Source organism: Pseudomonas sp. NFPP12 (assembly GCF_900103205.1).
Lineage (GTDB): Bacteria > Pseudomonadota > Gammaproteobacteria > Pseudomonadales > Pseudomonadaceae > Aquipseudomonas > Aquipseudomonas protegens.
The window spans coordinates 850,114-965,456 of the sequence record NZ_FMWW01000001.1 but is presented as its reverse complement, the minus strand read 5'-3'; the positions used below and the strand labels follow the sequence as shown (position 1 = coordinate 965,456).

General features: G+C 64.1%; 95 protein-coding genes and 2 pseudogenes (2 of these 97 only partly in view). 55 read left to right on the top strand and 42 right to left on the bottom strand.

Translation table 11 applies throughout. The annotated features are described in order from the left end of the window. The 3 genes from BLS75_RS04180 to BLS75_RS04170 all read left to right on the top strand — a co-directional run. Positions 1 to 6,020, top strand: partial view of a TcdA/TcdB pore-forming domain-containing protein gene (locus BLS75_RS04180; protein ID WP_072450347.1) — the 3' portion only. It extends 2,992 nt beyond the left edge of the window; 6,020 of the gene's 9,012 nt are visible here — the last part of the coding sequence; its start codon lies off the left edge, out of view; the stop codon is at positions 6,018 to 6,020. A gap of 78 nt (positions 6,021 to 6,098) precedes the next feature. After that, positions 6,099 to 7,568 carry a TolC family outer membrane protein gene (locus BLS75_RS04175; protein WP_072450346.1) on the top strand — a complete coding sequence of 490 codons (1,470 nt, stop codon included), beginning with the start codon at positions 6,099 to 6,101 and terminating at the stop codon, positions 7,566 to 7,568. 128 nt (positions 7,569 to 7,696) lie between these two features. Further along, positions 7,697 to 10,867, top strand: a complete 3,171-nt coding sequence (locus BLS75_RS04170; protein WP_176876732.1) for an ATP-binding protein — start codon at positions 7,697 to 7,699, stop codon at positions 10,865 to 10,867. Here the strand turns inward: BLS75_RS04170 and BLS75_RS04165 are convergent. From BLS75_RS04165 to tssI (BLS75_RS04125), 9 genes are all read right to left on the bottom strand, one after another. Continuing rightward, on the bottom strand, positions 10,864 to 11,781 hold the full coding sequence (locus BLS75_RS04165) for a LysR family transcriptional regulator (protein ID WP_015635601.1): 918 nt from the start codon (positions 11,779 to 11,781) through the stop codon (positions 10,864 to 10,866). The two genes, BLS75_RS04170 and BLS75_RS04165, sit on opposite strands and share 4 nt — an antisense overlap. Positions 11,782 to 11,801: 20 nt before the next feature. Next, positions 11,802 to 12,782, bottom strand: a complete 981-nt coding sequence (locus BLS75_RS04160) for a response regulator (protein ID WP_072450342.1) — start codon at positions 12,780 to 12,782, stop codon at positions 11,802 to 11,804. 99 nt (positions 12,783 to 12,881) lie between these two features. Continuing rightward, positions 12,882 to 14,132 carry a TIGR02270 family protein gene (locus BLS75_RS04155; RefSeq protein WP_072450341.1) on the bottom strand — a complete coding sequence of 417 codons (1,251 nt, stop codon included), beginning with the start codon at positions 14,130 to 14,132 and terminating at the stop codon, positions 12,882 to 12,884. A 24-nt stretch (positions 14,133 to 14,156) separates the two neighbouring features. Then, positions 14,157 to 15,038, bottom strand: coding sequence for a hypothetical protein (locus BLS75_RS04150; RefSeq protein WP_072450339.1), 882 nt, complete (start codon positions 15,036 to 15,038; stop codon positions 14,157 to 14,159). Positions 15,039 to 15,065: 27 nt separating this feature from the next. Next, positions 15,066 to 16,178 carry a PAAR-like domain-containing protein gene (locus tag BLS75_RS04145; protein ID WP_072450337.1) on the bottom strand — a complete coding sequence of 371 codons (1,113 nt, stop codon included), beginning with the start codon at positions 16,176 to 16,178 and terminating at the stop codon, positions 15,066 to 15,068. After that, on the bottom strand, positions 16,178 to 17,218 hold the full coding sequence (locus tag BLS75_RS04140) for a 3-oxoacyl-ACP synthase (RefSeq protein ID WP_092214881.1): 1,041 nt from the start codon (positions 17,216 to 17,218) through the stop codon (positions 16,178 to 16,180). The genes BLS75_RS04145 and BLS75_RS04140 overlap by 1 nt, the downstream gene beginning before the upstream one ends. Then, the gene (locus tag BLS75_RS04135) at positions 17,215 to 18,327 is read right to left on the bottom strand and encodes a DUF2169 family type VI secretion system accessory protein (protein WP_072450335.1); all 1,113 of its coding nucleotides are present in this window, start codon (positions 18,325 to 18,327) and stop codon (positions 17,215 to 17,217) included. The genes BLS75_RS04140 and BLS75_RS04135 overlap by 4 nt, the downstream gene beginning before the upstream one ends. A 14-nt stretch (positions 18,328 to 18,341) precedes the next feature. After that, complete coding sequence (locus BLS75_RS04130) at positions 18,342 to 18,788, bottom strand: DUF6484 domain-containing protein (protein WP_019095552.1); 447 nt, start codon at positions 18,786 to 18,788, stop codon at positions 18,342 to 18,344. 11 nt (positions 18,789 to 18,799) lie between these two features. Beyond that, on the bottom strand, positions 18,800 to 21,049 hold the full coding sequence (gene tssI, locus BLS75_RS04125) for a type VI secretion system Vgr family protein (protein WP_072450333.1): 2,250 nt from the start codon (positions 21,047 to 21,049) through the stop codon (positions 18,800 to 18,802). 609 nt (positions 21,050 to 21,658) lie between these two features. Here tssI (BLS75_RS04125) and BLS75_RS04120 point away from each other — a divergent pair. Next, positions 21,659 to 23,350, top strand: a complete 1,692-nt coding sequence (locus tag BLS75_RS04120; protein WP_011061293.1) for a SulP family inorganic anion transporter — start codon at positions 21,659 to 21,661, stop codon at positions 23,348 to 23,350. Between the two features lie 72 nt (positions 23,351 to 23,422). Here the strand turns inward: BLS75_RS04120 and BLS75_RS04115 are convergent, their stop codons facing one another. After that, positions 23,423 to 24,082 (bottom strand): hypothetical protein, encoded by a 660-nt coding sequence (locus tag BLS75_RS04115; protein WP_011061294.1) that lies wholly within the window; start codon positions 24,080 to 24,082, stop codon positions 23,423 to 23,425. A gap of 338 nt (positions 24,083 to 24,420) precedes the next feature. On the opposite strand from BLS75_RS04115, the gene BLS75_RS04110 reads away from it, so the two are divergent. The 4 genes from BLS75_RS04110 to BLS75_RS04100 all read left to right on the top strand — a co-directional run bounded on the left by BLS75_RS04110 (position 24,421) and on the right by BLS75_RS04100 (position 27,563). Then, positions 24,421 to 25,281 carry an RNA ligase family protein gene (locus tag BLS75_RS04110; protein WP_072450331.1) on the top strand — a complete coding sequence of 287 codons (861 nt, stop codon included), beginning with the start codon at positions 24,421 to 24,423 and terminating at the stop codon, positions 25,279 to 25,281. A 14-nt stretch (positions 25,282 to 25,295) separates the two neighbouring features. After that, positions 25,296 to 26,441: an AAA family ATPase gene (locus tag BLS75_RS04105; protein ID WP_072450329.1), complete on the top strand. Its 1,146-nt coding sequence runs from the start codon at positions 25,296 to 25,298 to the stop codon at positions 26,439 to 26,441. Between the two features lie 108 nt (positions 26,442 to 26,549). After that, positions 26,550 to 26,948, top strand: coding sequence for a hypothetical protein (locus BLS75_RS32340; protein ID WP_176876691.1), 399 nt, complete (start codon positions 26,550 to 26,552; stop codon positions 26,946 to 26,948). Between the two features lie 102 nt (positions 26,949 to 27,050). Next, positions 27,051 to 27,563, top strand: coding sequence for an Imm15 family immunity protein (locus BLS75_RS04100; RefSeq protein ID WP_239690637.1), 513 nt, complete (start codon positions 27,051 to 27,053; stop codon positions 27,561 to 27,563). Between the two features lie 698 nt (positions 27,564 to 28,261). Here the strand turns inward: BLS75_RS04100 and BLS75_RS04095 are convergent. Further along, on the bottom strand, positions 28,262 to 28,837 hold the full coding sequence (locus tag BLS75_RS04095) for a hypothetical protein (RefSeq protein ID WP_072450327.1): 576 nt from the start codon (positions 28,835 to 28,837) through the stop codon (positions 28,262 to 28,264). 242 nt (positions 28,838 to 29,079) lie between these two features. Between BLS75_RS04095 and BLS75_RS04090 the strand changes: the two genes are divergently transcribed. Further along, positions 29,080 to 29,679 (top strand): MliC family protein, encoded by a 600-nt coding sequence (locus BLS75_RS04090; RefSeq protein WP_072450326.1) that lies wholly within the window; start codon positions 29,080 to 29,082, stop codon positions 29,677 to 29,679. 48 nt (positions 29,680 to 29,727) lie between these two features. Here BLS75_RS04090 and BLS75_RS04085 read toward each other — a convergent pair whose 3' ends face one another. Then, complete coding sequence (locus BLS75_RS04085; protein ID WP_072450325.1) at positions 29,728 to 30,561, bottom strand: enoyl-CoA hydratase/isomerase family protein; 834 nt, start codon at positions 30,559 to 30,561, stop codon at positions 29,728 to 29,730. A gap of 187 nt (positions 30,562 to 30,748) precedes the next feature. On the opposite strand from BLS75_RS04085, the pseudogene BLS75_RS04080 reads away from it, so the two are divergent. Further along, positions 30,749 to 31,408, top strand: a pseudogene (locus tag BLS75_RS04080) (linear amide C-N hydrolase). 80 nt (positions 31,409 to 31,488) lie between these two features. Here the strand turns inward: BLS75_RS04080 and praB are convergent. Beyond that, positions 31,489 to 31,986 (bottom strand): alkane oxidation protein activator PraB, encoded by a 498-nt coding sequence (gene praB, locus BLS75_RS04075; RefSeq protein WP_072450324.1) that lies wholly within the window; start codon positions 31,984 to 31,986, stop codon positions 31,489 to 31,491. Positions 31,987 to 32,316: 330 nt separating this feature from the next. On the opposite strand from praB, the gene BLS75_RS04070 reads away from it, so the two are divergent. The 5 genes from BLS75_RS04070 (at position 32,317) to BLS75_RS04050 (ending at position 35,638) form a co-directional block, all read left to right on the top strand. Next, positions 32,317 to 33,123, top strand: coding sequence for an AraC family transcriptional regulator (locus tag BLS75_RS04070; protein ID WP_072450323.1), 807 nt, complete (start codon positions 32,317 to 32,319; stop codon positions 33,121 to 33,123). 84 nt (positions 33,124 to 33,207) lie between these two features. Next, a complete protein-coding gene (locus tag BLS75_RS04065) occupies positions 33,208 to 33,843 on the top strand; it encodes a LysE family translocator (RefSeq protein WP_176876730.1) in 636 nt (211 codons plus the stop codon). 158 nt (positions 33,844 to 34,001) lie between these two features. After that, on the top strand, positions 34,002 to 34,418 hold the full coding sequence (locus BLS75_RS04060; RefSeq protein ID WP_072450322.1) for an NUDIX hydrolase: 417 nt from the start codon (positions 34,002 to 34,004) through the stop codon (positions 34,416 to 34,418). Between the two features lie 135 nt (positions 34,419 to 34,553). Further along, entirely contained in the window at positions 34,554 to 35,159 is a 606-nt protein-coding gene (locus BLS75_RS04055) for an SCO family protein (RefSeq protein WP_011061312.1), read from the top strand. Then, complete coding sequence (locus BLS75_RS04050; RefSeq protein ID WP_072450321.1) at positions 35,159 to 35,638, top strand: copper chaperone PCu(A)C; 480 nt, start codon at positions 35,159 to 35,161, stop codon at positions 35,636 to 35,638. Before BLS75_RS04055 ends, BLS75_RS04050 begins: the two co-directional genes overlap by 1 nt. Positions 35,639 to 35,679: 41 nt before the next feature. Here the strand turns inward: BLS75_RS04050 and BLS75_RS04045 are convergent, their stop codons facing one another. After that, positions 35,680 to 36,303 carry a class I SAM-dependent methyltransferase gene (locus BLS75_RS04045; protein WP_072450320.1) on the bottom strand — a complete coding sequence of 208 codons (624 nt, stop codon included), beginning with the start codon at positions 36,301 to 36,303 and terminating at the stop codon, positions 35,680 to 35,682. Between the two features lie 71 nt (positions 36,304 to 36,374). Beyond that, complete coding sequence (locus BLS75_RS04040) at positions 36,375 to 37,292, bottom strand: LysR family transcriptional regulator (protein WP_011061315.1); 918 nt, start codon at positions 37,290 to 37,292, stop codon at positions 36,375 to 36,377. A gap of 162 nt (positions 37,293 to 37,454) precedes the next feature. On the opposite strand from BLS75_RS04040, the gene BLS75_RS04035 reads away from it, so the two are divergent. Together BLS75_RS04035 and BLS75_RS04030 are read left to right on the top strand one after the other, a co-directional pair. Further along, positions 37,455 to 39,146 carry an AMP-binding protein gene (locus BLS75_RS04035; protein WP_072450319.1) on the top strand — a complete coding sequence of 564 codons (1,692 nt, stop codon included), beginning with the start codon at positions 37,455 to 37,457 and terminating at the stop codon, positions 39,144 to 39,146. A 31-nt stretch (positions 39,147 to 39,177) separates the two neighbouring features. Then, entirely contained in the window at positions 39,178 to 42,450 is a 3,273-nt protein-coding gene (locus BLS75_RS04030) for an acetyl-CoA carboxylase family protein (RefSeq protein WP_072450318.1), read from the top strand. A 33-nt stretch (positions 42,451 to 42,483) separates the two neighbouring features. On the opposite strand, the gene BLS75_RS04025 is transcribed toward BLS75_RS04030, so the two are convergent. Together BLS75_RS04025 and BLS75_RS04020 are read right to left on the bottom strand one after the other, a co-directional pair. Next, the gene (locus BLS75_RS04025; protein ID WP_072450317.1) at positions 42,484 to 43,800 is read right to left on the bottom strand and encodes a DUF6687 family protein; all 1,317 of its coding nucleotides are present in this window, start codon (positions 43,798 to 43,800) and stop codon (positions 42,484 to 42,486) included. 48 nt (positions 43,801 to 43,848) lie between these two features. Continuing rightward, entirely contained in the window at positions 43,849 to 45,264 is a 1,416-nt protein-coding gene (locus tag BLS75_RS04020; protein ID WP_072450316.1) for an MFS transporter, read from the bottom strand. Between the two features lie 108 nt (positions 45,265 to 45,372). On the opposite strand from BLS75_RS04020, the gene BLS75_RS04015 reads away from it, so the two are divergent. From BLS75_RS04015 to BLS75_RS04000, 4 genes are all read left to right on the top strand, one after another. Beyond that, entirely contained in the window at positions 45,373 to 46,149 is a 777-nt protein-coding gene (locus tag BLS75_RS04015) for a helix-turn-helix transcriptional regulator (protein WP_053158546.1), read from the top strand. After that, a complete protein-coding gene (locus tag BLS75_RS04010) occupies positions 46,149 to 47,621 on the top strand; it encodes an alpha/beta hydrolase (protein ID WP_239690636.1) in 1,473 nt (490 codons plus the stop codon). The genes BLS75_RS04015 and BLS75_RS04010 overlap by 1 nt, the downstream gene beginning before the upstream one ends. 131 nt (positions 47,622 to 47,752) lie before the next feature. Then, a complete protein-coding gene (locus BLS75_RS04005; RefSeq protein WP_072450566.1) occupies positions 47,753 to 48,232 on the top strand; it encodes a sn-glycerol-3-phosphate transporter in 480 nt (159 codons plus the stop codon). Positions 48,233 to 48,369: 137 nt separating this feature from the next. Beyond that, on the top strand, positions 48,370 to 49,860 hold the full coding sequence (locus BLS75_RS04000; protein WP_072450315.1) for an aldehyde dehydrogenase family protein: 1,491 nt from the start codon (positions 48,370 to 48,372) through the stop codon (positions 49,858 to 49,860). Positions 49,861 to 49,904: 44 nt separating this feature from the next. Here BLS75_RS04000 and BLS75_RS03995 read toward each other — a convergent pair whose 3' ends face one another. The 3 genes from BLS75_RS03995 to BLS75_RS32335 all read right to left on the bottom strand — a co-directional run bounded on the left by BLS75_RS03995 (position 49,905) and on the right by BLS75_RS32335 (position 51,210). Continuing rightward, positions 49,905 to 50,375 carry a hypothetical protein gene (locus BLS75_RS03995; RefSeq protein ID WP_072450314.1) on the bottom strand — a complete coding sequence of 157 codons (471 nt, stop codon included), beginning with the start codon at positions 50,373 to 50,375 and terminating at the stop codon, positions 49,905 to 49,907. Continuing rightward, the gene (locus tag BLS75_RS03990; protein ID WP_015635634.1) at positions 50,369 to 50,824 is read right to left on the bottom strand and encodes a glucosaminidase domain-containing protein; all 456 of its coding nucleotides are present in this window, start codon (positions 50,822 to 50,824) and stop codon (positions 50,369 to 50,371) included. The genes BLS75_RS03995 and BLS75_RS03990 overlap by 7 nt, the downstream gene beginning before the upstream one ends. 143 nt (positions 50,825 to 50,967) lie before the next feature. Continuing rightward, positions 50,968 to 51,210: a hypothetical protein gene (locus tag BLS75_RS32335; RefSeq protein ID WP_176876689.1), complete on the bottom strand. Its 243-nt coding sequence runs from the start codon at positions 51,208 to 51,210 to the stop codon at positions 50,968 to 50,970. Between BLS75_RS32335 and BLS75_RS03985 the strand changes: the two genes are divergently transcribed. Beyond that, complete coding sequence (locus BLS75_RS03985) at positions 51,209 to 51,421, top strand: FecR/PupR family sigma factor regulator (RefSeq protein ID WP_011061329.1); 213 nt, start codon at positions 51,209 to 51,211, stop codon at positions 51,419 to 51,421. The two genes, BLS75_RS32335 and BLS75_RS03985, sit on opposite strands and share 2 nt — an antisense overlap. A gap of 12 nt (positions 51,422 to 51,433) precedes the next feature. Here BLS75_RS03985 and BLS75_RS03980 read toward each other — a convergent pair whose 3' ends face one another. Next, positions 51,434 to 52,375, bottom strand: a complete 942-nt coding sequence (locus BLS75_RS03980; RefSeq protein ID WP_072450312.1) for a site-specific integrase — start codon at positions 52,373 to 52,375, stop codon at positions 51,434 to 51,436. Positions 52,376 to 52,837: 462 nt separating this feature from the next. Between BLS75_RS03980 and arnB the strand changes: the two genes are divergently transcribed. The 11 genes from arnB (at position 52,838) to BLS75_RS03925 (ending at position 64,824) form a co-directional block, all read left to right on the top strand. Then, complete coding sequence (gene arnB, locus BLS75_RS03975) at positions 52,838 to 53,977, top strand: UDP-4-amino-4-deoxy-L-arabinose aminotransferase (protein WP_072450311.1); 1,140 nt, start codon at positions 52,838 to 52,840, stop codon at positions 53,975 to 53,977. 5 nt (positions 53,978 to 53,982) lie between these two features. Continuing rightward, positions 53,983 to 55,002, top strand: a complete 1,020-nt coding sequence (gene arnC, locus BLS75_RS03970; RefSeq protein WP_011061332.1) for an undecaprenyl-phosphate 4-deoxy-4-formamido-L-arabinose transferase — start codon at positions 53,983 to 53,985, stop codon at positions 55,000 to 55,002. Continuing rightward, on the top strand, positions 54,999 to 57,005 hold the full coding sequence (arnA, locus tag BLS75_RS03965; RefSeq protein WP_011061333.1) for a bifunctional UDP-4-amino-4-deoxy-L-arabinose formyltransferase/UDP-glucuronic acid oxidase ArnA: 2,007 nt from the start codon (positions 54,999 to 55,001) through the stop codon (positions 57,003 to 57,005). Before arnC ends, arnA begins: the two co-directional genes overlap by 4 nt. Then, positions 57,005 to 57,889: a 4-deoxy-4-formamido-L-arabinose-phosphoundecaprenol deformylase gene (gene arnD, locus BLS75_RS03960; RefSeq protein WP_011061334.1), complete on the top strand. Its 885-nt coding sequence runs from the start codon at positions 57,005 to 57,007 to the stop codon at positions 57,887 to 57,889. The genes arnA and arnD overlap by 1 nt, the downstream gene beginning before the upstream one ends. Then, entirely contained in the window at positions 57,886 to 59,535 is a 1,650-nt protein-coding gene (arnT, locus tag BLS75_RS03955; RefSeq protein WP_072450310.1) for a lipid IV(A) 4-amino-4-deoxy-L-arabinosyltransferase, read from the top strand. The genes arnD and arnT overlap by 4 nt, the downstream gene beginning before the upstream one ends. Next, entirely contained in the window at positions 59,532 to 59,876 is a 345-nt protein-coding gene (gene arnE / locus BLS75_RS03950) for a 4-amino-4-deoxy-L-arabinose-phosphoundecaprenol flippase subunit ArnE (protein WP_015635643.1), read from the top strand. The genes arnT and arnE overlap by 4 nt, the downstream gene beginning before the upstream one ends. Beyond that, positions 59,873 to 60,286, top strand: a complete 414-nt coding sequence (gene arnF, locus BLS75_RS03945) for a 4-amino-4-deoxy-L-arabinose-phosphoundecaprenol flippase subunit ArnF (protein WP_015635644.1) — start codon at positions 59,873 to 59,875, stop codon at positions 60,284 to 60,286. Before arnE ends, arnF begins: the two co-directional genes overlap by 4 nt. Continuing rightward, positions 60,283 to 61,647 carry a UDP-glucose dehydrogenase family protein gene (locus BLS75_RS03940; RefSeq protein ID WP_072450309.1) on the top strand — a complete coding sequence of 455 codons (1,365 nt, stop codon included), beginning with the start codon at positions 60,283 to 60,285 and terminating at the stop codon, positions 61,645 to 61,647. Before arnF ends, BLS75_RS03940 begins: the two co-directional genes overlap by 4 nt. After that, on the top strand, positions 61,648 to 63,273 hold the full coding sequence (locus BLS75_RS03935; RefSeq protein WP_072450308.1) for an ArnT family glycosyltransferase: 1,626 nt from the start codon (positions 61,648 to 61,650) through the stop codon (positions 63,271 to 63,273). A gap of 41 nt (positions 63,274 to 63,314) precedes the next feature. Beyond that, complete coding sequence (locus tag BLS75_RS03930) at positions 63,315 to 63,830, top strand: GNAT family N-acetyltransferase (RefSeq protein ID WP_072450307.1); 516 nt, start codon at positions 63,315 to 63,317, stop codon at positions 63,828 to 63,830. A 289-nt stretch (positions 63,831 to 64,119) separates the two neighbouring features. Continuing rightward, positions 64,120 to 64,824, top strand: a complete 705-nt coding sequence (locus BLS75_RS03925) for an HPP family protein (RefSeq protein WP_053151700.1) — start codon at positions 64,120 to 64,122, stop codon at positions 64,822 to 64,824. Positions 64,825 to 64,915: 91 nt separating this feature from the next. Here the strand turns inward: BLS75_RS03925 and BLS75_RS03920 are convergent, their stop codons facing one another. The 8 genes from BLS75_RS03920 to BLS75_RS03885 form a co-directional block, all read right to left on the bottom strand. Beyond that, positions 64,916 to 65,779 (bottom strand): LysR family transcriptional regulator, encoded by an 864-nt coding sequence (locus BLS75_RS03920; protein ID WP_015635648.1) that lies wholly within the window; start codon positions 65,777 to 65,779, stop codon positions 64,916 to 64,918. A gap of 59 nt (positions 65,780 to 65,838) precedes the next feature. Further along, positions 65,839 to 66,873 (bottom strand): arginine N-succinyltransferase, encoded by a 1,035-nt coding sequence (gene astA / locus BLS75_RS03915; protein ID WP_015635649.1) that lies wholly within the window; start codon positions 66,871 to 66,873, stop codon positions 65,839 to 65,841. After that, complete coding sequence (locus BLS75_RS03910) at positions 66,870 to 67,808, bottom strand: citrulline utilization hydrolase CtlX (protein ID WP_011061343.1); 939 nt, start codon at positions 67,806 to 67,808, stop codon at positions 66,870 to 66,872. Before BLS75_RS03910 ends, astA begins: the two co-directional genes overlap by 4 nt. Positions 67,809 to 68,046: 238 nt before the next feature. Further along, positions 68,047 to 68,526, bottom strand: a complete 480-nt coding sequence (locus BLS75_RS03905; protein ID WP_011061344.1) for an Lrp/AsnC family transcriptional regulator — start codon at positions 68,524 to 68,526, stop codon at positions 68,047 to 68,049. Positions 68,527 to 68,538: 12 nt separating this feature from the next. After that, the gene (locus BLS75_RS03900; RefSeq protein WP_053151704.1) at positions 68,539 to 69,300 is read right to left on the bottom strand and encodes an ABC transporter ATP-binding protein; all 762 of its coding nucleotides are present in this window, start codon (positions 69,298 to 69,300) and stop codon (positions 68,539 to 68,541) included. 64 nt (positions 69,301 to 69,364) lie between these two features. After that, complete coding sequence (locus BLS75_RS03895; RefSeq protein ID WP_011061346.1) at positions 69,365 to 70,075, bottom strand: ABC transporter permease; 711 nt, start codon at positions 70,073 to 70,075, stop codon at positions 69,365 to 69,367. Then, a complete protein-coding gene (locus BLS75_RS03890; protein ID WP_011061347.1) occupies positions 70,072 to 70,797 on the bottom strand; it encodes an ABC transporter permease in 726 nt (241 codons plus the stop codon). The genes BLS75_RS03895 and BLS75_RS03890 overlap by 4 nt, the downstream gene beginning before the upstream one ends. Before the next feature lie 72 nt (positions 70,798 to 70,869). Beyond that, the gene (locus BLS75_RS03885; RefSeq protein ID WP_072450306.1) at positions 70,870 to 71,649 is read right to left on the bottom strand and encodes a transporter substrate-binding domain-containing protein; all 780 of its coding nucleotides are present in this window, start codon (positions 71,647 to 71,649) and stop codon (positions 70,870 to 70,872) included. Between the two features lie 460 nt (positions 71,650 to 72,109). Here BLS75_RS03885 and BLS75_RS03880 point away from each other — a divergent pair, with 460 nt between their 5' ends. After that, positions 72,110 to 73,216, top strand: coding sequence for an enoyl-CoA hydratase/isomerase family protein (locus tag BLS75_RS03880; RefSeq protein WP_072450305.1), 1,107 nt, complete (start codon positions 72,110 to 72,112; stop codon positions 73,214 to 73,216). A gap of 4 nt (positions 73,217 to 73,220) precedes the next feature. After that, the gene (locus tag BLS75_RS03875) at positions 73,221 to 74,372 is read left to right on the top strand and encodes an acyl-CoA dehydrogenase family protein (protein WP_011061350.1); all 1,152 of its coding nucleotides are present in this window, start codon (positions 73,221 to 73,223) and stop codon (positions 74,370 to 74,372) included. A 148-nt stretch (positions 74,373 to 74,520) separates the two neighbouring features. On the opposite strand, the gene BLS75_RS03870 is transcribed toward BLS75_RS03875, so the two are convergent. The 11 genes and pseudogenes from BLS75_RS03870 to BLS75_RS03815 form a co-directional block, all read right to left on the bottom strand. Then, positions 74,521 to 74,781 (bottom strand): PAAR domain-containing protein, encoded by a 261-nt coding sequence (locus BLS75_RS03870; RefSeq protein WP_072450304.1) that lies wholly within the window; start codon positions 74,779 to 74,781, stop codon positions 74,521 to 74,523. Positions 74,782 to 74,877: 96 nt separating this feature from the next. Continuing rightward, positions 74,878 to 75,879, bottom strand: coding sequence for a T6SS immunity protein Tli4 family protein (locus BLS75_RS03865; RefSeq protein ID WP_072450303.1), 1,002 nt, complete (start codon positions 75,877 to 75,879; stop codon positions 74,878 to 74,880). Continuing rightward, positions 75,876 to 77,588 carry an esterase/lipase family protein gene (locus BLS75_RS03860; protein ID WP_072450302.1) on the bottom strand — a complete coding sequence of 571 codons (1,713 nt, stop codon included), beginning with the start codon at positions 77,586 to 77,588 and terminating at the stop codon, positions 75,876 to 75,878. The genes BLS75_RS03865 and BLS75_RS03860 overlap by 4 nt, the downstream gene beginning before the upstream one ends. After that, a complete protein-coding gene (gene tssI, locus BLS75_RS03855; RefSeq protein WP_072450301.1) occupies positions 77,585 to 80,104 on the bottom strand; it encodes a type VI secretion system Vgr family protein in 2,520 nt (839 codons plus the stop codon). Before tssI (BLS75_RS03855) ends, BLS75_RS03860 begins: the two co-directional genes overlap by 4 nt. Before the next feature lie 167 nt (positions 80,105 to 80,271). Continuing rightward, positions 80,272 to 81,671: pseudogene (locus BLS75_RS32330) on the bottom strand (DUF2875 family protein); the annotation flags it as partial. Positions 81,672 to 81,866: 195 nt separating this feature from the next. Then, positions 81,867 to 82,640 (bottom strand): enoyl-CoA hydratase, encoded by a 774-nt coding sequence (locus BLS75_RS03840; protein ID WP_011061351.1) that lies wholly within the window; start codon positions 82,638 to 82,640, stop codon positions 81,867 to 81,869. Between the two features lie 20 nt (positions 82,641 to 82,660). Continuing rightward, entirely contained in the window at positions 82,661 to 83,788 is a 1,128-nt protein-coding gene (locus tag BLS75_RS03835) for an acyl-CoA dehydrogenase (RefSeq protein ID WP_011061352.1), read from the bottom strand. Positions 83,789 to 83,800: 12 nt separating this feature from the next. Further along, complete coding sequence (locus BLS75_RS03830) at positions 83,801 to 84,991, bottom strand: acetyl-CoA C-acyltransferase (RefSeq protein WP_072450300.1); 1,191 nt, start codon at positions 84,989 to 84,991, stop codon at positions 83,801 to 83,803. 12 nt (positions 84,992 to 85,003) lie between these two features. After that, complete coding sequence (locus BLS75_RS03825; RefSeq protein WP_072450299.1) at positions 85,004 to 85,765, bottom strand: SDR family NAD(P)-dependent oxidoreductase; 762 nt, start codon at positions 85,763 to 85,765, stop codon at positions 85,004 to 85,006. Between the two features lie 14 nt (positions 85,766 to 85,779). After that, positions 85,780 to 87,444, bottom strand: coding sequence for an AMP-binding protein (locus BLS75_RS03820; protein ID WP_072450298.1), 1,665 nt, complete (start codon positions 87,442 to 87,444; stop codon positions 85,780 to 85,782). A 242-nt stretch (positions 87,445 to 87,686) separates the two neighbouring features. Beyond that, positions 87,687 to 88,709: an AraC family transcriptional regulator gene (locus tag BLS75_RS03815; protein ID WP_041120647.1), complete on the bottom strand. Its 1,023-nt coding sequence runs from the start codon at positions 88,707 to 88,709 to the stop codon at positions 87,687 to 87,689. Between the two features lie 339 nt (positions 88,710 to 89,048). On the opposite strand from BLS75_RS03815, the gene BLS75_RS03810 reads away from it, so the two are divergent. Continuing rightward, the gene (locus tag BLS75_RS03810; protein WP_072450297.1) at positions 89,049 to 91,259 is read left to right on the top strand and encodes a TonB-dependent receptor; all 2,211 of its coding nucleotides are present in this window, start codon (positions 89,049 to 89,051) and stop codon (positions 91,257 to 91,259) included. On the opposite strand, the gene BLS75_RS31975 is transcribed toward BLS75_RS03810, so the two are convergent. After that, positions 91,247 to 91,534 carry a hypothetical protein gene (locus BLS75_RS31975; RefSeq protein WP_143031414.1) on the bottom strand — a complete coding sequence of 96 codons (288 nt, stop codon included), beginning with the start codon at positions 91,532 to 91,534 and terminating at the stop codon, positions 91,247 to 91,249. The genes BLS75_RS03810 and BLS75_RS31975 overlap by 13 nt on opposite strands. Positions 91,535 to 91,627: 93 nt before the next feature. Between BLS75_RS31975 and BLS75_RS03805 the strand changes: the two genes are divergently transcribed. The 7 genes from BLS75_RS03805 to BLS75_RS03775 all read left to right on the top strand — a co-directional run bounded on the left by BLS75_RS03805 (position 91,628) and on the right by BLS75_RS03775 (position 100,079). Then, entirely contained in the window at positions 91,628 to 92,899 is a 1,272-nt protein-coding gene (locus BLS75_RS03805; RefSeq protein WP_239690648.1) for an ABC transporter substrate-binding protein, read from the top strand. A 157-nt stretch (positions 92,900 to 93,056) separates the two neighbouring features. Then, positions 93,057 to 93,983, top strand: a complete 927-nt coding sequence (locus BLS75_RS03800; protein WP_011061358.1) for a carbohydrate ABC transporter permease — start codon at positions 93,057 to 93,059, stop codon at positions 93,981 to 93,983. A 10-nt stretch (positions 93,984 to 93,993) separates the two neighbouring features. Continuing rightward, the gene (locus tag BLS75_RS03795) at positions 93,994 to 94,824 is read left to right on the top strand and encodes a carbohydrate ABC transporter permease (protein WP_072450565.1); all 831 of its coding nucleotides are present in this window, start codon (positions 93,994 to 93,996) and stop codon (positions 94,822 to 94,824) included. A gap of 23 nt (positions 94,825 to 94,847) precedes the next feature. Further along, a complete protein-coding gene (gene ugpC, locus BLS75_RS03790) occupies positions 94,848 to 95,951 on the top strand; it encodes an ABC transporter ATP-binding protein (RefSeq protein WP_019093974.1) in 1,104 nt (367 codons plus the stop codon). A 16-nt stretch (positions 95,952 to 95,967) separates the two neighbouring features. Then, entirely contained in the window at positions 95,968 to 97,449 is a 1,482-nt protein-coding gene (locus tag BLS75_RS03785; RefSeq protein ID WP_011061361.1) for a mannitol dehydrogenase family protein, read from the top strand. A 181-nt stretch (positions 97,450 to 97,630) separates the two neighbouring features. Continuing rightward, the gene (xylB, locus tag BLS75_RS03780) at positions 97,631 to 99,127 is read left to right on the top strand and encodes a xylulokinase (RefSeq protein WP_065364091.1); all 1,497 of its coding nucleotides are present in this window, start codon (positions 97,631 to 97,633) and stop codon (positions 99,125 to 99,127) included. Positions 99,128 to 99,140: 13 nt separating this feature from the next. Then, positions 99,141 to 100,079, top strand: a complete 939-nt coding sequence (locus BLS75_RS03775) for a carbohydrate kinase family protein (RefSeq protein ID WP_072450295.1) — start codon at positions 99,141 to 99,143, stop codon at positions 100,077 to 100,079. 90 nt (positions 100,080 to 100,169) lie between these two features. Here the strand turns inward: BLS75_RS03775 and BLS75_RS03770 are convergent, their stop codons facing one another. Then, positions 100,170 to 101,471, bottom strand: a complete 1,302-nt coding sequence (locus BLS75_RS03770) for an OprD family porin (RefSeq protein ID WP_072450294.1) — start codon at positions 101,469 to 101,471, stop codon at positions 100,170 to 100,172. 643 nt (positions 101,472 to 102,114) lie between these two features. On the opposite strand from BLS75_RS03770, the gene BLS75_RS03765 reads away from it, so the two are divergent. The 12 genes from BLS75_RS03765 to BLS75_RS03710 all read left to right on the top strand — a co-directional run. Continuing rightward, entirely contained in the window at positions 102,115 to 103,467 is a 1,353-nt protein-coding gene (locus BLS75_RS03765) for a UDP-glucose dehydrogenase family protein (RefSeq protein ID WP_011061365.1), read from the top strand. Next, on the top strand, positions 103,464 to 104,483 hold the full coding sequence (locus tag BLS75_RS03760) for an NAD-dependent epimerase (RefSeq protein WP_011061366.1): 1,020 nt from the start codon (positions 103,464 to 103,466) through the stop codon (positions 104,481 to 104,483). Before BLS75_RS03765 ends, BLS75_RS03760 begins: the two co-directional genes overlap by 4 nt. A gap of 57 nt (positions 104,484 to 104,540) precedes the next feature. Beyond that, the gene (locus BLS75_RS03755) at positions 104,541 to 105,293 is read left to right on the top strand and encodes a sugar transferase (protein WP_019093969.1); all 753 of its coding nucleotides are present in this window, start codon (positions 104,541 to 104,543) and stop codon (positions 105,291 to 105,293) included. Position 105,294: 1 nt separating this feature from the next. Then, positions 105,295 to 105,939 carry a CpsD/CapB family tyrosine-protein kinase gene (locus BLS75_RS03750; protein WP_011061368.1) on the top strand — a complete coding sequence of 215 codons (645 nt, stop codon included), beginning with the start codon at positions 105,295 to 105,297 and terminating at the stop codon, positions 105,937 to 105,939. Positions 105,940 to 105,961: 22 nt separating this feature from the next. After that, the gene (locus BLS75_RS03745) at positions 105,962 to 106,981 is read left to right on the top strand and encodes a polysaccharide biosynthesis/export family protein (RefSeq protein ID WP_011061369.1); all 1,020 of its coding nucleotides are present in this window, start codon (positions 105,962 to 105,964) and stop codon (positions 106,979 to 106,981) included. Positions 106,982 to 106,992: 11 nt separating this feature from the next. Further along, complete coding sequence (locus tag BLS75_RS03740; protein WP_041118261.1) at positions 106,993 to 108,585, top strand: GumC family protein; 1,593 nt, start codon at positions 106,993 to 106,995, stop codon at positions 108,583 to 108,585. A gap of 11 nt (positions 108,586 to 108,596) precedes the next feature. Then, positions 108,597 to 109,697 carry a glycosyltransferase family 4 protein gene (locus BLS75_RS03735; RefSeq protein WP_050783812.1) on the top strand — a complete coding sequence of 367 codons (1,101 nt, stop codon included), beginning with the start codon at positions 108,597 to 108,599 and terminating at the stop codon, positions 109,695 to 109,697. Next, positions 109,694 to 111,064, top strand: coding sequence for an O-antigen ligase family protein (locus BLS75_RS03730; RefSeq protein WP_072450293.1), 1,371 nt, complete (start codon positions 109,694 to 109,696; stop codon positions 111,062 to 111,064). Before BLS75_RS03735 ends, BLS75_RS03730 begins: the two co-directional genes overlap by 4 nt. A 144-nt stretch (positions 111,065 to 111,208) precedes the next feature. After that, on the top strand, positions 111,209 to 112,174 hold the full coding sequence (locus BLS75_RS03725) for a glycosyltransferase family 2 protein (protein WP_072450292.1): 966 nt from the start codon (positions 111,209 to 111,211) through the stop codon (positions 112,172 to 112,174). Beyond that, positions 112,167 to 113,303 carry a glycosyltransferase gene (locus tag BLS75_RS03720; RefSeq protein WP_072450291.1) on the top strand — a complete coding sequence of 379 codons (1,137 nt, stop codon included), beginning with the start codon at positions 112,167 to 112,169 and terminating at the stop codon, positions 113,301 to 113,303. Before BLS75_RS03725 ends, BLS75_RS03720 begins: the two co-directional genes overlap by 8 nt. A 1-nt stretch (position 113,304) precedes the next feature. Next, a complete protein-coding gene (locus BLS75_RS03715; protein ID WP_053151723.1) occupies positions 113,305 to 114,303 on the top strand; it encodes a polysaccharide deacetylase family protein in 999 nt (332 codons plus the stop codon). Then, positions 114,300 to 115,343, top strand: partial view of a lipopolysaccharide biosynthesis protein gene (locus BLS75_RS03710; RefSeq protein WP_072450290.1) — the 5' portion only. It continues 267 nt past the right edge of the window; 1,044 of the gene's 1,311 nt are visible here — the first part of the coding sequence; the start codon lies at positions 114,300 to 114,302; its stop codon lies off the right edge, out of view. Before BLS75_RS03715 ends, BLS75_RS03710 begins: the two co-directional genes overlap by 4 nt.

The window sequence follows — 115,343 nt, the reverse complement described above, 5'->3', positions numbered from 1 at the left end:
TCGGCTACAACGGGCCGAACCAGGCCAACGCCGCGCCGGCCTATGTGGACATTCCCAAGCAGGCGCGCGCGGGCAGCTTCCTCTTTACCGGCACCTTGTCGGGCTGCTCGCTGGTGGTGACCAGCCTGGACGCCACTACCTATCGGGTCTATCACGACGGTCGGGTCAACAGTTCGCTGCTGTACGACAACGTGGTGATGGCGGTCGACTACAAGGACTACCAAGTGGCCGGCACCGCCGAGGGCCTGGCTGCGGCGTACATGCAGGTCGTCGACGGCCAGTGGCAGTTGGTGTTCCAGCGCCAGGAGTACCAGCGCGAAGGGCAGATGGTCTGGCCGAAGTTGCGCGAGGGTGCAGAGCCTCTTTCCATCCAGACCGCCGACAGCCAGGTGCAGGAACGCAACCGGACCCAGTTCGCCGAGTACCGCGAACAGGTGCACCAGAACCTGAAGAAGGTGGCGACCCAGTTCGGCGTGGCCACCGAAGGGGTGGCCGATGGCGTCTACAGCGGCGGCGACTTTTCTCCCGAGCACCCGGCCATTGCCGCCTGGAATCGGCTGCGCGATGCGGTCCAGGCCAAGGTCAGCGCCGACATCGAACAGCTCGGCAACCAGCGTTATCAACTCCAGGAGCAGCGGCGCGGGGCCAGCGACAAGAGCTTGATCGACCAGCAGATCAAGCAGCTCAACCTCACCCAGGATTTCTACCGGGCGCAGTACGAACCGGTGTTGCGTGAGGCCGCTTCGGTGGAAAAGACCTGGCTCTGGCAGCAGATCCAGGCCAAGCAGGGTACTGCTGCGGTGGTGCGCACCGACGACACGGCGATCCAGGGCGGGGGCGATGAGCGCAGCACCAGCGTGGGCGAGCGCTACGCCATTGCCGAGGCCTATCAGCGCGGGGCCCGGGGCACGGCATTCAGTGACGGTGTGCGGGATTTTCGCGAGATCAAGATCCCCGGGCTGGACGACAAGAAGTCGGCCCTGGAGATGAAGCGCCTGTTTCTCGACGGCCAGCTCACGCCTGGGCAGCGTGGCGCCCTGAGTGCTCGCATCAGTGAAACCAGCCAGGCCGAATACATCGACAAGGTGCTGCGCCAGACCGCGACCCTCAGTGAAGACTTCCGGGGCGCCGGCAGTGTCTTCGGCCAGTTGGCGCCCCAGGACTTCTACCTGTCGCTGGTGGGGGACCGCTCCGGAGGCCGCTGCTACCCGCTGGTCAGGGCCATGGCCGTCGCCCTGGCCAGGGGCGGCGAGGCGGGGGTCAACAGCCTGGTGCAGAAGCTGTTCCTGGCCTCGGCCGATCCCCAGGCGGGCAGCTCGACCTTGCTCAAGAACAGCCTGATCCGGCTGCATTCCAATGTCGACGCGGTCCAGGCCTCCAAGGCGCTGGGGCAGTTCCAGTTGTCCGACGTGGTGGCCCGGCTGGCCAACGGCAGCAGCGACTCGATGTTTGCCCTCAACACCCAGAACCACTCGATGATGGTGGGCAGTACCCAGGGCCCCGAAGGCCGTCGCTACTACTTCTATGACCCGAACGTGGGGATCTTCGCTTTCGACTCCAGCAAGGGCTTGGCCAAGGCCATGGAGCAGCACCTGGTGCGCCGAAAACTGGCGGCGCACTACGGCTCGTTCGGCAGCCAGTCGCAGCCGGCCTTCAACCTGATCGAGATCGACACCCACAAGATGGCCGAGGTGCCGGTGGGCAGCGGGCTGAACGTTGCCGATCTGTCCCGTCCCGAGGAGTTGGCCGGTGTCATCGGCCAACGCCGCCAGGTGGAGCAGGCGGTGGGTGCCCAGCAGCGCGTCAGCCAGGACCTGCGCCTGGGCGCAGCGCTGACCACGTTCGACGCCGAGCAATGGGGGGCGCGCTTCGACGCCGCCAGCACCCGGCTGGCCCGGGAGCACCAGTTGAGCAGCCAGTGGATACCGATCATCGCCAACACCGAGCCACAGCCGGAGGGCGGCTATCGGGTGCAGTTCATCAACCGTGACCAGCCCGATCAGACCCGCTGGCTGAGCACCGACGATGGCACCTTTGTCGAATTCCGTCGTTTCGTCGATGAGCACATGAGCGTGCTCAACGAGCACTTCACCCTGGAACATGGGCAGATCCGGCCCCGCGGCGGTGTCGGCGAAGTGGCGCATGTGGACGGCCTGAACGCGGGCTTTGCGGTCCAGACGCTGATCCAGTGGTTTGCCGACAAGAACCGCAAGGATGCGGCCCAAGGCGTGGTTTCACCGGACCTGGCCACCGCCCTGAAGATCCATAGCTACCTGGGCCTGGCGCAGATTGGCCATGGCACCTTGCAAGATGTGGCCAAGGTCACCCAACTGGTGCAAACCGCGTTGCGCGGCGAAGCCCTGGCCGCCGAGTCCTCGCTCAAGGACTTTGCCTCGACCCTGGGGCACACGGTCAACGAGGGCGCAGGCGTGCTGTTTGGCGGGGCCATGGTCGGCCTGGATGCCTATGAGCTGGCCCATGCCGAGAACGATGTGCAGAAAGCCGTATTCGGCACCCAGCTGGCGTTCGATTCGGCGAGTTTTGTCAGTGGCGCGGCGGGTATCGGTGCCGGGCTGATCGGCGCTTCGACAACGGCGGCGGTGTTGGGCGGCGCGGGGGTGATCCTCGGTGGCCTGGCGGTAGGCTTCACGGCACTGGCCCAGGCCTTTGGCGCGGTGGCCGAAGATGCCAAGGCGGTGGGACGTTACTTCGACACCCTGGACAAGGCCTACCAAGGCAACGGCTACCGTTATGACGAGAAACAGCAGGTGCTGGTGCCCCTGGCCGGGGCTGTGGTCAAGCGCCTCGACCTGCGCTCGAACGAGGTAGGTTTCGACAGCCAGTACATTTACCGCACTCACCACGGCTCCACCGGTTCCGGGGCGATCAACTACTTCTTCTGGGTCGGGGACTTTCCGCGGATGATCCACGACCGCGCCCAGGCGATCGAAGTGCGCAGCGGCATTGGCCACGGCGCCAAGCCGCCCAGACTCGACCACGGCGACAGCAGGACGGTGATCCTGCCGGGCACGCCCAAGTCCTACATCAGCTACGAGTACATGATCCTGCCAGGAGCCACCACCCGGCATGACACGGGCTTCGATGTGATTCGCAAGCTCGAGCAGGACCGGCGCTTCGACTACGACTTCTACATCTTCCCGAGCGAGGAGACGATCCGGCGGATTCACCAGGAGTACGTCGAGACGCCGGTAGAAGTGCTGCTCGATGGGCACAACCGGCAATTGGTGGTGCCGCAGCTGCCCAAGGAGCTGTACGGCTACCTGCGCTACGACATTCAGGGCGCAGGCGGCGAATACCTGATCGGCCTCAACGAAGGCACCGAGGTCAGGCTCAGTAACCAGGCCGGTCGTCAGCCGTCACGCTGGATCATCGACAGCAGCCAGCTTGAGAGCGACAGCATCACCGTGGCGAAGGACCACCTGCTGGTGGGTGGGGTCAAGGTCAGGCTCGATCCGGCCCAGAGCGGGCAGGTGCTGCTGGTCAACGCCAAGGGCGAAGTACGGGCAGCCGATTTTGCCGGCCAGACCACCTACGTGGTGAAGGAAGACGCCAGCCAATGGCAGGTGTCCGGGCAGCGCATCGAACAGCACCTCAAGGAGCTGGCCCAGGCCCATCAGTTGCACGGCCAATACGTGGTGGTGGAGAACTACAAGCACGGTGAGCGCAATGTCGGTCGGGCGTACTACGACGTTGCCAAGGACCGCATGCTATTCACCGACACCGATGTGCAACAGGCGCGCAACGCCCAGTTGGGGGCGGTCATCGGCGAGCATGCCTACTTCGTCGATGCCGAGAACGCCGCCGCGTGGCGGGTCGATATTGCCAGCGGCAAGGTCGATGCGCAGTTCGCCCCTGCGTTCAACCAGAGCGCCGGCCAGATCAGCCGGTTCTGGCAAGAGGGCGATGCGGTGTATCTGGCCCGTCGTTATCAGCTCAAGGAGCGGGAAGCCGAACTGAGCTTCCGTATCCTTGGTGACCGCATGGAGCTGGTGGGGGTGGTCGGCGATGAGTCGTTGCTGCAACTGTCGGCAAGCAACAGCCAGCATGGCAAGGACGCCAAGACCCTGCTCAATACCCTGCTCAAGGGCTACGAGACTCAGGCCACCCAGCGCGACACCCCGGTGTACAGCCTGGGCGCGCCCGTGCTGGAGCCGACTGCGGCAGAGCTGATCACGGTGTTTGGCCTGGACAACGCCAAAGTCGCGCACCGCTACTGGGTTCGCAGCAGCGACGGCATCGTGATCAAGCCGAACCTGGCACCACCGGCCGGGCAGGCGCCGCGCGCCGATGCCCCGGGGCAGGTGCAAAGCGCCTGGCAGATTCCGGCCGACCTGGTGTTGGCGGGCAGCCAGGCGCAGCCCGGTGGCCAGGAAGTGTTTTATTTCTACAGCAAGGCGCAGCAGGTGCTGTTCCGCCAGGAAGGGCCGGGGCAGAAGGTGCTCGATGCCGGCCAGCCAAGCGCCTTGCGGCTGAGCACGCCGCCCCTGGCCAATGTGCTCAATCTCAATGGCCATCTGCTGGCCGTGACCAACGACGGGCGCATGGCCCGGATCGAGGCGACGGGACGGCTGAGCTATGAGGCGGTCAACGAGCATTGGCTCAAGGCCCACAGTAACTGGTGGAAAAACCTCGCCGAGGTCGCCGGCAGCAATGCCACCCTGGCGGTATTCGGGGTCAAGGCCGCCGACGGCAAGAGTGCGCTGCCGGTGTGGTACCACAACGGTCAGGTGGTGGTGGCATCGTCCGCGCTGCAAGGCAAGCCGCTGCAGTTTCTCGGCTTCGACAGTGCCAGCGCCAGTGCCCGGCTGTTCGAGCCCGAGAGCGGCAAGCTCTATCTGCAGCCGCCGCTGACAGCGCAAGCACTGGCCACCGCGTTTGGCAACGACGAGGTGCTTGAGGCCTCGGCGCAATTGCCGGCCGCCATTGACTGGATGCCCAAGCAGCCGCTGCGTTCGGCAGTCCAGGTCGATGCCGGGTTGCGCCTGACCACGGTGCAAGGCGAAGTGCTGCTGCGCAGCAACAACGGCGATGTGCAACTGGTGGCCGTGGACAAAGGCTGGCAGCAGGCACATCTGGGCAATCTGCCCCAGGCCCTGGCAACCGTGGCTGGCCAGTGGCGCGCCAAAGGCGTGTTGAGCTTGCAGGACGGCGACACCCGCGGCTGGTTCGATATTGCCAGTGGGCAGATGTTCGCCAGCAACGGCATCCCGGGTGGCAGCGACTTGCGCTTTATCGGCGTCGCTGCCGGGACGCCGAACTCGGCCTATGTCTACAGCCCGACGGCGCAGGCGCTGTATCAGGTTAAGGACGGCAAGGCGCTGCAGCTGGGCCATTACGCAAATGTCGAGCGCATCGGCTCCTCGCTGCTGCTTCAGGGAGCCAGCGGCAATGCTCCTCAGGATGACCTGGCGCCGCCGTTGATTGCCGGGGTCGACAGCGTGGTGCTGCACGGCGGCGCCGGGGATGACACCTATCGTTTCAGCCCGGCGATGTGGGCGCATTACCGCTCGGTGGTCATCGACAACGATGATCCGGGCCTGGCCCTGGATCGGGTGATCCTGCCGGTTGCCGATGGCAAGAACATCCTCGTCAGCCGTCGGGGCGAGGACGTGCAGCTGACCGACACGGGCAATGGCACGGCCCTGGTGCTGCGCCAGGTGCTGGGCAGCCAGGCGGCCGCCCATGGGCATTTGCTGATCGAGCTCAAAGGCGACTCGTCGATGCTCAGCGTCGAGCAACTGCTCAAGGGCTTTGGTCCGAGCGGATCGGCCGGGGACCGCGTGTTCGAACTGGCCTGGAGCCAGCGCGAGACGCTGCCGGCGGCGAACGCTCTGAGCTCGGCGGCGGATGTGCCGGACTCGGCGGCGGATGGTCGGGGCCCCAGCCTGGCAAAACTCAGCGGGGCCATGGCGGCCTTCGCTGACACTGGCGGTGCTCGCGAACAACTGCCGAAAAACCATCAGGCCGCGCAGGCGGTGCTGGTGCCTTCACTGACCTGACCTCGCAGGAGAAACACAGGAGGGGCGCAAAGCCCCTCCTGTCTGCGGCGCCCTCTTTTCCCGGTGTTAGATCCAACCATGAGCAAACCCATGAATTCGCGGCAGCGAGCCCTTGCCGGCTGGCTGCTTGTCGTCCCACTGCTGGTGGCGCCCCTGGCGCAGGCGGCCTCACAGCACCTGCAACACCTGTCACAACCCCGACCCGAGGCACTGCCCAGCGACCTGTGGCGGGTGTACCTGGATGCCCGGCAGAACAACAGCGAGCTGGCGGCGGCCCAGGCCGATCAGGCGGCCCGTGCCGAGGCAGTGCCCCAGGCCCGGGCCGGTCTGCTGCCCACGCTGTCCGCCAGTGCCGATCTCAATGCCACCAGCACCTCCCTGCAGCAGCCGCGGCAGGACACCCGGCGCAGTGGCACCAGTTATCAGGCGGTGCTGAACCAGCCGATATTCCGCGCCGATCGCTGGTTCACCCTCAAGGCCGCGCAAGCTGAAGACCAGCAGGCCCAGCTGGAGCTGGCCGCCGCCGAACAGAAACTCATGTTCGACAGCGCCCAGGCCTACTTCGGCCTGCTCAAGGCCCAGGACGCCCTGGCGGCGGCCAAGGCCGAAGAAGCGGCGCTCAAGCGCCAGCAGCAACTGGCCGAACGGGGCTTGCAGCTGGGCCTGTCGGACCGCACCGATGTGCTGCAGGCCCAGGCCGGGCATGACACGGCGCGGGCCAACCGCATCGTGGCGCAGAAGCAGACCGACGATGCCTTCGAAGCCCTGGACACCCTGACGCATCAGCAGTACCAGGCAGTCCAGGGGTTGCGCCACGACATGCCGGTGCTGTTGCCCGAACCCAACGACGCCCGGCGCTGGGTGGACACGGCGGTGCGCCAGAACCTGACCCTGCAGGCCAGCCAGTTTGCCCTGGAGGCGACGCAGCAGACCCTGAGCGCGCGCAAGGCCGGGCACGCGCCGACCCTGGACGCGGTGCTGCGCTACCAGACCGGGGACAACGACGCCCTGGGCTACGGCAACAGCGATATCCGTGGCAATGGCTACGGTGGCAATGTCGAGCAGCGCACCGTCGGTCTGCAGTTGAACATTCCGCTGTTCAGTGGCGGCCAGACCCGCTCCCAGGTGCGCGAAGCCCACCAGCGGATGAACCAGCGCGAGTACCTCAACGACGGCTTGCGGCGTCAAGTCGTGGAGCAGACCCGCAACCTGCATCGCGGTCTCAACAGCGGTGTCGATCAGGTGCAGGCGCGGCGCCAGTCGATCATCTCCAACCAGGGCGCCGTGCTGGCCTCGCAGATGGGCTTTCAGGTCGGAACCCGCAATATCGTCGATGTGCTGGAGGCGCAGCGTCAGCTCTATAACGCCGTGCGCCAGTACAACAACAGCCGCTATGACTACATTCTCGACACCCTGCGGCTCAAGCAGGCGGTGGGGACATTGTCGCCCCAGGACCTCAAGGCGCTTTGTGATTACCTCAAGGCCGACTACGATCCGGACCGCGATTTTCTGCCGCCGGAGTTTCCACGCCGGCTGGCAAAACGCTGACAGGGCCAGGCAATGCCTCGGACAAGGGTTGGCGGGCACCGATTTTTTTCAGGTAAAGGGGGACAGGGTTGTACGGGTTATTGGACTTCTTCGACAGTCACAGGCGCTGCTGTTATGCCCTGGGCGTGATGATCGCGGGCGGCGCCGCAGGGGCGCTGGGCAACTACTACCGTGTGCAGGTCGAAGACGTCTACCGGGCCAGCATCCAGATGCAGACCCGGGAGCAGGCCCAGGACCTGGAACAATGGAAATCCAACGGTTTTGCCATTGGCGCACTGTCGATCCTCGGGCGTCACAACCCCTCGCTCAAACGCATTGTCCTGGAGCCCGAACCCTCTGCGGACCTGATGGAGCGGGCCACCATTCCCCTCAAGACCCTGTCCCTGGTGGTGGAAGCCAACCATGCGTTTGTTCTCAACCGGGAAGGGGTGGTGGTAGCGGCCCATGACCAGCACGGGCAGACGCCCCTGGGGCTGAACGTGGCCTTCCGCCCCTACTTCAAGGTGGCTCTCGATGGCGGCAGCAGTGTCTACGGCGCCATCAGCGCCACCACCGGCACTCGCATGTTCTACATGGCGGTACCGATCTTCGAGTCGCGTACGCGTCAGGACAAGGTGATCGGGGTGCTGGTGGCGCGTTTTGATGCCGATAGGCTCGATGCCAGCCTGAGCAAGCCGTACAGCGACGATCTGAAGATGATCCTGTCCCCCAGCGGCGTGGTGCTGGCCGCCAGTTCCCCGGCCTTTATCCTCAAGTCCGACCGCGCCTGGCCCTGGAACCGGTTCACGGGGGAGATCCGCCGCCAGTTCAGCGACTATCGGTTTGCCAACGGGGTGCCCGAACGCTTGCCCTTCGATGCCCATCAGTCGGTGATCCAGCTGGACGGCCGGCGCTATAGCCTGTCCCGGGTGGATTTCGACTGGAATGACCCGAGCGGTCCCTGGACCCTGATCACCCTGGGCGACCTGGATACGCTGTTGCCGGGGGAACAGGTGCTGCTGATCGAGGGGCTGAGTGCCCTGGTGTTCTTGCTGTTGCTGTGGGGCGGCCTGCGGCGCCTGGCCGATGCCCGGCGGCACAAGCGCGACGTGGCGCAGATCGAGCAGAGCGAACAGCGCCTGGACATGGCCCTGCAAAGCGGGGCCCTGGGCCTGTGGGACTGGAACCTCAGCCTGGGGACGGTCATCAACAACGATGTCTGGCTGCAGATTCTTGGCTACAGCAAACAGCAGATGGAACAGGCTTTCGGCCATGGCCTGGAGCGCTGGACCGCTCTGGTGCATCCGGACGACTACGAGCCGGTCATGGCCCGGCTCAAGGCGCACCTGAACGATGAAGTCGGCGAATACCGCGCTGAGTACCGCATGCGCAACAAAGAGGGGCAATGGCTGTGGGTGCTGGACATCGGCAAGATCATGCAGCGCGACGCCAGTGGAGCGCCGACGCGGGTCACCGGGGTGCTGCAAGACATCAGCGAGCGCAAGGCGGTGGAAGCGCAAATCCAACAGTCACGACAGGATGCCGAGCGGGCGACCCAGGCCAAGTCGGAGTTTCTCGACTGCATGTCCCATGAGATCCGCACGCCGCTGAACGCGATCATCGGCATGGCCCACCTGGCACTGGACCTGCCGCTGGAGCCGGTGCAGCGCGACTACATCGAAAAGATCGACCGTGCGGCCAAACACCTGGTGGGCACCATCAACGGCGTGCTCGACCTGTCGAAGATCGAAGCCGGCAAGCTGAGCATGGAGCAAGTGGGCTTCGACCTGCGGGAACTGGTGGACGATGTGTTGCTGCTGGTCCGCCAGCGCGCGGAAGAAAAGGCGCTGCGGCTGCAACTGGATATTCCGGCTTCACTGCCGCGCCGTTATGTGGGTGATCCGCTGCGTCTGGCCCAGGTGCTGACCAACCTGGTGGACAACGCGATCAAGTTCACCGAGGCCGGCCATGTCTGTATCGGTGTGTGCCTGGTGCGCCAGTGGGATCATCAGGCGCTGCTGTGCTTCAGCGTCACCGACACCGGGGTGGGCATCAGCGACGAGCAGCAGGCACGCTTGTTCAATGTCTTTGTCCAGGCCGACCGGTCCATCAGCCGGCGTTATGGCGGCAGCGGCCTGGGGCTGACCATCTCGAAGAAAATCGTGCAACTGATGCAAGGTGATATCTGGGTGAAAAGCCAGCCAGGGCGGGGCGCAACATTCAAGTTCAGCGTGCAGTTGAGCCTGTCGCCGTTACCACTTGAGGAAAACTGCACCACGCCAGCCACTGGTGCCGCAGCGGGGCAGGGCGCGATCAATGACCCGGTACGCTGGCTGGCGGGGACGCGGGTGCTGGTGGTCGAGGACAACGGGCTCAACCAGGAAGTGTTGCAGGGCCTGCTGCAGCGCGTGGGGGTCCAGGTGGTGCTGGCGGCGAACGGTGCGCAGGCCCTGCGTCTGTTGCTTGAGGAGGGGCGCTTTGACGCTGTGCTGATGGATTGTCAGATGCCGGTCATGGACGGCTTCGCCACGACCCGCAAGATTCGCGGGTATCCGCACCTGCGGTGGCTGCCGATCATTGCCGTGACCGCCAGTAGCCAGGCCGATGTGCAGGGCAGGGCGGTGGCGGCTGGCATGAGCGATCTGCTGAGCAAGCCCCTGGAGGTCGCGGCGTTCTATCGGACCCTGGTGCGCTGGATCAAAGCGACAGACATGCCAGTAGCGCAAGTTCCGCCGCCTCCGGGTACAAGGGTCTTGAACTCGACTTATGCAGGCATCGACACCGCGCGCGGGCTGGCGGTGGTGAACCAGGACCTGGCCCTGCACCGCAAACTCCTGGCCGACTTTCGTGACAGCCAGCAGCAGGTCATCGAACGCTTGTGGCAAGCCCATGCCGCAGGGGACCTAGCCGCCCTCGGCTTTCTGGCCCACAGCCTGCAGGGCAACGCCGGGAACATCGGTGCCACGGCGGTCAAAGAGGCCGCTGGACAACTGGAGGAACAGGCGGGCGGGCCGGCAGCGCTGGGGCCGCTGATCGAGCAGCTGGCGCGTTGCCTGGAACCGGTGCTGGCCGGCCTGGCGTCCCTGCCAGGGGCAGCCGACGGGGATCTGGCACCGCAGCAGCTGGGGCTGGACCCTGAGCAGGTGTTGGCACTGGAGCGCTTGGCCAAGCTGCTGCGCAGCCATAATGCCCAGGCCCTGGCGCTGATCGATGAACTGTACGAGCAATACCCCTGTGACCCTCTGCGGGCCATTCAAGAGCGGATCTACCGATTGGAGTTCCAGCAGGCCCATGACCTGCTTGTCGACTTCCAGGGCTAGCGGGTGTCCTGGGTCAGGGCCTGATAGCGGGCCATGCGGTCGGTGCAGTGCTCGACCAGGCATTGATGCAAGGCGCGCAACGACGAAGTGATCTGCGAGCGGTGCGAGACCACCAGATTCAGCGGTGCCGCGTCGGACTGCCAACCGGGCAGCAACGGCAGCAGGCGACCGGCGAGCAGGTCCTCCACGACATTGAGCAGCGGCAGGTTGACCACGCCATGGCCAGCCACGGCCCAGCGCCGTGCGGCATCGCCATCATCACAGCAAAAATGCCCTTGCACCGGCACGTCCTCGACCTTGCCGGCCCCATGGAAACGCCAGCGGCTCTCCGGGCGGCCAATGCTGTGGCAGATGATGCATTCGTGCTCGCTCAGCTGTTCCGGCGACTCGGGCTGGCCATGCTCGGCCAGGTAATCGGGCGCGGCGCAGGCGATGAAGTAATGCTGCTTGAGCACCGGTAGCTCGACCAGATCCAGGGCCAGGTTCTTGCCGTAGCGCAACGCGGCATCGAAGCGGCCCTTGAGCAGGTCCTCTTCCTTGTCGCTCAGCGCCAGCTTGATGTACATGCGCGGCCGTTCCTGCTTGAGCCGGGCGAGCATGTCCAGCAGCAGGTTGCGGCCCAGGTCGGAAGACACCGTGAGTTCCAGCATGCCGTCATCGTGGCGCAACGAGCGCTTGCCGTTGGCCAGGATCTTCAAGGCGTGCTGGGCACTTTCCAGGTAGCGTGCGCCTTCGGGGGTGAGCTTCATGGTGCGGGTGGAGCGGGTGAACAGCCGCACGCCGAGGCGGTTTTCCAGGCGCTTGAGCCCCAGGCTGGCGGCAGCCGGGGTGATCGACATGACGCGAGCGGCGGGGGACAGGCCCTGCAGCTCGGCGATCAGAATGAACAGCTCCAGATCTGCGAAGTTAGGCATTGGCCAGGCTCACCATCCATTCACCGGCCGAAAAAGCTCTGTGACGAACTCAGCAAGGCCGCCGACAGCGGCTCCGGGTCGCCGGCGATGCACTGCTCGAACCCGGGCTGGCGGTACATCTGGCCCATGGCTTGCGCATGCCGACTGTGGAGGTCCTCGGTGCTGGCCTGGAGCAGGCTCAGGTGGTAGTTCAGTGCCAGGGCGAACAGACGGGCCGACAGGGACAACCGCTCGCAGGTGTGCAGCTCGCCAGGGCCCTTGAGCAAGGCATCGGCGTGGGTGATTTTCCAGGCAAGGTTGAGGATCGGGTCTTCCGGCTCGGCGTGGGCGAGAATCTCTTCAATCAGCAGCCTGCTGTGACCCAGGGCCTGATCGATACGGCTGCCCGGCTGATTGAGGCCCATCAGCGCCAGGCAGGCAGCGCTGCGCAAGGCCGCGGGGTCGCGCCGGCTCGGGCTGCTGCGCAGCAGAATCGACAGGGTATCGAGCAGGGCCTGGAGGCGAATCTGCGGATTGCCGGCCAGTTGCAGGGTCAATGCACTGACAAAACCGTCGCGCATGTCGCTGCCGGCGCAAGGTCCGGCCACTGCTTGCAGGTCATGCAGGGGTTTGTTGCGGTAGCCCAGTTGCGTTGCCACCCGGGCCAGTACCACAGGGGGCGAAATCGGCTTGGCGATGTAATCGGCGGCGCCCAGCAGCAGCCCCAGGCGTTCGTCCTCGACGCTGTTGCGCGAGGTCAGGAAAATCACCGGAATGGCTGCAGTCGCCGGGTGACTCTTGAGCTCGCTGAGCACCTGGAAGCCATCCATCTCCGGCATCAGGATGTCGAGAATGATCAGATCGGGGCTGGCACTGCGAGCCAGGGCCAGGCCACGTTCGCTGTTCTTTGCCAGCAGCACTTCATATTCGGCGGTCAGGGTTTTCGACAGCACGATCAACGATTGCGGATCATCGTCGATGGCCAGGAGCGTATAGGGCTTGGGAACATGCTCTGCGGGCATGACGAGGGGGCCTGAACAAAATAGGCCGGCAGTCTAGCGTATTTGGTTTATGGGCACCTAGCGTCCAGCTGCCGCAGTCGAAGAGAATGAATCGCCTGCTCATCCTCCGGACAACAACCGTTTTTGCCGCCAGGCCGGTGCGCTGGTGGGAAAAAGCACTTCGGTCGGCCGGAAGCGGGCGATGCCGTAGGCGGCGGCAATACGCTGGCGTTGCTGGCCCCGGACAAGCGCTTGCTGAAAACTGCTTTCGCGCTGCGCCAACCCCAGCACATAGCCCACGCCCGCCTGGAAATCACCTCCATGGGCCTGCCACCAGGCTGCGATCAACTGCGGGTCGGGCCAGGGTAGATTCTCATCGGGGTCCATGGCGACATTGGCATCCTCAGGGTCGTCGTTCGGGCCTGCATCGAAATCCGGCAGGTCCTGCAATTCCAGATCGAGTAACGCCAGGTCTGCCCCAGTAATCTGGCTGAAGGCCTCGCCGGCGACGCGGGCATGAGGCAGGTCGCTCATCTGCTGGATCAGCCAGGGCACGCTGACCGGGTCGCCCAGCAGCCCAACGGCCTGGATGCCGACGCGCTGTTGCTCGGGGTTCTGTATCAACTGGCGTATCCAGGCGATGCTGTGCTCACGCCTTTGCCAGGCCAGCAGTACACAGAGCGCGCGGTACTGGAACTGGCCCGGTTGCTCGGCGAACTGCCGCAGCGGCTCCAGCGCCTCCTCGTCGCCCATCTGCGCGGTGGCCCAATTGGCCCAAAAGCGCGTGGCGGTGTCCTGGTGTTGCCGGTGGCTGCGAATGGTCGGCATCAGGTCTCGACGGCGCAGCTCGCCGGCAGTGCGGGCGGCACGTGCCAGGACGCTTGGGTCGGCGTGGGACAGTCCGGTAAGCAGGGCAGCGCCGGGGTCGTGGCGGTGCATGCCACAGGCGGCCAGGCCGAGGCGCAGAAACAGGGGGTCGGGGGAGGCGAGCAGGCGATCGATCCAGGGCGATACCCACTTCCAGTCGAGCCAACCCAAGGCCATCAGGTAGCCGCTCTCCGTTTCTACGGCACTTCGCAAATGCTCGCTGAGCCGTGACAACACCTGTGCGTTACCCGCCTCGAAGGCCAGCACCACACTGGCGAACAGCTCGCCAATGGCGTGTGGCCCAAGTTGAGCCAACAGGGTTTCCAGGCCGCAGGTGCCGGCGACGCGAAGGCCGTCAAGGTGGGCGTCGATGCGCTCGTCGAGTTGGCTGAGGTGGTCGAAGTCGTAGTGCGGTGCGCCCAGGGCATAGTCACGCAGGACGGCGAGGAAGCTGGCTTCTTCGACATGTTGATCCAGAATCAGCGGAATCAAGTTCGAGTACATTTCAAAGTCTTGAGAAATAGTGAGTTAAGCAAGTTTCCTCCAGCTCTGCCCGTCATGTACCAAGATATCCTTTTGGCCAACAGACCAAAGCGCCCCGTTTTTAGCGGAAAGACAGTAGCAAGTATTGGGCTTTGGCATATTCCAGTTGACTGGCCGCAAAGAACTTTCATCGAGAACGTATACTTCGAACAAGGTGGCTAAATAGATTTTTCCTTGGTGTTCAGCAATGCTCCAGAAATCATCGGTGAACTCTTCGAGATCGATAATTTCCCATGTGTCTGCTCTGCCACGCAACAAAGTGCCTTGGCGGCCACATACATAACAATAACCATCAGAGGCGCATATCAATGCAGTTATTTTAAAGTTGGTTGGACTGTCGACTTGCCGCCAGTTGCCTTGCTCTCGCAGCCATATTTCTCCCTTCCAGCCGGCGGCATAGATTTCATCATTGGAGAAACCGCCCAGTGCTTCGAAGCCAAAAACACTGTCTTTACTCGTAGGCTTTGGGGCATGGATAGGCTGCCAGGCAGAAGATCCATGGCGTACATACACTTCTCGGGACACTCCGCACAAGTAGGTATATTCGCCTATCGAGCTTATCCCTCTGAGCATTAGCGGTGGCGGATCCATTTGCGACAAGCTGAGGGTCGAGCCGAGATAGCCTTCCCCGATTTCACCCTCTTCGGATATTGCCAGCATCTGTTGTGACCGGTCGGTGGTCATTGCAACGGTATCCCAAGTCGCCTCGCCAGCTTCTCGCCACTTTCCAGAGTTGTACTCCAGGAAAATAGTGTGCGAAACGTCTTGGGCTTCTAGTCCGATTTCCCGAAAAGCGAAAAAAGATTTTTGTGCGTCTACGGCGGCAACATAAGCGTAGTAATAATCTTCCAGCCATTCGTCAGCCATATGAATATCCGTTTATTGGGTGGTGGCTCAAGGGGAGGGTCTTCTCGCAGTACGGTTCAATACCGCTGGCTTACTTCTTCCGCTTGGTGAATGTTTTACTTTAGGGGGCTGCGTATTTGGCGGTAGCATTTTTTTATGCCCGTCGGCCAACTGTGCCGTGAGGCAGCGTTCGCTACAGTTTGACTCGGGAAACGCGCCACGAGTACTTTGGGCCGCCATGGAGGCCTCTTTACTGAATTCGCGCATATCGCCTTTCTTGACCCCAGCGATAACCCCCAGAGCTTTATGCTCGCTGTGTCGGACACCATGACTCCCATGAGTGTTCCCCCAGCCCTCAACGCACATACAAGGCGCTGTATCTTTCGAATACTCTTCCCAGCCGGGCTGGCGCTTGTTGTTACTGAACGCTCCTACAGAAAATGAGCTTTTCGGTATGACATGGTCAGGTGTTTGTGCTGGACAGCATCCGGCTATACCTGCTTCGTCCTTAGGGCGGTACGGCACTAACTGACAGCGGCGAGCCGACAAGCATTTGTTTGCTTTGGCTCTTGTCGCTGTTTTGCTGGCCCAAGCGCTTTCATTGACCATTGCACCGCTCAGCTCGGCCTCTTTACAAACATTCTTTTCACCGTACGGTTTGTATTCCTGGCAGGATTTTCTTTCTCTTTTTTTCTCCCTTTTGCATTTTCCCTGGGTGCTCGGCGACATCTTGGAAAGGTGAGGCCAGGGAGGGGTATTACCTGGCTGTGAAGCATGGTTATGCGTCGTCATGTCAAGGTGCCGTACTACGTTTTGACCTTCGAACTTCACATTCATCGACCAGGAAGTGAAGTACACCTTCCCCTTGATCTTGCTAGTGATGACCCCCTTCTTGGGCGCATTCCCAGCCTCATCCCCATAACTTGTCTTGAAGTAACTCTTGTCCTTGAGCATCACCTCTTTGCGGGTGATCTTGACCGTTCGTGTGCCCCGGGTGGTGTCCTTGGACATACCCGTATTGGGGTAGGGAATGGGTACCCCTATCGGTGTCGGCGGAGCCACGGGCGGGGTGAAGCAGACATCCGGAAAGCAGGCGACGGACTTGCCATCGGCCGCCTTGCAGGAAATCTCCATATTGTTGGCATACACCTCGTTGGCCATCAGGCAGCCCTCACGGTCTGGTAGCTGAGCAGGGCGGCGGCGCGTTGGCCGGCGTCGTTGCCGAGGTGGCAGAGGATATTCGGGCCGTCACCGTAGCCCTTGCGGCTGGCGGCCAGGGCCACGGCCAGCATCGTCGGGCCAATGGCGGCGCCGACTTCGCCAATGCAGTCGGCCGGGTGCCAGAGGTGGAAGAACTCCTTGCGCACCCGCAGGGTACGGCTCAGGGCCAGGGAGGCTTCCTTGAAGTAGTACTGCTCGCCGGAGATGTCGGTGAGCCGATAATCCATTTGCTCCAACCCACAGCCAACCTCGCTCAGGGCAGCGCGTACGGCTTGAGTCAGACCTTCAGCACGCAGGGGAGTACCTTCGGCCTCCACGGTGGCCTTCTCCACGCCGAACCCCAGGCCGAGGCAGGCCAATTGCGGCTCTTCGCTGGCAACGGGGGCGGCCAGCACCACGGCGGCGGCGCCTTCGCCGGGGATAAATCCGTTGGAGTTCTGGCTAGTGAGCAGGCGCTCGCGTGCTTCGAAAGCGGCCAGCGTCGGTCCATTCAAGAAGGAGTCGACGCCGGCAATCAGCACGTGGCGATGGCCGCCCTGGTAGATCAGCGTACGCGCATCAAGCAGGGCCACGGCAGCGCTGACCCGTCCATAGGCGATGACGTTGGAACTGGGATGAAAGCGCAGGCCCAGTTCGGCTTCGATGGCGTGCAGCAGCCCCTTATCGAGGCCGTCGAGGCGGCCGGGGCGCTCGACTTCCGCCACCCCCAGCAGCAGCGGGGTCTTTTCCGGGTCGACGTTAGGGGTGCTTTGCAGCGCCTCGGCGATGGCGCAGGCGGCCATCTTGATCAGCTTGCTGCGCCCACGCCAGGGCTGTTCCAGAGGCACGCTGGCAGCGATCAGCCATTCGCCGCCGCAGTCGATGAAGCGGGTTTCCTGGAAGTTATCGATAGCGCAGCGAATCGCCGCGCAGCTCGCGGGTGCGCTGAGGCCAACGGCGCTGACCATGCCGGAACCGATGATGCAAAGTGCAGTCATCAGTCTGTCTCCTCGGGGGCGTGCCTGGCTTTTACCAGGGAGGAGAGCGACGGGTAGTAATCCTTGCCCAGTTCGCGGGCGCGCCACCAGCCTGTGGACATAGTGCCGACCAGCACCTGAGCGATCTCGAACATGTTGTGTCGTAGTGCACGAGAGACACGCCAGGTCAGTTGCACCTGGAGCGCGTCTGTGTCGATCAGCAGGGTATCGATCACCGCCTGCACAGTCTCGTGACCGCCTTTTTTCAGAAAGAAGGTCACCGGCACGTCCATTTCGGGGATGCGAAAGCCCGCGCGCTCCTGGCGTGTGAGGTTGAGCAGCAACACATCCTCGCCGCCACGCAGGTAAGGAATCTGCTGATCGTCAGGGGCCGCCTGAAAGTAGCGACGGTCGAAATCTCCCGGCAGAAACGGAAAGCGGTCGGCCAGCCAGGCATCGTCGTAAGTGCCAGCGAAGCGAGCACGTTGCGGCCAGCTGCGGCCGATGGGGCCAAGGGCCATAGGACGGAAGTCGCCAGAGGGACTGTCGATCGCCTTGCCCAATTCCTCGGTGCTCGGCATCGGCATGCCGACGATGGCAGCACTACCCATGCGGCTTGGAAACCAGCCACAACCGGTCGGATTGTCCAGGTAGCTGTAACGCAATTCGGAGTCTTCCGCCATCGGATGGCTGCCGCCAAAGGCCTGGGCATAAGAGATGTCCTGCTCGATGAAGGGCTGCGGCAAGCCGGGAGAAACGCCCAGTAGCCCCAATTGCCATTGTCGGGGGCCGAGGACGGAAAAGGCCTTGCTCATCTGACCGACGCGAATGCCCGCAGCCATCTGGCTCACGGGTCGCCCGCCTGGGGCATAGGCCTTGCCGCGCACCAGCACATCGCAGAACGGCTTGACCGGTGCGAAGTCCATTTCCTGCAGGGGGGCGCTGAGACCGGGTTCGCCGAGGAAGGTATCGGCCATCAGCAGCGGTTGCTGGGTCTCGGCCAGGGTCGCCGCGCGGCCGTCCAGCGGCAGATTAAACGTGCCTTTGGCCACCACCACCAGGGATTCGCGGCCATCGGGCTCCATGCCCTGGGTATAGGCAGCAAGCAGTTTGCTGGCGTTGAGCAATTCCATAGGCGACTACCTGTCTAGTTGATCTGCACCGAACCACCCTTGATGCGGTTGACCCCGCTGGAGCGACTGGACAGGTAGGCGCCCTGGATGATCACTTTGCCCGCGCGGGTCAGGGTGATGCTGGCCTTGCCGCAACGCAGCACGATCTCGCGTTCGGCGCGCAGTTCCAGGCGCTGGTCGTCCAGTTGCACGCTGGCAACCGGTTCGGGTGCCATGGCCTGGCTCAGCAGGCGGCCGATCACAAGCGGGCGGGAAGGGTCGCCATCTTCGAACATCAGCGCCACTTGGCTGCCGATGTCTTCTGGGGAGAGCAGGGTGGTGCTGCGGGCGGCGATGCTCTGTTGCTCGGGGCAGCCGGGGTAGGTCACCCAGGGCGCACTGGCCTGTGGCAGGTCGAGCAGTACACCGACGACTACGCCATCGATACGGGCCTGCGTGGGCAGTGAGTATTGAACCGTCATACGCGTTACTCCTAGTTTTGCAGGATCTTGCGTCCCTTGATCACCACGTTCTTGTTGGCCTTGATGTTGATCACGCCAGAGCCGTCTATGGTGATGTCCTTGCCGCTGATGCTGATGGTGCCGTCCTTCTTCATGACGATGCTGGCTTTGCCGGTCATGATGGTCACCGAGTCACCGGCATCGATGACAAGGTTCTTGCCCACCGTCAGCTCATCGTCCTTGCCGATATCGGTCGTGCGTCCCGCGCCGACCTGGCGCGATTCGTTGTCTTTTACCGTCGTTGAAAGATTGGCTCCGACGTCCACCGAGCGGTTGGTGCCCACATTGGTCGACTGGTAGAGGCCCACGTTGACGTTTTGGTAGGCCCCGACATTCACCGTTTGAAAGGCGCCGATGACAACTTCCTGCGCGGCGCCGATGGCGATCGTCTCGTTGATACCTACCGCATGGGTGCGTTGCAGGGCCACGGTCGCGGTTTCGCTGGCGCCCACGCTGATGGTGCGGTTGAGGCCTATGCTGATCGTCTCGTTACTGCCGACGCTTTCGGTACGGTTGACGCCAATGCTGATGTCCTCGTTGTTGCCCACGCTTTCGGTGCGGTTGACGCCGATGGTGATGGTCTCGTTGTGATCGACGGTTTCGGTGCGGTCGTGTCTGACATGCACAGTCTCGTCGTTATCGATGGTCTTGCTGCGGTCGTGGCCGACCCAGTGGGTCTCGTCGTTCTCGACCTCGATGTCCTGGTTCTTCTCGGCATGGATAAACAGTTGCTCTGCACCTTTCTTGTCCTCCATGCGGATTTCATTGAAGTTGGCCGGTGAGCCGTCCTTGCTCGAACGGCTTTTCACCCCGCTCTGAGTGGCATTGGCCGGTAGCGTGTAGGGCACGGTCTGTTCGGCGTTGTAGACGCGGCCAGTGATGATCGGCCGATCCGGGTTGCCTTCGATGAAACTGACGATCACTTCCTGACCGATCCGCGGGATCTGCACCGCCCCCCAGTTCTTGCCGGCCCAGGCCTGGGACACGCGCATCCAGCAGGAGCTATTGGCATTGGACTGGTCGTGGCGGTCCCAGTAGAAATGCACTTTGACCCGGCCATACTGGTCGGTCCAGATCTCCTCGCCATCGGGGCCGACCACCACGGCGGTCTGCGGCCCGCGAACAATGGGCATGGGGGTCAGGGGAAGAGGGCGGAAGGCCTGGCTGGCATCCATGCAGTCCAGCTCGCTGGTGAACTGCTCGGACAGGTCCAGCTGTGCATTTTCATAGAGTTCCTGGCGGATCTGATAGCGTGCGAACACCACCAGGTATTCGCGGTTCTGGTCCTCGCGCTCGTAGCCGGTCAGCTTGAACAAATGGCCGCAGCCCAGCCCGCGGGCGCGGCCGCGCAGCTGCACGCGTTCGAACTGGCTATGAATGGCTTCGATGCGGGTACGCGCGTAGTGCTCGCCATCGTTGCTCTGTACGTATTCACCGGGGTAGTCGTAGAGCGGGTGGTCGCCGTTGCTGTGACTACGCGACACACTGGAGCGCACCTCCAGTCTGGCGCGGGGGCGCTTGAAGTCGTAGTCGTTTAGCTCCAGAGAACCGGGTTGGACTTCCCGCTCCAGTTGCCAATCGTAGAAATGGTCGCGCTCGCGCATTTGCCGATCGGGCGGGTAGAAGGGCACCGAGTCATAGTCGGCCACCGTGGAGTGGGCGCCATAGGCGTCGGCAAACACCAGTACATGACGCGCCTGCTCATGGCGAAAGTAGTAATAGATGCCTTCGTGCTCCATCAACCGGCTGACGAAGTCAAAGCTGGTTTCGCGGTACTGCACGCAATATTCCCACTCGCGGTAGTTGCCGCTCAGGCTGTCTTCGAAATCGGAGAAACCGAGGTCGCGGAACACCTGCTTGATGATCTCCGGCACCGTTTTGTTCTGGAAAATCCGGCAGTCCGAAGTGCGCGTGAGCAGCCATAACCAGGGCCGTAGGCTGACGCGGTAGCCGGCGAACTGACCGTGGCCGTTCACTTGCCGGCAGCTGCAGACAATGCCGTGGAAATAGCGTTTGCTGCCGTCGTGCAGCTCCAGGGTCAGGCCCATGGGCTTGCCCAGCAACTGGTCGAATGTGATCGCTCGGTTTTCGGAGGTGAGGTCCAATTCGTAGTGGAACAATCGCCCCAGCTCTTCGTTGCCTTCCATGCTCTGCAGCAACAGGACATCGCCGCCGAGGGGACTGTCGACCTGCACCAAACGGTTGTTTTGCGTTATTGCCATAAACGACTTCCTCTGGCTCGTGTTCGGGCGTCAGTCGTCCGTCTCGCGGGGTCAGGGGAAATCGTGTCCATCCATCGCGGTACATCCACCACAGAGATGATCTCCATATCGGCCTCATAGGCACTCAGTCAAAGCGAACGTACGAGTCAATCCGGCTCCTGCGGATTAACCTTCTGTCCAGAGCCACTTGGGCATCACCTCTAACAATTCCGGTTAAAGTCTTAGCGCGGTTTAATCCTAGTCAAGAAACTCTCCGACCAATGGAGCGAACACCGAGCCGTTTCACGGTAGGTGACCGACGGTCATTTGCTGCCCGGCTACGAGCGCAACGACATGCACCGGGAGGTGGCGCGTCATCAAGGCAACGCGCCGTTATAGCTGGCTTGGCGGCCCATGAATGGGAGGGGTTGTTCATCCATAGCGGCCCAAGCTCACCACCACCTGCGCCTCAGCGGGTTGCCCATGGCCAAGCACCTGGGTGAATCGAAGCAAAAGCTGCTCCAGCTCATGGCGCTAAGTTGCCCGATTCGCTTGAATAACGCCCCGCGTCGCCTTGCCAGACAAGCGCGCAGCCAAAGAATAAAACGGAATATTTCGAAAGGACCCGGCATGTCGTTATCCCGCTGTCTATCTGGCCTGTCCAACTTGCTGCACTACCGCCGCGAATGGTTGCGCGCCGACCTGCGGGCCGGCTTGTCCGTGGCGGCTATCCAGATCCCGATCGCCATCGCCTATGCGCAGATTGTCGGCCTGCCACCGCAGTATGGGCTTTACGCCTGTGTGCTGCCGATGATCGTCTATGCCTTGATCGGCAGCTCGCGGCAACTGATGGTCGGCCCCGATGCCGCCACTTGCGCCATGCTCGGCGGGGCCGTGGCGCCTTTGGCCATGGGCGACCTGCAGCGTACCGTCGAATTGTCGATGATCGTCACCGTGCTGGTGGGCCTGATGCTGATTGCCGCCGGGATCGCCCGGGCGGGTTTTATCGCCAGCTTCTTCTCGCGGCCGATCCTCATCGGCTACCTAAACGGCATCGGTCTGAGCCTGATCGCCGGGCAAATGGGCAAGGTGGTGGGCTTCAAGATCGAAGGCGACGGCTTCATCCTGGGGCTGGCGGACTTTCTCCAGCGCCTGGGGGAGATCCATGGCCTGACCCTGGCCGTCGGCCTGGCCAGCCTGGGCCTTTTGATCTGGCTGCCGCGACGCTATCCGCGCGTACCTGCGGCGCTGCTGACGGTGGCGCTGTTCACCTTGCTGGCCGGGCTATTGGGCTTCGACCGCCTCGGAGTGGCGATCCTCGGTCATGTGCCGGCCGGGATGCCGGAGTTGTCCTGGCCCAAGACCACCCTGGAGGAAAGCAAGAGCCTGCTGCGCGACGCGCTGGGCATCGCTACCGTGAGTTTCTGCAGCGCCATGCTCACAGCCCGCAGCTTCGCCGCGCGCCATGGCTACGCGATCAACGCCAACCATGAATTCATCGCCCTGGGCCTGAGCAACCTGGCCGCCGGTGCCTCCCAGGGCTTTGCCATCAGCGGTGCGGATTCGCGTACCGCGGTCAATGACATGGCCGGAGGCAAGAGCCAACTGGTGGGCATCATCGCCGCCCTGGCGATTGCGCTGATTCTGCTGTTTTTCACCGCGCCCATGGCGTGGATTCCGCAGCCGGCCCTGGGCGCGGTGCTGTTGATGGCGGGCTGGGGCTTGCTCGACGTCAAGTCCCTGAAGCAAATCTACCGACTCAGCCGCTTCGAGTTCTGGCTGTGCCTGCTGACCACCGTCAGTGTGCTGGGGCTGGGCGTGCTGCCGGGCATCATGTTCGCCGTGACCCTGGCCATCCTGCGCCTGCTGTACAGCATCTACCAACCCACCGACGCGGTGCTGGGCTGGATGCCGGGCATCGAAGGCCAGGTGGACATCCGCCAGTACCCGCAAGCCCGCACAGTGCCCGGCCTGGTGGTGTATCGCTTCGACGACGCGATCCTGTTCTTCAACGCCGACTACTTCAAGATGCGCCTGCTGGACACCGTGCAGCGCGAGAGCCAACCCGAGGTGGTGCTGTTCGATGCCGAGGCGGTGACCGATATCGATGTCAGCGGCATCGCGGTGCTGCGGGAAATCCGCGAGACCCTGGCCGCCCAGGGCATCTACTTCGCTATCGCCCGTGCCCGCGGTACTTTCCTGGCGATGCTGGAACGTTCGGGGATGACCCGGGAAATGGACAGCCAGTTGCTGTTCGGTTCGGTGCGTTCGGGGATCAGGACCTACCGCATATGGCGCAACAGCATGCGCGGCAAGCAATGAAGCAGAGGAGGGTGACCGGCAGGGAGCAGCCCTGCCGGCGCTTGATCGAAGCTCAGCCAGGCTGGCACGGCATCACTGGGTGATGGTCATGCTGCTGGTGGCCTGGACCGAGCCATAGCGGATGCGCGGATACGTCGGGTCGGCGTAGCTGAAATCCATCACCGTGCCGACGGAACCGAAGTACAGGGCCTGGCAATTGAAGTTCACCGCGACCTGGCCGCCATAAGGAGTGACCCCGATGGCGACCTGGGTCGGCCCGGTCCATTCGATCTTGCAACCCAGCGTACCGCCTGCTGCGCCGGCATTGTATCCACGACAGTTCAAGGTGGCGTTGCCGTTGCTGGTATTGGGAAAACCCGCCCATTTGGCGATGGCCAGGTTGGCCGAGCATGAAGTGTTGACGCTGCTGGCTCCCGGGGCGAGCTTGTAGACCCCCGACGGTGGCGCAAGCGTTGCCGTGACAGGCGTCAATGGCAGCGCGGCAAGGCTTGATGCCGCCTGGTTTTCCACCACGGTGGTGGGCGAGGGCGGGAGCTTGCACACCACCACGGCGCCGACGTCGTCGGACTTCTTCAATTCACCCAGCGCAGTGATATCGGCGCCGCCCTTCGACTCGCAGAAGAGTTTGCGCAACTGGGCTTTCTCTTCGCTGTCAGCCATGGACGAGGCCTGGGCCAAAGGTGCAAGTGCCAGGCCAATGACTGCAGCCATCAGCACGCTTGAACGTTTCATGATCGATTCCTTATCGGGTTATGACTGGCTGCACCCTATGAGCCCCAGGCGGTTTTTTTCATGACAAAAGCTCGGGTGTTTCGCGCAAGCAGGGGCGCTGGGGTTTTGTCCTCTCGGGGCTTGACCTGACGCCGCCATCTGCTGTTGAATGCGCGCCCTAAAGCCTCTGCAACCTTTTCTCCAAGTGGTGAAGCCAGTGCCCTACGCCAGCCAACACGCCTGATACCGACGACGGTCCATCCTGCCTGATGGCTGCCCGTGCCTATGCACGGCGGCGCTTCATTGCCATGCCTGCCTGATCCTGTCGTTGGTTTTTCTCTGTTTTCGAGGACAAACCCATGCACACGGATATTCGTGCCACCGCGCACAACCTGGAACTGCTCAAATACCCCCGTACGCCCCACCTGCAAGGCTCGCGCCTGCAAGATGGCGACACTGACACTGGCCAGGTGCGCTATGGCGCCCTGGCCGGACAGTGGCTGGTGGTGGAAGAAAAACTCGATGGTGCCAACGCGGGCATCAGCTTTGGCGCAGGCGGCGAGTTGCTCCTGCAATCTCGCGGTCACTACCTCACCGGCGGTGGGCGCGAGCGCCAGTTCAATCTGTTCAAGCAGTGGGCCTCGGCCCATGAGCACTGGTTGCTGGAACGCCTGGAAGATCGCTTCGTGCTGTATGGCGAGTGGCTGCACAAGAAGCACTCGGTGTTCTACGACCACTTGCCACATTACTTCTGCGAGTTCGATGTGTGGGACCGCGCCACAGGGCTGTTCCTCTCCACCGCGGCGCGCCGGCGCCTGCTAGAAGGTGGGCCGGTGCTGTCGGTGCCTGTGCTGTACGAAGGCCCGGCACCGCGCCGGCATGCCGATCTGCTGGCGCTGGTGAGCGATTCGCTGGCCAAGACCGAGCGCTGGCGCCAGGTGTTCGAGCAGGTGGTGCACCGCGAAGGCCTCGACCTGGCCCGTGCCTGGCGCCAGTGCGACCGCTCCAGCCGCATGGAGGGCCTGTACCTGAAGCTTGAGGACGAGCAGCAGACCCTCGGCCGGCTCAAGTGGGTACGCCAGGACTTCGTCCAGGCCATCCTCGATGCCGACCAGCACCATGCCAGCCAACCCTTTATCCCCAATCAACTGGCCGCCGGTGTCGACCTCTATGCCCCGCGCCTGTCCATGGACTGGCAGGGCCCACGCCACGGCTACTGAAGGAGCATCCCGAAATGGATATTCAACAACTGCGCCAACTGGTCCCCGAGCCGGGGCGCGATATGGACACCGCCGCCTGCCTGTCGGCCATTCCGGCCCTGGCGCGCCTGGCCGACACACCGCAGGACCCGATCTACCACGCCGAGGGCGATGTATGGATTCATACCTGCCTGGTGGTCGAAGCATTACTGGCGCAACCCGCCTACCAGCAGGCCAGCGCCGAGCAGCGCTTTGTGCTGTTCTTCGCGGCCCTGTTGCACGACATCGCCAAGCCCGACACCACGGTGATCGACAAGGATACCGGGCGTATCGGCCAGCCCGGTCATTCACGCCGGGGGGCGGTGGATGCGCGGCTGCTGTTGTGGCGCGCCGGTGTGCCGTTCGAGCTGCGCGAGCAGATCTGCCGCATCATCGCCGTGCACCAGGTGCCGTTTTTCGCCCTGCAGGGTGATCGCAGCGGCCGCAGCCCTGAGCTCCTGTTGCACAAACTGTCCTGGGAACTGCCGCTGTGGATGCTCTGTGCCGTCGCCGAGGCCGATATGCAGGGCCGCAACTACGCCGGCAAGGCCGATGTACTGGACGCCATCGAACTGTGGCGCGAACTGGCGCAGGAGGAGGGCTGCCTGTACGGGCCGCGGGCCTTTGCCGACGACTACACACGCATTCAGTACCTGCGTGGCGCCCGGGTACATCCCGACTACCCGTTGCACGCGCCGCAGGGTTCGTCGGTGGTGATGCTCTCGGGCCTGCCGGCCAGCGGCAAGGACACCTGGACCGCACAGCATCACCCGGAGCTGCCGGTGGTGTCGTTCGACGACGCCCGCCAGGCCCTGGGCCTGCGCCATGGCCAGAATGAAGGCGCCGCTGCGCATTACGCCATCGACCGGGCCAAGGCCTTGCTGCGAGAGCACAAACCCTTTGTGTGGAACTCGACGCACCTGTCGGCGCAGATGCGCAACCGCACCTTGGACTTGCTCTACGGCTACGGCGCGCAGGTGGAAATTCTCTACCTGGAGCGCCCCGAGGGCGAGATCATGCGGCGCAACCAGCAGCGCGACACCTCGCTGCGCAACGATGATATCCGCCGCATGCTGTTCAAGTGGGAAGTGCCACTGCCCACCGAGGCGCATCGGGTTGTTTATCAGGCGGTGACGGGGTGAGTGGTCCAGGGGGACATGGCGACGCGATGCATGAGGCGTTTCAAACTCTATCCTCTTGAAAAAAAACCAACTTGAAAGTCACGGCCAGAAATCACCAGGTAAATGAAAATGTCAGAAACTGCAGAAAAAATAAGTGAGGTATTACAAGCTTTTCACCGTTTTGAAGATGGCTTGCTATTGTCGTTTGAGTTTGATTATGCGCCAGGCGAACGACTCGCAGCACAGGTTGTATTTCATGCCAGAGATCACCGTATTGACGGAAATGTTTGGAAGAAAGTCAAAGTGGTTGTCCGTGGCGTCGAAGAGCTGAGTGCGAAAGTTAGCGGCCATCAATTCAATTCAATTTGCTCGGGGGTTCGGTTGTTGAAGTTTGACGAGTATTGGTGTGTCGACATTGATGGAAATTACGCTTTGGATGCTGATCCAGTATCTATTGATCAAGTGCGCCAAGAAGGGGATCTATATGTTGTTGGTCGTGATATCGAGGTTTATGAGCTTGAGGGCTAGGCGATCCCAGTGAAAGTGGTTCTAGCCAGAACGTACCCTCGTTGATTGAACTTCCTGACGTTCCACCCGAACATCCTGCGACGGATGGAGTATCCCCTGGAAATGAAGCTTACAGATCTCTATAACAAGGTAATCAGTAAAGAACCGTACAATGATATGGACGTGTTCTTCGAGAGCTATGAAAGCTTTGAAGAGATTCCGCTTGTATCAAGGTATGGTCGCTTAAAGCACCTGATGGATGAAATGAGCAGCGACGGGGTGTCTGATTTTCTGACAGGGCTCGCTTTGTTTGTTTTAAATACTTTAAGAGTCTTGGAGGTTTCAACAGGTAAAGATGTTTTTTTTGCCGTGACTTTTACAGACTTTGAAGGGCTGGAGCAGCAAGGTGTTCACATACCCAATATTTTTATTTACGCAAAGCCAGCTTCAGTCAGTTTTTTGGAAAAAGTACGAGAACATGATAAAGGGCTTGCGTCGAAGGAGATGAAGGAAGTGAAAAAACATTTTTCCAACTGTGGGGCAGAAACTGCTTTTGATTTTTATGAAAGCAGATCTTATGACGCAGCTTGCGCTGAAGAAATTGTAAGGGTCTTTGCTGTACCCAGGACTTCATGAGAGTACAGGGTTCGTCAGCCAATCCGATTCGATGGTGAAGCACTCCAATGATGGGGTGGGAGCTATGCGATTGCTCGCTGCGTCAGGTCCATGGGCTTGGTCGAAGCCTAATAGGTGCAGAGCGAGCCATCGGTGGATCTGAGCAGTGAGTGGTTTCGAAAACTGGAAATGACCAGCTCGGGTACGCCAATTCAAAGCGTCGAAAGCGCCCGGATGCGTGATCCAAGCCTGATAGCTGATCTCAGGTTCTGTGAGCCTTGGAGTTATTCTATTTAACATAATATACATTATGCGTAGATATGACATATTCATGTGGGTCACGTTACCCAAGAATTACCCAGGCTCAACTGCAACGCTTCCTACCCTCAGGGACAGCTTCTGAAGCCAGGCTTCGATCACTCTGCTGTCGCTCGCGTCTGGGCCTTCGCAATGACATCCTGGACAAACGAATCCTGACTTCTTTGCTCCTTGTAGCCAACCCAGGACTTCACCGGCCCTGGGCCGAAAAACTTCCAGTTGCATGACACCCACGAATTCCGACTGCGGACGAACACGTGGTGTGTGTCTTTCGAAATTCGTAACGCCTGTCAAAGTTCGAGCGGGAGAATTTCAAACTCAGGTGGTTGCTGACTGTGGCCCACCTGCATATCGAACTATTGAAGGTGGGCTTTGGGTAATTGCCGGGACGGCCAAGGAATCTACCGACAGAGCTCTCTGTATCGATTCACGTTGGAAACTGCAGAGTCTAGTGTTGTTGTTTTGTATTTGTAGTAGTGGATTATATTCGCCTGGGCCGGTCCGACATTGCCGAAGTATTCTTCCCAGGCATTACTCTTGGTGAGTAAGTCAGAGAGCATGGTTCTCAAGTCGTTTTCCGTCCAGGCTGTCTTGTAGCCTTTAACCTCACCAGGGGCCGGGCTGTTATGTTTTACATAATTAACCAGCAGGTACTTTCCTTCGTAGGCCATAAATACCGTATACACGGTCCCTTGAGGGGCTGACTGCCTGTACCAAGGGATCACGACAAAATGATGAACCACTGGTCCCGTACTAAAGTGCCAAACAGCTGTCTCCGAGTGCAGGCCGCGAAATAAAAGAGCCTGATCGATTTGGTACTTCATGCTTCCGTTATTTGTAATGACATCGTTTCCAACATCATTTTGTACCTTCCCGTAGACAGCGCAGCTCATTTGAATGGGCACGGAAGGACAATCCTTCAGCCCCATGAGTGTTGCGTTGTTTTCTATTGCCTTGACCGGATCTTCCCCTGTCATGTTTCTTGGCTCCTGCCTAGTTGTTCAATATGCAGTTTAAATAATCGATATTGCTGCCCCTGGTGAGGATAGCTTCGATCTGCCCTTTATCAAATACACCTCGCCGCGGGTCTTGCCGAGTGCTGCCGGGTGTCGAGATATGGCTCGCGGGATGAGCTACCCTGCCCTTACAATATGACGCTTATAAATAACTAAACTAAATGAATATTTAGTTTAGTTATATTGGATATCAGGAGTTACCCATGAGCTTTCCCCTTCGAACAATGGTGAGCAGTGTCGCTTTTTCGGCCCTGCTGGCCACTTCTCTGGCAACGGCCGAACAAGGTCCTTCATTCAACTGCAGTGAGAAGATGACCGGGTCGATAACCGCACTGATCTGCCAGAACCCTGGTCTCGCGGCACTGGACCGCAAGTTGGCCACTATTTATCGCGACGCCCTGAAGAATGCCGGCAAGCGCGGCAATGTGCTCAAGGCCGAACAGCGTGGCTGGATCAAGGGCCGCGACGAGTGCTGGAAGATCGATGATCAGCAAGCCTGCGTGACTGATAGCTATCGTCGGCGCATCGTCGAACTGCAGACGGGTTATGGGCTGGTCACCTCCTCCGCTCCGGTCATGTTCGATTGCGCGAGCAATGGCCGTATCAGTGTCACCTTCTTCCAGACCGAACCGCCCTCCCTCACCGCCTTATATAAAGGCCGGCAATCGCTGATGCTGGAGACCAGCTCTGCCAGCGGCTCACGTTACCTAGGGCAGAACGAGAGCTTCCGGGAGCATCAGGGCGAGGCCGCTGTCACTTGGGGCCATGGGGCTGAAGAGATGATCTGCAAGAAAGCAGGCTGAGCCCTGCCGTCTGCACCGCATCGGGTGCAGGCCGCAACGCCCTGGGGGTTAGTTCCTGACAATACCTGGCGTCCCGGGCGACTGCTGGCTGGCCCGATCCGGATGATCGCGCTCGATGAACCGCCGCAACCCTTCCTGGGTTTCCGGTTGATGGATCGAGCGGTTGAAGCACTGCGCTTCGATCTTCAAGCCCTCCGCCAATGGCAAGCCATAGCCGCGCACGGCCGCTTCCTTGTCCGAACGCATCGCCGGTTGCGGCAGGCCGGCCAGGACATGGGCCAGCTCCAGTGCCCGTTTCAGGGAGCGCCCACTGGGCACTATTTCGTTGACCAGGCCGATGCGGTACGCCTCCTGGGCGTCGATCACCTTGCCCGTGAGAATCAGTTCCATGGCCCGGCCCATGCCGATGATCCGTGGCAGGCGCTGGGTGCCGCCATCCGCCAGGCCGATGTTCCAGCGCCGGCAGGTAACGCCGAACGAGGCGTGTTCTTCAGCGATGCGGATGTCGGCAAAACAGGCCCACTCCAGGCCACCGGCATAGGCCACGCCGTTGACCGCGGCAATGATCGGCTTGTAGATCTCGGTCCAGCGGCTGGGGCCGATGATGCCCGGGCGTTCGCCACGGTCGTGGGCTGCCATTTCCTCGGCGCTGCTGGGCACCAGTTGCCCGGCCGCCTTGAGATCGCCGCCGGCGCAGAAGGCTCGGTCGCCGGTGCCGGTGATGATTGCCACCAGTGCGTTGTCATCCTCGCGAAAACGCGTCCAGGCCTCGATCAGCTCGCGGTGGGTGACCGGGCCGATGCAGTTGCGCTGCTCGGGACGATTGAAGCGGATGATCACCACGGGCCCGGACTGCTCATAGGCTATTTCGCTGAAAGTCATAAACGCTCCTGCTTATCTGTGTCCTGCGGTGAAACGGCTGCGCAATCCAGTATAGGCAGTGCTAAAAGTGAGGTTATGGCGATTTTCAGGTCACTCCGGGCTTTCTTGACAAGGAAAAAGACTGGTATGAATTCAGAGACCCGCGCCTTCTCGGCCGAATAAAACAGGAATCAGCACCATGAAGGTAATGAAGGTATTGCCACTGCCCAGGAAAGTCGTGCCTAGGGCCTTAGTCCTGGCCCTCAGCAGTATCATCCTGTCCCTGCCCCTCGCCTAGACCTGCACCCGGCTGACCCACCTGGGGAGCAACCAGAGCGTGATCACCGCCCGTTCCATGGACTGGAAAACCGATGTGGCGACCCATCTGTGGATCTTCCCGCAGGGCATGCAGCGCAATGGTGAGGTGGGAGCCAACTCCCCGACCTTTGATGAACAGCTGGCCCTCAATGCCTACTGGAAATCCATTGGCGGCACCGTCATGTTGCCGGGCACCAACCGCGCCGCGGATCGCTTCGCCCGGGCCTCCTTTCCCAAGGACGAGAGCCCACAGGTCTCCCTGGCCAGCGTATTCAGCGTGATCAGAAATGTCTCTGTGCCTTACGGCATCTCCACCCCGGGTGAACCGAATATTTCCTCCACTCGCTGACGCACTGTAGTGGACCATCAACGCAAGCTGTACTTTTTCGAGTCGGCACTGACCCCCAATACCTTTTGGGTCGACCTGAAGAAGATCGACTTCGCAAGCACTACGGGCCAGGTGAAGAAGCTCGACTTGGGCAAGGGCCAGTCCATCACCTATTCCGGCGACTTCAAGGTCACCCCCGCCTTCAAGTTTCAAGGTGCCTGAGCGGTTTCTACGCTGCCGAGGCAATGTGCCCCGAGCGCCCGAGGCCACAAGGCCCGGGAGCTCGGGGTATCGCGAGGGAGCTACGGGACCAGGGTCAGTGGCGGCTGCAGGGTGATATCCAGCGTGGCCAGTGTGCAATTGCCAGTGAGGGTCTGGTTGAAGGCACTCAACTTTTGAAAGGGACCGTTCCAGGTCACGAATATGTCATTGGCCCCGCAATTGCTGGCAGGCACGAAATTGGAGACGACAAAGCTGACGCCCTCCAGCTTCAAGGAAAACACGTTTTCCGGTTTCAAGGTCCAGGGCAGGTTCTTTGCCTGCAAGGACTTGCAGATTCCGCTACCGCTGATGAACACACTGTGGATCTTGGCTTCATCCTGAGTGTTGATCGAACCGCTCAGGCTGATGCCACAGGTGACCTGTGCCTGAAACGACGACGGCAGTTTTATCGAGAGGGTGCCATTGTTGCCGTAGAACGGGCCCTGGGGTGAAAAGTGTGGTGCAGCGGCCACCAGGGTCGTGGAGCACAACCCTATGACAAGCGCACTTGCGATCATCAGGCTATTCAAGCTTTTCATTGTTGTTCCTCACGCATAGGGCGAAGTGTTTCGCCGGGGTAATGGCCATGATCGAGAGGTCATGAAAACGGCAGGACGTCCCTTTCCAGCCAAGCTTCAGGTCGGTTGCATTTCACGGGAGCGGCCAAGGCGCCAAGGAAAGTCCTCCGCCCTGGGCGAAATTCAAAAACAGCATTGAAATATTTTTTTGAATCAAATAGCTGGCAATCTCCGATCGGTCAAGGCTTCCCATCGGCCTTCAACCCTGTGGCAAGCCTGCCAGGGGGCCTGTTAGGCTAACCCGCCCACCGCGTCGCCGCGGTCTCTACAGCCCTTTCGCGGATCCGCACCATGTCCTCCACCGCCCAATTCTGGCGCGACCCGAACCTGCCCTACGTCGAAAGCCGCCGGGCCTGTGACAGCCGCGCCAACTACAAGGCCCACAGCCATCCGACGGTGTCCATCGGCGCCGTGGACCGGGGCGTCAGTGTGTTCAGCGGCGGCGCCCAGGGCCCGACCCGGATCCAGGCTGGCAGCGTGGTGTTTGTCCCGGCCGATTGCGCCCATGCCTGCAACCCCCTGCCCGACAGCGCCTGGAGCTACCAGATGCTGCACCTGGACCCGCGCTGGGTGGACGCTGTGCGCGAAGAAGCGCAGCAGCATGGGCCGGCGCTTTCCCAGGTCGTGCTGAGCCACGACAGTGGCCTCTACCAGGCTTTTTGCCGGCTCAACCAGTTGTTGTTTTCCAGCACCAGCTGGCAGCACAAGGAGGCCGCGCTGATCGAGTTCATCGGCGCCTTGGCCACCCGGGAGCAACCGGTGATTGCCCTGGCGGCCGATCCGGCCCGGGCCAGCGCAGGCGTGCGCCGGGTCGTGGATTTCCTCCAGTGTGATCCGCAGCAGGCCGGGCCTCTGGAGCACTTGGCGGAACTGGCGGGAATCAGCCGCTACCAGTTGATCCGCGCCTTTCGCGCGGCCACCGGGATGACGCCCCATGCCTACCAGTTGAACCAGCGGATCATCCAGGCCCGCGCTTCGCTGCAGGCCGGGGAAGCGTCGGCAGCCCTGGCCCAGCGCCTGGGCTTTGCCGATCAGGCGCATTTTCAGCGAGTGTTCAAGGCTCATGTCGGCGTAACCCCGGGCCTGTACAAGGCCTGAGGCCGCGCAATTTTCTTCAATACCCCGGCTCTCTCGGCGCCGCAGACTTCCAGGCTTTCACGTCACTGGAAGGCTCTACCCATGATTCAACAGTTCCTGCTGGTCGCCGCCGCGCACTTTCTCGCCCTGCTCTCCCCCGGCCCGGATTTCTTCCTGGTGGCACGCATGTCCATGGCCGCGGGGTGGCGATCGGCCACCGGCGCCTGCCTGGGCATCGCCCTGGCCAATGGTGCCTTTATCGTCCTGGCGTTTGCCGGGGTCTCGGTGTTTCGGGCAGGCAGCCCGCTGTTCCTGGCGATCCAGTTGGCCGGGTGCGGCTACCTGCTTTATATGGGTTGGCTGTTTATCCGCCATGCCGGCGCCAGTTCACTGGCCGCGGTAGACGGCAACGGCGAAGCCCGGCCGCTGGGCCGGGCCACCTGGTGGCGTGGCCTGGGCATGGGCTTTCTCTCTGGCATCCTCAACCCCAAGAACGCTCTGTTCTATGTCAGCCTGGCGTCCCTGGTGGGGGCCCAGACCAGTGCCGGCTGGAAGCTGGTCTATGGCTTGTGGATGTTCAGCGCCGTGCTGTTGTGGGACGTGCTGGTGGCCCTGGCCATTGGCAACCGCCGGGTGCGCGAGCGCTTTGCCCGGGCCCTGCCCTGGCTGGAACGGGGCACCGGGGTGGTGCTGACCCTGCTGGCGCTGCTGGTGATCGGCGCCACTGTGTGGCGTCACTGATCCACGCCCCGGGCAGTGACTTCCAACTGTCATTACAAATAAACAACAAAGCAATAATCTGCCGAAAGCGCCGCTGCCGATATTGTCGCAACGGTGAACGGGCCTGCCGGGCATTGCCCGGTATCTGCCCCGCCGAAACAGTGCAAGGAGGACCTGCCATGCAACAACAGCCACGCCTGGGGTGCGGTGTCGCGATTGTCCGGGACGGCCAGCTGCTGCTGGTCAAGCGCCTGCGCGACCCGGAAGCCGGTTGCTGGGGCCTGCCCGGAGGCAAGGTCGACTGGCTGGAACCGGTGGAACAGGCCATGCGCCGGGAAATCCACGAAGAACTTGGGCTGACCCTGCAAGGCGTGGGCCTGTTGTGCGTGGTCGACCAGATCGACCCGCTGCGCCAGGAGCACTGGGTATCACCGGTGTACCTGGCCTCGGCCCCGGCCATGCCGGCGCGCAATTGCGAGCCGCACAAGCACAGCGATGTGGCCTGGTTCGAGCTCGACCGCCTGCCCCAACCCCTGACCCAGGCCACCCGCAGCGCCGTGCGCGCCCTGGTGCAGATGGCCGCCCTGGAAAGCTGAGCCGCCACGCCCCGGCCCTTCCCGACCTGCGACCGATGGCCGCAGGCATTGGTCTAATTAGCCCGCCGCCGCTTTCGTCTGTTTGTTACCATGCGCGGGTTTTTGCCTGTCTGGCTGTTCAAAGGGCGTTATTTCATGAGTGTTCTGCTGACTCGCCGCACCCTGCTCACCAGCGCCGGAGTGCTTGGCCTGGGCCTGCTCGCCGGTTGCGACAACAGTCCCCGACTGTCCTTCAAATACGGCAAGGACCTGAGTAATCAGATTCTTGGCCGCACCTTCAAACTCACCGATTCCCAGGGCGAAACCAAGTCGCTGTCCAGCTACCGCGGCCTGATGCCGATGATTTTCTTCGGCTTCACCCAGTGCCCGGCCGTGTGCCCCACCACCCTGGCCCGCGCGGCCCAGGCCAAGAAGCTGATGGGTCGTGATGGCGACCGCCTGCAAGTGGTGTTCATCACCCTGGACCCGGAGCGCGACACCCCCGAAGTGCTGGACGCCTACGTCAAGTCCTTCGACCCCAGCTTCGAGGCGCTGTACGGCACCCTGGAGCAGACCGCTGCCACCGCCAAGGAATTCGGCGTGTTCTACGAAAAGATCCCCAGCGGCTCGACCTACACCCTGTCCCACACCGCCACCAGTTTCGTCTTCGACTCCCGGGGCACCTTACGCCTGGGGCTTTCCCAGTCCCTTACCGCCCAAGAGTGCGCGGAAGACCTGCTCACCGTCATGGAGGTTTGTTAATGCATTCCCTACAGCGCCCATCCCGTCTCAAAGCTGCCCTGCTGCTGGTTTCCCTGCTGGGCCTGGGCGGCACCGCCAGCGCCGCGACCCAAGTGGACAACGCCTGGGTCCGCGCCACCGTAGCCGGCCAGCACGCCAGCGGCGCCTTCATGGACCTCACCGCCAGCAGCGACAGCAAGCTGGTTGAGGTGCAATCGCCAGTGGCCAAGAACGTGCAGATCCACCAGTCGAGCATGCACAACGACGTGATGAGCATGCAGCAAGTGGACGCCGTGGCCCTGCCGGCCGGACAGAAAGTCAGCCTGGACACCCACGGCTACCACGTGATGCTCATGGAGCTCACCGGCCAGATCAAGGCCGGCGACATAGTGCCCCTGACCCTGACCGTGGAAAACGCCAAGGGCGAGAAGGAAACCATCAAGGTCCAAGCCCAAGCCCGAGCGCTGAATGCGCCGGACCACAGCATGATGAAGCACTGACAGCAGCGTGAAGAAAAACCGGCCCTTGGGCCGGTTTTTTTTCATCCCCAGTCAATCGCCCGCGCCAGCCAAACGGTGAACCCGCAGCAGTCCGGGTCTTCGCTGATGTGCTGCACCACCTCGAAACCATGGGTGTCGAGCAAGGTGCAGTATTCCCCCGGGGAGAGGCTGGCGTGGTACAGGGCTTCGCCCTCGAATTCGCCGATGGCCTCCCCTGCCTCGGGGCCGCTGGTGAACATCAGGGCGCAGCCCGGGCCGGCGTGGCGTTCGAAAACGGCGAACATGGCGCGCTGATCGTCCGGGCTCAGGTGGAACAGGCTGTTCCAGGCAAGGATGCCGGCAAAATCCTGGTCCAGGGCGAGGCTGCGCATGTCAGCGTGGATCCATTGCTGCCCGGCAAAGCGCTGGCGGCAATGGTCCAGCAAGGTGGCAGAGCTGTCGACGCCGGTGACTGCACATTGGTGTTCGACCAGGTTGCGCGCAATCGGCTCGCCACCTCCGCAACCCAGGTCCAGCACCTGGCCGCCCTGCGCCATGACCCGGCGAAAGCGCTCCAGCCATGCCTGCTCTCCCTCGAAGGCCTCGGGGTTGGCCCTGCGACGCTGGTCCCAGGCCCGAGCATGACGCTGGTACAGATCGACGATATGACGGGCGGACTCGTGCATCCACAGGTTTCCTTGTGCGTATGTGGCCGCAAATTGCAGCACAACGGCGCTTGGGCCGGGCGTCAAACCGTTCAACTGCGCCCTGCCAGCTCCAGCAACTGCCCGCGCAGCCAGCGGTTGGCCGACTCGTTCTGCACTTGCTTGCTCCAGTACAGGTTGAGGCAGACCTCGGGCAGGGTCAGGGGCATGTCGAGAATCCGGTTGCCCAGCCCGGCGTTGATCAACTGCGCATTGTTGCGGGTCAGGGTCAGCAGGCCATCGCCCTGGGCCACCAATTGCGCGGCGGTGAGAAAGTGCTGGCAGTGCTGGCGGATGCGCCGTACCACCCCCAGGTGCCCCAGGGCCAGGTCTTCGACGCAGATGCCCCGGCGCCTGGAGGTCACCGCCACATGCTCGGCCGCCAGGTAGCGTTCCACCGTCAGTTCGCCGCTGAAGCCGGGGCCGGCCATCACGCAGAAGGAATCCTGCAGCAGCAGTTGCTGTTGCAGTTGCGGGTCGGTGAGCCGCGACAGTTCGATGGCCAGGTCAATGCGCCCGGCAATCATCTCCAGCTTCAGGTCGGCCCAGTGCACGCTGGTGCTGCGCACTTCCAGGTGCGGGGCAACACGGTTCAGGTGCGCCAGGATCAAGGGCAGGATCACCGGTTCCAGTTGCTCCGGCATGTTCAGGGTGAAACGCCGGCGGTCCCGCAACGGGTCGAAGGCCTGGGCCGGGTTGAGGCTGCGGCGCAGACCGCTGAGGGCGTCCTGGATCCCCGGGGCCAGTTGCTTGGCCAGCGGCGTGGGGGCCACGCCATAGCCTTCGCGGACGAACAGCGGGTCGTCCAGCTGGGCGCGCAGGCGCGCCAGGGCGTGGCTGATGGCCGACTGGCTGAGGTGCAGCACCGAGGCGGCGCGGGTCAGGTTGCGCTCCTGGTACACCACCTCGAAGACCCGGAACAGGTTCAGGTCCAGGCGGCTCAGCCCTGACCATTCATGCGGTGAGTTCATGGTTGTGCCCTCGCAGTCTCGACCCGTAGCAGGCTAGCAGCGGGCCGGCGCCGGCAGAACCATGTAGCGCATTCATGAATCTCGATGAATAACCGTCGGTTCTGTGGTGCCCCGGGCGCTGCCTAAGATGGTCGTGCCGATAACAACAATTCAGGAGGCACCATGGACCTTGCGGCCTATCAGCAGCACCTTCACGCCCTGCAGCAGGCCGCCTGGCCCGAAGGCGCGCCGCGTACCCCGCAGTACCCCCTGGGCCAGCAGCCCCTTACCGAATACCTGCGGGCCTGGGCGCAGTCGCAAGCCAGTGCCGTGGCCCTGGACTTCTATGGCTATCAGTTGAGCTTTGCCGAGCTGGACCGGCTGTCCGACCGGTGCGCCGCCTTGCTCGGCGAGCAGGGAATCGGCCCCGGGGACCGGGTGGCGGTGTACCTGCCCAACTGCCCGCAATTGCATATCGGCTTCTGGGGCATTCTCAAGTGCGGCGCCGTGTACGCGCCGGTCAGCCCCCTGGCGCGCACCCTGGAGCTGGAGTATCAGCTCAAGGACAGCGGCGCCCGGGTGATCCTGTGCTTCGACCAACTGCTGGATGTGGTGCAGGCGGTCAGCGACGCCTGCGAGTTGAGCGCGATCCTGGCCACCAGCCTCAGCGAGTTGTGCCCGGCCACCCCGAGCATTCCCCTGCCGGACCTGCTGCGGGCGCCCAAGCGCCTGGCCCCGGGGGTGATCGACTTTTTCCCCGCCCTGGAGGCCTGTCGCGCCGCCACCCCGGCCCACCGTCCTGCCCTGGGCGATATGGCCGCACTGAACTACACCGGTGGCACCACCGGCATGCCCAAGGGCTGCATTCATAGCCACGGCGACATGCTCTACACCTGCGCCAGCTTCGTGCCGGTGGCCTTGGGCCTGAGGCAGGACAGCGTGCTGCTCAATTTCCTTCCCGAGTTCTGGATCGCCGGGGAAAACGCCGGCCTGCTGTTTCCCATCTACGCCGGCTGCCGCCTGGTGCTGCTGGCGCGCTGGGACGCCCTGGGTTTCATGGCGGCGGTGGCGCACTACCGGGTCAGCCATTGCGGGCTGCTGGTGGACAGCGCCGCCGAAGTGCTGGAGCACCCAAGCGTCGCCGACTACGACCTGAGCTCCCTGAAGGCCACCGGCTGCATCTCCTTCGTCAAGAAGCTCACCCCGGACTATCGCCAGCGCTGGCGCGCGCAAACCGGCTGCACCCTGTTCGAGTTCAGCTTCGGCATGACCGAAACCCACACCTGCGACACCTTTACCGCCGGCCTGCAGACCGACGACTTCGACCTCAAAAGCGCGCCAACCTTCGTCGGCCTGCCGGTGCCGGGCACCGAGTTCAAGGTCTGCGACTTCGACAGCGGCGCCCTGCTGCCCCTGGGCTCCGAGGGCGAGTTGTGCGTGCGCAGCCCTTCCCTGCTGCAGGGTTACTGGCAGCGCCCGGAGGCGTCCGCGGCGGCCCTGCGCGACGGCTGGCTGCACACCGGTGACCTGGGGCAGATCACCGGACAAGGGTTTATCCGCTACCTGGGCCGGCGCAAGGAAATGCTCAAGGTCAATGGCATGAGCGTGTTTCCCAGCGAGCTGGAGGCGCTGTTCGGCCAGCACCCGCAGGTGCTGGCCAGCGCAGTGATCGGCCGCGCCGATGAACGTCGGGGCCAGCAGCCGGTGGCCTTCGTTGTGCTCAAGCCCGATGCGCCCCAGGACCCGCATGCCCTGGCAGCCTGGTGCCTGGAGGTGATGGCCGCCTACAAGGTGCCGCAGATCCGCCTGGTGGCCAGCCTGCCCATGACCGCCACCGGCAAGGTCAAGAAGAACGAGCTGGAACAACAGCTCTGAGCCCTTCCTTTTCAGCATTGCGAGAATTGCCATGTTCCAGAGTCTGTTGATCGCCAATCGCGGCGAGATCGCCATCCGTATCGCCCGGGCCTGCGCCGACCTGGGCGTTCGCAGCGTCGCGGTATTTGCCGAGGACGACGCCGCCAGCCTGCACACGCGCAAGGCCGATCTGGCCCTGCCCCTCAAGGGCCGCGGGGTGGCGGCCTACCTCGACCGCCAGCAACTGATCGCCCTGGCCCTGCAACAGGGCTGCCAGGCGATTCACCCGGGCTACGGCTTTCTCGCGGAAAACCCCGACTTTGCCCGGGGCTGCCTGGAAGCCGGGCTGACCCTGATCGGCCCCGGCCCCGAGGTGCTGCAACTGTTTGGCGACAAGGCCGCGGCCCGTGCCCTGGCCGAAGATTGTGGGGTGCCCTTGCTGGAGGGCATCAACCGAGCAGTCAGCCTGGAACAGGCCGCAGCCTTTCTCGAACGCCATGGCGCGGTGATGCTCAAGGCCCTGGCCGGTGGCGGTGGCCGGGGCATGCGCGCGGTCACCGAGGCCGGGCAACTGCAGCAGGCTTTCATCCGTTGCCAGTCCGAAGCCCAGGCGGCCTTCGGCAATGGCGCGCTGTATGTCGAACAACTGCTGCAGCGGGCGCGGCACATCGAGATCCAGGTGCTGGGAGACGGCAGCGGCGCGGTCAGCCACTTGTGGGAGCGCGATTGCAGCCTGCAGCGCCGGCACCAGAAGCTGGTGGAAGTCGCCCCCAGCCCGGACCTTGCCCCGCAGTTGCGCCAGCAGTTGATCGACGCCGCCCTGGCCCTGGCCGCGCGAGTGCGTTACCAGGGCATTGGCACCTTCGAATTCCTTCTCGACCAGGAACACCCGGGGCGCTTCTATTTCATGGAGGCCAACCCAAGGATCCAGGTGGAGCACACGGTGACCGAGGCCATCACCGGCGTCGACCTGCTGCACACCCAACTGCGCCTTGGCGCGGGCGCCTCCCTGGCCAGCCTGGGCCTGAGCCGGCCACCAGAGCCCCAAGGCTTTGCCGTGCAGGCGCGGATCAACCTGGAACAGCCCCTGGCCGATGGCGGCATGGGGCCGGTGGCCGGCACCCTCAGTGCCTATGAAGCCCCCAGCGGGCCCGGGCTGAGGGTCGACGGCTACGGCTATGCCGGTTACCCGGTGAACCCCGGCTATGACTCGCTGCTGGCCAAGCTGATCGCCCAGGGTACGGATTTTCCCGCGGCCCTGGGCCGGGCCTATCGTGGGCTTTGCGAGTTTCGCCTGGAGGGCGTGCCGAGCAACCTGGGGCTGTTGTTGAACCTGTTGCGCCAGCCGGCGGTGCTGGACTATCAGGTGGACACCAGGTTCGTCGAAGCCCATTGGGCCCAGTTGCTGCAAGATTGCGCCGGGCAACACCGGCCGATGTTCTTTGCCAGGCAGGCCGCCACTGCGCAGAGCACTCGCAGCGATGTCCAGGCGCCCCCGGGCACGGCGGCGCTGAACGCCCCGAGCACCGGGGTGCTGGTGAGCCTGGAAGTGGCCGTGGGTGATGAGTTGCGGATTGGCCAGCGGGTTGCGGTGCTGGAAGCGATGAAGATGGAGTTCGAGGTCAAGGCGCAGAGCAGCGGTATCGTCCGGGCCTTGGCCGTCCAGGTTGGCGAGGCACTGGGCGAAGGCCAGCCCCTGCTCTTTCTGGAGCCGGCGGAGTTTGCCGACCAGGGCCAGCACAGCGAAGAGCAACTGGACCTGGCACTGATTCGCGCCGACCTGGCCGAAGTCCGCGAACGCCATGCCTTGCTGGAGGATGCCCAGCGTCCGGAGGCGCTGGCCAAGCGTCGCCGCAACGGCCAGCGCACCGCCCGGGAGAACCTCGAACACCTGCTGGACCCGGGCAGTTTCATGGAGTACGGCGCCATGGCCCTGGCCGCCCAAAGGCGTCGGCGCAGCGTCGAGGAGTTGCAGGCCCTGAGCCCGGCGGATGGGTTGGTGGGAGGCATAGGTACGGTGAATGCCGGGCTGTTCGACGGCCAGGACGCCCGTTGCCTGGCCCTGGCCTACGACTACACGGTGTTCGCCGGCACCCAGGGGGTGATGAACCACAAGAAGACCGACCGCCTGCTGAGCCTGGCCCAGGAGTGGCGGCTGCCGGTGGTGCTGTTTGCCGAAGGCGGCGGTGGCCGGCCCGGCGACAGCGACTTTCTCGGGGTCGCCGGCCTGGATTGCCATACCTTCGCCGCCATGGCCCGGCTGTCCGGCTGGGTGCCCACGGTGGGCATCGCCTCGGGGCGCTGCTTTGCCGGCAATGCCGCCCTGCTCGGCTGCTGCAACCTGATCATCGCCACCCGGAACGCCAGCATCGGCATGGCCGGCCCGGCGATGATCGAAGGCGGCGGCCTGGGCAGCTTCACCCCGGAACAGGTGGGCCCGGTGTCGGTACAAGGCCCCAACGGAGTGATCGACGTGCTGGTGGCCGACGAAGCCGAGGCCGTGCAGGTGGCCAAGCAGTACCTGAGCTATTTCCAGGGGCCGCTCAAGGACTGGCATTGCGCCGACCAGCGTGAGCTGCGGCATTTGATTCCGGAAAACCGCCTGCGGGTCTACGACATCCGCCGGGTCATCGAGACCCTGGCCGACCGCGACAGCGTGCTGGAGTTGCGCCGGCAATTCGCCCCGGGGCTGATTACCGCGCTGATCCGCGTCGAAGGCCGGGCCTTCGGCCTGCTGGCCAACAACCCGGCGGTGCTGGGCGGCGCCATCGACGCCGCGGCCGGGGACAAGGCCGCACGTTTCATGCGCCTGTGCGAAGCCTTCGGCCTGCCGCTGGTGTCCCTGTGCGACACCCCGGGGTTCATGGTGGGGCCGGAGTCGGAGCAGCAGGCCACGGTGCGCCATGTGTCACGGATGTTTGTCAGTGCCGCCAGCCTCACGGTGCCGTTCTTCACCCTGGTGCTGCGCAAGGGCTACGGCCTGGGCGCGCAGGCCATGGCGGCGGGCAGTTTTCACAGCCCGTTGTTCACCGTCGCCTGGCCCAGCGCCGAGTTCGGCGCCATGGGCCTGGAAGGTGCGGTGCGCCTGGGCTTCTCCAAGGAACTGGCGGCCCAGCCCGACGCGCAGTCGCAACAGGCGCTGTTCGACAAGCTGGTGGCCAAGGCCTACGCCCGGGGCAAGGCGCTGAACATGGCCAGCTACCTGGAGATCGACGCGGTGATCGACCCCCTGGAAAGCCGAGCGTGGCTGCTGCGTGGCCTGCGGGCCGCACCGCGCCCGGTGCCCTGGACCGAGCGCGCCCAGGGTTTTGTCGATACCTGGTAGCCCTGCGCCTCCCTCGTAGGAGCGGGCCGCTGCTCAGGCGTTGGCATCCCAGGCGACAGGGGCTTGTTCGAGGAACTGGCGCAGTTCGGCCAGCAGGGTGCTGCTGGCGTGGCTGCTGGGCCGGCTGGCGACAAACCTCAGGGCCGGCATGATTTCCTGCACGCCGTCGTAGCGCCATTGCCCCGGGGTGCGTTCGGCTTCCTGCAGGGCCCGGGCGAAGATCGCCAGGTCGCGCCGGGGCCGGGCAATGCCGCTGATGCGCTCGACCCAGCTCTCGTAGCGCTGGCGAATCTCCACCCGCCCCTGACGGACCATGGCCAGCACCCCGCAACGGCTGCGGTTGTGCACCGCCACCGGCGACAGGCCGCAATACTCGCCCAAACCGTCCCAGCCCTGCTCGGGCAGGACAAACACCGCCAGATCAATGCCCGGGTACTCCTCGATCACCGTGCCCGGATCGGCCAGCAGCGCCTCGCTGCGTTGCAGCGCGAGCATGGCCGGAGCGTACAGGGGCGCATAGCGCCGGGTGTTGTCGAGTACATCGGCCATCTGCGGCAGCAGCGCGGCGAAGCGTGTCAGCAATTGCCGGTCGTTGCTGGCCTGTGGGGCGACGCGCACCCGGGCCGCCAGGGCATGCAGGGCAAAGGCGCAGTGCAGGGCCTGGGCCGAAGTGCCCCGGGAGAAATCACCGAGGCGGGCAATGTCGATCAGCAACTGGCGGTGCCCCAGGGCATGCTCCGGCGCCAGGAACGCATACACCGAAGCCAGCCCGTCGAGGTCGAAATGATCGCTGGTGATCACCTGCGCCCGGTCCACCGTCAACCCCTGCTGGAGAAAGCCCAGGGCACTGGTGGTGGAGAGATTGGCCTTGTGCTCGACAGGCGTCTTGTTCGCCGGCCAATGGGACAGGGTCAGCAGGGTCGCCGGGGTATCGATGGAATCCAGGGAAATGTTCTCGCGGTGTGTGCTCTGGCCCAGGGGCAGGAAGCCATAGCGGCTTTGCCGGCCCAGGCGCAGGGCTGGCAAATCCAGCTCCAGGGGCGGGACCGGCGTTGCCACCGGCCATGGGGGCGCCGCCGGCGCAGGCGCGGTTGCACGGGTCAATTCGCCCTGCCCGCCCAGGCGATAGCCGAGCTGGCAGATATTCTCCCGGCGCAGGTCCCAGGGGTTGCCGTTGCGCACCGCGCAGCCGGGCCCGCCGACAACGCTGAGCAAGTCAGTGAAGCGGTTGTCGGCAATGCCGATCACCCTTCCCCCCAACTGCCTGAGCTGCAGGTGGTGCAAGTGCGGGGCCAGCCCCGGATCGAGGATCAAGGCCGGTTGCGGCGCATCAGTGGCAAGGCTGTTCATCGTGGTTTCCTTACAGGTCAATGACGCCAGGCGCACGCCCGACAGGGTTCAGGCTTGGGCCAGGTGCGGTGAACCGTTGCGCCGCACCTGGCGCACCGAGACAAACAGCAGCGCCGACAGCCCGGCGTACAGGCCGAACAGCCAGGCCGCAGCCTGGGCCGCGCCAGCAGTCCCGCCCGTGGAGGTCAGGCCTGCCAGGTTGACGATCATTCCCGCCAGCGCCGCCCCCAGGGCAGTGGCCACCAGTTGCACCGTGGTAATCGAGGCGCCGGCCAGTTCCTTCTGATCCTGCGGGGCCTGTTCCAGAACCCGGGACAGCAGGTGCGGCCACGCCAGGCCGATACCGACGCCCACCAGCAACATGGCCAGGCACACCGCCCCCAGGCTCAGGGCCGGGGTGGCGGTGGCAGGCATGAACAGGCAGGCCAGGAGCAGCCCGGCCACCACCAGGAACGGTCCGATGGCAATCGCCCGGGCCGCGCCCCGCGGGCCAAGGCCTGAGCTGAAGATCGCCCCCAGGGTCCAGCCGGCGGCCATCAGTGCGGCGATATAACCTGCCAGCAACGGCGTCTGCTGATGCAGCACTTGCAGGAACAGCGGTACGAAGACCTCGCTGGTCATGCCCACCACCAACAGGGCCATGGAAATGTACAGCGCCAGCAAGGCACTCCCGGCCTTCAGGCTATTGCGCGGCAACAAGCGCGCGCCGTCGCGGTTCTCCAGAGCGAATACCGGCGCCAGCAAAACCAGCCCGGCTCCCAGCCCCAGGGCGTTGTACAGCGGCGATGGGGTGATGCTGCCGATGGAAATGGCCAGTACCACGGCGGTCAGCAACAGCAGTTGCAGGGCGGGAATCGGGCTACGGGGCGCGCTTTCCCGACTCTTGCCCGGCAACAGTGCAACGGCCAGCAGCATGAATAGCAAGGTGCAGGGCAGCAGCACCCAGAACGCCGCGCGCCAGGCCCCATGTTCGGCGAAAACTCCGCCGACCGCCGGGCCGATCAGGGTTGCTGCGCCCCACATGGCGGAAATCAACGCCATCGCCCGGGGCCACAGCGGCTCGTCGAACACCAGGCGGATCATGGCGTAGGGCAAGGCGAACAGCAGGCCGCCCCCCAGCCCCTGGACGCTGCGCCCGAGGATCAGCCAGCCCATGTCCGCCGCCAGGGCGCACAGGCTGCAACCGAGCATGAACACCAGGCCCGCCAGGCCGTACGCGGCTTTGGGGCCCAGGAGCGCCAGGGCCCGGGTGGAGAGCACCGAGCCGATGATCGAGGCCACCACGAACAAGGTGGTGTTCCAGGCGTAGTAGTCCAGGCCGCCAATGTCCTTGACCACCGAAGGCAACAGGGTGGTTACCAGATAGACGTTGATTGCATGCAGGGCCACGCCACCAGCCAGGGCCGCAGAACGCAGCCCGTTCTTGCCCAGTAACAGTGCCGACCATCCGCTTGTCGATGCCATGCCGTTCTCCATGTGAGTTGTTCGCTGTTGGGTGAATGTAATACACAAGTAAATACTTTGATAATTGTTTTTTCCAGCCGTCCCGGCAATTCCCCCCAGCAGCAGGCAATGGATAGACAACCTGCGAGCCCCTGCGCCCGAGCCTGTTATGCTTGCGTGGTTGCCGGCGTCATGGACGCTCCTGATACCCCACCTGTGCATTGGTTAATGGCTCAGATGTCTTCGATTTCCCCCTCCACCGAGAAGAAAAGCCCCGGGGCTACCGCCGAGCGGATCCTGTTTCTGCTGAAAACCCGTGGCCCGTTGAAAACCGCCGATCTGGCGCCGCTGCTCAAGGTGTCCCAGGAAGCCGCGCGCCAGCAATTGCAGAAGCTGGTGGACAGCGAACTGATCGTCGGCCAATTGATGCCGGCCCAGGGCGCCGGGCGGCCCTCACAGAAATGGGTGCTCACCGAGCTGGCCCAGGCGCGCTTTCCCGATACCCACGCCAACCTGACCCTGCAGTTGATCGATTCGATCCGCGCGGTGTATGGCGCCGACGGCGTGGAGCGCATCGTCAGCGATATGGAGCGGGCCAACAGCGCCGAGTACCTCAGCGTCTGCGCGCCGTTGCCGACCCTGGAGCAGCGAGTCCGGGCCCTGGCGCAGATCCGTGAAGTGGCCGGCTACATGGCCAGTGTCGAGGCCGACGGCGATGCCTGGCTGCTGATCGAGAGCCATTGCCCGATCTGCGTCGCAGCCCAGCAGTGCCAGGGCTTCTGCCGTTCCGAGTTGCAAGTGTTCCAGGCCGCCATCGGCGAGTTGGGCCAGGTGCAGCGCGTGGAACACCTGATTACCGGCGATCGACGCTGCGTCTATCGCATCCGTGCCACCCCAGTGAGTTGATGCCCGTGCCCCTGCCAGTCCTGTCCCGCCTGCTCAAACAGGGCGCGCTGATCCTCGGCGTCGCCACCCTGACCCTGCTGGCCTGGCGGGCTTACGACAGCGAGCGCGGCCCGGCGCTGCAGCCCTGGCACCTGAAGGTGCCCCATGAACTGAGCGTGGAGCAGTTGGACCACGCCGACTGGGGCGCCTGGCTGCAGGCCGAGGACCGGGTATTCACCGAGGTCCGGCAGCAGGTCAGCGAGCGGCTGGACCCCGGGCAGGTACCGCCCTTCAACCGCTACCGCCAGGACAGCCGGGCCTACCCGCCACGCTTTGCCACGAACTGGAACCGTTCCTACCTGTTGCGCCCAGCGGGTACGCCCCGGGGCGTGGTGGTGCTGCTGCACGGCCTGACCGACTCGCCCTACAGCCTGCGGCATGTCGCCCAGCGCTACGTCGAGCACGGTTACCTGGCCATCGGCTTGCGCCTGCCCGGCCATGGCACGGTGCCGGCGGGGCTGACCGATGCCCAGTGGCAGGACTGGCTGGCCGCCACCCGCCTGGCCCTGCGTACCGCCCGGGCCGAAGTGCCGGTGCCGGCTCCGCTGCACCTGGTGGGCTACTCCAACGGCGCCGCACTGGCGGTCAAGTACACCCTGGATGCCTTGAGCGACCCGCAGTTGCCCCAGGCCCAGCGCCTGGTACTGATTTCCCCGATGATCGGCGTCGCCTCGTCCGCCCGTTTTGCCGGGCTGGCCGCCTTGCCTGCGGTGTTCCCGGCCTTCAGCAAGGCGGCGTGGCTCAACCTGCGGCCCGAATACAACCCGTTCAAGTACAACTCGTTTCCAGCCAATGCCGCGCGCCAGTCCTGGCTGCTGACCGACACCCTGCAAAAGCAGCTGCTGGCCCTGGTGGGCGATCCACGGCTGGCCCGGTTGCCACCTATCCTCAGCTTCCAGTCGTTGACCGACGCCACCGTCAGCACCCCGGCCCTGGTCAGTGGGCTGTACCGGCAACTGCCGGCCAACGGCAGTGAACTGGTGATCTTCGACCTCAACCGCGAGCGTGATTTCGAAGGGCTGCTGGACCCGGCCAGCGTCACCTCCCTGGCCAGCCTGCTACCGCCCGCGCCACGCAACTACACCACCCGCATCCTCAGCAACGAAGGCACGGGCAGCGCGACACTGGAAGAAGTGAGCACCCCCGCCCTGAGCCCGGACAGCAGCCGGCGGCCCCTTGGCCTGGCCTACCCGCCGGGGGTGTTTTCCCTGTCCCATGTGGCATTGCCCTTCCCCGTCGATGACGGCTTGTACGGCACCCAGCCCAGCCCCGATGAGGATTTTGGCGTGCACCTGGGCACCATCGCCGCCCGTGGCGAACGGGGTGTGCTGGTGGTGCCCATGGATGAGCTGATGCGCCTGAGCGCGAACCCGTTCTACCCCTACCTGATCCAGCGCATCGAGGCGCAGATAGATAAAGCAACAGTTCATTGATTGATCCCGTGAATGCCCGAGTGGTAGTTTCGCCGCCCCTACCCTCCTTGATTTCCGAGGGGGCGCAACTGCCGCCATGGCAGGGAAAGCCCATGATCCCCATGCTTCAATCTCCGGCCATGCGCCTGCCAATGCCCAAGCACCGCACTCTGAAAGCCGCCGCTGCGGCCCTGTTGTTGCTGGGCGCGGCGGCCAGTGCCCAGGCCGACCAGCAACAGGACTTCTGGTACGTACAGACCAGCGTGTACACCAACCACTGGAGCAACGACCCCGACCACAACAACCACCAGGACCTGATCGGCCTGGAGCGCAACTACGCCGACGGTGAACTGTGGGGCGTGAGCACCTTTCGCAACTCCTTCTCCCAGCGTTCCTACTACGCCTATGTCGGCAAGGCCTGGGAAAATGCCGACTGGCCGGTTTACGCCAAGCTCAGTGGCGGCCTGATCCAGGGCTACAAGGGCGACTACAAGGACAAGATCCCGCTGAACCACTTTGGCGTGGCGCCGGTGCTGATCCCGGCCATCGGCACCCATTACGGCCCGGTGGGCGCAGAGCTGGTGGTGCTGGGGGCCGCGGCGGTGATGGTCAACGTCGGCTACCGCCTCTGAGCACCTGGCCCTCGCACAATCGTACAAGACGCCTCTGCACTCCCCTTCCTAGACTCCCCGCTGAATGACCACCGCGCCGCGGTGGCCCGGCGTTGCCATCGTTGCCAGTCCCGGCACACTTGGAAAGGGATCTTCCAATGCACGGTTTTCAACCCTGGAACCCGCAGTTCTATATCAACCCGCTGTACCTGCCGGCTTCCGGCGATGCCCCGCACCAGGTGTTCAACCCGGACACCCGCGAGCCCATCGGGCTCAACCCCAGCTGTACCAAGGACGATGTGCACACCGCGGTGGCGGCGGCCAACGTTGCCCACACCCTGTGGCGCCTGCTGGATACGGATCAGCGTCAGGCGCTGTTGCTGCAACTGGCGGACAGCATGGCCGCCGACAGTGAACTGAACCGGCAGATCATCCGGCAGATGACTCGGGAACTGGCGCTTTGCGTGGCCGAAGCCCGGGCCGAGCTGGATCACTGCGCAGCCGTGTTCCGCTATTACGGGGCACTGGCCGACAGCGATATTTCGGCCCCGAGCCCGAGCGGTGCAGCGCAGTGCCGGCTACGGTACGAACCCTATGGCGTCAGCGTGCATATCCTGCCGTTCGCCCTGGGCATTGCCCTGCTGGGGCGGACGTTGGCCGCGGCCCTGGCGGCCGGTAACAGTTGCCTGGTCAAGCCGGCGCAGAACGCCAGCCTGTCCACCCTGGCCTTCATGCAGCACTTCACTGGCCTGCCGGCGGGGCTGGTCTCATGCATTCCCGGGGACGCCGCCACCGGGCAATGGCTGCTGCAGTCCAGCGGCACCCATGCCGTAGCCTTCACCGGCAGTGTCGGCGCTGCCAGCGCGGTGGCGGTGACCTGCGCCGAACTGCTCAAGCCCTGTGCGATCGAGAGCACCGGCCGCGGCGCGATGATCGTTGCCCAGGATGCCGACGTCGCGCTCGCCGCCGCCTACGGAGCTCGCACCGCCTTCAGCCGCGGTGGCCAGAGTTGCCTGTCGATCCAGCATTTTTTCGTCGAGGCGCAGGTCCATGACCAGTTCGTCCGACACTTCATCGAGCACACCCGCAACCCGGGCCACGACTCCAGCAGCGCGGTGCGGCCGCTGATCAGCCAGGCCGCACGACACAAAGTCCGGCGGCTGGTGCGTGACGCCCTGGCCAAGGGCGCCGCACTGCTGGCCGGAGAACAGGCACTCGAAAACCCGCTGCCCGGCAGCCTGCAACCGCCGGTGATCCTCACCGAGATCGACGACGACATGGTCATCACCCAGGAAGAGTGCCTGGGCCCGGTGGCGGTCATCCGACGGGTGAGTGACCTTGGCGCAGCCGCGCAACTGGCCAACGATTGCCCGGCAAGCTTTGAGGTGACCCTGTTCAGCAAAGATCCGGCGCACGCGGTGCAGTTGGCCCAACGCTTACTGAGCGCCCGGGTGCGGATCAACCCGCCGCCCGTGCCGAACCACCCCGACAGCGAGCACCACTGGACCCTGTCGCAATTGGCCGGCGACCTGTCTCCCAGGGCCCTGGATGCTTTCCGGCGGCCCAAACGCCTATTGCTCGGTGCTGCAGCGGCGCCGGCCACGCAGCAGGCGCCGGTGCAAGCCTTTGCCGCAGGGCTGCCCGAGTGATGAGCCAGAGGTTGGAAGAGCACGCGGCGACGGTGCTCCTAGGCTTATTGTTGGTCTTCGCAGCCCAGGCCCTCGCGCTGGCTTTTTTCATCCGCCAGGCTCTTGCCGGTACGGGCCATCACCCGCCGCTGCAAGGCTCGCAGCTCGGCGCCATCAAGGCGCTTGCAGCTGTTGATTTCCCAGGTATCGCCCGTGTTCAGGCTGACCGAGAACAGGCCCCAGTACTCGGTGGCCCCGGCCTTGGGGTCGTTGTAGCCGAGGCTGAAGTCGTAGTACCCGGGATGGGGCGGCTTGCCGTTTTCGTCCTGCAGGTCGCCGTCGATGAACACCCCGGGGCGCTGCAACTGATAGTCCTGGTGCTTGAGGGCCACCCGCAGGACCTGCTCCGCCTGTTCGCGGGTCAGGCCGCTGTCCTTGATCCGGGCCGGCTGCAGGCTATCGGTGGCACAGGCCACCAGTGTGGTGCAGGCCACGGACAGGCCAAGCACCCAGGAAGGACTCTTGAGTTTCAGCACGCCATGCGCCCTCTGACCGCAATGATGATGTCCGCCAGGTAGCGGGCGAAGCCATCCCGGCCGCCGGTCTTGGCGTTGCCGGTGTTGTAGCCGCTGCGTACCAGCGCCTGGGCGAATGCCATGGGGTCACGCTGGCCACGTACTGCCGTGCCAAAGCTCGAAGCAAAGGACTGGGCGGACTTCTGGAAGGAGTCGAACTTGGCCACCTTGATGCTGGCGTTGCCCAAGGGCGCCTCGGCGCCGATCTGCAGGGGGGCCGGTGCGTGCATGGAAAAGTAGTTGTTCAGTTCCCGGGCAATGCGCCCGGTGCCGTACTGGCTTTCCTGGGCGGCCAGGCCCAGCAGGTTTTCCACTGGCAGGTCCAACTGGTCGGCAATCGGCTGGCACACCGCCTTGTACTTGCTGACAAAGGTCACGGCACTGATGTTGTTGCAGAGTCTGGCGCTCACGTTTGTTCCCTCGGTTGACCGGTCAATTCCATTTACTGCGTTTTTCGCCGCGTGATTATAAAGCAACCCGGGGCCCACGCTGTCGAGTGCGTCACGGGCTCAAGACAGACGCGTTGACCGGCTACCGCGAGAACCTCCGGGCATCACGGGAATTCACCATGAATTTGACGATTTTTTCTTGTTTGCCGCTCTACATTGCGCGCAGTTTTCATTTGCAAATGATTCCTATTGTTCGAGCTGCCCGACGGCTCGATTCTTCCGGCTTGATGCATCCAAAGAAGGATGCTGCCCTTGATCATGGTCAGGCGCGGCAATCGCTCCGATACTTCAGCCATGCCGCTGTACACCGTGGCTACCGGCTCCACCTTGAACAAGGAATGAACCATGACTGATTCTGCCAGCCAAGCAGAGGAATACCTGATGATGCAGGCCGCGCACTGGTGCATGCGCCTGCGCGAGGCCGATTGCAGCCTGGCCGAGCGCCGGGCATTCGAGGACTGGCTGCAGAGCGACCCGAGCCATGCCTTCGAGTACGCGAAGATGCTGGAAGCCTGGGACCTCACCGGGCAGTTGTCGCCCACCCTGCCCTCGCTCTGACCCTGCCACGGCCTACAGATCGAAGCGGTCGATGGCCCGGCGCCGTTCGTTGTCATCGCGCAGGTCATAGCTGGCGGTGGTCTGGATGTTGCTGTGGTGAGCCAGTTTCTGCGCCAGCGACAGGTCGTGTTCCTCGATCACCCGGGTGATGAACGAGCGCCGGAAATCATGGGGCATGATCCGCGCGCCAACCTCGGCACCGCGTTGCCGGGCAATGTAGTAGATGGCGTGCTTGGTGATGCGCTCGCGAGTGATGTGCCCGCCCCGGCGGATGCGGTTGAACAGGAACGGGTCGTCTACCTGGCCCACGGGCAGATGCCGGCGGCGCAGCTCCAGCCAGGCCTGCAGCTTGTCGAAAGCCCAGGTGGGTGCGTACTTGACCAACTGACGATTGCCCTTGGCCAGGACCTGCAGGCTGCGCTCGCTGAAATCCACCTGGGCCAGGTCCAGGTTGACCGACTCGGACTTGCGCATGCCCGAGCCATAGAGCAGCGCAATCAACGCTGCATCGCGCACGCCCTGGGGGCGCGGGTCGGAAGCGCACACGGCCATCAGTTCGTGGATCAGGCCGCGCTTGAGGTTGCGCCCGCGGGCCAGGCGCGTGCCGCTGATGGCCTTGACCGAACGCATCTTCAGCAGGTGGTCCTGGCTGATCAGGCTGGCACGCCACGCCTCGTTCATCACCCCGCGCAGGGCGTTGACGTACAGCGATGAGGTATTGGGCGCATAGCCGTCTTCGCGCAAGGTGGCCACCAGGGCCGTGACATGCTCGGGTTGCAGCAGGTGCCAGGGGATTTCTTCCAGGTTCTGTTCGGCGTAGCCCAGGCGGTCGGCGGCGTCCTGCAGCACATAACGCAGGGTCGACTGGCTGGAGGGGGCCAGGCGCTTCAGGTACAGGCTCAAGGGGTTGGGCGCGTCAAGACCGGCGGCGCGGTCATGGCCCGGCGGGCTCATGGATGCTCCGCTGGGCAAGGTTGTACCGGGCAGCGCCTTGGCGAGGTGAAAAAAACACTCCCGCAGGCCCATTCGATACCCATTGAAAGCTGGTTACAAAAGCCGCCAGGGCTGCGCACTTCGATAACTTTGGAAACAAACTGAACACTAGCTGTCTGGCTCGCAGAAAAACGGACTTTTACCTTATTTTTCATATTCGTTTCACAATTTTCGGCTTAATCTCAGCCCCCGACAGACCACCGTCCGAGTGCAGTTTGTTCTCAGGTTGTAAAGATAACACCTTGATCCGCCTTTACTTTTCACAAACCTATTCTTTACTGATTCGTTGCATGGAATGCCCTGTTGGTTCAATAACTGGATGCGCCTTGATGACTGCAAGACCTCCCCGCTTTCCATGAACTGTCCGTTCACCCGCAGCAACCCGTATTCCAGTAATTCGCATTGTGTAAACCCGAGGTAACCATGAACCAGGCTTTCCTTCCTTTCTCGCGCCCGAGTATTGGCGAAGAAGAGATTGCTGCAGTGGAGCAGGTTCTGCGCTCCGGCTGGATCACCACCGGCCCGAAAAACCAGGAACTGGAACAGCAGTTCGCCGAACGCGTCGGCGCCCGCCACGCCGTGGCACTGTCCTCCGCCACCGGCGCCATGCACGTCACCCTGCTGGCCCTGGGCATCGGCCCCGGGGATGAAGTGATCACCCCGTCGCAGACCTGGGTCTCCACCGCCAACATGATCTGCCTGCTGGGCGCCACCCCGGTGTTCGTCGATGTCGACCCCGACACCCTGATGAGCGACGCCGCCACCATCGAAGCCGCCATCACCCCGCGGACCAAGGCGATCATCCCGGTGCACTACGCCGGCGCAGCCTTCGACCTCGACCCGCTCTATGCCCTGGCCGACAAGCACGGCATCGCGGTGATCGAAGACGCCGCCCACGCCGCCGGTACCACCTACCGCGGCCGCGCCATCGGCGCCCGGGGCACGGTGATCTTTTCCTTCCACGCGATCAAGAACATGACGTGCGCCGAAGGCGCGATGTTCGTCAGCGATGACGAAGCCCTGGCCAACCGCGTGCGCATGCTCAAGTTCCACGGCCTGGGAGTGGACGCCTACGACCGCCTGACCCATGGCCGCAAGCCACAGGCCCAGGTCATCGAGCCCGGCTTCAAGTACAACCTGGCGGACATGAACGCCGCCATTGCCCTGGTGCAACTGCAACGCCTGGACGAGATCAACGCCAAGCGTGAAGTGCTGGCCAAGGCCTACCTGCAGCGCCTGGAAGGCTTGCCGGTACAGCCCCTGCTCCTGCCCCAGTACCCGCAGCAGCATGCCTGGCACCTGTTCATCCTGCGCATCGACGCCGAACGCTGCGGCCTGGACCGCGAAGCCTTCATGAAAGGCCTGCAGGAACAGGGTATCGGCACCGGTATCCACTTCATTGCGACGCACCTGCATACCTATTACCGACAGCGTTTCCCTGAAGTGCAACTGCCCCATACCGAATGGAATTCGGCGCGGCTATGCTCGATTCCACTGTTTCCGGACATGACCCTCGACGATGTCGAGCGGGTGACCGGTGCCATTGCAAACCTTTTGGACTGAAGCCTTTGAAACCTTATCCGATTCAGTTCGTGTCGATCGTGATCCCGGTCTACAACGAAGAACAGAGCCTCCCCGAGCTGTTGCGGCGCACCGAAGCGGCCTGCCGCCAGCTCAAGCACGAGTTTGAAATCGTCCTGGTGGACGACGGCAGCCGCGACGAGTCGGCAAACATCCTGCAAGCTGCCGCCGAGCGCGAAGACAGCCCGGTAGTGGCGGTGATCCTCAACCGCAACTACGGCCAGCATGCGGCGATCATGGCCGGCTTCGAGCAGTGCCGTGGCGATGTGGTGATCACCCTCGACGCCGACCTGCAGAACCCGCCCGAGGAAATTCCGCGCCTGGTGGCTCAGGCCGAACTGGGCTACGACGTGGTCGGCACCGTGCGCAACAACCGGCAGGACTCGGCGTTCCGCCGCTGGCCCTCGAAGCTGATCAACCTGGCCGTGCAGCGTTCAACCGGGGTCGCCATGAGCGACTACGGCTGCATGCTGCGGGCCTATCGCCGGACCATCATCGACGCGATGCTGGCCTGCACCGAGCGCAGCACCTTCATCCCGATCCTGGCCAACAGCTTTGCCCGGCACACCACCGAGGTGCTGGTGGAGCACGCCGAGCGCGAGCACGGCGACTCCAAGTACAGCCCGATGCGCCTGATCAACCTGATGTTCGACTTGATCACCTGCATGACCACCACGCCCCTGCGGCTGTTGAGCATCATCGGTTTCGGCATGGCCGGCCTCGGCGCGCTGTTTGCCCTGATGCTGATCGTGCTGCGCCTGATCTTCGGCGCCACCTGGGCCGGCGACGGCACCTTCGTGCTGTTCGCGGTGCTGTTCGTGTTCACCGGTGGCCAGTTCATCGGCATGGGTCTTTTGGGTGAATACCTGGGACGCATGTACAGCGACGTGCGGGCCCGCCCGCGTTTCTTCATCGAAAAAGTCTTGCGCAGCCAGCCTGCGGCCCCGGCCCCTGCTGTGACTGTCGACGGTTTAACTTCCACTCATACTGATCAGGTTTCGCCATGAGCAATAAAGCTGTTGTCTTCGCCTACCACGATATTGGCTGTGCTGGCATCGAAGCCCTGCTCAACGCAGGTTACGAGATCGCCGCCGTGTTCACCCATGCCGACGACCCCAAGGAAAACACCTTCTATGGCTCGGTGGCCCAGCTCTGCGCCCGCAAGGGCATTGCCGTGCATGCCCCGGAAGATGCCAACCACCCGCTGTGGATCGAGCGCATCGCCAAGCTCAACCCCGACTACCTGTTCTCCTTCTATTACCGCAACCTGCTGAGCGAGCCGCTGCTGGCCACTGCCAGCAAGGGCGCGTTCAACCTGCACGGCTCGCTGCTGCCGCGCTACCGTGGCCGCGCACCGGCCAACTGGGTGCTGGTCAAGGGCGAAACCGAAACCGGCGTGACCCTGCACCGCATGGTCAAGCGTGCCGATGCCGGTGCCATCATTGCCCAGGAGCGTGTGGCCATAGAGCGCAGCGACACCGCGCTGAGCCTGCACCACAAACTGCGTGACGCGGCCGCCAGCCTGCTGCGCGACACCCTGCCGGCACTGGCCCAGGGCAAGATCACCGAAACTGCCCAGGACGAGTCCAAGGCCAGCTACTTCGGTCGTCGCACCGCGGCGGACGGCAAGATCGACTGGCAGCGCCCGGCCGAAGAGCTGTTCAACCTGGTGCGCGCCGTGACTCAACCCTACCCGGGCGCCTTCTGCGCCGTGGGCGAGCACAAGCTGATCGTCTGGAGCGCCGAAGTCGCCAAGGGCAACGAAGGCCAGGCCCCGGGCCGGGTCATCAGCGTCGACCCGCTGCGCATCGCCTGTGGCCAGGACTCCCTGGTGATCACCTCTGGCCAGCGCAACGCCAACGGCCTGTTCCTGGGTGGCCCGCAACTGGCCAACGAACTGGGCCTGGTGGACGGTTCCCTGCTGCGCGGCGCCGAGTCGGGGCGCAAGCCACGTCGCACCCGCGTACTGATCCTGGGCGTCAACGGCTTTATCGGTAACCACCTGTCCGAGCGCCTGTTGCGTGACGACAAGTACGACGTCTACGGCCTGGACATCGGCTCCGACGCCATCGAGCGCCTGCGCAGCCATCCGAACTTCCACTTCGTCGAAGGCGATATCAGCATTCACTCCGAGTGGATCGAATATCACATCAAGAAGTGCGACGTGGTCCTGCCTCTGGTGGCCATCGCCACCCCGATCGAATACACCCGCAACCCGCTGCGCGTGTTCGAGCTGGACTTCGAAGAGAACCTCAAGCTGGTTCGCTACTGCGTCAAGTACAACAAGCGCGTGATCTTCCCGTCGACTTCGGAAGTCTATGGCATGTGCCAGGACAAGAACTTCGACGAAGACACCTCCAACCTGATCGTCGGCCCGATCAACAAGCAGCGCTGGATCTACTCGGTCTCCAAGCAGCTGCTGGACCGGGTGATCTGGGCCTACGGCGCCAAGGGCCTGAACTTCACCCTGTTCCGCCCCTTCAACTGGATGGGCCCGCGCCTGGACCGCCTGGACTCGGCACGCATCGGCAGCTCCCGGGCCATCACCCAGCTGATCCTCAACCTGGTGGAAGGCACCCCGATCCGTCTGTTCGACGGTGGCGAGCAGAAGCGCTGCTTCACCGACATCGCCGACGGCATCGAAGCCCTGGCACGCATCGTCGACAACGAAAACGACTGCTGCAACGGCCAGATCATCAACATCGGCAACCCGGACAACGAAGCCAGCATCCGTCAGTTGGGCGAAGAGCTGCTGCGCCAGTTCGAAGCTCACCCGCTGCGCGGCAACTTCCCGCCGTTCGCCGGTTTCCGCGATGTGGAGAGCAAGGCGTTCTACGGTGCCGGCTACCAGGACGTGGAACACCGCAAGCCAAGCATCGACAACGCCAAGCGTCTGCTGAACTGGGAGCCGACCGTGGAAATGAGCGAAACCATCGGCAATACCCTGGACTTCTTCCTGCGTGAAGCGATGCTGGAAATCGCCGACCGCGCCAAGCAAGAAGCACGCTGATGCAGGCAGGTCTGCGCATTGATGTCGATACCTACCGCGGCACCCGGGAGGGGGTGCCACGGCTGCTCGAATCGCTGGACGAAGCCGGGGTCAAGGCCACCTTCTTCTTCAGCGTCGGGCCGGACAACATGGGGCGCCACCTGTGGCGCCTGATCCGTCCGCAGTTCCTCTGGAAAATGCTGCGGTCCAATGCCGCGGGCCTGTACGGCTGGGACATTCTCCTGGCCGGCACGGCCTGGCCGGGTAAACCCATTGGCCGGGACCTGGGGCACTTGATGCGCCAGACCCTGGCCGCCGGTCATGAAGTCGGCCTGCACGCCTGGGATCACCACGGCTGGCAGGCCAATACCGGGCGCTGGAGCCAGGCACAGCTGATCGAGCAGATCCGCCGTGGCGTCGACAGCCTCAACGATATTCTCGGGCAAGCGGTGAGCTGCTCGGCGTCCGCCGGTTGGCGCGCCGACGAACGCGTCATCGAAGCCAAGCAACAATTCGGCTTTCGCTACAACAGCGATTGCCGCGGCCAGAGCCTGTTCCTGCCACGCCTGGCGGACGGCAGCCTGGGCGCCCCGCAGATTCCGGTGGACCTGCCGACCTTCGACGAAGTGGTCGGGCCGGTGGTGGCCGCCAAGGATTTCAACAGTTACATCCTCGACCGGTTCAGCCCGGACAAACTCAACGTCTATACCGTGCATGCAGAAGTAGAAGGGATTCTCATGGCCAACGATTTCCGCCAGCTGCTGGCCAGCGCCAGGCAGCGCGACATCCACTTCCAACCCCTGGGCAACATGCTCCCGGCGGATCTGGCCAGCCTGCCCGCGGGCAAGGTGGTGCGCGGTGCGCTGGAAGGACGTGAAGGCTGGCTGGGAGTGCAAGGCGCATGACCAGACGTTGGGCTCTGCCGTTGCTGCTTATCGCGTTCGGCCTGTTCTACCTGCTGCCCCTGGCCACCCACGGCCTGTGGATTCCCGATGAAACCCGCTACGCGCAGATCAGCCAGGAAATGCTCCTGACCGGCAAATGGGCGTCGCCGCACTTCATGGGCATCCGCTATTTTGAGAAACCGGTGGCCGGCTACTGGATGATCGCCATCGGCCAGGCGCTGTTTGGCGACAACCTGTTCGGCGTGCGCGTGGCCTCGGCCCTGAGCACCGGCCTGAGCGTGGTCCTGGCCTACCTGCTGGCCCGGCGCCTGTGGAACGATCCGCGCAAGAGCCTGGCCAGCGCCCTGCTCTACATGAGCTTTACCGTGGTCGCGCTGCAGGCCGGCTACGCCAACCTCGATCCGCAATTCACTTTCTGGGTCAACCTGAGTCTGGTGGCGCTGTGGTTCACCTTCGACTGCCGGACAACCCGCGGCCAGGTGCTGGCCTGGGTGGCGCTGGGCCTGGCCTGCGGCATGGGCTTCATGACCAAGGGCTTTCTGGCCTGGCTGCTGCCGGTGCTGGTGGCCCTGCCCTACGCCATCTGGCAGAAGCGCCTGCGCTCGCTGCTGATCTATGGCGGCATCGGTGTGCTGGTGGCCATTCTCATCAGCCTGCCCTGGGCCCTGGCGGTGCACTCCCAGGAACCGGACTACTGGCGTTTCTTCTTCTGGCACGAGCACATCCGCCGTTTTGCCGGTGATGATGCCCAGCACGCCTCGCCGTGGTGGTACTACCTGCCGTTGCTGGTAGGGTTCAGCGTGCCCTGGGTGCTGCTGCTGCCGGCCGGCCTGAAACAGGCCTGGCAACAGCGGCGCCAGAACAGCAGCGGCTTCCTGCTGCTGTGGCTGGTGCTGCCCCTGGCCTTCTTCAGCCTGAGCAAGGGCAAGTTGCCGGCCTATATCCTGCCGTGCCTGTTGCCCCTGGCGCTGTTGATGGGCAACACCCTGGTGGACCGCCTGGCTGCCGGCAAGACCCGGCTGCTGGCATTCAACGGCGTGCTCAACCTGGTGGCCGGCCTGCTGGGGCTGCTGGCCCTGGTGTACTTCCAGATGAAAAAGCCGGTGTATGTGGACGAGCCGCAGCACCTGGTGCTGGTGTATGTGTTGCTGCTGGGCTGGATCCTCAGCAACCTGCTGCAAGCCATGCGCCCCCTGACCCTGTGGGCGACGCCGGCCCTGGGCAGCTTCCTGCTGGTGGCCCTGGCCCCGGCAGCGCTGCCCAACTCGGTGGTCTACAACAAGATCCCCGACCAGTTCATCATCGATCACGTGGCCGAGCTGGGCCAGGCCAAGGCCCTGCTGAGCAACGACCTGGGAGCTGCTTCCGCCCTGGCCTGGCGCCTGCGTCGCCCCGACGTGACCCTGTACAACACCGAAGGCGAAGTGAAATACGGCCTGGGCTACGAAGACGCTGCCGCGCGCAAGGTCGACCTCAATCAGGTCCAGCCGTGGATCGCCGAGGCCCGCAAGCAGGGCTCGATCGGCGTGGTGATGCGGGTCAAGAGCAGTGACGAGGAACATGAAGTCGAGCTGCTGCCCAAGGATGCCAAGCGCTACGAGCAAGGCAACATCGTGATCTTCATCATTCCCCAGGGCCAGCCATGAGCCTGCTGCTTTTGTTGCTGGCCTGCGGGCTGACCTGCCTGGGCCAGGTGGCGCAGAAGTTCGCCGTGGAAAGCTGGCGCGGTCGGCCTTCCAGCGCCCTGCAGAAACTGCGCTCGGGCTGGCTGTGGCTGGCTCTGTTCAGCCTCGGCCTGGGCCTGCTGGTGTGGCTCCTGGTGCTGCAACGCATGGAGGTGGGCGTGGCCTACCCGATGCTCAGCCTGAACTTCGTCTTCATCACCCTGATTGCCCACTTCGTATTCCGTGAGCACATCGACCGGCGCCACTGGTTCGGCGTGGCCCTGGTGATCGGCGGCGTGCTGCTGTTGAGTCGCCACGCATGAGCCGGGCCAAGGGGTTTGCCTTCGCCCTGGGCAGCGTGGCCCTGGTCAGCGGCGCCCAGCTGGGCATGCGTTGGAGCATGACCCGCCTGCCCGCTCCGGATCAGTGGTTGCCGGCGTTGAGTGCCGGCAGCGTCGACCTGGCCGCCCTGGCGGTGGTGGCCGCGGCCATCGCCGCCTATGCGCTGTCGATGCTCTGCTGGCTGCTGGCCTTGCGCGACCTGCCGCTGGGCCGGGCCTATTCGCTGCTCAGCATCAGCTACGCCCTGGTCTACCTGCTGGCCGCCAGCCTGCCGTTGTTCAACGAACCTTTCACGCTTTCCAAAACCCTCGGGGTGGCCCTGGTCATCCTCGGGGTCATTACCATCAACTCTCGATCTGCACCCGCGACAAGTCCCAGGAATACCCCATGAAAATCAGTGTATTTGGAAGTGGTTACGTCGGCCTCGTACAGGCTGCCGTGTTGGCTGAAGTCGGCCACGATGTCATCTGCATGGACATCGACGAGCAAAAGGTCAAACAGCTGCAACAGGGACACGTGAGCATCTTCGAGCCGGGGCTGGCCAGCCTGGTCAAGGAAAACCTCGAAGCCAAGCGCCTGCACTTCACCCACGATGAAAAACTCGCGGTGCAGCATGGCCAGGTGCTGTTCATCGCCGTGGGCACGCCCTCCAGCGAAGACGGTTCGGCGGACCTGCGCTACGTGCTGTCAGTGGGCGACGCGGTGGCCCGCCACCGTGAGCAGCCGGTAATCCTGGTGGAAAAATCCACCGTACCAGTGGGCACGGGCGACACCTTGAAGGCCCACATCGAGAAGGTCCTGGATGGCCGTGCGCTGCAATTCGATATCGTCTCCAACCCGGAATTCCTCAAGGAAGGCTCGGCGGTCACCGACTGCCGCCGGCCGGACCGGATCATCATCGGCTGCGAGCGCGAAGAAGTGCGCGATGTGATGCGCGACCTGTACGCACCGTTCAACCGCAACCATGACCGCATCATGTTCATGGACCTGCGCAGCGCCGAGCTGACCAAGTACGCCGCCAACTGCATGCTGGCGACCAAGATCAGCTTCATCAACCAGATCGCCGAGCTGGCCGAGCACCTGGGGGCCGACATCGAAGCGGTGCGCCTGGGCATCGGCGCCGACACCCGCATTGGCTACCACTTCATCTACCCGGGCTGCGGCTACGGCGGCTCGTGCTTCCCCAAGGACATGCGTGCGCTGATCCACAGTGCCCAGCAAGCCCACTGCTCCAGCGACCTGTTGCAAGCCGTGGAAGCCATCAACGAGCGGCAGAAGCACAAGCTGTTCGAACGCATCAATGCGTTCTACAAGGGCGACCTCAAAGGCAAGACCTTTGCCCTGTGGGGCCTGGCATTCAAGCCCAACACCGACGACATGCGCGACGCCCCGAGCCGCGTACTGCTCGATGCGCTGTTCGCCGCCGGTGCCCAGGTGCGGGCCTTCGACCCGGAAGCCATGCAGGAAACCCAGCGCCTGTACCCGGACGAGTCGCGCCTGATGCTCATGGGCACCCCGGAATCGGTACTGGTGGGCGCCGACGCCCTGGTCATCTGCACCGAGTGGCAGCAGTTCAAGGCACCGGATTTCGACCTGATCCAGCAGCGTCTCAAGGCGCCGGTGATCTTCGACGGGCGCAACCTGTACGACGCCGAGCGCCTGGCGCGCAACGGCTTCACCTACTTCCCGATTGGCCGCGGTGAATCGCGCAACCTGCCGATCCCCCACCAGCAGTGGTCTGCTGAGGCCTGAATGAACACCAGTCACTCCTCCCCTTCGAACACTCTTCTTTGGCAATCGTTGGGGCTGGGGTTGCTGGCCCTGCTGCTGTTCTGCGTCGGCGCCGACCACCAGTCGGCGATCGGCTTCGATTCGCGCTTCGTGCTGTTTGCCAAGGAAATGCTGCGCCACGGGCCGGGGTTCTTCCCCACCACCTACGGCCAGCCCTACGCCGACTACTCCAGCGCCTCGACCCTGCTGGTCTGGCTGTTCTCCCTGCCAGGGGGGCAAGTCACCAGCCTTACCGCCTGGTTGCCCACGGCCATCGCCTCAGCCTTGATCGTCAGCCTGATCTATCGCCTGTTGGCGCCCTATTCCCGCACCTGGGCCCTGCTCAGCGTTGCCCTGCTGTTGCTCAGCAACACCTTTATCAGTGAAACCCGCGCCGTGTCCCTGGACCAGATGCTGGCTGCGGTGTCCCTGGCCGTGTTCTACCTGGGCTACGCCCATGACCATTTCGGTACCCACCGGCGCCTGGGCTGGATCTTCCTCCTGCTGGTGCTGGGCTTTGCCATTCGCGGGCCCATCGGCCTGGTGATTCCCACTGGCATGCTGTGCAGCTACTACCTGCTCAATGGCCAGTGGCGGCGGCTGTTCAGCGTCGGTTTCAGCGCCCTGGCGCTGCTGGTGGCCTGCGTCGGCCTGCTGCTGTGGCTGGCCAAGCTCAGTGGCGGCCAGGCCTTCGTCGACGATGTCATCCGCATGCAGTTCATGGGGCGCATGGACGGCAGCGAAGGCTCCAGCGATGTCCTCTATTACTTCACCAGTTCCCTGGGCAACTACGCCCTGGCCTACCCCCTGGCGATCCTGGCGTGGCTGGCCGTGCTGCTGACCCGCGCCACGGAACAGGGCCCGGGCCTGAAACTGTTGCGCCTGTGCACCGCGGCCGGGTTGATCGTGATGATCGGCCTGTCGATTCCCCAGGCGAAAAAGGCCCGCTACCTGCTGCCGATGCTGCCCATGGCGGCGATCATTGCCGCCTATCCGTTCCAGGCCGGCCGCGGACGGCTGCTGGCCTGGCTGCGCGGGACGATCCAGGGCCTGTGGCTGCTGCTGCCGGGGTTGCTGATCATCGGCTTGCTGGTGCTGCGGCGCAAATTCCCCGAGCAACTCGACTCGTCGACGCCGATGCTGCTGGTGCTCGGCCTGTTGCAGCTGTTGTCCCTGGGGCTGCTGTTCAAGCGCCAGTGGCGTGCCGTGGGCCTGGCCTACAGCGCAGTGCTGGCAGTCTGGGCCTGCTACATCGGAGTCTTCGAGCCGGTGGAGCACCGTCTCTATGACACGCGCACCTTCAGCCACAGCGCCATGCAACTGATCGAGGCCGACCCGGCACCGGTGGTCCTGCACCGCATGGGCAAGGATGCCAAGGCCATCAAGTTCATGGTCAACCTGGACCGGGATCTGCAACCGCAGTTCACCGAAAGCCCAGACGCCCTGGCTCAGGTACCCGGCCCGGCCTGGGTCATCCTCGATCAGAGCGACCTGGCCAGCCTGCAAGGCACGCCACTGGCGGCACTTGAACCAATGCTGAGCGGGCGTTTCGACAAGAACGACTTCGTCCTCCTGCACCTGCCCGGGCCAACCGCCGCGCAACCCTGAAAGCGTTGCACGGCCCCTGCCCGCTGCCTACACTCGCGCCCATGACTATTGAGATCCGCCGGGCGCGGGTGACCGACGCCGACTTTCTTCCCGCCATTGAAACCTGCGCTGCCGAACTGTTTCGCTCCGATGCGCAACTGGCCTGGCTGGCAGACGCCGCAGTGGCCGACGCACCGAGCCACCGCGCCAATATCCAGCGCCACCCGGTCTGGGTGGCGGTGACGGCGGATGACACCCCTTGCGCCTTTCTCAACGCCGAAGCCTGCGACCGGGAACTGCACGTGTGGGAGATTTCCGTCGCCCGCGGCCACCAGGGCCAGGGCATCGGCAAGCGCCTGTTGCAGGCGGCGCGGCAATACGCTCTGGAGCAGCAGCTTGAAGCCCTGACCCTGAGCACCTTTCGCGAACTGCCCTGGAACGAACCCTTCTACCAGCGCCAGGGCTTTGTCACCCTCGAACAGGCGCAACTGGGCCCACGGCTGTGCCAGGTGCTGGCCGATGAAGCCCGGTACGGCCTGCCCGCGGCGCGCCGCTGCGCCATGCGCCTTACGCTGTAGAAACCGGTGAGGAATCGGCTGTCTTCGCGGGCTTCCCAGCGAAGGCGTCCGCCAGGGCTACACCACACTCAAGGGCCTCTTCGCCGGCAAGCCGGCTCCTACAGGGGCTGTCGTATTTAAGTGCAAAATAAATGCACTGAAGCAGCATTATTATGAATTTGTCAGGCGCTAGATTCCTCGGCACACTGTGCCGGTTCCTCCCCCAAATGTTGGAACGTTCAAGGGCTTTCTGGTCATCCAGGCAAGCCCTTCTTTTTGCCTGTCGTTCTGGATTGGAAAGCGTTTACCGATGTTCGCCCGCTGGAAACCCGCCGCCATCAATACCCGCCCACTGGAATGGAGCCGCGCCGCCATCGGCATGGCCCTGGGCACCCTGTTCAGTGTCTGGCTCTGTGCCCAGGTCTTCGGCATGCCGGTGGCCCTGCACCTGATCGGCCCTCTGGGCGCGTCGGCGGTGCTGCTGTTCGCGGTGTCTTCAGGCGCCCTGGCCCAGCCCTGGTCGATTCTTGGCGGCTACCTCTGTGCCGCCGTCATGGCCTTGGCGGTGGCCCATGTACTGGGCCGTACCTTGGGCAGTGCCTGCCTGGCGGCGGGCATGGCCCTGGTGCTGATGTGCTGGTTGCGCTGCCTGCACCCGCCGGCCGGCGCCCTGGCCCTGACCCTGGTACTGGCGGACCCGGCCAGCGTGGCCCTGGACTGGTACGAGCTGGGGCCGGTGATGCTGGCCGCCGCCAGCCTGTTGCTCAGCGCCCTGGCCTACAACAACCTGACGCGCACCCGTTACCCCAAGGGCCCCAGCGAAGCTCCGGCGCTCCTGCCAGCAACCGCTGCCGGCGACAGCCTGGCGATCACGGCCCAGGACCTGAAACTGGCCCTGGCGGAGATGGAGGAGTTCTTCGACGTCACCCCCGAAGACCTCGAACAGCTGATTCATGCCAGCGAGGCCCACGCCCGGCGCCGCAGCATCGGCCAGGTGCTCGCCTCACGCCGCTGACAGCCAGCGCCAGGAGCCGGCTTGCCCGCCAAGGCGCCCTCAAGGACAACCCATCACTCAAGGGCCTCCTCGCCTGCCAGGTTGCCGGGTTTCAGACCATCGGCGACCAGCGCTGGGACCAGTCGGTGTCGCTTTCTATCACTTCCCGCAGTACCGCGAACGCCTGTTGCAGCTCTGGGGTATCGCGCTCGCGGGCGTACAGCAGGTAGGTGGGGAAGTTGAACTCCGGGGCTTTTTCCACCCGCTCCAGCACACCGCTGTCCAGGTAGCTCTGCACCACCCGTGTGCGGAAATAGCCGCTGCCACCGGCATCGAGGATGAACTGCAGGGCCAGCGGCCCGAGGTTGAAGCCCACTGCCGCCTTGGCCTGCGCAGGTAGCGCGGCGTCGTGCTGGCGGCGAAAGTCCTCGCCCCAATCGATGTACACATAGGGCTCGGGGCGCCCCGCCAAGCGCACCTGGATCAGTTTTTCCTCCAGTAACTGCTCCACCTGCAAGCCCGGCGAGTACAGCGGCTGGAACACCAGCGCGGCGTCCAGCACGCCCAGCTCCAGTTGCCGCTGCAAGCTGGCGCCTTCGCCGATCTGAGTGCGCACGGCGTGGTTGGGCAACGCCTGGCGCAGGCGCCGCACCCAGTTGAGCATCAGCGGGTTGCACAGGCTCAGCTCGCCGCCGATGTGCAGCACATTGCGGTAGCCGGCCAGCAGCGGCAGGTCGCGCTGGGCTGCTTCCCAGGTCTGCACCAGTTGGTTGGCGTAGCTGATGAAGGCCTCGCCGTCGGCGGTGGGCCGGGCGCCGGCGCGGTTGCGCACCAGCAGCTTGCAGTTGAGCTGGCCTTCCAGGTTCTGCACCCTGGCGCTGATGGCGGTCTGGGTCAGGTGCAGGCGCTCGGCAGCAGCGATCAGGCTGCCGCTGCGGACGATTTCCAGGAAGGTGCGGGCCAGATCGATGTCCATGGTGCCTCGCCGGCAGAAAATTCGAGCGCCATTGTAGCGGCGCTCGCGCCACGACGCTTCTAGGCTGCGGACATTTGCCGCGCCGGCACCGCCAGGCTCACCGCCCGCACCGAGGCCCCGGCCGGCAACCCCAGGGCCCGGGCGCTGTCACGGCTGACAATCAGGGTGCCGGCGGCGACCCGCGCCGCCGCCACGCTGATCCGGCAGTCGGCGAACTGGCGGTTGTGGACCAGGTAGGGCTGGGCCTGCTCCCCCGGGGTGCCGATGCTCAGTTGCAGCACCTGGCTGTCGCGCACTGCGCGGATGTCGCCGGTGGCGCATTCGATCAGGGGCCCGCCGTCGAAGATGTCGATGTAGTCCTTGAAGGCAAAACCTTCGGCCTTGAGCATGCCCAGGGCCGGTTCGGTATTGGGGTGCACCCGGCCGATCACTGCCCGTGCCGGCTCCGGCAGCAGGCAGGTGGGCAAGGGAAACTTGGGCATCAGCTCGGCGATGAAGGTCTTGTTGCCAAGGCCGGTGAGGTAGTCGGCGTCGGCGAAATCCATCTTGAAAAAGTGCCGGCCCAGGCCTTCCCAGAACGGCGACACACCCTGCTCGTCGGAATAGCCACGCATCTCGGCGATCACCTTGTCGCCGAAAAGCTCGCGGAACTCGGCCAGGAACAGGAAGCGCGCCTTGGACAGCAGGCGCCCGTTGAGCCCCTGGCGGTGGTCGGCATGCAGGAACAGCGAGCACAGTTCCGAATGGCCGGTCATGTCGTTGCCCAGGAACAGGGTCGGCAGTTGCTGGTTGATCCCCAGGTTTTTCGAGGCCGCGACAAACAGCCCGACCCGATAGTTGTACCAGGGCTCGCGCAGGCCCACGGCGCCGGCCAGGGCGCAGATGCCGACCACTTCGCCCTGCGCGCTTTGCAGCACGAACAGGTAGTCGGCATCGGCCCGCGAGGCCTGGCCGGCGAAGGTCTGCTCGGCCCATTGCAGGCGTGACCGCAGGCGCCCGGCGTCGGCGGGCAAGGTGGTCAGGCCGGCACCGGCACTGTGGGCCAGGGCCAGCAGCGCCGGCAAATCGGCCAGGGTGGCGGGACGGACGATCATCGCGAGAGCTCCAGCTGAGGTTGACGTTCGGGCAGGTAGATTTCCGCCAGCATGCAGCGGGCGCTGCCGCCGCCGATGCGTTCAATGGTGTCGATGTTCACCGGCACCGGCTGCACATGGCGCTCGATCAGCCGGCGCTGCTCGGCATCCAGGGAGCGCCAGGCACTGCGGGACATCACCAGCAGCGGCTCGCCGGCACTGTTGTGGACTTCCAGCATATTGCCGGCGAAGGACTCCAGCTGGGCCCAGGTCAAGGGCAGCAGCTGTTTGCCGCTGCTTTCCAGGCGCTGGCGCAGGGCCGCCCGCTCCTGTGCATCGTCCAGGGCCAGCAGGCAGGCCACCGCCAGCTGGCTGCCGACGCTCATCATCACGTTGGTGTGATAGATCGGCTCACCCTGGCGGTCCCGGGCATGAAAGGCACACAGCTCATAACCCAGGTGCGCCACCAGCTGGTCCAGGGCCCGGGCGTGGGTGCGGGTCGAGTAGCCGGCGTAGCAGATGCGCTGCTGGCGATCCAGGACCATGCTGCCGGTGCCTTCGAGGAACAGTTCCTCCTGCTCCAGGGAGGTGAGATCCAGGGTGCGGTTCACCTGGTACTGCTCGTGCAGGTGCGCCAGTACCCCCTTGTAGCGCTCCAGGCGGCGGTTGCGGCCCTGCATCGGGTACAGCACCAGGGTGCCGTCGGGGTGGCTGCTCCAGCAGTTGTTGGGAAAGATCGAATCCGGGGTATGGGGTGCGGCGCCGTCTTCATGGACCAGCACCCGGACCCCATGCTCGCGCAGCGTCGCGACGTAGCCGTCGAACTCCTGCAGGGCCTTGGCCTGCACGTCTTCGGCGGCACCGGGCGGGCGCTGGAAATGGTTGTTGCCGGCAGTGTCCTGGTTGAACGAAAAACGCGTGGGGCGAATCATCAAAACGCTATGGGTAGTCTGCATGGGGCACGCAATCAATGAGGTTTCAGAGGGGCCCATTGTGTTTTTTTGTCGGGACAAAACCCGGCTGAACGGCGGGCCTGCACGGCAGGAAATGGCTGAAAGCACGGGTTGCCCCAGCCGATTTCGCACCCCCTGAAAACATCGATATGCGACCTGCAGGAGCAGGCTTGCCAGCGAAGGCGATCTTGCGGGCCTGTTCGCCGGCAAGCCGGCTCCGGCGGCGGGGGCGTACCGGGGGTTATTCCATGCCGGTCTTGACCATCGCCAGCTCAGGGTGGCTGACCAGTTTGTCGATGTGCAGATCCGGGTCGTCGAACCAGACTTCGGTCAGCACCCGGTAGTGCTCCATGTCCCGGCAGCGCATGCGCAGGCTGTAGTCGAAGGCGCCGCTGATCAGCCGGCATTCCAGCACCTGGGGGCAGGCCCGGACCTTGGCCTCGAAGGCTTTCTGCGCCGCCCGCCCGCTCTGGTTGGACAAGGCCACCAGCACCAGCAGCGACAGCCCCGGGGTGAGTTTCTTTTCGTCGAGGATGGCCCCGTAGCCACGGATGACCCCGAGCTGCTCCAGCTTGCGCACCCGTTCCAGGCACGGCCTGGGGGTCAGGTGCACGCGCTCGGAGAGTTTCTGGTAGGTGATGCGCCCTTCGTGGCGCAGAACCTCGATGATCGCCTGGTCGATTCGATCAAGCACGATCGACAGGTCGCGGATGTCCGCCATGGATGTCTTCCCTCACTTCAAACGGCCGGATAGAAACTGCTGCAAACGTTCACTCTGCGGCTGGTCGAGAATCGCCGGGCTACCCTGCTCCTCGACCCGCCCTTGATGCAAGAACAACACCTGGCTCGACACTTGTCGGGCAAAGCTCATTTCATGGGTGACCATGAGCATGGTCCGCCCTTCTTCAGCCAGGGCCTGGATCACCTTCAGCACCTCCCCCACCAGTTCCGGGTCCAGCGCCGAGGTCGGCTCGTCGAACAGCAGGATCTGCGGCTCCACCGCCAGGGCCCGGGCGATCGCCACCCGCTGTTGCTGGCCACCGGACAGGAACGCCGGGTACTGCTCGGCCACCCGTTGCGCCAAGCCCACCTTGTCCAGGTAGGCCCGGGCACTGGCTTCGGCCTCCTTGCGGCCAATGCCCAGCACCCGGCACGGCGCCAGCATGATGTTCTCCAGCACGCTGAGGTGGCTCCACAGGTTGAAGTGCTGGAACACCATGGCCAGGCGCGTGCGCAGGCGCTGCAACTGAGCCGGGCTGGCCACCTGCATGCCGCCAGGGGCCTCGCGGGTGACAATCGCCTCGCCGTCCAGGGCAATGGCCCCGGCATCGGCCCGCTCCAGGAAGTTGATGCAGCGCAGCATGGTGCTCTTGCCCGAGCCACTGGCGCCGATCATGCTCACCACGTCTCCGGCCCGGGCCTTCAACGAGACGCCCTTGAGCACCTCGTTGTCACCAAAACGCTTGTAGAGATTTTCAACGGTCAATTTGTACATCGCAGACTCCTGGAACCCCGCCGCTGGCAGCAAGGTTCTGGATAGGAAAAAGAGGAAAGGAGCGTCAGTGAGCCGGGCCGAGGAAGCTCAGCCAGCGCCGCTCCGCCAGGCGGAAGGCCGCCACCAGGCCGAAGGACAGCCCCAGGTACAACAGGCCGGCGATGCCGAAGGCCTGGAAGGTCATGAAGGTGGCGGCATTGGCGTCCCGGGCCACCTTGAGGATGTCCGGGATGGTGGCGGTGAAGGCCACCGAGGTGGCGTGCAGCATGAGGATCACCTCGTTGCTGTAGTACGGCAGCGCCCGGCGCAGGGCCGAAGGCAGGATCAGCCGCCAGTACAGGCGCCAGCCGCTCAGGCCATAGGCGTGGGCTGCCTCGATCTCGCCATAGGGAATGCTGCGGATGGCCCCGGCGAAGATCTCCACGGTGTAGGCGCAGGTGTTCAGGGTGAAGGCCAGCAAGGTGCAGTTCATGGCATCGCGGAAGAAGGCTTCGAGCAACGGCTGCTGGCGTATCGCGGCAATGCCGTACAGGCCGCTGTAGCAGATCAGCAGCTGGATGTACAAAGGCGTGCCGCGAAACACATAGGTGAACAGCTGCACCGGCCAGCGCAGCAGCGCCCAGTGCGAGGTGCGCAGAATGGCCAGGGGCAGCGACAGGACAAACCCCATGGCCAGGCTGGCCACCAGCAGCCACAGGGTCATGGCCAGCCCGGTAAGGCTCTCGCCGTCAGTGAACAGAAACGGCCGCCAGTATTCCTGGATCAGTTCGATCATCGCGACAGCCCTCGCACGCCCTGGTTGTAGTGCCGTTCCAGGCGCCGCAGCAGCTGGTTCGAAGCGCTGGTGATCAGCAGGTACAGGGCCGCCGCCAGGAGCAGGAAATCCAGCATGTTGAAGGTGCTCTTGCCGGCTTCCTGGGCCACCTTGACCAGGTCGGTGAGGCCGATGATCGACACCAGCGCCGTAGCCTTGAGCAGCACCAGCCAGTTATTGCCCAGGCTCGGCAAGGCGAAGCGCATCATCTGCGGGAACACCACGTGGCGAAAGCGCTGCATGCGGCTCAGGCCGAAGGCCGCCGCGGCTTCCTGCTGGCCCCGGGGCACGCTGAGGATTGCCCCGCGAAAGGTCTCGGTGAAATAGGCGCCGTAGATGAAGCCCAGGGTCACGATCCCGGCCACGAAGGGGTCGATCTCCATATAGGGCCAGTCCAGCAGTTCGGTCAGGGCCGTGAGCCAGCCCTGCAGGCTGTAGAAGATCAGCAGCATCAGCACCAGGTCCGGTACGCCGCGGATCAAGGTGGTGTAGCAGGTCGCCGGGATCTGCAGCAGGCGCAGCGGAGAAAGCTTGGCCGCCGCCCCCAGCAACCCCAGGAGCATGCTCACCAGCAGCGCCAGGGCGGAGAGCTTCAGGGTCATCCAGGCGCCGTGCAGCAACAGCGGCCCATAGCCTTGCAGGACCTCGAGGTCCAGGCCCAACAGAGTCAGAAAGGTATTCACGCCAATCACCTTGCTCGGGCCACGGCCGGGCCCGGGATACTGGGTAACAGTCCCGGGGCCCGCCGTGGGCGATCAGTTGTTGTAGAGGTCGAGGTCGCCGAAGTACTTGCGCTGGATCTGGGCGTAGATGCCCTTCTCATGCAGCGCCTGGATGGCGCCATTGAGCATGGCCTTGAGCTCGTCCTGGTCCTTGCGCAGGCCAATGGCGATCTCCGACGGCACCAGAGGGTCGCTGATGCCGACGCTGTTCTCGAAGTCGGCGCCCTGGGGTGATGCGAGGAAACTCATCTGCGCTTGCAGCTTGTCCTGGATCGAGGCATCCAGACGGCCGTAGACCAGGTCGGCGTAGACCTGATCCTGGTTCTGGTAGGCCCGCAGCTTGACCCCCGCCGGGCCCAGCTTGGCCCGGGCGTAGGTTTCCTGGATGGTGCCCTGCATATAGCCCAGGGTCTTGCCCTTGAGGGATTCACCGGTGGGCTCCAGGCCCGAACCCTTGCGGGTGACGATGGCCGTGGGGCCGGCGTACAGGCGGTCGCTGAAGTCGATCTGCTTGCGCCGCGCATCGGTGACGGTCATGGACGATTCGATGGCGTCGAACTTGCCGGCCTTGAGCGCCGGGATCAGGCCGTCGAAATCGTTGCTGACCCACACGCACTTGAGCTTGAGCTCGGCGCAGATGGCGTTGCCCAGGTCGACGCCGAAGCCTTGCACGCCGCCGTCGGCGGTGGTGGATTCAAAGGGCGGGTAGCTCGGGTTGACGCCAAAGCGCAGCTCCTTCCATTGCTTGGCGCTGGCGCCCGTGGAAATGCACGCAATCGCCAGTAATGGCACAGCCAGCCAGTGTTTGATCATCTTCAGAGTCCCGGATTATTTGGATTTATAGCGGCCCGGCGCCAAGGCCGGGCCCCACTTGTGACAGGGGCAGAGAGTGGGTGCGGGGTCGCCGCAGTCGGATTTTTGTTGTGCTTGGCCGGGGTCGGCGCGCAGAGCCGGCCCCGTTCCTGGTTGCCGCGGTCTACGCTGCAACGCAGGGCCAGAATGCCAACAGCCGCAGTGGCCCAGGTGTCGTAAGGGGTGCTTGAAACAGCCGGGATCGGCTGATAACGGCTATTTCACAGCCGATTCTGTCGCCAAGGCTCTACACCTTGACTCAGCGCCGGTGCGCAAGGTCCGGAACGTTTTTTTCATCATGCAAAAATGCACAGTCAACCTGCAGCTTTCACGGTTGTAATGGGCAAATTTGCACTGCTACGATCCGCCGATGCTCGCGCGCGAGCCTCATATAAAAAACAATAAAAGCAGGGAGTTAGTGATGACTGCTCAGGTTTCATCCCAGGCGTCCCAGGGCCTCGCCCCCTCCACGGACGAGGTGCTGGTCGAGGTGCGCAACCACATCGGCCACCTGACCCTCAACCGCCCCGCCGGTCTCAATGCCATCACCCTGTCGATGGTGCGTACCTTGCAGCAGCACCTGGACCACTGGGCCCAGGATCCGTTGATCCACGCCGTCGTCCTGCGTGGCGCGGGGGACAAGGCTTTCTGCGCCGGCGGCGATATCCGCTCGCTGTACGACAGCTACCACAGCGGCGACAGCCTGCACCAGGACTTCTTCGTCGAGGAATATGCCCTTGACCTGACCATCCACCACTACCGCAAGCCGGTGCTGGCGCTGATGGACGGTTTTGTCCTGGGTGGCGGCATGGGCCTGGTGCAAGGCGCCGACCTGCGGGTAGTCACCGAGCGCAGCCGCCTGGCGATGCCGGAGGTGGCCATCGGTTACTTCCCGGATGTTGGCGGCAGTTACTTCCTGTCGCGCATACCCGGCGAGCTGGGGATCTATCTCGGAGTCAGCGGCGTGCAGATCCGCGCCGCCGATGCCCTGTACTGCGGCCTGGCCGACTGGCACCTGGACAGCAGCAAACTGGACCTGCTGAACCAGCGCCTGGACCGCCTGCACTGGAGCGACTCGCCCCTCAAGGACCTGCAAGGCCTGCTGGCCAGGCTCGCGGTGCAGACCCTGCCCGATGCGCCCCTGCAAGCCTTGCGCCCGGTCATCGACCACTTCTTCGCCCAGGCGGACGTACCCAGCATCGTCGAGCAACTGCGTACCGTCACCGTTGCCGACAGCCATGAATGGGCGCGCAGCACCGCCGACCTGCTGGAAACCCGTTCTCCCCTGGCCATGGCCGTGACCCTGGAAATGCTGCGCCACGGCCGCCAGTTGAGCCTGGAACAATGCTTCGCCCTGGAACTGCACCTGGACCGGCAGTGGTTCGAGCGTGGCGACCTGATGGAAGGCGTACGCGCCCTGATCATCGACAAAGACAAGACTCCGCACTGGAATCCGCCCACCCTGGCGGCCCTCGACGCCGATCGGGTGGCGAGCTTCTTCAGCGGTTTTGACGGCAGCGGGAGCTGAACTCATGCACGACATTGAACTGACCGAAGAGCAAGTGATGATCCGCGACATGGCCCGGGACTTCGCCCGAGGCGAGATCGCCCCCCATGCCCAGGCCTGGGAAAAGGCCGGCTGGATCGACGATGGCCTGGTGCGCAAGATGGGCGAACTGGGCCTGCTGGGCATGGTGGTTCCCGAGGAATGGGGCGGCAGCTACCTAGACTACGTGGCCTATGCCCTGGCAGTGGAAGAAATTGCCGCCGGCGACGGCGCCACCGGTGCCCTGATGAGCATCCACAACTCGGTGGGCTGCGGGCCGATCCTCAACTACGGCAGCCAGGAACAAAAGCAGCAATGGCTGCCGCGCCTGGCCGCTGGCGAAGCCATCGGCTGCTTCTGCCTGACCGAACCCCAGGCCGGCTCCGAAGCCCACAACCTGCGCACCCGCGCCGAACTGCGGGACGGCCAGTGGGTAATCAACGGCGCCAAGCAGTTCGTCAGCAACGGCAAGCGCGCCCAGCTAGCCATCGTTTTTGCAGTGACCGACCCGGAACTGGGCAAGAAAGGCCTGTCGGCTTTCCTGGTGCCCACCGACACCCCGGGTTTCATCGTCGACCGCACCGAACACAAGATGGGCATCCGCGCCTCCGACACCTGCGCCGTGACCCTCAACCAATGCACCATCCCCGAGGCCAACCTGCTGGGTGAACGGGGCAAGGGCCTGGCCATCGCCCTGTCCAACCTCGAAGGCGGGCGCATCGGCATCGCGGCCCAGGCCCTGGGCATCGCCCGCGCCGCCTTTGAAGCCGCCCTGGCCTACGCCCGGGAGCGGGTGCAGTTCGACAAGCCGATCATCGAACACCAGAGCATCGCCAACCTGCTGGCCGACATGCACACCCGCCTGAATGCCGCCCGCCTGCTGATCCTCCACGCTGCGCGCCTGCGCAGCGCGGGCCAGCCGTGCCTGTCGGAGGCTTCCCAGGCCAAGCTGTTCGCCTCGGAAATGGCCGAGAAGGTCTGCTCCTCGGCCATGCAGATCCATGGTGGTTATGGGTATCTGGAGGACTATCCGGTGGAGCGCTACTACCGCGATGCGCGGATTACCCAGATCTACGAAGGCTCCAGCGAAATCCAGCGCCTGCTGATTGCCCGCGAGCTCAAGCATTACCAGCTGTAGACATCAGCACCGGCCATAAAAAATCGCAGCCTGAGCTGCGATTTTTTTGACTATTCCCTGTCGGAGCCGGCTTGCCAGCGAAGAGGTCCTTGGGTCATGCAATACCCTCGGAGACGCCTTCGCTGGCAAGTCAGCGCCTGCACAAGCATCAGAATTCGGCTTGGCCTTTGGGATCACTGGCGATCAGTTTGGCGCCACACGCGGTTTTCATCCCATCAAGCGCGACCGCAACGCCCCCGACGTCCAACAAAGTGCTGCCCTGCACAATCGGGAAAGCTCCCTTGCACAACGGGCACATCACCAGATGGCCAACTCCCGCCACGGGCTTGCCATTCAAGTCGGTCTCGCCGAAGGCCTCTATTACAGTGCCACCATGGGTGGTGGAGTCGCCAAGCCGGACAATATCCATATCTGTTTCCTTTTCCTTGCCGACCTTGGAGAACATTCATTCGGTTGTCGGTGAAATCGAGCCAGGGCGGACAGCAGGACTCCAACCTGTGGGCAGTCAGGACACCGGGCGCAGCCGGATCGAATCGATGATCGCGTCCCAAAGCTCCAGCGCCTCTCTATCGGATTTGAAGGCAGGAGGTGGCGGATTGCCGTGCTTATCAGGGCTGCGCTCCAGCACCCCGAGGGCCGCAGAGATATTCGGTTCCGTGAGTGACTCATTCTTGCCCTGGGCTTCCCAGGCAAAGGTGTAGACACGCTGCCCCTTGTCGCTGGCGGCGAGCAGGTACTCATCAGCTGGAACGGGGCCGCCACGCTCTCGTTTACGCAAGGTTTCGATACCGGTGAGCGTCCTTGCCGCACCCGCCAGAAAACCGCCCACCCGGTCCAGCAAGCGATCCTGCTCGGCTCCGGTACTCGAACTGAACTCAAAATGCGCATCGGGATAGTTAGGGAAGGTCACGGCGATATCGAACCTTTCGGATTGAAAACGATTGCCGGCGATGTACGCCCGATCAATGCAGAAACCGGGTCTGCTGGGGATCTCGGTGGGTTCGCGAGAGTGCAGGTTGTGAGCTAAGAGATTGGCGACCTCTACCCCACCCTTTTCTCGGTCATGAGTAACCTCTCCCGAGTAACGATAGGCGGCCCACTGCGGTGTCGATACTAGATATGAATCCACTCTGTATGTCAGCGCACTTGCCTTTGAGTCCCACGACCACAGACTGGCCGAGCCGTTTCCATGTTCAATTCGCCGTAGAAACATGCTGCCCTTGGTGTTGTGCCGCAGCCCTCTCAGCTCATGTTCACGTTGATCAATTCGGGCTGCCAGGGTGGCGGGAGTGTCATCAAGTGGCTCGATATTGTCGCCCCACAGGTAGTACCCGGCATTGATCTTCGACTCGGGCGGCAGATCAATCAGAAAGCGTCCAAAGCAATGGGTGATCCATCCGGTTTTGTCCATGGTGGGGCTCCGAGAAGAGGGCAACGAGGTACAGCTGGCCACACTGCTCAGAGCGACCAGGGCAAGAATCGTAAGTAAGCGCTTAGAGCAAATCATGAGCCGTCCTTGTCGCCTGGATGCCAGTTTGCGAGCTGGGCGATTTTAACTACGCCATAGAGCGCAGCCCATTGAGCACGTTTATCGTTGTAGCTATCCGCATGCTCGTAGCCTGGTTCGCTGTTGTGGCTCCCACGCCCTTTGTTGCCGTGCCGGAAGCTGGCCTTGATGCTTGCCTGTCCTGGCGCCTGGCCTGAGTCGGTGGGTACCGTGCCATCTCCGCCACTGCCAGAGGCTTCATCTCCTTGCTCACTCCACGAACCAAGGGCGGGGACGATGGCAGGCAGGCCACGGCGAAACCAACTGTTGTAACTGCCCCGCTCATCATCCTTAAGGGTCGAACCAGGCATTTCCAAAGGGCCAGGCTCACCCTGCCAGATCATGTCGCGCCAACTGTGGCGCTCTGGAGAGTTATCGGCAGCGTAGTGGGCATAGGTTTCAGAGTGATAGCCAACTGCGGATAGCTCTGCCTGGAACTCGGCAACAAGCTCGATTCGCTTTTCGAACATCGTTCGTGGACTTTTCCTTTTATCAACAGTCCCCGACATATCCAGATACTTACTGTTCTGCTCCGGCACCAGCCCATACCACGCAGAGCTCTTATAGATTTCCCCATAAGGGTCCTTGTTTTGCGGGTAAGCACGACGACTCCCATCGACATCGTGAACGACCTGCCCTTGTGCATCACATAGAAACAGCCAGGGTCTCCCTTGCCGATACTCGGCGGTTGGCAGCAGCTCCAATGCACCAGGAGAATTGCCTACCACTGACGTCACCTCACCAGCATTGGCACCTAGAATGAGCCGTACTGCACCTTCATAGCCGCAGCGCATGTGATGGTAGATCGCCGACGAGCCAAGTGCTGGCTGCACGCCATGAACCACACCCAGCACACGCTGGTAGCCCTGCATCTGAGTCAGAGTGCGGCTGACCAGTCCCCCCATGGAGTGAGTCACCAGAATCACCTTCATCTGCTCTGTCTGCTCGGAACTGATGCCCCCTTGCTGACGGTAGAAAGACAACACTGTGTTTTCGATATAGTCACGTACATCCAGGGCCGACTGGCGATTGGACTGCAGCCAGTTGTAACCGGCACACCAGATGTCGAACTGGTATTTGCCGGCCTGCAGCAGCTGTTTCTCGTCAAGAGCCTCCACCTTGCCCAGCTCCTCACCATAGTCGGCAGGCGGGCGCTGGCTTTCTTCGCCCCACCATCCCTGAATCTCCTGCTGGCTGACGATCCTGTCCAGCCGCGCTTCCATTTGCGCCATGAAGGGACCGTAGCCGATGCGGTGGACCTTGCCCCAACCTCGATTCCGGGCCGCCTCTTCGCTCAGGCCAGAGGCGCCCAGATCGATCGTTCCCTGATCATCGACTTCCACATCCTCGGCCTTGAGTAACTCCTGGCGGCGCTTGGGGCCGCGAAAAAACCAGACCAGCACAGCCCCAAGAGCCTCCAGGACGCCGCTGAACCCTCCAACGTTCGGTGGCCGCCATACCCTGGCCTTGGTTTTTTTATTGCGCAGGTTCGTCCCCATGATGCCCGGGATGAAGATCACTGGAATGGGGGCCAGCTGTTTGACCAGCAGCACCTTGTCACGTTGATCATCGGATTGAGTCAGTTGGGCCTTGTAAACCGGACGGCCCAGATTGTCCCGGGCCCGGGGAATGATCACATCCTGTTCACTATCGAGACGCGCTTGATTCATGCACTGGACTCCTTGTCACCGTTGCCATCGGCCAGGATGCGTATCTGCACTTGATCCATGGCAAGATCCTGCTGCTTCGGCAGCCGACCCTGGCTGTCGGTGCTGAGTTTTATCGTCGCCCCATCGCCCCGCTGCAGTTCTACCAGGGTGTTGGCCAACGGTTGCAGAGTGGTTTCGTCGCGTAGGACATAGGCGTCATTGAAGGGCGTCGAATCCCATGAGTTGAAGCTGGTGGATGCATGGGCGGGACCGGTGTGGCTGTGCCTGGCCGCCTTGACGGTAAAGTTGCCCGGCATGCCCAATTCGATGTTCCCGCCTTTGAGGGTCAGGTAGGCGCCACCGCACATCAGGGTGATGTGCTCTTTGGCCGAGATCAGCACGTGCTGCTTGCTCGCGCTGACCTCCACGCTCTGGTCGGCCTCCAGGCGGATGGTGTTGTTTTGCGCCTGCAACAGCATCAACCCTTGATGAGCGATCTGCCGGATCTCGCCACCCTGGGCAAACAACCCCAGGTCGGAGCCCGCGTTGAGCACGATTTTTTGCCCGGAGGTGAGCTGCTGGTTCTGCTGCGCCACGCTGTCGATATGTTCGCCAGCCGCCAGGGTGATGCTCTGCGGGGAAGCCGCAGCGATGCCCGCAGGTCCGCTAAGAGCGATGGCTGGCTTGCCGCCGTTGCCGCCCGGCTCATCGTTGGCCCCCTGCCCCAGAGCGCGAACCGCCTCACTGAGGGTTTCCTGAGGCGCGCTGTCGTGAGCCACGCCGGCATGCCCGGCGGCGTACTCGCCAAGCCCCTTGGCCAGTTGCAGCGCAGCCTCCAGCACCTGAACGACGCTCACCCGGTTCAGCTGTCCTCCGTCAGCCTTCAATTGCTCCTCGGTGCTGAGCAGCAGCCCCTTGGCCGCCCGCAACGCACCGCGCTGGTCGGTACGCAGCTCGAAACCCTCGCCACGAGCCGCTCCACCAGCCGGGCGTGGATGGGTCAGGTAGCCCAGGTGCAAGGCGCTGCTGCCGTGATCGCTCATCAAGGCCGCGCTGATCTGTTGAGTGGTGTCGTCGATGCGCAACTCGTTGGCGCGCGCGCCCTTGTATTCCTTGCTCTTGATCGTGCTGAGGGTCTTGTGATTCGGCAGCTGATAGGGAGGCATGTGGGACGCTCGGTAAGTGCGCCCGGTGATGATCGGCTGATCGCAATCGCCATCCAGGTAATCGACGATCACTTCCTGGCCGATACGCGGGATTGCCATATGCCCCCACTCCGCGCCCGCCCAGTTCTGCGACACCCGTACCCAGCAGGAACTGAACGCGTCGTGCCGGCCCTTTCTGTCCCATGGATACTGGATTTTCACCCGGCCGAATTCATCGACGTGGATTTCTTCTCCTTCCGGGCCGACCACCGTGGCGATCTGTGGCCCATCCACCACAGGCTTGGGCAGTGGCTGCGGGCGCCACTCGGTGTCCTCGGTGACGATCTGCGCGGTGAAGTCATAGCTCACGCCCACTTCGGCGCCCGCGGACTCCTCCTGCTGGCTGGCGTGCTGGATCCCTTTGTGAGTGACCCTGAGCGTGCGCCACCAACGATTGAAATCAGCCCTCGGATGGCCTGTCAGTTGGAAGGAAAAGCCCGGTATCAGCCGCGGATCATCGCCCTGCACGGTCGCCACCCGGGCATCGCCGCGCAGGCCCAGCAACCGGTTCCGGGTGAAGGGTTTACCGGCGGCGCTGACCTTGTAGCGGCCAGGGTAGTCATAGCGTTCATAGTGCTGGGCCTGATGTTCAAGGTCATCGCCCAGCCCGTGCTGTTGCTGATTGAAGGCCGGGCGCTTGAAGCTGTAGTCCCGTTGAGTCTGTTGGGCCGTGCGAACATTTTCCGTGTAGCTGAAGGCGTACAACACCGGCTGCTCGGCATCCCCGGCCGGTTGCCCGCTAAACAGCACTGGATCGCCCTCGATGCGCTCCTGGACATACAGCTTGTCGCTCTGGATCAGCGTACAAGTGCGGGCTTCGTGCTTGAAGAAATAGAACAGCCCCTCCTCCGTCGACAGCCGCTCGAACAGGTAGAGGTCGCTGTCGCCCACCTGGGCGCAGTACTCACGGGGCAAGTGCTCGGTGTAGATACGTTGCTGGTAATCCAGCACGCCGTGCTCATCCAGTACCGACTTGAGAATCTCGGGCACGCTCTTGTGTTGAAAAATCCGCCAGTCGCCGCTCAACCCCAGCCGGGCGAAGGGCGGCTCGACCAGTGCCCGGTAACGCGTCCGGCGAAAGCCCGTGGTGCCTTGGGTGAAGCTGGAAACCAGGCCGTGGACATAGCGCACGGCAGTGCCGCCCTGCCAGATCGTCAGCACAGCGGGTTGATCGAGGACATGCGCGAAATCGATGTCGGGGGTGTCGCTGGCCAGCTCCAGGGTCAACCGGTAAGGCAGGCAAACGCCCTCCTCCAGGGTGAATTCCACGACTTCGAATTCCACCTGCGCGGCAACCACGGAAAACGTGAACTTCAAGTCCCTTTGGCGCATATGACCGGTCCCTGTCATGCCTGGGCTGGAGCTGATATCCAGCCTGAAGAGCGCTGCACTCAGCGCGAGTGCAACAACCTAACAAAGGGGGCAAGCGAAACCTATAGGACTTATCGCAAAACACGGGCCGCCTACGGCCGCAACCTCGCCTCAAAGTGCTGGCCGCCAAGGGGCTTTTTACCCGGGGTTGGCGACGTCACGCTGATGATCGTCGCCTGGTCCTTGCGACGCAGGGGAATGACCACGCTGGTGTCGGCATCCTGGTAGCTGGCCATGGTGGCCAGCGCGATGGCCACGAACGGTGAAGCCGCACCGGTATCGCCCAGGCGTTGGCTGAGGTCGTAACTCTTCCGGGAGTCATGCAGGTCCAGCGAACTGTGGGCAGCCGTTAGGGCCGGCACCAGTTCGGCCAGCGGTGTGCTGTTCGGGCCGCCGTCGTAGAACACCCGGGCCGGCGCCGATGCAACGGCGTCAGTGGCCTTGTTCCAGGCGCTGGCCAGCTGTGCGGCCAAGGCATCGCGCTCCGGCCGTTCGCCATGGTCCGCGCGCAGCAGGGAAACGCTGACCGGCCGGTGCAGCTTGGCCAGCACCGGCAAGGCGTCCCATTGTTCAAAGGCGTACTCGGTCCAGGGTTGCGGGATGAACGCTGAAGGTTGGAACTCGACACCCGGTTTACGCCAGCCCCAACCGCTGAACTCGGGGTCGATCCTGTTCTGGTTGACCTAGGTGAAAGGCGCGTAATAGCGCAGCCACTCGACCCGCTCGGGGCGCCCCACGACCATGGCGACCATGGAATCGGTGAGTTCGCCGGGTCTGCGCGGCCCCGGCCCACCGATCAAGGGCGCCTTTCTGGCGGAAAGTGCGAACGACATGTTGAAGCCTTCATTGGCGTAAACCAGCACCGCCGGAAGGTCAGGGTGACGCTCGAACAGCTGGAGCAGGCTTTCTATCAAGTCTTCGGGGGTGTCCGTGCAGACGATGCCGTCCTGAAGATTACGAATACGATGCCAATGGAGCCCGGCAGGCATTCGCAAGTCATTGACCTTGGCAGACAGGCTTTTTTGCGTTCTTTCAGGCGTAAAGCGAAGGTTCGGGGTTTGTGGGTCCCAGCCTCTTACCGCGGTGATGGTGGGTATCGGCCACTTCTCCAGAAAATCCCTCAGCCCCAATTCCAGTGCATCCGCTTGCCGCTTTTCATAGGCCAGGTCCTTGTCATCGGCCGTCTGGGGATAGCGCTGCGTATCGATGGGCAGGATGCTGCCCACATACCGTGCCTCGGGCTGCCTGGCGCTCTGTTCCTGCAGCGCCTGCCAAACCTGTCCCTGGCGAAAGACATCCAGGCTCATGCCAACGCTGAGCACATCCAGGGTGTCCAATCGTGGTGAGACGGTGGGTGCACGGTAACGAGGATCAACAGGCATGGTGGAAGCCTCCCTGGCTGAGGTATAGGCCGTCACGGGGGGGCTTGGCTGGTAAAGCAACGGCCTGCCATCAGCGGCCATTCGGCGGCCTGAGCCCAGTGGCCGGCCTGTAACAGGCAGCCGATCAACAGCAGTGTGCGGTGCATGGAAACAGCCCTCTCCCTTTGGCGCGGATCTGCGGCGCGATGTTGCTCGGCGGCCGTTGCAGGTCATTCATAAAAGCGGCCCAGACTACAGCGCTCTCCAGGGGAGTGGGTGCGGCTGCAGCAAAAAAAATCGCAGCCTGGGCTGCGATTTTTTGGTTATTCCCTGTAGCAGCCAGCTGGCCGGCGCCTAGGGGGTTACTGGTCCTTGAACTGCGGGTCGCGCTTGGCGATGAAGGCGGCCATGCCTTCTTTCTGGTCCTGGGTGGCGAAGGCGGCGTGGAATACCCGGCGCTCGAAGCGCACGCCCTCGGACAGGCTGACTTCAAAGGCGCGGTTCACGCTTTCCTTGATCATCATGCTCACCGGGATCGATTTGCCGGCAATCACCGCCGCTACTTTCAGGGCTTCTTCCACCAGTTCATCGGCCGGCACGATGCGTGCGACGATGCCGCAGCGCTCGGCTTCCACGGCGTCGATAAAACGCCCGGTCAGGCACATTTCCATGGCCTTGGCCTTGCCTACCGCGCGGGTCAGGCGCTGGGTGCCGCCCATGCCCGGCAGCACGCCGAGGTTGATTTCCGGTTGGCCGAACTTGGCGTTGTCGCCAGCCAGGATGAAGTCGCACATCAGCGCCAGTTCGCAACCGCCGCCCAGGGCGAAGCCGTTGACCGCGGCGATGATCGGCTTGCGCCGGTTGGCCACGCGGTCGCTGTCGCTGAACAGGTCGTCGAGGTAGATCTGCGGGTAGCTCAGCTCGGCCATTTCCTTGATGTCGGCACCGGCGGCGAAGGCTTTCTTGGAACCGGTGATGACGATGCAGCCGATCTGCGGGTCGGCTTCCAGGCGATCCAGGGCCTGGTTCACCTCGCCGACGATCTGTGCATTGAGGGCGTTCAGCGCCTGGGGGCGGTTGAGAGTGATCAGGCCGACCCGGCCCTTGATGTCCAACAGAATGGTTTCGTAGCTCATGAATCAGCTCCTGCTAAAAGTCAGAGATTGCGCGAAATGACCATGCGCTGAATGTCGCTGGTGCCTTCGTAGATCTGGCAGATGCGCACATCGCGGTAGATCCGCTCCACCGGGAAGTCGCTCAAATAGCCATAGCCGCCCAGGGTTTGCAAGGCCGCGGAACAGACCTTCTCGGCCATTTCCGAAGCGAACAGCTTGGCCATCGAGGCCTCCACCAGCGCCGGCTTGCCACTGTCGCGCAGGGCCGCGGCGTAGTGCACCATCTGCCGCGCCACGGCGATCTGGGTGGCCATGTCCGCCAGGCGGAAGGCCACGGCCTGGTGCTCGATGATCGGCTTGCCGAAGGTTTCGCGCTCGCGGGCGTAATCCCGTGCCGCTTCGAATGCGGCACGGGCCATGCCCACCGATTGCGAGGCAATGCCCACGCGCCCGCCTTCAAGGTTGGCCAGGGCGATCTTGTAGCCCTCGCCCTCCTCGCCCAGGCGGTTGGCCAGCGGCACCTTCACATCCTCGAAGAGGATCTGGCAGGTGTCGGAGGCGTGCTGGCCGAGCTTGTCCTCGATGCGCGCGACCTTATAGCCCGGCGAGTCGGTGGGCACGATAAAGGCACTGATGCCGCGCTTGCCGGCCGCCGGGTCGGTGACCGCGAACACGATCACCACCCCGGCGTTCTGCCCGGAGGTGATGAACTGCTTGCAGCCGTTGAGCACATAGTGGTCGCCGTCGCGGCGGGCCCGGGTTTTCAGGCTGCTGGCATCGGAGCCGGCCTGGGGTTCGGTCAGGGCGAAGGCGCCGAGCATGGCGCCACTGGCCAGGGGCTTGAGGAAGCGTTCCTTCTGGTCATCGTTGCCGAACTTGAGGATCGGCACGCAGCCCACCGAGTTGTGCACGCTCATGATGGTGGAACAGGCGCCATCACCGGCGGCGACTTCCTCCAGGGCCATGACATAGGCCAGGTAGCCGGTGTCGCACCCGCCCCACTGCTCGGGCACCAGCATGCCGAAGAAACCCAGCTCGGCCATCTCGGCAATGGCTTCCTTGGGAAAGCGGTGCTCGCGGTCCCAGTCGGCGGCGAAAGGCTTGAGGCGCTCCTGGGCGAATTGCCGGGCCGCGTCGCTGATCTGCAGTTGTTCGTCATTGGGCAACATCGGGATTCCTCGTTACAGGCATTCAACGGCCATGGCCGTGGCTTCACCACCGCCGATGCAGATCGCGGCCACGCCACGCTTGAGGCCTTTCTGGCGCAGGGCCGACAGCAGGGTCACCAGGATCCGCGCACCGGAAGCGCCGATCGGGTGGCCCAGGGCGCAAGCGCCGCCGTGCACGTTGACCTTGGCGTGGGGGATTTCCAGCTTGCTCATGGTGACCAGGCTGACCACGGCGAAGGCTTCGTTGATCTCGAACAGGTCGACCTCGTTCAACGACCAGCCGGTCTTCTTCATCAGCCGCTCGATGGCACCCACCGGGGCCACCGGGAACAGCCCGGGGGTATCGGCGAAGGCCGCGTGGCCGTGGATCACTGCCAGGGGCTTGAGGCCGCGCTTGTCAGCTTCGGAGCGGCGCATCAGCACCAGGGCCGCGGCGCCGTCGGAGATCGAGCTGGAGTTGGCCGCAGTCACGGTGCCAGCGTCGCGGAACGCCGGTTTCAAGGTGGGGATCTTGTCCAGCTTGGCCTTGGGCGGCTGCTCGTCGTCGCTGATCAGCTTCGACTCCTTGCCGACCATCACCTGCAGGGGAACGATCTCGTCCTTGAACAGGCCGTCCTTGATCGCCTGCTGGGCACGGGTCAGGGAAGCCACAGCGAAATCGTCCTGGGCCTGGCGGGTGAAGCCGTTGGCCTCGGCGCAATCCTCGGCGAAGGTGCCCATCAGGCGGCCCTTGTCGTAGGCGTCTTCCAGGCCGTCGAGGAACATATGGTCCAACACCTTGCCGTGGCCCATGCGGTAGCCGCTGCGAGCGCGGTCCAGCAGGTACGGGGCGTTGGACATGCTTTCCATGCCACCGGCGATCACCACCTCGGCACTGCCGGCCAACAGCATGTCGTGGGCCAGGATGGTGGCCTCCATGCCGGAGCCGCACATCTTGTTCAGGGTGGTGCAACGGGTGCCCTTGTCCAGGCCGGCGCCCAGGGCGGCCTGACGGGCCGGGGCCTGGCCGAGGCCGGCGGACAGCACGCAGCCGAACAGCACTTCTTCGACCGCCTGCGGTGCAATGCCGGCGCGCTGGACTGCGGCGCGAATGGCTTCGCTCCCCAGTTGCGGCGCGCTGAGGCCTTTGAGGTCCCCCTGGAAACCGCCCATGGGGGTACGGACGGCGCTGACGATGACAATCGGATCTTGGGCAATGGACATGATGAATCCTCCTTACTTGGCGGCCATGCGCAAGGCGCCGTCGAGACGGATCACCTCGCCGTTGAGCATGCTGTTTTCAATGATGTGCCGCACCAGCGCGGCGTACTCGGCGGGCTTGCCCAGGCGTGGCGGGAATGGCACGCCGGCGGCCAGGCCGGCCCGCACTTCGTCGCTCATGCCGGCCATCATCGGGGTTTCGAAAATACCCGGGGCGATGGTCATCACCCGGATGCCGAAGCGTGCCAGCTCCCGGGCCACCGGCAGGGTCAGGCTGGCGATGGCGCCCTTGGAGGCGGCGTAGGCCGCCTGGCCGATCTGCCCGTCGAAGGCGGCAATGGACGCCGTGTTGATGATCACCCCGCGCTCGCCGTCGGCATTGGCCGGGCTTTCGGCAATGGCTGCTGCTGCCAGGCGCAGCAGGTTGAAGCTGCCGATCAGGTTGACGTTGATCACCTGGCTGAAGCTGGCCAGGGCGTGGGGGCCGTTCTTGCCGAGGATTTTCTCGCCACGCACGATGCCGGCGCAGTTGACCAGGCCGTTGAGCCCGCCAAAGGCCTTGACCGTGGCCTGCACCGCCGCTTCGGCCGCGGCTTCCTGGCTGATGTCGGCCACCACGCTCTGGCAGCACAGCTGCTGGGCCTTGGCCGCCACGGCCTCGGCATTGAGGTCCACCAGCATCACCCTGGCGCCGGCGGCGACCAGCATTTCGGCGCTGGCGGCTCCCAGGCCGGAAGCGCCGCCACTGACGAGAAACACCTGGTTTGCAATGTCCATCATTCAAATCCTGTTCATGCGGTAGCTGTTGACGCCGCGGCCTCTTGAGCCTTGGCGATTTCCTGGTTGCGCAAGATAAAGCGCTGCAATTTGCCGCTTGGGGTCTTCGGCAATTCGCTGACAAATTCGATTTCACGGGGGTAGGAATGGGCCGCCAGGCGCTTGCGCACGTGCTGGCGCAGCTCCTCTGCCAGCTCATCGGTGGCGCGGTACTGCTCGCTGAGCACCACGAAGGCCTTGACCAGCTCGGTGCGTTCCGGATCGGGCTTGCCCACCACCGCCGCTTCCACCACGGCCGGGTGTTCGATCAGCGCGCTTTCCACGTCGAACGGGCCGACCCGGTAGCCGGAGGTGGTGATGACATCGTCGCTGCGGCCCACGAAGCTGATGCTGCCGTCCTGGTTCAGCTCCACGGTGTCGCCGCTTAAGTAGTAGTGGCCGACAAAGGCCTTGGTCGGCACCCCGGCGTAACCGGCGAACCAGCACATGGGTGACTGGCTGCGGTCGATGGCCAGAATCCCCGGCTGGCCGACGCCCAGTTCCTGATAGTGCTCATCGAGCACCACGATACGGTGGCCCGGCGAGGCAAAACCGGCGGCACCGACATGCACCGGGTGCTCCAGGCCGTGGTGGTTGCACAGCACCATGCCCAGCTCGGTCTGGCCGTAGTGGTCGTGGATCACCACGCCCAGTTGTTCGGCGAACCAGCGGATGACTTCGGGGTTGAGCGGCTCGCCGGCGCTGCTGACGATACGCAGGCGGCCCTTGATCGAACGGGCGAACTGGTCGCCGCCAGCGATCAGCAGGCGGTAGGCAGTGGGCGAACCGGTGAGGTTGGTGATGCCGTACTTGTTGATCACCCGGCAGGTGCTTTCCAGGGTGAAGGGGCCGTCGTAGAAGGTGATCGGGTGGCCCAGGCCCAAGGGGCCGGTGACGCCGAAGTAGATGCCGTAGGCCCAGCCCGGGTCGGCGACGTTCCAGAAGGCGTCTTCCGGGCGCAGGTCCACGGCGTCGCGGGTGTAGGCCTGGAACGCGACAATCGCTTTGAGCGGTACTTCCAGGGCTTTCGAGGGGCCGGTGGTGCCCGAGGTGAACATCAGCAGGAATGGGTCTTCGCCGGTCAGCAGCACGGGCTCGCACTGGGCCGGGTACTGTTCCAGCTCGGCCCAGAAGCTGAAATCGCCACGCACGATGCCCTGGCCCTTGGCGCCTGCGACCGTGACGATGGTCGGGCACTCGGCGACTTCCGCCAGCTTGGGCCGGTTCACCGCGTCGCTGACCACCAGCTTGGCCTTGGAGCTGTTGAGACGGTGCTCGATGGCCTTGGGGCCGAAGGCGGTGAACAGCGGCTGGTACACCGCGCCAATGCGCCAGGTGGCCAGCACCGTGATCAAGAGTTCGACATTGCGTGGCAGCAGCCCGGCGACCTTGTCGCCCTTGCCGACCCCCTGGGCCAGGAAGAAGTTGGCCAGGCGCCCGGCCTTGTCCTGCAGTTCAGTGAAGGTGTAGCTGGCGCTGCTGCCGTCCCGGCCTTCCCAGAACAGCGCGATGCGCCCGGGCAAGGCATGCCGGTCGCAGCACTCGACACAGGCATTGAGGGCTGAGAGCGAGCCCGCCAGGGCCGACTCCATGGTGTGCTGATAATCGAATTCCTTGATAGCAGACAGGTAGTTGCGCATTGCCAGAATCCCTCACTGTTCTTATTAGGATGGGAACCTCATGAAAATCAGGGAAATACTGGCGCCAGAGCCCTCGCGGAACAATGGTCAAAGCTATCAAGTTGCGTGACCGGTTTGGCCAAGAGCACGCCCCGTCACGGTTGGCGGCGGCACCTGAAATTACCGTAGGCGCTGGCTTGCCAGCGAAGGCGTCGTCTCGGGCGGTACAAGGCTTGCGGGCCTCTTCGCCGGCAAGCCGGCGCCTACGAGAGGTGCGGGTCGTTGAGGATCAGGCTGCGGTAATGCCCGGGGTTGGAACCGGACCATTTGCGAAAGGCCTTGTAGAACGAGCTGGTGTCGGCAAACCCCAGGCGCCCGGCAATCTCGGCAAAGCTGATCTGCGGCTCGGCCAGCCAGACAATCGCCAGTTCCTTGCGCACGCTGTCCTTGAGCGCCTGGTAGCTCTGGCCTTCTTCGGCCAGGCGCCGGCGCAGGGTCGAGGCGGACATGCACAGGCTCTGGGCCAGGCTTTCGCTCTCGGGCCACTGCTCCCCTGGCAGTTGCCGCAACTGCTGCTTGATGCGGCTGGCCAGGCTCTCGGGGTCGCGGTACTTGACCAGGATGTTGGCCGGGGCATGGGCCAGGAAGCGCTTGAGCTCTTCCTCGCTGCGCTTGATCGGCAGGTCCAGGCAGTCGGCGGCGATGATCATCCGTGTGCGCGGCCGCTCGAAACGCAGGTTGTCGGAGAACATCACCCGGTAGTCGTCGCAGAAATCCGGCTGCGGGCCGCGCAGCTCGATGGCCAGGATCGGAATGCGCCGGCCCGCCAACCAGCAGGCCACGCCATGGACAATCATCCAGTAGGTGAAGTAGGTAAAGGCCCGCCGCGGCTCGTGTTCATCCTCCAGCAGGACGATTTCCGCCAGGCTCTGCTGGTGCACCAGCTGCGCCGGCATGCGCTCGAACATCAGCGTCAGAAAGCCCAGCACCGAGTCCAACCCGCTGGCCAGGGTCGGCTGGGCCATGGCCGAGCGGCAGAGAAAGGCCAGGCTGCCGGACTTCAGGCGGCGCGGGTCCATGCCGAAGAACTCATCGTCCAGGCGCCGCGCCAGCAGGCGCCAGAGCCGTGCATAGGCACTGGCCGGCACCCGCGCCGTGCCCTGCTGCAGGCCCGCCGGGTCGATCCCGACCTTGTGCAGCACTTCATCGGTGGCGGCGCCCGGGGCGCAGCTTTGCAGCAGTGCCTCGCGCACCAGTTGCATGGAGATGGTGTCTTTTTCCGACATCGCGGCCAACGGTTTACTCAATCCTGGGATGGCCATCTTAGGCAGTGACCGGGAAAAAGCCAGTGGGCTTTGGCCCCCCCCCTGCATGCCCTTTGCCACTCTCCGCCAGCCAGGGCCCGGTAGCAGCGGACTGCGTCCGATGTTCAGAAGTAAACCCGAGACCACGCTGAAATGGTCGCCACCAGGACAAGATAAATACCCATAAGGAAGTGATTTATCCCAAGAATTGCTAGGAAAAGACTGAATGTAGCCAGGTCCGCATAAGCATCATTGAATGCGCAGTTATTAGGAATTAGTCTCGTTTGCGATTTGATCTCATCAAGCAAACGAGTGATTCCAATGAATAAAAAATCCCCACCTGCCTTGCCGCCACGCCACTTCCTGGCCTCCACCATCGGCTTCGCGATCGCCTCTGTACCAGGCGTTGGCGGCGCCGCAGAACAGCAGAAACCGCTGCAGCTGGACAGCATCAAGATCGAGACCGAAGAGCATCGCGGCTACAAGGTCGAGCGCTCGTCCTCCGCCAAATACGTCGCGCCTCTTCTGGATACCCCGCAAACCATTACCACGATCCCCTCCCAGGTGATCCAGGAGCAGCAGGCGCTGAACCTGCGCCAAGTGCTATCCAACGTCTCCGGCATCACCTTCAACGCCGGCGAAGGCGGCGGCGGCTCGGGAGACAGCATCAACATCCGCGGCTTTTCGGCCAACAGCAACCTACAGATCGACGGCCTGCGCGACAGCGCGCAAAGCAACCGTTCCGATACGTTCAACGTCGAACAGGTCGAGGTCATCAAGGGCCCCAACTCAGTATTCGGCGGTGCCGGCACCACTGGCGGCAGCATCAACGTGGCCAGCAAGCAGCCCAGGGACCAGGCTTTCACCCGTCTGGGCGGCAGTATTGGCAGCGACAACTACTACCGGTTGACCCTGGACGGCAACCAGCCGCTGGAAGGCGTCGGCACCAACAGTGCGCTGCGCATCAACCTCATGGGGCATCAGAACGATGTGCCCGACCGCGAGAAGATCGACCGCCAGCGCTGGGGCATTGCTCCGTCACTGCGGCTGGGTTTCAACGACACCACCCGCCTGACTCTCAGCGTTTTCCACCAAAGCGACGACAACCTTCCCGACTACGGCGTGCCGGCGCGCGACGGCAAGAGGCTGGCCGGCGTCAAGCGCGATGCCTACTTCGGCTGGAAGAACCTCGACAAGGAACAGATCGAGCAGAGCGCCTTCACCGCCAACTTCGAGCATGAGTTCAACAACTACCTGCGCCTGCAGAACTTGACGCGCTACAGCCACACCGCACGCGACACCATTGTCTCCGCGTCCCATACCAACACCAGCCGTGTCCCGCCGGGCCGCTACTTGCCGGCGGGCCCCCAGGCCTATGGGCGCGACGCTACCACCGAGATGTGGATCAACCAGAGCAACCTCATCGGCGATTTCGAGCTCGCCGGGATGCGCCATGATCTGACGGTGGGCCTGGAGCTGTCTCACGAAACCCTGGACCTGAAGACCTATAGTCACGGCCTGGGCAGCACCCTCTACCCGGCCCTCGGCTATGACCTGGGCCATCCACCCGGACGCTGGAATGGTCCGATCAGCAAGACCACCGGCGGCTACACCGAGACTCGCCTGACGGACCAGGCGCTGTACCTGTTCGACAACATCGCCCTGCATGAACAATGGGACCTCAACCTGGGCCTGCGCTATGACAAGATCCGCGGCAAGGCCGACAGCTACTCCGGGGCCCATGTGAAAACCTCGAAGCGCGCCTCCGATGACGCCAAGGTCAGCGCCCGCACGGGCCTGGTGTTCAAGCCAACCGAGAACGGGCGGGTCTATGCCGCCTGGGGCAACTCCTTCAACCCCTCCGCCGAGAACCTCGCCTCGACCGGCAGCGGCCTCAACGCCAATACCGAGGAACTGGCGCCGGAGAAGAACGAAACCTGGGAGCTGGGCACCAAGTGGGAACTGCTGGACAAGCGCCTGGAGCTGGACGCCGCGCTGTTTCGCGTGGAGAAGAGCAATGCCCGGGAAACCATGTCCGACGGTTCCACCCAACTGGCCGGCAAGAAGCGGGTACAGGGCGTCGAGCTGGGCCTCACGGGGCGTGTGACCGAGCATTGGAACCTGTTCGCCAACTACACCTTCCTCAACAGCGAGACCCTGAAGGCCGCGGACACCGCTTCCGGGATCGCCCGCAAGGGCCAAGCCCTGGGCAATACCCCACCGCGCTCGCTCAACCTCTGGACCACCTACGAATGGCCGGCTGGCTGGACCCTGGGTTACGGCACTCGTTATGTCAGCGAACGCAACGTCACCTCCAGCACCCAGGCCAAGCTGGACGCCTACTGGGTACACAACGCCATGCTCAGCTACAAGGTCAACCGCAATCTCGACCTGCAACTGAACGTCAATAACCTGTTCGACAAGGACTACGTGGAACGAGTACGCCAGCAGAGTGGCTCAACCGCCCGCTCCTCGGCCATCGAATACGGCGATGCACGCTCGGCGATCATGACAGCCAGCTATTCGTTCTGAACCACCCCTCCAGGCGAAGCCCTTTTGGCCAGGGCCTCGCCGCCGTTCTGCGCGGTTTTTCGCCCGGCAAGCCCGACTACGCAGCAAACCAATACGCAATTTTCTCGATTTTTCCCGGCAAGGCCGGACAAATCCTTGCCCAATGGCGGCTGGCGCCGGCCGAACGTTTTCAGTGCAGTGCAAAAAAGTATCGGTTTCAGTGTTATGGATGATTTGTCAGAGCGGTCGTTGAGGGCTGTAATCAGCCCACCTTCTTCCTCGGCAGAGGAAGACATAACAACAATAACCGTCCTTCTGCAGCCCTCACCGGCGCAGGACAGGAGTGAACGATGAAACCCTGCAGCAAAGCCCTGCTCCTCACCACCTGCATGACCCTCAGCAGCGTCACCCTTGGCGCCCAGACCCTGACCATCGCCACCGTCAACAACAGCGACATGATCCGCATGCAACGCCTGTCCAAGACCTTCGAGGCCGAGCACCCGGACATCAAGCTGAACTGGGTGGTGCTGGAAGAGAACGTGCTGCGCCAGCGCCTGACCACCGACATCGCCACCCAGGGCGGGCAATTCGACGTGCTCACCATCGGCATGTACGAAGCCGCACTCTGGGGCGCCAAGGGCTGGCTGCAACCGATGCAGGACCTGCCGGCCAGCTATGAGCTGGACGATGTCTTCCCTTCGGTGCGCGAGGGCCTGTCGGTCAAGGGCACTCTCTACGCCCTGCCGTTCTACGCCGAAAGCTCCATGACCTACTACCGCACCGACCTGTTCAAGGAGGCCGGCCTGAGCATGCCCGAGCAGCCGACCTGGGAGCAGATCGGCGAATTCGCAGCCAAGCTCAACAAGCCCGACCAGGAACAGTACGGCCTGTGCCTGCGGGGCAAGGCCGGCTGGGGCGAGAACATGGCCCTGATCACCACCCTGGCCAACAGCTATGGCGCACGCTGGTTCGATGAACAATGGAAGCCCGAGTTCACCGGGCCGGAATGGAAGAACGCCCTGACCTTCTATGTCGACAACATGAAGAAGTCCGGCCCGCCCGGGGCTTCGAGCAACGGTTTCAACGAAAACCTGGCGCTGTTCAACAGCGGCAAGTGCGCGATCTGGGTCGACGCCAGCGTGGCCGGCTCTTTCGTCACCGACAAGAGCCAGAGCAAGGTCGCCGACCATGTGGGCTTCACCTACGCGCCGCACCAGGTCACTAACAAGGGCAGCGCCTGGCTGTACTCATGGTCCCTGGCGATCCCCGCCAGTTCCAAGGCCAAGGACGCCGCCAAGACCTTCAGTGCCTGGGCCACTTCCAAGCAGTACGCGGCCCTGGTGGCCGAGAAGGATGGCATCGCCAATGTGCCGCCGGGCACCCGCGCCTCCACCTACAGCGAGGCCTACATGCAGGCCGCGCCGTTCGCCAGGGTCACCCTGGAATCGCTGAAGGTCGCCGACCCGAGCAAGCCCACCCTAAAGCCCGTGCCCTACGTCGGCATCCAACTGGTGACCATCCCCGAGTTCCAGGCCATTGGCACCCAGGTCGGCAAGTTGTTTTCCGCCGCCCTGATCGGCCAGACCACGGTGGACCAGGCCCTGGCGGCCGCGCAGCAGAGCACCGAACGGGAAATGAAACGCGCCGGCTACCCGAAATAACCCGGCTCTCCCTGTAGGAGCCGGCTTGCCGGCGAAGAGACCCTTGTGTCTTGCGCAGTGTTCAAGGGCGCCTTCGCTGGCAAGCCAGCACCTACGGGCAGCCCGGCCGTGCCAGCGCCGTGTCGCGCCCCCTTGTACCCAACTGGTTGTGACCCTTATGAATACCTCGACTGCCAAGCTGCATGTGCAACCGCAGGCGGCGCCTCGCAAAAGCCGCCTGGCCAACCCCGGCTGGTTCCTGGTCAGCCCCTCGGTGGCGCTGTTGCTGCTGTGGATGATCGTGCCCCTGGGCATGACCCTGTACTTTTCAGTGATCCGCTACAACCTGCTGTACCCCGGCGAGAACCAGTTCGTCGGCCTGGAGAACTTCAGCTACTTCCTCAGTGATTCGGGCTTTGTGCCCGGGGCCACCAACACCCTGTTGCTGGTGGGCAGCGTACTGCTGATCAGCGTGGTGTTCGGGGTACTGATCAGCGCCCTGCTGGAGGCCAGCGAGTTCCTCGGCCGGGGCATCGTCCGGGTGCTGCTGATCTCGCCGTTCTTCATCATGCCCACGGTGGGCGCGCTGATCTGGAAGAACCTGATCTTCCACCCGGTGTCGGGGATCCTCGCCGCGCTGTGGAAACTGTTCGGCGCCCAGCCGGTGGACTGGCTGGCGCACTACCCGCTGCTGTCGATCATCGTCATCGTTTCCTGGCAGTGGCTGCCGTTCGCCATCCTGATCCTGATGACCGCCATGCAGTCCCTGGACCAGGAACAAAAGGAAGCCGCGCGCCTCGATGGTGCCGGGCCCATCGCCATCTTCTGGCACCTGACCCTGCCGCACCTGGCCCGGCCGATTGCCGTGGTGGTGATGATCGAGACCATCTTCCTGCTGTCGGTGTTCGCCGAGATCTTCACCACCACCAACGGCGGCCCGGGCTATGCCTCCACCAACCTGGCGTACCTGATCTACAACCAGGCCCTGGTGCAGTTCGACGTCGGCATGGCTTCGGCCGGCGGGCTGATCGCCGTGGTCATCGCCAACATCGCCGCGATCATCCTGGTGCGGATGATCGGCAAAAACCTGACTGACCAGAGCTGAGGTGGCCGCCATGACCCTGCAACAATTCCGACGCCTGCAAAGCCTGCTACTGGGCACCCTGGCCTGGGCCATCGCGATCCTGATCTTCTTCCCGATCTTCTGGATGGTGCTGACCAGCTTCAAGAGCGAGATCGACGCCTTTGCCACGCCGCCGCAATTCATCTTCACGCCAACGCTCGAGAACTACCTGCACATCAACGAGCGCAGCAACTACCTGGCCTTCGCCTGGAACTCGGTGGTGATTTCCTTCAGCGCGACCGCCCTGTGCCTGCTGATCGCGGTGCCGGCGGCCTACTCCATGGCCTTCTTTGAAACCCGCAACACCAAGCGCACCCTGCTGTGGATGCTCTCCACCAAGATGCTGCCGCCGGTGGGCGTGCTGATGCCCATCTACCTGCTGGCCAAGAGCTTCGGCCTGCTGGATACGCGCATCGCGCTGATCGTGATCTACACCCTGATCAACCTGCCGATCGTGGTGTGGATGGTTTACACCTACTTCAAGGACATCCCCCGGGACATCCTCGAAGCCGCCCGCCTGGACGGCGCCACACTGGCCCAGGAAATGCTGCGGGTGCTGATGCCCATCGCCAAGGGTGGCCTGGCCTCCACTGCACTGCTGTCGCTGATCCTGTGCTGGAACGAGGCCTTCTGGTCGCTGAACCTGACCTCTTCCAACGCCGCCCCGCTGACCGCGCTGATCGCCTCCTACTCCAGCCCCGAAGGGCTGTTCTGGGCCAAGCTCTCGGCGGTCTCGACCCTGGCCTGCGCGCCGATCCTGATCTTCGGCTGGATCAGCCAGAAGCAGTTGGTGCGCGGCCTGTCCTTTGGCGCGGTGAAGTAACTCTGAAATTGCGGAGACATCCCATGGCTCACCTGAAAATCAACAACCTGCAAAAAGGCTTCGAAGGCTTCGACATCATCAAGGGCATCGACCTTGAGGTGAACGACAAGGAGTTCGTGGTCTTCGTCGGCCCCTCGGGCTGCGGCAAGTCCACCCTGCTGCGGCTGATCGCCGGGCTGGAGGAAGTCAGCGGCGGCAGCATCGAGCTGGACGGTCGCGACATCACCGAAGTCAGCCCGGCCAAGCGCGACCTGGCCATGGTGTTCCAGACCTACGCCCTGTACCCGCACATGAGTGTGCGCAAGAACATGTCCTTCGCCCTGGACCTGGCGGGGGTCGACAAGGCCCTGGTGCAGCAGAAGGTCGACGAAGCGGCGCGCATCCTGGAACTGGGGCCGATGCTCGAACGCAAGCCCAAGCAACTGTCCGGCGGCCAGCGCCAGCGCGTGGCCATTGGCCGGGCCATTGTGCGCAACCCGAAGATCTTCCTGTTCGACGAGCCGCTGTCCAACCTCGATGCCGCCCTGCGGGTACAGATGCGCCTGGAACTGGCGCGCCTGCACAAGGAACTGCAGGCCACCATGATCTACGTGACCCACGACCAGGTGGAAGCCATGACCCTGGCAGACAAGGTGGTGGTGCTCAATGGTGGCCGGGTGGAACAGGTGGGCTCGCCCCTGGAGCTCTACCATCGCCCGGCCAACCTGTTTGTCGCAGGCTTTCTCGGCACGCCGAAGATGGGCTTTCTCAAGGGCCGCATCAGCCACGTCGATGGCCAGGGCTGCGAGGTCCAGCTGGATGCCGGGGCACGCCTGCGCCTGGAGCAGAGCGGTGCGCAACTGAGCCCGGGCAGCGAGGTGACCCTGGGCATCCGTCCCGAGCATCTGGAGCTGGGCGAGCCCGGCCCGGGCAGCCTGGCAGTCACCAGCGACGTGGCCGAGCGCCTGGGCAGCGACACCTTCTGCCATGTCCGCAGCAGCTGCGGTGAAGCCCTGACCCTGCGTATCCGCGGTGACCTGGCGAGCCGCTACGGCGAACAGCTGCACCTGCACCTGGCCCCCCAGCACTGCCATCTATTCGATGCCCAGGGGGTCGCCGTGTCCCGCCCCCTGCGCGCCGCCGCCTGATCCCAGAGAGCCCTGCATGAAACTCAAACGCTTGAACCTCAGCCAACTGCCGCCCCAGGTGCGGGTACCCGCCTACACCGTCACCGCCACCCGCCAGGGCATCGCGCACATTGGCGTCGGCGGCTTTCACCGGGCCCACCAGGCCTATTACACCGATGCCCTGATGAACCTGGGCCAGGGCCTGGACTGGAGCATCTGCGGGGTCGGCCTGCGCTCCGAAGACCGCCGCGCGCGGGACGATCTGGCCGGCCAGGACTACCTCTACACCCTGTACGAGCTGGGCGATGGCGACGGCCACGAGGTGCGGGTGATCGGCGCCATCAGCCAGATGCTGCTGGCCGAGGACGACGCCCAGGCGCTGATCGACAAGCTGGCCAGCCCGGAGATCCGCATCGTCTCCCTGACCATCACCGAGGGCGGCTACTGCATCGACGACAGCACGGGCGAGTTCATGCTGCACCTGCCGCAGATCCAGCACGACCTGGCCCATCCGCAACAGCCGCGCACGGTATTCGGCTTTCTCTGCGCGGCCCTGGCCCTGCGCCGGGCCGCGGGGATCCCGGCCTTTACCCTGATGTCCTGTGACAACCTGCCCCACAACGGCGCGGTGACCCGCAAGGCGCTGCTGGCCTTCGCCGCCCGCCGCGACGCCGACCTGCATGACTGGATCGAGCGCCACGTGAGCTTTCCCAACGCCATGGTCGACCGCATCACTCCCATGACCAGCACCGCCCACCGCCTGCAGCTGCACGATGAACACGGCATCGACGATGCCTGGCCGGTCGTCTGCGAGCCCTTTGTGCAGTGGGTCCTGGAAGACAAGTTCTGCAACGGCCGGCCGGCCTGGGAACAGGTCGGCGTGCAGTTCACCGACGACGTCACGCCCTATGAAGAGATGAAGATCAAGCTGCTCAACGGCAGCCACCTGGCCCTGACCTACCTGGGCTTTCTCAAGGGCTACCGCTTCGTCCACGAAACCATGAACGACCCGCTGTTCGTCGCCTACATGCGCGCCTACATGGACCTGGACGTAACCCCGCAACTGGCGCCGGTACCGGGCATCGACCTGGCGGCCTACAAGGACACCCTGGTCCAGCGCTTCTCCAACCAGGCGATCGCCGACCAGCTGGAGCGGGTGTGCAGCGACGGTTCGTCGAAGTTTCCCAAGTTCACCGTGCCTACCATCAACCGGCTGATCGCCGATGGCCGTGATACCGAGCGTGCGGCCCTGGTGGTGGCGGCCTGGGCCCTGTACCTCAAGGGCGTGGACGAGAATGGCCTGAGCTACCGGGTTCCCGACCCGCGGGCCGAGTTCTGCCAGGCCCTGGTGGCCGACGATACCTTGCTGACCCAACGTTTGCTGGCGGTGGAAGAAATCTTCGGCTCGGCGATTCCCCATTCCAGCGCGTTTGTCGATGCTTTCGAGCGCTGCTTCAACAGCTTGCGCGAACATGGCGTGAGCAAGACGCTGGAGCGGTTGTTGGCCAGGCCCGTGTAGCCGCTGCCGCAGGCTGCGAACGGCCTGGGCGGCACTGCGTCGAAGGAGATGCGGCGATTACAAGGACGCTGCAGGTTCGGCTGCAGATCGCCAGGCAAGGACCTGCGGGCCTTAGCGCAGCCTCGCCTCAGGCTCGGCAGCGGCTACAGCTCGACAGTAATCACCCACACCAGGAGCGACGATGACTCAACCCGCGCTTTTTCTCGGCCTCGACTGCGGCACCCAGGGCACCAAGGCGCTGATCCTCGACAGCCGGAGCGGCACCGTCCTGGGCCGGGGCGCTGCGCCCCACAGCCTGATCAGCGGCGCCAATGGCTGCCGCGAACAGGATCCCGCGCAGTGGCTGCAAGCCTGCACCAGCGCCACCCGGCAGGCCTTGCAGGCGGCCGGGGTGGATGGCCGGCAGGTGCTCGGTGTCGGGGTTTGCGGCCAGCAGCACGGTCTGGTGCTGCTGGATGACCAGGGCCAGGTGCTGCGCCCGGCCAAGCTGTGGTGCGATACCCAAAGCAGCGCCGAAAACCAGCGCCTGCTGGACTGGCTGGGGGGCACCCAGGGCTCCCTGGAGCGCCTGGGGCTGGCCATTGCCCCGGGCTACACGGTGTCAAAGCTGCTCTGGACCCGGGAGCAGCATCCGGAGCTGTTCCAGCGCATTGCGCATATCCTGCTGCCCCACGACTACCTCAATTTCTGGCTGACCGGGCGCTGCTGCAGCGAGTACGGCGATGCCTCGGGCAGCGGCTATTTCGATGTGCGCAGGCGCGACTGGGACCGCGCCCTGCTGGCCCATATCGACCCCAGCGGGCGCCTGGAGCGGGCCTTGCCGCCGTTGCTCGAAGCGCACCAGCCTGTGGGCCGGATCCTTGCGCCGGTCGCCCGGCAACTGGGGATCAGCGCGGATGCCTGGGTGGCCAGCGGCGGTGGCGACAACATGCTGGGGGCCATCGGCACCGGCAATATCCAGCCCGGAATCATCACCATGAGCCTGGGCTCCTCCGGCACCGTGTATGCCTACGCCGAGCGCCCGCTGATCAGCCCCGAGCCTTCGGTGGCGACCTTCTGTTCGTCCAGCGGTGGCTGGCTGCCGCTGATCTGCACCATGAACCTGACCAACGCCACCACCCTGGTGCGCGAACTGCTGGGCCTGGACCTTGCCGCTTTCAACCAGCGCCTGGAGCAGGCCCCCATCGGGGCCGAGGGGCTGTGCCTGCTGCCGTTCTTCAACGGCGAGCGAGTGCCCGCCCTGCCCCAGGCCCAGGGCAGCCTGCACGGCATGACCCTGGACAACCTGACCCCGGCCAACCTGTGCCGCGCGGTGGTGGAAGGCACCACCTTCGGTTTGCGCTACGGCCTCGACCTGTTGCGCGCAGCGGGCCTGCACAGCCAGAGCATCCGGCTGATCGGCGGCGGTGCGAAAAGCCTGCTGTGGCGGCAGATGGTCGCCGATATCATGCATGCCCCGGTGATCTGCCCCCGCGAGGCCGAAGCCGCCGCATTGGGCGCGGCGATCCAGGCAGCCTGGTGCCATGGCCGGCAGGACGATCCGGACCTGGACCTGCAACAACTCTGCGAGCGCTGCGTGCGCCTCGACCCGGGCAGCGAAACCCAGCCCCGGGCCGAACACGTGGCGGCCTACGAACCGGTGTACCAGCGCTATCGACAGCAACTGGCAAGCCTTTGAAGAGCGAATGACTATGTATCTGGTGTGTGGCGAAGCGCTGTTCGACTTTTTCAGCGCGGATGAGGCCGGGGCCCCGGCCAGTAAAGTGGCGTTCCAGGCGATCGCCGGGGGCTCGCCGTTCAACGTGGCGGTGGGCCTGCGCCGCCTGGGCGTCGATGTCGCCCTGCTGGCCGGGCTGTCCCGGGACTACCTGGGCCAGCGCCTGCGGCGGGTGCTGGAAAACGAAGGCGTGGATACCCGCTACCTGCGGGAATTCGACGCCCCCACCACCCTGGCCATGGTGGCCGTGGGCGCCGATGGCTCGCCCCACTACAGCTTTCGCGGCGAGGGCTGTGCCGATCGCCAGTTGCAAGAAGAGCACCTGCCGCAGCTCGACGCACAGGTGCGCGGGCTGCATATCGGCTCGTTTGCCCTGGTGGTGCAGCCGATTGCCGATACCTTGCTGGCCCTGGTGCGCCGTGAGCGCGGGCAGCGGCTGATCAGCCTGGACCCCAACGTACGGCTCAACCCGCAGCCGGATATCCAGCTGTGGCGCCAGCGCATCGCCGAACTGGCCGGCCATGCCGACCTGATCAAGGTCAGCGACGAAGACCTGGCCCAGCTGTACCCCGGGCAGGCGCCCGAGACGCTGATCCGGGGTTGGCTGCAAGGCAATGCCCGGCTGGTGTTCCTGACCCGTGGCAGCCAGGGGGCGACGGTGTTCAGCCGTGGGCATGGCAACTGGTCGGTGGACGCGCCCCGGGTGGAGGTTGCCGACACCGTGGGCGCCGGGGATACCTTCCAGGCTGCGCTGATCACCTGGCTGACCGAACAGGGCCTGGATTCCCCCCAGGGCCTTGAACAGCTCGATCGCGAACAGACCGACGCCCTGCTGCGTTTCGCCGTCAACGCCGCGGCCCAGACCTGCACCCGCACCGGCCCGGACCTGCCGTACCGGCATCAACTCCCGTAGCCGCCGGCTTGCCGGCGAAGAGGCCCGCAAGCCTTGCGCAATTGCGGCTACCGCCTTCGCTGGCCAGCCAGCTTCTACCAGAGTCGTCGGTCAGAGCAGCGAGAAGTTGTAGCTGACGATCAGGCGGGTTTCGTCCATGTCGCGGGCGATCTTCTGGTAGTTGCTGCGGTAGGTGGCGTTGCGCAGGCGCAGGCTCACGTCCTTGAAGGTGCCGCTCTGCACCACGTACTTGAGCTCGCTGTCGCGCTCCCATTCGCGGCCTTCTCGCAGGCTGCCCGGGACCTTGATGTGGTCGCCGCTGACGTAGCGGGTCAGGAAGCTCAAGCCGTTGAGGCCAATGGCCTTGAAGTCATAGTCATAGCGCAGTTGCCAGGAACGCTCCTGGATCGCAGCGAAGTCGTTGACCTGCACGTAGTTCACCAGGTACGGGTTGCTGCCATCCAGGTAAGGCATGGAGTTGTCGCCGTACATGCGCTGCCAGCCGGCACTGAACACGTGCCCGGCCACGCTGTAGCCGAGCATGCTGCTCAGGGCGCGGTTATCGATGCCGCCGGCGCGCTCGGCGCCGGTGTCGGCACTCTTGAGCAGGCGCAGGTCGCCTTTGAGCACCCCGGGCCCCAGGGGCTGGTTGGCCAGCAGGCCGACAAAATGCTGACGGTAGATGTCTTCCAGCTCGGCGTAGTGGTACTGGCCGGTCAGGCGATCGTTGAACTTGTAGTCCACCCCATAGGTGTCGAAGTGATCCGCCGTGGTGTTGCAGGCGTAGCGCTTGTTCTTGCAGTGCACGCGGATGTCCTGGGCATCGCTGGAGTCCCGCGCGGTGTAGCGGTTCAAGCGGGCCGCGGTCAGGGTCAGGTCCTTGACCTCCCGGGAAGTCAGCACCGCGCCGTTGAACATGGTGGGCAGCAGGCGCCCGTCGTTGTACTTGAGCAGTGGCAGGTCCGGCAACTGGGCGCCGTACTTGAATACCGTCTGCGAGACCCGGACCTTGGCGGTCAACCCCAGCTTGGCGTACTGGTCCGCCGAGCCCCGCGGGTCGTGACCGCTGGAGGGCAGCAGGCCGCTGTTGCTGCGGTCGGGGCTGGAGTCGAGCTTGATCCCCAGCATGCCCAGGGCATCCAGGCCGAAACCCACGGTGCCCTCGGTGTAGCCCGATTGCAGGTTGAGAATAAAACCCTGGGCCGATTCTTCACGCTTGGATGCGCCCTGGTCGGTGCTGGTGTGGCCGTCGCGAAAGTCCCGGTTGAAGTAGATCGTGCGCGATTCCAGCTTGGCGCTGCTGTCTTCGAAAAAACCCTCCGCATTGGCCAGGGGGGCAAAACCCGCGCACAGCACGGCAGCGCCGAGGCCCAGCAATGGGCACGGATTGAGTAAGGGGAAAGGGGGACGCATGAACAGGCTCCAGCAGCAAATCAGTGACGCGAGGTAAAGAAAAAGACCCAGGTGAAATTCATCCAGCGAATCTGTGGTCGCCAGCTGAATTGATTGAATCAATGAAGACCGGCAATGATGGCAGATAGCCCCTACCCTCCCAACCCGACTTTAGTCTGACGCCCGCCTGGTCATAACCGGCGCTACCCGTCCCGCCTTGCCAGCCATATCTTTGAAAAAACCGATCAATTTCAACAGTTTTCAAGCTGCAGAAAAGCGTCAAAAAAACTGTCCGACTGCTCAGCTTCGCCTTCGGAACCCAGGCTGCCGTAGCAGGTAATATCAAAAAGGCATTAGCTTTTCGTCTCACCGCACTACCGTTCGTCGGTTTTTTCAGTCATTTATTAACAAAAACCAACTATTTGACGCTTTCCATGATGATCATAATGAATAAGCTTAACTAATTGTTTTTAAACATTATTTTATGAATCGAAAAATAAAAAAACACAGCTGTCATTTATGTAACACAGCAAAACGTCAATTAAACGTCTCGCTGTTATGGTAGTGTCAAAAAAAGAGCGTGATAGCGGCAATGTGCCATACGCCTTTTCAGAAGGTGAGAACCACCCTCACCCCAACACTCATCATGGACGAGGTCGTTCCCTTGGAAGTCAGCGTTTTTGGTACTGGCTATGTTGGCCTGGTGCAAGCAGTTGCCCTGGCCGATGTCGGGCATAACGTGGTCTGTGTCGATATCGACAGCCACAAGATCGCCCAGCTGCAACGTTCTATTCCGCCGATTCACGAGCCGGGCCTGGCGACCCTGATCGAAGAGAATCAAAAGGCCGGCCGATTGCACTTCACCACCCAGGCCAGCGATGCAGTGGGCCACGGCAAGGTGATTTTCATCGCGGTCGGCACTCCCTCCAACGAAGACGGCTCCGCCGACCTCGACCATGTCCTGGCGGTGGCGCGCAACATTGCCTGCCTGATGTTCAGCGACAAGACCCTGGTGATCAAATCCACGGTGCCGGTGGGCACCGCCGATCTGGTGATCGAGACCGTCGCCGAACAACTGGCGGACCTGGGCAAATCCGAGCTGCGGGTGCACGTGGTCTCCAACCCGGAGTTCCTCAAGGAAGGCTCGGCCGTGGCCGACTGCATGCGCCCGGACCGGATCATCGTCGGTTGCGCCGACGACCTGCCCCGCCAGCAGTTGAGCGAGCTATACGCGCCCTTCAACCACAACCATGACCGCCTGATGTTCATGGACAACCGCAGCGCCGAGCTGGTCAAGTACGCGGCCAACGCGATGCTCGCCACTCGTATCAGCTTCATGAACGAGATGGCCAACCTGGCGGAACGCCTGGGGGTGGACATCAATGCCGTGCGCAAGGGCATCGGTGCCGACCCGCGCATTGGCTACCACTTCATCTACCCCGGCGCCGGCTTCGGCGGCTCGTGCTTCCCCAAGGACCTGCGGGCGCTGATCCACACCGCAGAAAGCCACGGGCTGGAACCGCACATGCTCAAGACCGTGCGCGACGTCAATGAGCAGCAGCGCCATGTGCTGTTTCGCAAGCTCAAGGCGCACCTGGGGGACAACCTGCAGGGCAAGGTCATCGCGCTCTGGGGCCTGGCCTTCAAGCCCAACACCGACGACATGCGCGAAGCCACCAGCCGCTACCTGATGCAGGCACTGTGGGAGGCCGGGGCCAAGGTCCAGGCCTACGACCCGGAAGCCATGACCGAATGCCGGCGCCTGTACGGCTACCGCGATGACCTGCAACTGTGTGCCACCCGTGACGACACCCTGCAAGGCGCCGACGCGCTGGTGATCTGCACCGAATGGAAGGCCTTTCGCGTGGTGGACTTCACGCTGCTGCGCGAGACCCTCAGGGATCGCCTGGTGGTCGACGGCCGCAACCTCTACAACCCACAACAGGCAGCGGATGCCGGCCTGCATTACCTGAGCATCGGCCTGCCCTACCGTGTACCGGAGGCATTGCGCGCATGAATATCCTGATCACCGGGGCCGCCGGATTCATCGGCGCCCATACCGCACTGCGTTTGCTCAAGGATGGGCACCAGGTCACCGGGCTGGATAATTTCAACGACTACTACGACCCCCAGCTCAAGCGCGACCGGGTGCGCTGGGTGGAACGCCAGGTAGGGCACTTTCCCCTGCAGCGCCTGGACCTGGCCGACAGCGAGGGCCTGGAACGGCTGTTCGCCGAAGTACGGCCCCAGGTGGTGATCAACCTCGCCGCCCAGGCCGGGGTGCGCTATTCCCTGGAAAACCCCAAGGCCTACCTGGACAGCAACCTCAGCGGTTTCCTCAACCTGCTGGAGATGTGCCGGCGCTACCCGGTGCAGCACCTGATCTACGCCTCGTCCAGTTCGGTGTACGGGGCCAACCAGCAGACCCCGTACAAGGTCAGTGACAACGTCGACCACCCGCTGTCGCTGTATGCGGCCAGCAAGAAAGCCAACGAGCTGATGGCCCACAGCTACAGCCACCTGTTCGGCGTGCCCGCCACCGGCCTGCGCTTCTTCACGGTGTACGGCCCCTGGGGCCGGCCGGACATGTCGCCGATCCTGTTCGCCGACGCCATCAGCCAGGGCCGGCCGCTGAAACTGTTCAACTACGGCATGCACCAGCGCGACTTCACCTACATCGACGACATCGTCGAATCCCTGGTGCGCCTGCTGGGCAAGCCGCCAGTGCGCGATCCGCTGTGGGACCGGGAACAGCCGGACCCGTCCACCAGCATGGCGCCCTGGCGCCTGTTCAACATCGGCGGCCAGCGCCCGGTGGAGCTCAAGGACTACGTGGCGACCCTGGAAAAACTCCTCGGCCACAAGGCCCAGGTGGAATACCTGCCGCTGCAGCCCGGCGATGTGCTCAACACCTGCGCGGATGTCAGCGCCCTGGAAAACCTCACCGGTTTCGGCCCCCAGGTGCCCCTGGAGGAAGGCCTGCGCGAGTTCGTCCAGTGGTACCTGAGCTACTACCCGGGCGCGGCGTCCTGAGCCGCGACAGCCGAACGTTTTTACCCAACCCCTGCAATGGAAGTATTCCCGGTGGATATGGATAGACCTCTCTCATCGCCCGCAACCGAGGTGCCCGCCCCGCTGCACATCGACCGGCGCAACGACCCGTTCCGGCGCAAGGTCCAGGCCGCCATCGACCTGCAACAGCACGGCTGGATCACCGGCCGCGACGGCGGGCGGCCCTGGACCTTGTCGCGCAGCAAGCGCCTGACCTCGGCGCTTCTGGCCGCGGTGCTGCTGGTGCTGCTGTCGCCGGTGCTGCTGGTCGTGGCCTTGCTGATCAAGCTCACCAGCCCCGGCCCTGTGTTCTTCGTGCAGTTGCGCACCGGTTTTCGCGGCCGGCGCTTCGGCATGTACAAGTTCCGCACCATGGTGGTCAATGCCGAGGCCCTGAAGGATTCGGTGCGCCACCTGAACAAGCACGGCGCCGACTCGGTGGATTTCAAGATCGACCGCGACCCGCGGATCACTGGAATCGGCGGTTTCCTGCGCCGTACCAGCCTCGACGAGCTGCCCAACCTGATCAACGTGGTGCTCGGCCAGATGCGCATCGTCGGCCCGCGCCCCACCTCGTTCCATGCCCAGACCTACAAGGAACACCACCTCGGCCGCCTGAGCATCTACCCGGGGATCACCGGCCTGTGGCAGGTCTCCGGGCGCAGCGACGTGGATTTCGACGGCCGCGTGACCCTCGACATGACCTACATCTTCCAGCAGAGCCCCTGGCTCGACCTGAAGATCCTGATCAAAACCCCTTTCAAGGTCCTCAATGGCCACGGAGCAAGTTGAAATGGCGGCAGCAACCTTTGCCAGTCTGAAGATCCAGAGCCCCAGCGAAAGCAACCTGGCGGTGACCGTACTCGACCAGGAACTGCGGGTCATCCTGCTGACCGCGGCCAACCGCAACAGCGGCGTCACCAGCAGCAGCCTGAGCATGGCCAACGAACTGGCGCGCACCAGCCGCGGCCGGGTGTTGGTGGTGGACACCAGCCTCTCGGACAGCAGCCTGACCCGGCGCCTGGCCCTGGATGAGCGGCCCGGCTTCCTCGACCTGGCACTGGCCGAAACCCCGCCGCCCCTGGCCTCGTGCATCGAGAGCAGCGACGCGGTGAATTTCGACTTCCTGCCCCTGGGCCGCCGCCAGCAGTACAGCGAGCGCCTGACCCCGGAACTGCTGCGCGAACTGCTGCAGGCCCTGGCCGAGGAATACCGCTTCGTGATCATCGACGGCGACCCGGTCTACAGCAGCGGCGACATCCTCACCCTGGCCACCCAGGTCGACGGCGTGGTGCTGGTGGTGCGCAGCGAGGAAACCCGCTGGGAAGTGGCCCAGGCCGCCGCCCAGCGCCTGATCCAGGCCGAGGCCAAGTTGATCGGCAGCGTGTTCAACGCCCGCAAGTACTACATGCCCAAGTGGGTTTATGACCGTCTCTGACCGGCACAAGGACCGTGTAACCATGAACAAGCCAAGACTTTCCCTGCTGAGCCTGTCACTGCTGCTGGCCCTGGGCGGCTGCGTCAATCGCGAGCCGCAGCAGATGCCGGTGCAGATCCTCAGCGCCCCGGCCGACCAGGCCCAGCTCACCGAGGTGGTGCCCATCGAGCAGGTGCTGCGGCCCCAGGACGTGCTGGACGTGATCTTCCATATCGGCACCACCAGCCAGCAGCGCTACCTCGTGCAGCCCGGCGACCAGGTGGATGTGACCTTCCTCACCGCTCCGGAACTGGGCGGCAGCAAACTGGTGCTGCCCGACGGCAGCATCGACATGCCCTACGTGGGCAATATCCAGGTCGCCGGGCTCTCCGCCGAACAGGCGCGCCAGGTCCTGGAAACCCAATACGCCAAGGTGCTGAAGAAGCCGCAGATCAACTTTTCGATCTCCCACGCCATGGCCCAGCTGGACAACCTGCGCACCAGCCTGACCAACCCGGCCACCGGGCTTAGCCGCGAGATCGTCGTGGGCTCCGACGGCCGCGCCAGTTTCCCGCTGCTGGGCAGCCTGTCGTTGCAGGGCAAGAGCCTCAGCGAGCTGCAGACCCTGGTCAACCAGCGCTATGCCAAGGAGGTGGGTTCGGTGAGCGTCGATGTGCTGCTCAAGACCACCGCCTCCAACGAGGTGTTCGTCATGGGCGAAGTCGGCCAGCCCGGAGCCTACCCGATCCGCCGGCCGATCTCGGTGCTTGAGGCCCTGACCCTGGCCAAGGGGGCCGGCCCCACTGCACGCCTGGATTCGGTGGTGATCATGCGGCGCAAGGGCAACCAGGTCGAAGCCCGGGTCTACGACGCCGACGCGGCGCTGGACGGCAAGGCCCTGCAATTCGCCTACCTGCAGCCCGACGACATGCTCTATGTGCCCAAGACCCGCCTGGCCAAGGCCGGCGCCCTGAGCAAGCAGCTGGCGGACGTGATCATGTTCCAGGGTGTCGGGTTCAGCTTCGGCTACCGCGTCGACAACAAAGAAACGAACAACAACTGAGTTCCCTCTTGATGACCAAGATCGAAAACTACCTGCACGAGTTCCTGCTCGTGTTCTTTGTCAATCGGCGCCTGATCAAACGGGTGTTCCTGGGTTTCGCGGTGATCGCCCTGCTGCTGCCCCTGGTGCTCAAGCAGAGCTTCGAGATCACTGCCGAAGTCATCGTGCAGTCCAAGAAACTCTCGCAGACCGACGCCAACACCGTGCTCGCCCCGGACTCCGACAAGTTCATCCCGCCGTCGCTGGCGGACATGGAGACCGAGAGCAACATCCTGCGCTCACCCACGCTGATCCGCGACACCATCGACCAGTTGCGCCGCGAAGGCCAGTTCGGCGGCAGCGAGGGCCTGTTGACCCGGCTGATCGTCAAGCCGATCCGCAATGGCCTGATCGACCCCCTGCGCAACCATGTGATCAACCCGGTGCGCGGTTTCTTCGGCCTGGCCGTGGACCCGGTGCGCGATACCAGCCTGGATGCCTTCACCGACCAGGCGGTCAAGGACCTGAAGATCGGCACCCTGCCCGGCTCCAACGTGATCTCCATCGTCTACGCCAGCCCCAATGCCGCCGAAGGCACGCGCTTTGTCGAGCGCCTGCTGGCCAACTACCTGAAGAACCGCCAGGACCTGCAATCCAACGAACTGCCCGAAGCCTTCTACGAACAGAAGAAGGCCCAGTACCAGTCGCGCCTGGATGACCTGGAAGGCAAGCGCCAGGCCCTGCTGGAAGCGGCCCACGCCTCCGACCCCAAGGAAGAGATCACCTTCCGCCTGAACGCCATCAACACCGAAGAGCAATCGCTCAACGGCTACCGCGACCAGGCCCTGGAGAACCAGCGCCGCCTGGATTACCTGCAGAAGAACCTGGCTGCCGCGCGCAAGGCCGGCCTCACCGACTACACCTTCCCCTTCGCCTTCGCCAACACCGTGGACAACGTTGCCTACGAAGACCGCGAGATCAAGCAACTGGGCGAACAGCTGACCAACCTGGTGAGCCAGTACGGCACCACCGCCGACACCTACCGCGCCGACAGCGTGCCCATGCAGCAGCAGCGCGAGCAGATCGTGCGGGCCCGGGCGCAGTTCCTCAAGGTGGTGGAGAACCGCGTGCGCGAGCGCAGCAGCGACTTGCAGATCACCCAGTCGGTGATCGCCCAGAAGACCGCGCGGATCAACGACTACAAGGCGCGGGTGCGCGACCTGCAAGAGGTCCTGAGCAAACTGCGCCAGCTGGACACTGAAATCGATGCCTTGCACAAAGCCTTCTTCACCTACACCCAGCGCTACGAAGAGAGCCGTGGCGAGCGCCTGATCAGTGGCGAGCTGTCCAACGCGCGGGTCCTGAGCCAGCCTTACGAACCCAGCGAAGCGGCGTTCCCCAAGCCGATGCTGATCATTCCCCTGGGCCTGCTCACCGGCCTGCTGCTGGCCATTGCCCTGGGCTATGTCTACGAGTTCTTCGACCATCGCTTCAAGCACCCGGCCCAGGTCAGTGATCACCTCGGCCTGCCGGTGCTGATGGTGCTCAACGCGGTCGAGCAGCCCCAGGTCAACCCGTACCCGCGCTGGACCTGGCGCTGGGCCTGGCATTGGGCCAAACAGTGAGCGACCTGAGCATGGCCGCGCAGCCTATCGTGCACCTGATCCACAGCGGCGGTTTCTACGGTGCCGAGCGCATGCTGCTGGATCATTGCCTGGGCACCCCGGGGCAGCATCGGGTGGTGTTCATCAATGCCCCCGATGCGCTGCTGCAGCGTTTCGCCGAGGCCGGCGTGGCGAGCCACAACTGCCACTGCCTGCAGGAACTGCTGGCGCACCTGCGGCAACAGCCGGGGCTGCTCAACGCGCACAACTTCAAGGCCCAGGTGTTTGCCTGGGTCTGCGCCCGGCGCCTGCGCCTGCCCCTGGTCATGACCCAGCACGGCTTCACCCCGCGCAGCCTGAAACAGAAGTTCTACACCTGGCTCAGCCTGCGCCTGTGCCGCAGCCGCCGGGTGCGCCGGGTAGCCTGCGTGGCCCAGAGCATTGCCCTGCTGCACCTGGAGGCGGGGGTCGCCGAGGGCAAGCTGCGGGTGATCCCCAACGGCCTGCCGGAGCCGGCCCTGGAACTGCCGGCGAGCCTGGACGGGCCGCCGCTGCGCGAGCCCGAAGTACGCCGCGACGAAATGGAACCCTTGGTGGGTTTCGTCGGGCGCCTGAGCGCGGAAAAAGGCCCGGACCTGTTTCTCGATGCGCTGATCGGCCTGTGCCAGCAGCGCCCTGCGCTCAAGGCCGTGCTGCTGGGCGATGGTGAGCAGAACCAGGCCCTGCGCGAGCGCATCAACGAAGCCGGGTTGGCCACGCGCATCCTGCTGCCGGGCTATCAGAACGACATGCAGCCCTGGCTCAAGCGCCTGAATGTGCTGGTACTGAGTTCACGCACCGAAGGCACACCGATGATCCTGCTCGAAGCCATGCAGGCCGGCACCCCGGTGGTGGCCTTTGCCGTGGGCGGGATTCCCGATGTGCTGCAGCACCGGCACAACGGCCTGCTGGCCAAGCCCCTGGACAGTGCCGGGCTGGGGCGCTGCATCGGCCAGTTGCTGGACGACCCGGTACTGGCCGGGGAGCTGGCCAAGGCGGCCCAGGTCACCCAGCGCAAGCACTATCACTTGCCCACCCTGGCTCGCCGCTGGGATGAGCTGTACCGCGTCGCCAGAGAGAGCTCCCGAGTATGATCGCCGCTCCGTTCCTGGGTTTGCTGCTGGGTCTGGCCGCACTGTTGCTGCTGGCCAGCCCCTGGCCGTTTCTTGCGCCGCTGGTGGTGGTCGGGCTGTTCGGCCTGGCGCTGCTGTACCGGCGCCCGGGCTGGGGCCTGCTGGGGATCTGCGCCCTGGTGCCCTTCGAAGGCCTGTTCAAGGACAGCGCGTTCTCCGGGGCCAAGCTGCTCGGCGCCTCGCTGATCCTGATCATGCTGTTCAAGCTGTTGCTGCGGCAGATCCCCGACACCCGCCTGCGCAGCAACCTGTGGCGGGCCCTGGGGCCATTCCTGCTGTGCCTGCTGCTGAGCATGCTGTACAGCGAGAACCTGCTGGTGTCGCTGGACAGCCTGCGGGAGCTGGCAGTGGGCCTGGTCCTGTTCTTCGTCACCCTGCTGATTGCCCGGGAAGTCAACCTGCTGATGCTCTGCCGCCTGCTGGCGGTGAGCGTGGCCATCACCTGTGTGATCGCCCTGGTATCGGCCAAGTACCAGGTGGGCGGCCGGGCCATCGGTCTGTTGCAGGATGCCAACTACTTCGCCCTGCTGATCGCCATGGCGGTGCCGCCGGCGATCTTCCTCGCCCTGCGTTCGCCCCATTGGCCGGTGCGGCTGTTCTGGGTCGGCATCAGCCTGACCCTGATGGCCGGGATGACCAAGACCGACTCGCGCTCGGGCCTGCTGGTGGTGCTGTTCACCATTGCCATCGGCGTCTGGCACTACCGCGACCGGCTCAAGGGCCTGCGGCCCAAGCACCTGGGCTTCGCCATGTTCGCCGTGGCCATCGTCATTCCCCTGGGCATTGCCGTGCTGCCGGCGGAGTACGTGGCGCGGATCCAGTCCCTGAGCATGCTCAAGTCCGGCGCGCACTCGGCGGACACCTCCCTGGGCCGGCGCACCTCCTACCTGGTGGTGGGCGGCCAGATGATCCGCCAGAACCCGCTGCTGGGCTCGGGCCTGGGGACCTTCCCGATCCACTACGCGCAGACCGGCTTTGCCAGCAGCTTCTCGGAAAACATGAACGAGCCGGACCTGTTCCGCCGGGCCCACAACACCTACCTGGAGCTGTTCAGCGAGCTGGGCATTCCCGGCGGCCTGAGCTTCGTGGCGCTGATGCTGATGGGCCTGCGCAACTTCGAACGGGCGCGCCAGGGCTTTCTTGCCCGGGGCCAGCGCGAGCAGGCCGATATCGCCACCCACCTGGGCCTGAGCCTGTTGGCCATGGCGGTGTTCCTGCTGTTTCTCAGCGCGCCGAACCACAAGTACCTGTGGATCTTCCTGGCCCTGTCCAGCGTCCTGCGCCTGCAGGCCGAAGACGCTCCCGCGCCGCGCCCGGCCCCGGCCTGACAACGCCGCGTGTAGCCACTGCCCCAGGCTGCGACCAGGCCCGAAGGGCCTTCTGGCCCCCAGGAGCAGCACCGACAGAACAGCAACACCGCGCCCTCACCCGGCGCCCACGACAACAACGCAATCTGGCCAAGGGAGGCAAAGATGCAAAGGATCAGCGTGATCGTGCCCATGTACAACGAGGCGCGTCACATCACCCGCACCCTGGACAGCGTGCTGCGCGCCGCCCGGGCGGCGACCCTGGACTGCGAACTGATAGTGGTGGACAACGGCTCCACCGATCAGGGGCCGCAACGGGCCCGGGAGCTGGGCGCGCGGGTGCTGCTGTGCCCGGGCATCGGCATCGGCGCCCTGCGTAACCGCGGTGCGGCGGTGGCCACCGGCGATAGCCTGGCGTTCCTCGACGCCGACATCGAAGTGCCCGGCAATTGGCTGCAGCTCTGGCAGCAGGCCCAGGCCGAGCAGCGTGCCGAGGTCTTCGCCCTGGACTGCGCGGCACCCGCCAGCGCCCCCTGGTTCGCCCAGGCCTGGCAGCGCCGCAGCCTGGCCGGCGACCCGCAACCCCGGCTACTGCCGTGGATGCCCACCCCCAACCTGTGCCTGCAGCGGGCCTGGTTCGAACGGGTCGGCGGCTTCAACGAGCAGTTGCGCACCGGCGAGGACAAGGATTTCGGCCTGCGCCTGCACGCTGCCGGCGCCCGCCAGTTGAGCCTGCCCCAGCCCCAGGTGCTGCATTGGGGCTACGAGGCCAGCTGGGCCGAATGGGCCGGCAAGGAACGCTGGCGCCAGGGCAGCCACGTGCAATTGCTCAAGGGCAGCGGCTTCAGCCTGCGCCTGTTGCGCTTTCCCCTGTTGTGCCTGGCCTGCGCCCTGCTCAGCCTCGTGGCGTTGCTGTGCCTGCTCGCGGGCCTGCCCGGCGCCGCGGGCCTGTGCCTGCTGCTGGGGGCCCTGGCGCCCCTGGCCCTGGCCGTGCGCCAGGGCCTGCGCCAACGCGACCCGCTGTTCGTCCTGCAACTCTGGCTGCTGCACTGGGTGCGCCTGCACCTGGGCGCCCTGGCCCTGGTGCAGGCCCTGTTCAACCGTTCTGTCGAGAGACCTGACCGTGGCTAAAACACTTTTCTGGCTGTGCCTGCTACTGCCTTTCTATGCCTGGGTCGGCTACCCCCTGCTGCTGGCCCTGCTCAGCCTGTTCGTCAGGCCGCGGCCGGTGCAGGAAGGCGCGCCGCTGTCGGTCAGCGTGATCATCGCCGCGCACAACGAAGGCCCGCACATCGAGCACAAGCTGCGCACTCTGTTGCAGCAGGACTACCCGGCCACCGACCTGCAGATCATCCTCGCCAGCGACGGTTCCAGCGACGACACCGTGGCCACGGCCCTGGGCGTGCGCGACTCACGGATCGTGGTCCTGGACCTGCCCCGGGTGGGCAAGGCCGGGGCGCTGAACGCCGCGGTGGAGCTGGCGCGCAACGATATCCTGGTGTTCACCGACGCCGATAACCAGTGGTCCCACGACACCCTGGGCAAGCTGCTGGCGCCCTTGTCCGACCCGCAGGTGGGGGCCTGTGGCGGGCACATGATCATCCCCGACCCCGGGCACAACCTGAGCCTGGGAGACAGCCTGTACCGGCACTACGAGGCCTGGTTGCGCCAGGCGGAAAACCGCACCGGCTGCATGGTCTCCGCCGACGGCGCGCTGCTGGCCCTGCGCCGCGAACTGTTCCAGCGGGTTCCGGCCGAGGTCAACGATGACTTCTTCATCAGCACCTGCGCCCCGGTGGCCGGCAAGCGGATCGTCTATGTCGAGGAGGCCCAGGTGCTGGACCAGGGCGTGGACGAAGCCGGCAAGCAGTACCGGCGGCGCCTGCGGGTCACCGTCGGCGGCCTGCAGAGCCTGGCCCAGCGCCGCGAGCTGATGAACCCACTGCGCCACGGCGCCTACGCCATCGCCCTGATCAGCCACAAACTGATCCGCCGCCTGGCCCCGGTGCTGTTGCTGCCACTGCTGCTCAGCAGCCTGCTGCTGTGGAATGCCGGCGCCTTCTACAGCCTGGCCCTGCTGGCCCAGGTGCTGGGTTACGGCGCGGGGATCATGGGCCTGCTGGACCGCCGCGGGCGCCTGCCCAAGGTGTTTCGCCTGGCCGGTTTCGTGCTGGTGACAATGGCCGGCATGAGCATGGGCCTCTGGCAATTTCTCCGCGGGCAGCGCTATGCCCTGTGGAACCCACAACAGAACCGCTGACATGAACCTCAAACTCAACCTCAAGCGCCTGCTGGGCAACGCCTACTTGCACAGCGTCGGCCGCGCCCGCCTCAGCGAAGCCGGGGTGGTGCTGATGCTGCACCGGGTGCTGGCCGACGAGCAGGCCGCTCGCCGGCCACACCGGGCGCCACTGTGCGTCGGCCAGCGCCAGTTCGAGCACCTGCTGCGCTGGCTGCGGCGGCATTTCGACTGTGTGCCGCTCAATCACCTGCTGCAATACCCCGGCGGCGACCGGCCGCGCCTGGCCCTGACCTTCGATGACGGCTGGCGCGACAACGCCGAGGTGGCCTACCCGCTGCTGGAGCGCTACGAGGTGCCGGCGAGCATCTTCCTCTCCACCGACTTCATCGGCAGCGCCCAGGGCTTCTGGTGGGAGTCCATCGGCGAAACGCTCTGGCTGCGGCCCGCAAGCGCCGCGGCCCGGCCGCTGCTGGAACAGTTGCAGGCGCTGCAACTGGCACCTGCGGCCGAGCTGTTGCAGCCGGGTGACAGCGACGCCCGCAGCCGGCTCCTGGGGCGCTACCTGCAACGCTTGAAGACCCTGCCCGGGCCCACCCTCCAGGCCCTGGCCGACAGTTGCCCCAACGAGCACGGCCCCCACAGCCTGGACTGGGCCCAGGTGCAGCGCCTGGAGCGTTCGGCACTGGTGCGCTTTGGGCCCCACGGCGCCAGCCATGCCATTCTCACCGGCCTTGACGAGGCCGCGCTGAAAGCGGATCTGCAACGCTCCCATCAGGCGTTGCAGAACCATTGCCAGGCGCCGCTGGGGGTCTATTGCTACCCCAATGGCGACCACAATGCCCAGGTGCGCGCCGCCGTCGCCGGGCTGGGTTATCGCTACGCCCTGGGCACCCGCCCCGGGCTGATCGAGGCCAGTGGCAACCCGCTCCTGGCCTTGCCACGCATCGACGTCAGCCACGCCAGCGCCGCCCGCCCCGGCTTGCTGGCCTGGCGCCTGCTGCAGGGAGCCCGGGCATGAAGCGCGGCGGCTACCTCTGGCACCTGGCCCTGAGCATGGGCACGCGCCTGGCGATGATCGGCCTGCGGCTGCTGCGCAACGTGCTGCTGGCTCGCTTGCTGGGCCCGGCGGATCGCGGCCTGTTCGCCCTGCTCAGCACCCTGCCGGAACTGATTGCCGCCCTGACCAGCGGCGGGCTGAACACCGCGGTCGGCTATGAAGCCGCGCGCCAGCGGCCCATGGGCCTGCTACTGACCCAGGTGCTGGTCTACGGCTGCCTGCTGGCCAGCCTGCTGACCCTGGCCGGGCTGGCGCTGATGAACACCCTGGGCAGCCAGTGGGAACTGAGCCTGCAACTGGGGGACCTGGCCTGGCTGTTGTTGCTGGCGGTGCCCATCACCGTGCTCAAGAGCGGCCTGCTGACCCTGCACAACGCCGATGGCCGGGTCGAAGCCTTCAATGCCCTGCGCCTGCTGGAATCCCTGGTGCCGCTGCTGCTGTTCGTCGGCCTGTGGTGGATCTGGCGCGACCAGCCGCTGTCGGCGGCCCTGGTCAGCTGGCTGGGGGGCACCTTGCTGGTGGTGGTGGTTGGCTGGTGCTGGTTGCGACGCTTCCACGACCTGGGCCTGCGCTGGCAGGCCGGGGAACAGGGCAAGCTGCTGCGCTACAGCGCCCAGAGCCACCCCGGGGTGCTGTCGCAACAATTGATGCTGCGTTCGGACTACCTGTTCATCGGGGCCCTGCTCGACCCCGCGGCCCTGGGCTGGTACGCCATGGCCAGCGCCGCCGCCGAGCTGCTGCTGATCATTCCCGAGGCGGTGACCACGCCACTGATGAAGCGCCTGCTGCAACAGGGATCGGGCATCGAGCAACTGACCGCCCTGGCCCTGCGCCTGACCGCCACGGTGATGCTCGGCGCCTGCCTGTGCATGGCGCTGATCGGCCAGTGGCTGATTGTCACCCTGTTCGGCGCCGACTACGCCCCGGCCTACGGTGCCCTGCTGGCCTTGCTGCCCGGGCTGTTCGGCCTGTGCTACGCGAGCATCCTGCGCCTGGACCTC

Bases quoted from the DNA above. Each gene is read 5' to 3' on its own strand.
- BLS75_RS04175 (WP_072450346.1), top strand. From the start codon at position 6,099: ATGAGCAAACCCATGAATTCGCGGCAGCGAGCCCTTGCCGGCTGGCTG.
- BLS75_RS04170 (WP_176876732.1), top strand. From the start codon at position 7,697: ATGATCGCGGGCGGCGCCGCAGGGGCGCTGGGCAACTACTACCGTGTG.
- BLS75_RS04165 (WP_015635601.1), bottom strand. From the start codon at position 11,781: ATGCCTAACTTCGCAGATCTGGAGCTGTTCATTCTGATCGCCGAGCTG.
- BLS75_RS04160 (WP_072450342.1), bottom strand. From the start codon at position 12,782: ATGCCCGCAGAGCATGTTCCCAAGCCCTATACGCTCCTGGCCATCGAC.
- BLS75_RS04155 (WP_072450341.1), bottom strand. From the start codon at position 14,132: ATGTACTCGAACTTGATTCCGCTGATTCTGGATCAACATGTCGAAGAA.
- BLS75_RS04150 (WP_072450339.1), bottom strand. From the start codon at position 15,038: ATGGCTGACGAATGGCTGGAAGATTATTACTACGCTTATGTTGCCGCC.
- BLS75_RS04145 (WP_072450337.1), bottom strand. From the start codon at position 16,178: ATGGCCAACGAGGTGTATGCCAACAATATGGAGATTTCCTGCAAGGCG.
- BLS75_RS04135 (WP_072450335.1), bottom strand. From the start codon at position 18,327: ATGGAATTGCTCAACGCCAGCAAACTGCTTGCTGCCTATACCCAGGGC.
- BLS75_RS04130 (WP_019095552.1), bottom strand. From the start codon at position 18,788: ATGACGGTTCAATACTCACTGCCCACGCAGGCCCGTATCGATGGCGTA.
- tssI (WP_072450333.1), bottom strand. From the start codon at position 21,049: ATGGCAATAACGCAAAACAACCGTTTGGTGCAGGTCGACAGTCCCCTC.
- BLS75_RS04120 (WP_011061293.1), top strand. From the start codon at position 21,659: ATGTCGTTATCCCGCTGTCTATCTGGCCTGTCCAACTTGCTGCACTAC.
- BLS75_RS04115 (WP_011061294.1), bottom strand. From the start codon at position 24,082: ATGAAACGTTCAAGCGTGCTGATGGCTGCAGTCATTGGCCTGGCACTT.
- BLS75_RS04110 (WP_072450331.1), top strand. From the start codon at position 24,421: ATGCACACGGATATTCGTGCCACCGCGCACAACCTGGAACTGCTCAAA.
- BLS75_RS04105 (WP_072450329.1), top strand. From the start codon at position 25,296: ATGGATATTCAACAACTGCGCCAACTGGTCCCCGAGCCGGGGCGCGAT.
- BLS75_RS32340 (WP_176876691.1), top strand. From the start codon at position 26,550: ATGTCAGAAACTGCAGAAAAAATAAGTGAGGTATTACAAGCTTTTCAC.
- BLS75_RS04100 (WP_239690637.1), top strand. From the start codon at position 27,051: ATGAAGCTTACAGATCTCTATAACAAGGTAATCAGTAAAGAACCGTAC.
- BLS75_RS04095 (WP_072450327.1), bottom strand. From the start codon at position 28,837: ATGACAGGGGAAGATCCGGTCAAGGCAATAGAAAACAACGCAACACTC.
- BLS75_RS04090 (WP_072450326.1), top strand. From the start codon at position 29,080: ATGAGCTTTCCCCTTCGAACAATGGTGAGCAGTGTCGCTTTTTCGGCC.
- BLS75_RS04085 (WP_072450325.1), bottom strand. From the start codon at position 30,561: ATGACTTTCAGCGAAATAGCCTATGAGCAGTCCGGGCCCGTGGTGATC.
- praB (WP_072450324.1), bottom strand. From the start codon at position 31,986: ATGAAAAGCTTGAATAGCCTGATGATCGCAAGTGCGCTTGTCATAGGG.
- BLS75_RS04070 (WP_072450323.1), top strand. From the start codon at position 32,317: ATGTCCTCCACCGCCCAATTCTGGCGCGACCCGAACCTGCCCTACGTC.
- BLS75_RS04060 (WP_072450322.1), top strand. From the start codon at position 34,002: ATGCAACAACAGCCACGCCTGGGGTGCGGTGTCGCGATTGTCCGGGAC.
- BLS75_RS04055 (WP_011061312.1), top strand. From the start codon at position 34,554: ATGAGTGTTCTGCTGACTCGCCGCACCCTGCTCACCAGCGCCGGAGTG.
- BLS75_RS04050 (WP_072450321.1), top strand. From the start codon at position 35,159: ATGCATTCCCTACAGCGCCCATCCCGTCTCAAAGCTGCCCTGCTGCTG.
- BLS75_RS04045 (WP_072450320.1), bottom strand. From the start codon at position 36,303: ATGCACGAGTCCGCCCGTCATATCGTCGATCTGTACCAGCGTCATGCT.
- BLS75_RS04040 (WP_011061315.1), bottom strand. From the start codon at position 37,292: ATGAACTCACCGCATGAATGGTCAGGGCTGAGCCGCCTGGACCTGAAC.
- BLS75_RS04035 (WP_072450319.1), top strand. From the start codon at position 37,455: ATGGACCTTGCGGCCTATCAGCAGCACCTTCACGCCCTGCAGCAGGCC.
- BLS75_RS04030 (WP_072450318.1), top strand. From the start codon at position 39,178: ATGTTCCAGAGTCTGTTGATCGCCAATCGCGGCGAGATCGCCATCCGT.
- BLS75_RS04025 (WP_072450317.1), bottom strand. From the start codon at position 43,800: ATGAACAGCCTTGCCACTGATGCGCCGCAACCGGCCTTGATCCTCGAT.
- BLS75_RS04020 (WP_072450316.1), bottom strand. From the start codon at position 45,264: ATGGCATCGACAAGCGGATGGTCGGCACTGTTACTGGGCAAGAACGGG.
- BLS75_RS04015 (WP_053158546.1), top strand. From the start codon at position 45,373: ATGGATAGACAACCTGCGAGCCCCTGCGCCCGAGCCTGTTATGCTTGC.
- BLS75_RS04010 (WP_239690636.1), top strand. From the start codon at position 46,149: ATGCCCGTGCCCCTGCCAGTCCTGTCCCGCCTGCTCAAACAGGGCGCG.
- BLS75_RS04005 (WP_072450566.1), top strand. From the start codon at position 47,753: ATGCCCAAGCACCGCACTCTGAAAGCCGCCGCTGCGGCCCTGTTGTTG.
- BLS75_RS04000 (WP_072450315.1), top strand. From the start codon at position 48,370: ATGCACGGTTTTCAACCCTGGAACCCGCAGTTCTATATCAACCCGCTG.
- BLS75_RS03985 (WP_011061329.1), top strand. From the start codon at position 51,209: ATGACTGATTCTGCCAGCCAAGCAGAGGAATACCTGATGATGCAGGCC.
- BLS75_RS32335 (WP_176876689.1), bottom strand. From the start codon at position 51,210: ATGGTTCATTCCTTGTTCAAGGTGGAGCCGGTAGCCACGGTGTACAGC.
- BLS75_RS03980 (WP_072450312.1), bottom strand. From the start codon at position 52,375: ATGAGCCCGCCGGGCCATGACCGCGCCGCCGGTCTTGACGCGCCCAAC.
- arnB (WP_072450311.1), top strand. From the start codon at position 52,838: ATGAACCAGGCTTTCCTTCCTTTCTCGCGCCCGAGTATTGGCGAAGAA.
- arnA (WP_011061333.1), top strand. From the start codon at position 54,999: ATGAGCAATAAAGCTGTTGTCTTCGCCTACCACGATATTGGCTGTGCT.
- arnD (WP_011061334.1), top strand. From the start codon at position 57,005: ATGCAGGCAGGTCTGCGCATTGATGTCGATACCTACCGCGGCACCCGG.
- arnT (WP_072450310.1), top strand. From the start codon at position 57,886: ATGACCAGACGTTGGGCTCTGCCGTTGCTGCTTATCGCGTTCGGCCTG.
- arnE (WP_015635643.1), top strand. From the start codon at position 59,532: ATGAGCCTGCTGCTTTTGTTGCTGGCCTGCGGGCTGACCTGCCTGGGC.
- arnF (WP_015635644.1), top strand. From the start codon at position 59,873: ATGAGCCGGGCCAAGGGGTTTGCCTTCGCCCTGGGCAGCGTGGCCCTG.
- BLS75_RS03940 (WP_072450309.1), top strand. From the start codon at position 60,283: ATGAAAATCAGTGTATTTGGAAGTGGTTACGTCGGCCTCGTACAGGCT.
- BLS75_RS03935 (WP_072450308.1), top strand. From the start codon at position 61,648: ATGAACACCAGTCACTCCTCCCCTTCGAACACTCTTCTTTGGCAATCG.
- BLS75_RS03930 (WP_072450307.1), top strand. From the start codon at position 63,315: ATGACTATTGAGATCCGCCGGGCGCGGGTGACCGACGCCGACTTTCTT.
- BLS75_RS03925 (WP_053151700.1), top strand. From the start codon at position 64,120: ATGTTCGCCCGCTGGAAACCCGCCGCCATCAATACCCGCCCACTGGAA.
- BLS75_RS03920 (WP_015635648.1), bottom strand. From the start codon at position 65,779: ATGGACATCGATCTGGCCCGCACCTTCCTGGAAATCGTCCGCAGCGGC.
- astA (WP_015635649.1), bottom strand. From the start codon at position 66,873: ATGATCGTCCGTCCCGCCACCCTGGCCGATTTGCCGGCGCTGCTGGCC.
- BLS75_RS03910 (WP_011061343.1), bottom strand. From the start codon at position 67,808: ATGCAGACTACCCATAGCGTTTTGATGATTCGCCCCACGCGTTTTTCG.
- BLS75_RS03905 (WP_011061344.1), bottom strand. From the start codon at position 68,526: ATGGCGGACATCCGCGACCTGTCGATCGTGCTTGATCGAATCGACCAG.
- BLS75_RS03900 (WP_053151704.1), bottom strand. From the start codon at position 69,300: ATGTACAAATTGACCGTTGAAAATCTCTACAAGCGTTTTGGTGACAAC.
- BLS75_RS03895 (WP_011061346.1), bottom strand. From the start codon at position 70,075: ATGATCGAACTGATCCAGGAATACTGGCGGCCGTTTCTGTTCACTGAC.
- BLS75_RS03885 (WP_072450306.1), bottom strand. From the start codon at position 71,649: ATGATCAAACACTGGCTGGCTGTGCCATTACTGGCGATTGCGTGCATT.
- BLS75_RS03880 (WP_072450305.1), top strand. From the start codon at position 72,110: ATGACTGCTCAGGTTTCATCCCAGGCGTCCCAGGGCCTCGCCCCCTCC.
- BLS75_RS03875 (WP_011061350.1), top strand. From the start codon at position 73,221: ATGCACGACATTGAACTGACCGAAGAGCAAGTGATGATCCGCGACATG.
- BLS75_RS03870 (WP_072450304.1), bottom strand. From the start codon at position 74,781: ATGGATATTGTCCGGCTTGGCGACTCCACCACCCATGGTGGCACTGTA.
- BLS75_RS03865 (WP_072450303.1), bottom strand. From the start codon at position 75,879: ATGATTTGCTCTAAGCGCTTACTTACGATTCTTGCCCTGGTCGCTCTG.
- BLS75_RS03860 (WP_072450302.1), bottom strand. From the start codon at position 77,588: ATGAATCAAGCGCGTCTCGATAGTGAACAGGATGTGATCATTCCCCGG.
- tssI (WP_072450301.1), bottom strand. From the start codon at position 80,104: ATGCGCCAAAGGGACTTGAAGTTCACGTTTTCCGTGGTTGCCGCGCAG.
- BLS75_RS03840 (WP_011061351.1), bottom strand. From the start codon at position 82,640: ATGAGCTACGAAACCATTCTGTTGGACATCAAGGGCCGGGTCGGCCTG.
- BLS75_RS03835 (WP_011061352.1), bottom strand. From the start codon at position 83,788: ATGTTGCCCAATGACGAACAACTGCAGATCAGCGACGCGGCCCGGCAA.
- BLS75_RS03830 (WP_072450300.1), bottom strand. From the start codon at position 84,991: ATGTCCATTGCCCAAGATCCGATTGTCATCGTCAGCGCCGTCCGTACC.
- BLS75_RS03825 (WP_072450299.1), bottom strand. From the start codon at position 85,765: ATGGACATTGCAAACCAGGTGTTTCTCGTCAGTGGCGGCGCTTCCGGC.
- BLS75_RS03820 (WP_072450298.1), bottom strand. From the start codon at position 87,444: ATGCGCAACTACCTGTCTGCTATCAAGGAATTCGATTATCAGCACACC.
- BLS75_RS03815 (WP_041120647.1), bottom strand. From the start codon at position 88,709: ATGTCGGAAAAAGACACCATCTCCATGCAACTGGTGCGCGAGGCACTG.
- BLS75_RS03810 (WP_072450297.1), top strand. From the start codon at position 89,049: ATGAATAAAAAATCCCCACCTGCCTTGCCGCCACGCCACTTCCTGGCC.
- BLS75_RS31975 (WP_143031414.1), bottom strand. From the start codon at position 91,534: ATGTCTTCCTCTGCCGAGGAAGAAGGTGGGCTGATTACAGCCCTCAAC.
- BLS75_RS03805 (WP_239690648.1), top strand. From the start codon at position 91,628: ATGACCCTCAGCAGCGTCACCCTTGGCGCCCAGACCCTGACCATCGCC.
- BLS75_RS03800 (WP_011061358.1), top strand. From the start codon at position 93,057: ATGAATACCTCGACTGCCAAGCTGCATGTGCAACCGCAGGCGGCGCCT.
- BLS75_RS03795 (WP_072450565.1), top strand. From the start codon at position 93,994: ATGACCCTGCAACAATTCCGACGCCTGCAAAGCCTGCTACTGGGCACC.
- ugpC (WP_019093974.1), top strand. From the start codon at position 94,848: ATGGCTCACCTGAAAATCAACAACCTGCAAAAAGGCTTCGAAGGCTTC.
- BLS75_RS03785 (WP_011061361.1), top strand. From the start codon at position 95,968: ATGAAACTCAAACGCTTGAACCTCAGCCAACTGCCGCCCCAGGTGCGG.
- xylB (WP_065364091.1), top strand. From the start codon at position 97,631: ATGACTCAACCCGCGCTTTTTCTCGGCCTCGACTGCGGCACCCAGGGC.
- BLS75_RS03775 (WP_072450295.1), top strand. From the start codon at position 99,141: ATGTATCTGGTGTGTGGCGAAGCGCTGTTCGACTTTTTCAGCGCGGAT.
- BLS75_RS03770 (WP_072450294.1), bottom strand. From the start codon at position 101,471: ATGCGTCCCCCTTTCCCCTTACTCAATCCGTGCCCATTGCTGGGCCTC.
- BLS75_RS03760 (WP_011061366.1), top strand. From the start codon at position 103,464: ATGAATATCCTGATCACCGGGGCCGCCGGATTCATCGGCGCCCATACC.
- BLS75_RS03755 (WP_019093969.1), top strand. From the start codon at position 104,541: ATGGATAGACCTCTCTCATCGCCCGCAACCGAGGTGCCCGCCCCGCTG.
- BLS75_RS03750 (WP_011061368.1), top strand. From the start codon at position 105,295: ATGGCGGCAGCAACCTTTGCCAGTCTGAAGATCCAGAGCCCCAGCGAA.
- BLS75_RS03745 (WP_011061369.1), top strand. From the start codon at position 105,962: ATGAACAAGCCAAGACTTTCCCTGCTGAGCCTGTCACTGCTGCTGGCC.
- BLS75_RS03740 (WP_041118261.1), top strand. From the start codon at position 106,993: ATGACCAAGATCGAAAACTACCTGCACGAGTTCCTGCTCGTGTTCTTT.
- BLS75_RS03735 (WP_050783812.1), top strand. From the start codon at position 108,597: ATGGCCGCGCAGCCTATCGTGCACCTGATCCACAGCGGCGGTTTCTAC.
- BLS75_RS03730 (WP_072450293.1), top strand. From the start codon at position 109,694: ATGATCGCCGCTCCGTTCCTGGGTTTGCTGCTGGGTCTGGCCGCACTG.
- BLS75_RS03725 (WP_072450292.1), top strand. From the start codon at position 111,209: ATGCAAAGGATCAGCGTGATCGTGCCCATGTACAACGAGGCGCGTCAC.
- BLS75_RS03715 (WP_053151723.1), top strand. From the start codon at position 113,305: ATGAACCTCAAACTCAACCTCAAGCGCCTGCTGGGCAACGCCTACTTG.